This window comes from Streptosporangium nanhuense, assembly GCF_059358815.1.
In genome coordinates, this window is record NZ_JCADBG010000013.1 from 1 (window position 1) to 111,710 (window position 111,710).

Consider the following 111,710-nt stretch of genomic DNA (forward strand, 5'->3'; position numbering starts at 1 on the left):
TCCTCCTACGAAAACGGGTCCTGCTCGCATGATCACGAACACTCACTGTCACCCATCACGAAAATCTTGCCAGATCCGAGAAGTGGCCGCGAAAGCCCAGCATGTGCGCCCACGGCCGCAGCCGCAGTGTGGCCAACTCCTGGCGTGCGCCCAGCTCCCAGCAGGTGCGGATCATGCGCCGGGCGTGCTCGGTGACCGGAAGCGCGTCCAAGTGCAGGCCCGGTTTGAGGCCCGTTCCGTGGCAGCGTTCGCAGGAGGCCATCAGCCGCAACCGCCCCCGACCGCCGCAGGCCGGACACGACAGGCGGTGATCGACGGTGCCGGAGGCTTCGGCACCCTTGGTGGCGTACTTGGCGATGTAGCCCGCCACCGCCCGCTCGCTCAGCCCGTCCGCGCTGGCGTCGAGCAGGATGGGCCGGATGTCGAGTTGATCACCCCAGACCAGATCCCGTCGTCCGAGGTCACTCGCGGGAGTGGTCACGGTGACCCGCCGCACAGCTGGCGGGATCGACCGGGTGAGCAGGTGGTGATCAGCCCAGTCCGGCGGAGGTTGGCTGCTGCCTTCGGGGCCGTCGAGGCGGATGATGGCGTGGAAGTGCACCAGACCGCGCCGCTGGTACTCGGCGACCTTGGCGAACGACACTCGGACCTGTTTGCCGAACTCCTTGCGGCTCAGCCCCGCCTGGCTGGCCAGGGTGCGCCGTACTTCCAGGGTGAAGCGGTGCCACAGCGCGCCCGCGTGAGCCTGCCAGAGCACCGCGCCCACATAGTCGTAACACCGGCCGCATATGGGTTGCCCGAGCCGTTCGTCCTTTGGCTCGTGGCGAGCATGACAGCCGACCGGATGCCCGTGCTCACAGATCTTGTCGCGGTTGCGGGGACGGCAGGCCCGCACCGTCCCGTTCTTCTCCCGCCGGGTGTGCACGGATCCGAAGGATGGAGCGGTCAAGGTGACGAACGCCCGAGGGTGCGCGCTCACCGTTTCCGGGACACCCTTGCCGCCGGACAGGCCCGCGCGGATGAGGTGGAAGGTGTCGGCCTGGTAGACCTCCGAGCAGGCCGAGCACACCGAGGCCCGGCGGTTGCCGCAGGCCATCAGCAGATGCCCGGACGGTTCATCAGCGGTGCGGTAGGTGTGCAGGATCTCGCCGGTGTCGGTGTTGATGATGGCCAACCCTCCGGCCAGGTGGATCGGGTTGGCGCAGCCGCCGGTGGCGGCCACCATGGAGCGCCACCGGTCGTAGCCCGGTGCGTTGAGCACCTGGACCAGATCGGTCATCCACTCCGGATGTCGTGCTTGTTGGTCGTGCTCGTTCGGTTGGTTCATGGTGACCACCCCCTCTCAGGCAACACTGCCTGTACTACATGTTGCCTTGCATTGAGGGTTTCGTGCAACCTGTAGTACAAGTAGTTATGGAACTTTCCGAGAAGGAGCAGCCATGGAGACCACCGAGGACAAGGACGTCCGCTGGCGCACGATCGCGAGTGACCTGAGAACCGCGATCCTGGACGGCCGCTACCCGCCCGGCGGAGCCCTGCCGAGTGAGCCGGAGCTGGTCCGCCGCTACGAGGTCTCGCGTCCCACCGTCCGCAAGGCCATCGACACCCTGGTCTCCGAAGGACTCGCCTACGTCATGCGCGGACGCGGCTCCTTCGTCCGCCCCATGCCCGAGCGCCAAGTCATTCTGATTAGCCACCAGACCAGACCCGACCTGGCCGCCCCCGGCAACCACCCCGACATCCAAGCCTTCGGCTGGGACCTCGCCCTACGCGACGTCGACCCCGACGCGCCGCTGTTCACCGGCGAGAAGATCACCGCCAACCGGGATCTCGCGATCATCCTCGGCGTCCGCACTGGACACCCGGTCATCCACCGCCGCAGCATGTGGCACCGAGGCCACACCGCCCGCATCCACGGCGCCTCAGCCCGCCTGGAGATCAACTCCTACACCAACGCCGACATGCTCCCCGACTGGGACACCCCCAAGCGCTTCGACCAGTACCGCAAGCGGCCCGGCTTCTTCTACCAGTCCCTCATCCGCGAACACGGCCCCATCCGGTGGGTGACCCTGACCACCTCCCGCATCGCCTACGAAGACGAACGCGCCCGCCTGGGCATGGACTACGCCGAAGCCATCCTCATCATCCGCCGCACCATGGCTCACGCCAACGGCCACCCCATCGAGGTCACCGAGGTCAAGGCTCCCGCCAACCGCTACGAGATCGGCTACAGCGCCGAGCTGGCCGATGACACCAGCGCGGTATTCACCCCCGAAGAACTCGCCGACAACGGCATCGCCCTCATGATCTAGACGTGGCTTAGTGATCAACATAGACATTGATCATGAGGTGGCTCAGAGTTTCTTTACTGGTTCAAGCCGCCGCCCTGCGGGCGTCGGTGGCGCGGTGCGGCCTGGCGCGGCCAGGCGTGCGGCCTCTTCGGGCCGGTCCTGGCCGTGCCACCTTTCCACGCCTAGCTGGCAACTCTGGCTTAAGCCCGACCGTGCATGTAGGACAACCAGCGGGCAAGGGAAGCCACTGGGTACATGTACGCGCGAGGCCGGGCCTTTCCTCTTTACGGCTGGCCTGCCGCCCCTCTGGGGTGGGACGACGGCGCGTGAGGTGATTCGGTCAGACGCATGCGTACGGCCTAGCGTCCGATTTAAGTAACACATTGTGAATAACAGAATATATTTCTATACGAGGAAATGGAGGTATTCGAGTCATGCGTGTATCCATTTTAAGCGTAATTTCGCTATTTGGCTTTACCGTAACTCTCCCTGTTTCGAATAGGCATCGGTATTACTTGGCCAGACTTGGATTGCGAAGCCCTTTCTTTTGTTTTGAAGCGGACGCTTCCAGGTGCGGATCTCTGCTCGGCGATGACTTCAGACAGTAGGTCCGAGGGCCACTTTCCTATGGTGTGCGATACGGCCTCGGGAATTATACTTCCAACTGTATGGCCTAGCCATGCCGCTATCAGGCGTGGTCTTTCTGGTGTGCGTGAATCCCACCCAGGCTCTGTGACTCCGTAGGATCGTCCCGTTTCTGGGTTTCTACGCGTGTATAGCTGATCATAGAGAGTTTGCTTACGCTGATCGCTGATCACTTTATTTTGGTGCAGATGTCTGATAAGTGCCGCCAAGGAGATCCCCCACTTCATCTTTATGTCGATGAGTGCGGTAAGAGTAACTGCTCTTGGTAGCTCTTTAGATACCACTTCTATGGGTGCAAGTAGTTCACTAGCGAACTGGCTTGCTTCTTCTTCCGCCGAGTCGGTTACTGGCAGTCGTCCAGAATGAAGCACAAGATGCCCCAGCTCGTGACCCAGAACCCACCTGGTCTTCTCCCATGAAGTTACTGAACGCATCATGATGAGTGGGCGCTCACCAAACTCGCCGATCCAGGTTGAACACCCCTCATGGCGCTCTAGAGGCGTCGATGACTCGCTCTCATCAGCCATTTCATTGATGCGGCGGCGCCGCACCACGACGACTATGCCAGCGCGCTCGATTGGATGTGTCAAATAATCGATGGGTTGATGCTTGCTGAGACCTAGGCTCTCTCTTACTGAACATGCGACCTGTGCAATAGATGCAATTTCCGTAATACGTGGACGGATTGCAACTGGAGGCAGTTTTCGCCGACTATCTAGCCAGTCGATCAACTCTGCAGTGAAGCGCATGAATTCTCTAAGAAAGTCTTTCTCTCGCTTCAGTGTGCTCTTGGGGGCTTTGAATAGAAGATCACTATCGGCAAGCTTTTGCTTTGGAATATCAAAAAAGAATTCTGGAGGGAAGCGTAGCTTCTTGCTTAGTCGATCCAGGTGCTCGTTGGATATTTCGACTGTTTCGCTGTTTTCCCACTTGGATAGCGTAGATGGTGCGCATTCAAGTGAGGTTGCGACTTCCCCCAGCTTCTCGTGTCTGAGAACTCGCGCCTGGCGGAGTCGATCTCCATATACCATAAAGACCATATTATATTACTCCCCGTATCCGTGAGGGCGTGCGCCAGCGGCGCACGCCCTCAAGTTGATCACGCCGGATCGGGACCGAAATCCTCCTCCTCAAGGTACTCGTCGAAGTCGTCTGTGACCCCGCTGGTGCCATGATGATCGGGTGGCGGGGACGACGGCGGCTTCGGAGCCCCCCCGTCGTCTCCGGTGTCGGATTCCTCGGCCGCCGGGATCTCTTCCTCTGCGTAAATGATCGTCGGGCCCTTGTCGTCGGGCCCGAAGTCGATGGCCGCAAGGGTCGCAGTGGCGAGGGTGGCCGTGCCGAAGTCGATCGTGTAGAGGACCGCGAACTCGAACGGCCCGGTGAAGGTCTCTCTGCCGAACAGGTCCATCTGGTAGTCCTGCTCGGTGACCTCGATAGAGTGCCCGTTCTTCGGATTCCGGGGCCGAGTCTTGACCCTCAGCCGCTCGGCCTGCTCCGTGTAGAAGTGGAGGCCGTTGTAGGACCGGACTTCGAGCGTCAGGCGAGTCTGTACGCGGGGGGTACTCTGCCAGCCTGCCGCGACAGACGTGCGGATGTCACCCGCACGTACACCGCCGTTCACATCCCGAAGTGTGGGGATCTGGTCTTCCCAATTGGCGGCGCACACCTGAATGCCATGATCGAGGAGGCCTCGAATCCTGCCCAGGTCCGTGGCGTACTCTCGGAGGATCTTCAGCACCAGATCGCGAGGATGTAGGTTCACCCGAGAAATTTTTCCACGTGATACCTACATGTGCAACTTGAGAACCAGCGCTCCGCGCCGTCGTCCGGCGCGGCGCGCCCGCCCGCGCCGGACGGACATCGGGACCGGGCATGCGCCCTGGAGGCCGGTCCCGTCCCGCGCCCGCCCGGCGCGAACGGCCGGACCCCGCCGCCCACCGCACCGAGCACCCGCCGAACCGAACGCACCCGCCGCCCCTGGTACGCGCTGCCGCCTGCCGCTCCGACCGCCGGCCCAACCGCTTCGCGGCCCCTTCGGGGTGCCATTCGGCATTGCGCCGGCCGTCTCCACTCGGAGATCATCAGCAACGGCTTCATCGAGATGATCAAGGACTCTGCCGCCCTGCTTCCGGTGCTCGCGCCTGGCGGCACTGCGCTCCGGGTCAGGTTGCCACCGGACGACACGGTTACCTGCTCACGGTCATTTCTGGTCGGGTACGGCAACGCGACCAAGGGAGATCTGTCGCCGCACCCGATCGGTGATCATTTGATGTGGTCGGTTTGCGGCGCGCGTTTTCCGTGACTTCCCGGAGTGCGGTGGTGACTCTGGAGGCGGGCCAGCGCGGCATCGACCAGGCGACCGAGGTTGCCCAGTTCGTACAGCATCCGGTGGCGCTCAGCGTCCTCCCACGCCCTGATGACCGACCCGATGTCGCCCGACTTACCGGCCGTGACGATGACCTCCTGGCCGTTGGCTCTCTTGGTGGCCGCATCGCCCAAGATGACCCAGCCGTGCACGGTCACGTCCCCCGAGCAGCCACGATCAGGGCGACCACCTGTTCGGGATGCTCGCTTCGTACCGCCTGGAGGTTGGAGCTGTCGCGCAGGGAGACCAGGTAGCTGCCCGAGCGCGGCCCCATGGTCACCGTGGCCATGCGCCAGCCCTGCGGACCCTTCACGGTCAGCTCCGGCGGGTGTCGCTCCATCCACGACCGGAGCGGAGGCTGGTCGGGCCAGGCTGCCGCACTGTTGGCGAACAGTCCGAGACTGATCGTGTGATGACGGTGAGCACGGATTCCCCGCTCGGTGAGAAGCCGCTGAACCACCGCCAGCGCCTTGTCGTGACTCTCCACCGTCGCCTCGTCAACGACGGGCGGGACGGCTCTACAGTTGTCCATGGGTCGCACCTCCAGTGTGCGATCAAGGGACCCGTACGGCGTTACCGCGCCTGCGGGTCCCGTTTTTCCTGGTGCTCCCATGACATCGCCGGGTACCCCGCGCCGACAGTGCGAGTAGGGGAGACTGAGGGAGACAGGAGGACCCCAGTCCCCCGAGGTGCACACAATGAACAACGTTCCGGCCTGGGCCGTACGGTTACGCGCCGCGAGGCGTAGCAAGTTGTGGACCCAGCGAGACATGGCCAGGCAGCTCGCCGAGGCCGCCGATCCGCGTACTCGTGCCCGCCTTCCAGAGCGGGATTCCCTGATCCGCATGATCAAGGATTGGGAGGCGGGCAAGCACCAGCCCAAGGACCCGTACCGGCTGCTCTACTGCCGGGTGTTCGGCACAGAAGAAGCCGAGCTGTTCAGCGAGGAGCCGGAGAGCACGGCGCCGGGCAGTCCTCACTTCGCCGATGAGATCGAGGCGCTGGAACTGGCCCGCCGTGTCGCCGCCAGTGACGTGGGCACGGAAACGCTTGACCGGCTGGAACTGGCCGTCGACGACCTTGCGATGGCCTACCAGGCGACACCACCGGCCGAGCTGCTGGAGCGGGTGCGTCAGCACCTGTCGTACGTCTCGCACTTGGTCGACGCCAAGAAGACGTTCGCCGAGCACCGCCGTCTCCTCACGGCCGGTGGCTGGTTGTCGCTGCTGGCCTCCACCTGCCACATCGACCTTCGCCAGTTCGAGGCCGCCGGAACGTGGCTTCGGACGACCGCCCAGCTGGCCAAGCACGCCGAGCATCCCGAGATCGCCGCGTGGTGTCTGGAGACCGAGGCATGGCAGGCGGTCACCACTGGCGACTACCGCCGCGCCCTGACCCTGACCCAAGGGGCACAGGCGATTGCACCGCGCACAAGCTCTGCCTACATCCAGGCGACTGCGCAGGAAGGCCGGATCTGGGCCCGGCTCGGGTCCGGTCCAGAGACGCGTGACGCCCTGAACCGCGTTGCCCGACTGGTCTCGCCGCTGTCGATGCCCGAGCATCCCGAGCACCACTACCGCTACGACCCTTCCAAGAGCGAGGCGTACGTCGCGACCACGTTGTCATGGCTGGGAGACCCGGCCGCCGAGCCGTACGCCCGGCAGGTTCTCGCCCGCCTTGAGTCAGCCGCGGACGGGTTGGTTCGTCCGCGCCGGGCGGCCTCCGCACGCCTTGACCTTGCTCTGGCACTTCTGGCCACCGACCAGCCCGACGAGGCCAGTCAGCTTGCCCTCACGACCATGACGAGTGGCGTGCTGGTGCCGTCCAACTACTGGAGGGCGCGCGAGGTGATCGGCGCCATCGAGACGCGCCGCATGCCGGAAGCCGCAGAGCTACGCGAGGCGTACCGAGAGCTGAGCGGCCCCGAGTGAGAACCGGGGAAGGCTCGCTCTACCGGCTCGGACAGGCGAATCACTGAGTGACCAACTGAGTGACAACGACCACGGACGAGGCCGGACGACGGTGGATCACCGTGGACCGTAAGTCCAGGTGGGAGCGGGTATCGCCCATGGTCCCGCCCCCGTCTGGGTTGCTTTGCAAGCAGGATGTCAGGAGTTCGAATCTCCTAGGCTCCACCACCCCAAGCCTAGTTCAGGGACTATTTTTCAAAATCCCTAAACCTGGGCTTTCGACGTTCTGGGAGCCGTACGGCACGGAAATACAGCAACGACTACGAATCTCAGTCAGGCACCGAGCTTCTTGAGCGTCTCGGTGGACGAGACCTCGCTGTAGATGTTCATGGTGACCGAGATCTGGTTGTGCCAGAGGATCTGCACTGCCACACGCGGGTGAACGTCGAGCGCGATGAGGAGAGACGCGCAGGTCTTCCGGGGCGCGTGCACGTGGCTCCTGCGAACGCCAGACCTGGCGCAGGCGTTGTGAAGCTCCGCCGGAAGTTCGACGGCTCCACAGGGCGCCCGCTGGCGGTGGTGACACACCAGCCCTGTTTTCTGATCCCTTACCTGCGCGTACAGCCGGGTTGTTGGGAATTGGTTCGTCGACGAGGACGGTGTTCCTGAGAGCCTTGCGGAGCGTATTGGAGGAGGTGGGAGAAGAACTCACCATCAAGCCTGTTCGTAGAGCCAGGCTCACCCCGTCAGAACAAGACGATCCGGGTGAGCAGCACCTGCTGATTCTTCCGGTCGATCCGATACTCCGCGATGCCGAATCCCTTGGGGATGAGGATCTCACGCCAATCAGGATCGGTACCGACCTGGTCGCTTGCCGTCAGCCACGGGTCCTCGCAAATGGCGAGTGTGAGCGCGGCCACGGTCGAGAACACTTCCGCCGAGACCGATGGATCAGCGAGTGTTTCAGCCACGACCTCCGAAGGTACGACCGGCCATAAGTCCTCCTCGCTCACTGAGCGCCATGCTCCTGTCGGCGGCGTAGCACTTCCTCCATGGTCGTGGTCGGCAGAGTCCCGGCTTCGGCTGCTGCTCGGATACGGTCACGGTTCGGGTCGGTGTCCAGCATGGCCCGCCCCCACCAGGCGTTAAGCACGCCATCCAGTTCAGCGCCCTGCTGAGCTTCAAGAAGTTCGGCGAAGAACTGTGCACGGCGGCTGCCATGCAGCGCGCTGGAGATGCCGCCGATCGTCCGCGGCACTCTGGCGTAGCCCGGTGTGCCACCGTGGACAGGCTGAGCGCTCATGACACCACCTTTCACACCGTCAGCCTACGTCTTGATCTCAACTACTCGCAGGAATCCCGCAGGCCGAGGGGGAGAGTGTGCCGTGATCGCTCACCAGACGTGTATCGAGCTTGACCGTCCGGCTCGGCATCCATGATCTGGAGACGGTAGAGCGTCTCGGTGACCACGGTGTCGGCATGGCCGACCAGCCGGGAGATGTGCTCGATGGGAACGCCGGAGTGAGACCCGGGGAAGGCGCGCTCTACCGGCTCGGACAGGTGAATCACTGAGTGACCAACTGGGTGACAACGACCACGGACGAGGCCAGACATCGGTGGATCATCGTGGACCGTAAGCCCAGGTGGAAGCGGGTATCGCCCAGGGTCCCGCCCCCGTCTGGGTTGCTTTGCAAGCAGGATGTCAGGAGTTCGAATCTCCTAGGCTCCACCCCGCTCAAAGAGCAAAATCCATGATCGGAAAGTAGGTTTTTCGCTCATGTGTAGCAATGACATGACGACGGTTGAGATGGCCAACCACCACACGAGGCATCAGTTCCAGAACTGGATCTTGTACAGTTCAACCTGGGCGATCGCGTGGGGGAAGTCGGCCTCCTCTTCGGTCCGAAGGATTCTTCTCTTCACCCGCACGAACCAGTGTGTATCACTCTGTCCTAGATCGAACTCCACCCAAGGGGGTTCGTGGGACGATATCCAATCCACGGCGCCGACCAGTCTGGATTTCAACGGGAGCCGTCCGTTCCACAGCTCTTCCCAGACATCCAACGGTGGTAGTCCGTCCCACAGTTCGAATCGAACGTGAGCCATGTGCGCGTAGTCAGCGTGCACCGCACGGACGATGAGCCCGTCGTCGTTCTCCGCGACCCCGTCAAGTGGTGGTGAGACCTCCCCTTCGGCCACTGATCCCGCCAGCCGGTGGTCGACGATCCCCGCCACGATGAAAGCCCCGGTTCCAGGCTTCACCGTGTCTGTGACCGCGCGGAGAAGAGTGCTCATGGCTTCTGCCCTTCTCGCAATTGACCTTGTTCGAAGTGGTCACTTGGTCATGTGTTCGGTTCTGGCCGGATGTGACCGGCTTCCGAGATCTTCGTCATCTCGTCGGCCGACCCCCGGAGGCCGAGCTCTTCTTGGTGATCACATCCGTGGCATCGATGAATCAGCTTTTTCTTGATCAGGTCGTGTGCGCGAACCCTCATCTCAATGAGGTGAGCGTGTCCAGGTTGATATGAATTCGCACTACGTTGCATCTCGATCTCCGCCCACAGATCTCAATGCGACGATCACGAAGAGCATGAGGAGGATCATCTGTAGATGATCTATGCCGGACATGCGCTGATCGTAGTGATCAGTTGCGTACGCGGACAGATCTCGGCTCGCGATCGCGCCTGACCTCACGCCGGAGGCCGCTCCGGTCGAGGAAGGCCTTCAGGTGCTCAGCCTCCACATGTGTGCTCAACGCATCAGCGATCTTCTGGTCGGACTCCCACGTATCGTGCCGGTGGATCAGCACGATCCGAACGCCGTCGTGTCCTACCACGGTTGAGGTTGCTCGCCTCGTCTTCGGCCGCGCAACAAGGTGTACGCCGCAGCACGTCATCTTGTTTTCCATGCTCTGGCGGCCGGATTCCTGAGCTACCGCGTCGGGAGTCTGTAGGCTCTATAAGCAGGGAGAGGAGACTCCAGCATGACCGCACAGCCGCAGGACTTCGTGCCCCCCGGCTCGCCGATGCCCGAGAAGAGCCTGCGGGCCATCCGCGCCGCCCTGGTCGTGCCGCAGGACCGCGAAGCGTTCGACGCGGGGCTCAAGGCAGTGCTCGATGAGGTTCGAGTGAGTTTGGACCTTGGTGCGTTGAACGCCTTCGTCCACCGCTGGTGGATCTCCGCGTGTGACTCGGTGCGGGATCCGGAGGGACGTCGCCGAATGCATGCCAAAGCCGAGCAGGTCCTTGCCGGTGAACCGGTCTCCCCGGGAAGGCCGTGGCGTGAGGTTCTCGGCGCTCGTGGGGTCGACCTGTAGGCGTACCAGATCACACTCGACCCTCTCGCCGAAGAACAGATCGCGGCGATCCCTGCGGAGGCGCTACGCCCACTCGCCGAACTGCTCACCCTGCTGGAAGTCGCGCCATGGAACGGCCAGCCGTACAACTCGGCCAACCCCAAGGCCAACATGCTCACTCACGCGTTCGGCGAGCGAGGGCTCGCGACATACGTCGTCCTGGACGAGCAACGCGAGGTGTACCTCATCCGTGTTGAGTGGCCATGATCCTGCGTAATACGACGGGGGTACTCGACTCCGGGATGATCGACGTTGCACCACGAAGGCCATAGGTGGTTGGGGTGGAAGCCGGATCTTCCCGTCTGCCACGTCCCGGGCAAGGTCAACATCTCGACTCCTCCGGATCAAGGCCGTCTGTGACCGTTGACATCCCATGGCCGAGAAACGGACACCTGCTGACGTACATGCGAAGACGGCCTTGATCTTCCGTCCCGGAGCCGTTGCCCCTCCGGGGTGGGCGAGGCAGACGGGAAGATCCGGCAAGAAGGGCGTGCGTACGCATTGGTCTATCCCTTTGCCGGCCCCACACACCGATGGAAGGCTCAGCGCATGAGTGAACAAGAAGACCCTTCCGCGCGTCAGGGGAAGGCGACTGACGGCACCGAATCAGTGGATGGGTGGGGGAACGCAGTTCTTGTCCTGAGTGCGGCGGTTCCCATCCTCGGCTTCATCATCGAAGAAGAGCTCACGACCAACGCCCTCCTTGGGTCGCTCATCTTCGCGACCGTCGGAATCGGGCTACGTATTGAGACAGCGATCAAGAGTCGTGGGTGACCTGCCACTCGCGTGCCGGTACGACTGGTGAACAGGGGGAATCAAGGGGACTCCCGGACAGAGGAAGACCATCTCTCACCTGCACCGCAGCACTTCAGGAAGCCGTGTCCCGAAATCTTCCGAACCGGTGTGTCAGTGATCAGGTCATTGAGCCAGGTCACGACGTGTGAGTGCCGCCTGGACTCGGTCATCCGCGTCCATGATCTTTCTGTTGATCCCTTCAACGGGGTTTCGGGGTGGCGACGATGGCGCGGAGGTCGACCCGGAAGGAACGGCACGTCGGGACGCGCGAAGGACGACGAGTAGACCGGCCATTGATCGCCTGACTTCGGCGGGCGCCCCCTCGGTTGCGGGTGATCGGCGCCCCGCGGCTCGCCCGCATGGCCACGATGCGGCGTGTCGTCGACGGGCTCACCGAGGCCGAGCTCGATCGGGTATGCGGTCGCAGGCCGGCGGACCCGTATCCCGACCAGGAGTACGTCGTGCGCCGCTGCCTCAAGGTGGTGCTGAAGGAGGAGGCTGAGCATCACCGTTACGCGGTGCGCGACCTCGCCGTGCTCGAAGCCGGTGCCTGAACCGGCGCCGACCCGGCCGGAAACGACCTCCAGTCGCATTGCGTGCTGCCAGGATGGTCATCCAACGGTCACGTCGACTACAAGACCATGCTTAAGCGCCCAATTCAGTACCTATCACCCAAACGGCTCTACTGTCCTTTGTGGGCACCCTGCTTCGAGTGGTTCGATTGAATCTTGACCGGACGCCCGCACGTCTTCGTCTCGACGCCGCGCTGGACCGCGTGGCCGTCACTTTCCGTGGCATGACCGCCCATCCCGACGAGCAGAACTGCGAGTGCCACTGGGGCAGCGCGGAAGACCTCGCCCGGTTGAAGGTGCCGGATGTGGAGTTGAGTCCTGACCGTCTGCGTGCCGCCTGGCAGGCCAAGGACTGGGACGACCACGCATCGGTGTTGCGCCGCATTCTGCCCCAGCTCTCCACGGCCCTCGTCAGCGGCCTCGTCGAGTCCTTGTTCGGCATAGAGGAGGTCGGGTATTCACTCGCTTTGGGCCAGTGGCAGCAGTGGCCTGACGAGCAGGCCGCTGCGGTGCGGGAATTCCTGCACGCCTGGTGGGCCCACACTCTCACCGACCCGGATCCCGCTGTGCCCGCTCACGAGGTCCTCGCCCTGTGCGCGGAAGCCTCAAGCACGCTCAGCCCATGGCTGCACACCTGGGAAGCACAGACGCACGCCGTGGCCGACCGGCACCTGGCCGAAGCGGTGGCGCACTGGGAGTACGACCTACTGGGAGACCAACTTCCTTGGCAAGCCTGGAACTGGAAGGACGAGGAAGCTACGCGCACCGAGTTGACGGCCTGGCTGATCCGTCACGCCCCTGCCCGGCTCCGCGCCCGGGACGCTCCCGAAGAACTGCTCCACCGGGTACGGCTGCTCGGCCTCGCTGACTCCGCCCGCTGGGAGGACCCTCACTGGCCCAACCACACCTACTGAGCCACGCTCTACCGCTGATTTCTGTAACTTGCCAGATGCGCTCCACGCTTGAAGGACCGGGTCAGGGACAGATTCCCGACCCGGTCCATGATCATTCCTGATGCCTTGTCGATGCCCCTATGTCACGCGGACCAGTGAGGGTCGCGGCCGAGGAGGCCGAGGACGCGGTGCTGGAGTGGAGCGCCGTCGGGAACCTTGACCACGGGGCCGAAGACGACGATGCCCGGACCGAAGGCACCAGGGACGCGCATCTGGTCAGGGATCTGCTGGACGCCGGGCCACATTCCCTCGATCTCAGTCGGGTCAATAGTGTCGTCCTGGCCGGTGGCACGGGCGAGGTCCCAGCCGTGAATGACCATGTCGGCGCTGACGACCTGGTCGATGTGCTGCTCGACGGTGAGCCGCCCGGCCGGAGTGGCCACCTCGCTCGCGGCGGTAGCCGGGTCAGCGAGCAGGGCTTCGAGGTCGGCACGCGCCGAAACGAAGGCGGCGAGCGGATCCTCCTCGACGGTGGGCGCGAGGCTGAGTGACTTGCCGAGAGGACTGAGCATTGCGCCGTGCATGTCGACGATGTGGCCGACCACGTCTCTGGCGCTCCACCCGCCACAAGGGGACGGATTGGACCACTGGCCAGGCCTGACGGCGGCGACCTTGGCCGCGAAGATGCCGGCACGAATCCGGTAGCGGGCGGCGATCTCGTTCACAGGCGCTCCTCTTCTCGTCGACCTCGCCAGGGACGGTATACGAGACGTGCGACAAGATTCCCACGGTCGGGCGGCGGCTGCCACAGGTCCGGCTTGCGGGATGGTACGCGCGTAACCTCGACCGCCGAGACCCGTCATGCCAAGGTTCCCCGCCCTCCGGATCATCAGTGTCCGGACTCTGTGCCCCTTACGTGCCCGTTCTGACGGCGATCAGCGGGGAAGCACGGGGACTCGCCCCGCCCTGACCTGCACTCTCGTTTTCCCAGGTCAGGGCGGCAATGCCAGTAGACGACTCCCAAGCTGACAGCGCGGGTTCGATCTCTTTCACCCGTCCATGCAGGAACCAAGGTTTTCCTGAAAGAGCACTCAACGTGCGGGGTGAAAACGAATACCGTGTGCGCGTCTTGGTCAAGTAACCTCCGTCGCTGTGAACTTCGCTGCCGGCATTCCGAGCCGTTGGCTCGTCACCCTGCACTCGGGCTCGGTCATCGAGCTTGCGGCCGACGCGTACCGCGAAGCCGACGGATACCTGCTCTTCAACGTTCTCGTTGAAGCCACCCCAGAGGAGCAGGCACAGATGGTCATCGACTTGGAGTTTCCCAACAACCCGCTGGCGGGTGTCCTGGTCGCCAGGATCCCGGCGGTGGAGGTGGCCAACATCGAGACGTCGTCATGGGTCGACGACGGCAGCGGGTCCGATGTCTGAGCGAGTCGTGTCCGTCGTGTGCTCGTCAGGAGGGGCACCAAGAGGGAATCACGGGGACTCGCGAGTAAGGGAAGACCACCTTTGACCTGGAACGCAGCAGGTCAGAGGATCGCGCGCCGCAATCTTCCAAACTGGTGGGCTGCCGCCCGGTCGAGGAACCGCCGATAGAGGGTGCCGAGCCAGACCCCGGGCTGCCGGCGCGCCTCGACCATGTGACGCAGGCGAAGGTTGTGGACGAGGCGGCCAGGGGCGCCAGGCTTGGCCCGCCCCGAATCCATCAGCGCACACCGGCACTTCTGGTGGACGAGACACGGGAGAGCCCCGGCCGCTTCGCCCGTCCCGTGCTCAGCGGTGGCCGGGGGTGCTGACCTGCGTGGTGAAGCCCTGGCGGCACACGTCCGCGCCGATGACGTGTGTGTCGCAGCCCTTGACCGAGAACACGTACCTGCGGTTGGTGCCGCGAGGCATCTTAAACGCGCCGGAGGTGCCCCCCGCCATCCTGGACGTGCCCCGGTGGCTCGTGCCGGGGACGTACCACGAGACCACGAAGTAGTCGTAGTGGAACGGGGCGGTGTGACCCCAGCGGAACCGCAGGTAGCCGTCCCACTGGGTGGCCGCGACGGTCATCCTGTCGCCCTGCCGGGGGGACCACGCGATCTGACCGCCCTGGAAGTGCTGCGGACGCCTCCTCCCCGCATCAGGTACTGCTGGTTGATCGGGCAGCCGAGGCACCTGCCCTCCCCGCCCAGGGAGAGCCAGCGGTCCCTGACGTAGCCCTCCACGGCCAGGCGGCAGGCCGTCGCCGTGACTCGCGTGCCGGACGCAGAGGCTCGCGTGTCGGATGTCGTGGCCGATGCCGTCTGTGGCGCTGCGATCAGCGTCGCGGCCGCGGCCCGCGACGCACGCGGTGGCGAGAATCGATCGGCTCACGACGCTCCGCCGCCGGTCGTGCCGGTCATGTCGCGCGATCTGGTGGATGTTCGGATCCATGTCTCACCGCTTCGCGGCGCTCATCTGGACGCCGGCCACTCCGCCGCCGCCCTACGGGTGTTCGGGTCCCCGGTCAGGGACCGCATAGCCTGGAACCGACGGCCAGCGGACCGTGAGCACCACCGATTCCTCCTCGGCGTACCAGGAGTGATCGACGCCATGGCCCCACACGACGTAGTCACCTTGCTTGGCCAGCAGCACGCTGCGTCCCGGCAGTTCCACCCGGAAACGACCGTTGATCAACATGAGCAGCGCCGTGCGCTTCTCGCCGGTGACCCATTGGGCACGCTCGTCGCCACGCGGGTGCACGCCCCATTTGATCTCGACACCGTCACTGTGCCGGACGTCGTCGGTCGGCTTGAAGTGCCCGAGCAGCCAACCACGGTCACTGGCCGCGTCCACGTCCGCGCTACCCACATACACGTTCTCCAGCACGAGCCGCGACGCTAGCACGACACCCGTCCGGCCTCGCCCGTCCAGGTGGAGGACGCCTCCGGGATGGGGGGTACGCGCGGGTACGCAACCCGTGAAGACTGATGGCGTGAACGATCGTCCCGAGGTGGCCAGGCCCGTAACCATCCGTGTCCCCGTATACGCCCCGGACCACGGAGTCACCAGGTCATGGCCTATGGATCATCAACTGAGCGTCCGGGCGTACTCGGGCGAGGTCGTCATCGAGGGAGACAAGATCGCACTTCGTGCTCTTGCCCAGCTTCTTCTGACGCTTTCCGAGCCCGACACACCCCCTGGCGTTCACTTCCATCTGGAGGCGTCCAAAGGAGAACTGACGCCGGACTCGGTGAGTCTCACGCTTGATCACGATGAATGGGACGAGGAGCCGCCGGGCCGTTGAAAGCCATCGGCCACGGCCGCGCACGGCCGGCCGAACGCCCGGGTCAACTGCCGCCTGGTGCGGAGTGATCGACACGCTCCGCCGCCATGCGTTCCCGTCGCTCCTGAGTCAGGATCTCCTGGGACCCGGTTCTCGCCGTTTCTCATGTCTGATCGCCAGGCGGATCGTCCAGTAAAGAAAGAAGAACATCAGTGCGATCGGAACAGCCCACATCACCAGCAAGAACGAGATCCCGGTGAACCCGAATTCCATCTGATCCTCCCTAGGGGGACCAGCATGCCTGATCTTGCAAACCGCGTCCACCGATGACTTCGCCCGGCCATCGGCCTGCGGTCACCTTCCATCGTCGTGCCGTCAACCTCGGTGACGAGGGGTCGACCACGGTCACTCACGACCGGACGAACTCGCGGTCCGGCCATCCTGCGAGGCGTGGTCCACGCACTTCCCGAGCTGACGGCGCGGGTTCGATCCCCGTCACCCGCTCCAGGCGCGAATGCCCATGCCGGCACAGGATCCCAGGCCGGGTCCTCGTTGTCTCCGGAGCCGTTTCGAGCTTCCGCGCGACCGTATCGACATCAGAAGCGCGAGATGGTGAGGGTCCAGCGCTTACTGACAGCAGCCAGCAGCGTCACGCCACCAGCCGCGATCAGTACGATCGCCGGAATCCTCACCAGGTTCCGGACGTCCTCGCAGGACGCCACCCGGTCCCACTGGCTGGCGAACGAGACGGAGTCCGTTTCGTCCTCGGACAGTGAGATTCCCTTGAACGCCGAGCCGCATCTCTCCCCCTGCTCGGTGACAGGAAGTATGCCGGTGAGAACCCCCGAACCGATCAGCAGGAAAGCAACGAACGCGATCGCCCTCGTAGACATGCACAACCCTCACCACGCTAGGTCCGATCCGCGAAAGGATCATTCCATGTCGCCATAAGGCTCGGTAAGTGTCGGCGTCACTCTCAGCGGGTCGAGCACGTACCGCGTACGTGCCGGTCGCCCCGGCCCGCCACGGGGAGCCGGGAGGCCGCACCGGCGGCGGGACGACCACCGGGCGTCAGCGGCCGTTGAGGGCGTTCTGCAGAGGTCTACAAAGGTCTACAAAGGTCTACAAAGGTCTACAGAGGTCTACAGCGGTCGGCCGCGGCCACTCGCGAGGAGACCCCCGCCCGGCTCACGGGCCGCACGGCGCGAGATCGGGCCGGTTCGTGAGCCTCCCCTGGGCTCCACCCGGTCGGAAACCCAGGCGGGGACCGTCCTCCCCGCCTGGGTTTCGATCGTCACGTCGCCCTCGCGTCCCTCAGTGTTCGTTGTGTGCCGATCCCCTCCTGAGTCGTTCTCGTGTGAGGGCATCGAGTCGCTTCGCCACCCGGTGCCGCCGCTCGCCGGCTGACCGGCCCGCATCGGCCCGCACCGGCCCCCGTCGGACGTGGTGCGGACCGCTCCGGCCATGCCGTCCGGTCAGGTCCAGTTACGCAACCGGATCGAGAGCATGCAGTTGATGGCTGTGGACTCGAGCCTGTAGTAGTGACTGGCGTTGAGGTTGTTGACCTTGAACGTCGTGGTGCTGGTTATGACGTTCTTGGTGCCCGAGGCCGCCAGGCTCCAGTTGTTCGTGACGTCGTACAGCCACCAGTTGACCCGGCAGACCGCGGCGCCGCTGGGGTTGAGCTTGACCTCGAGCCACCTCTGCGAGCTGTGCGGCTCCAGCGACCCCGTTGTGCACGAGACCAGCGGAGGGGCGTTGTTGCAGGTGCGAGTGCCGTACGGTTCCGCCGAGGCCGGCCCGGCGACCAGCATCGTCCCGAGGAACGCCATCGCCATGGTGCCCGCCGCCGCCATCCGTCGGAGCGGCATGGGTCTTCCGGTCCTGCGTGTGGTCATCTTGCCTCCCTGGTCTTGGTACGACAGTTCTTCACGACCCACCTGGGCGCCGGACCCATGTCTCATCAGATGCGCCTGAGGATTCAGGTGGTCCCGGTCCGAACGTTCACGGGCGGACATCGAGTCGCGTCCCGGCTTCGTCCCCCCAGTCGGTACGAAGCCGGGATCGGCTCGGCTTGAGCATCAGACAGGCCGGTATATGTGCGGTATAGGCCCTGCTGGAACCCGCTTCGGCACCTTTGGGGCGGCCCGCCCGGGGCAGGGGCTCCCACCATGACTGGACGATTGACAAAGCCGACGGCGGTCCAGGATTCTTCATTCCGAAGTCCGATGAGGGCGGGATTGATTGGAATTTCACGTTCTGGGGCCGCTCAGCGTCTCCCGCGACGGCCAGTTGGTTCCTGTCAGTGGGGCACCCAAGCTTCAACTCACCCTCGCCGCGTTGCTGTCCAAGGCCGGCCAGCCGGTGTCGATCGACTGGCTGATCGCCGCGGTCTGGGGTGACCAGCCGCCCGTGTCCGCGCGGCGCAACATCCATCTCTACGTCCACCAGCTGCGGCGGGCGTTCGGCGCCCATGTCCTGCCTGGACGGCCGGGCGGATACGCGATCATCACCGACTCGCTCGACGCCGCGCGTTTCCGCAGTCTCGCCGCGCAGGGGAGCGCGGCCCTGGGCAGCGGAGACGTCGAACTGGCCCGTGACCGGCTGCGCGGGGCGCTGGACCTGTGGCGGGGGCCGGCGTTCGCGGAGTTCCGCGATCACGCGCTCATCGCCGAGGAGGCCCGGCGACTGGAGGAGGCGCGGCTCATCGCTCACGAGCGGCTGGCGGAGACCGAGCTCGGCCTGGGGCGGCACGTCGAGCTCGCCGCCGAGCTGGCCGATCTCACCCGGCGGCATCCGTACCGGGAGAGCCTGCGCGCTCATCTCATGCTCGCGCTGTACCGGTCCGGCCGTCAGGTCGAGGCGCTGGAGGTCTTCCGCCGGACCCGCGACCTGTTGAACGCGCAGCTCGGCATCGAACCCGGCCCCGTGCTCCAGCGCCTGCACGAGACGATGCTCCGCGGTGACGAGGATCTCCTCCCCGCCCTGGGGCCGCCGGCGCGGATGCCCGCCGCGCCGCGGGCGACGGAGGGATGGGCCGCGGACGACTGCCCGTACCGGGGCCTGGTGGCGTTCCAGCCGGAGGACGAGGAGTGGTTCTTCGGCCGCTCCCAGCTGGTCGACCGGCTCCGCGAGCTGGTCGACCGGCTTGCGGTGGTCGGCGTGTTCGGGGCGTCGGGAAGCGGGAAGTCGTCCCTCCTGCGCGCCGGCCTGCTGGGGGCGGGCTCCGGCGAGCACGGTACGGCGGAGCCCGTCTCCGGCAGGGCGGGCCTGATCATGACGCCGGGCGAACACCCGCTGGACACGTTGGCCGACCTGGTGGCGAAGGTGTCGGGCGGCGACCCCGAGACGCTCCGTGACGAACTGTCCGGCGACCCCGGCGCGTTGAACGCCGCCCTGGACGCCGCCGCCCTGGACACGGCCCCGCACGGCACGCGGGAGACCCGCCTGCTGCTGGTGGTGGACCAGTTCGAGGAGACCTTCACCCTGTGCGCCGACGACGGAGAGCGACGCCGGTTCGTCGAGGTCCTGCTGGGCCTGGCACTCGGCGCGGACCGCCGCACCGTCGTCGTGCTCGGCATACGGGCCGACTTCCTCGCCCACCTGACCCAGCATCCCGGCCTGGTCGAGGCTCTGGGCGGCGAGGCCCAGCTGCTCGTGGGGCCGGTCTCGACGGCGGACCTTCAGGAGATCGTCGTCCGGCCCGCCGCCCGGGCGGGGCTCACCGTGGAACCCGACCTGCTGGCCACGGTCCTGGCCGACGCCGCCGAGGAGCCGGGCAACCTGCCGCTGGTCTCGCACGCGCTGCTGGAGACCTGGCGGAATCGCACCGGCCCGAGTCTCACGCTGTCGGCCTATCAGGCGGCCGGCGGCGTGCGCGGGGCCATCGCGCAGAGCGCGGAACGGGTCTACGACGAGCTCGCCCGCGCGGAACAGCAGGCCGCACGCAGGATCTTCGTGAGACTGACCGCGCTGGGAGACGGCACGGAGGACACCAGGCGGCCCATCTCCCGGGCGGAGCTCGTCGGCCTGGCCGACCCCGAGGTCACCTCCGGCGTGCTGGGCCGGCTCGCCGCCGCGCGGCTGGTCGTCCTCGCGGAGGAGACGGTGGACGTGGCGCACGAAGCGCTGATCCGGGCCTGGCCCCGGCTTCACCGCTGGCTCACCGACGACCGCGAGAACCTGTTCGTCCATCGGCGGCTCACCGATGCCGCGCAGACGTGGCGGGAACTGGAGCGCGACTCCGGAGCCCTGTACCGGGGCGTCCAGCTTCTCGCCGCCCGGACCTGGGCGGAGGATCACCCGCAGGAGCTGAACGACGTCGAAAGCGCCTTCCTGCGGGCCAGCCGTGTGCTGGAGGAGAGCGAGCGCGACGCGACGAGACGCCGCACCCGGCTCCTGCAACGCCTCCTGGGCGGGATGGCCGCGCTCTTCCTGCTCGCCCTGCTCGGCGGGGGCGTGGCCGTACGGCAGGGGCAGGAGGCAGGCCACCAGCAGCTGGTCGCCCTGTCCAGGCAGCTGTCGCTGAAGGCCGTGTCCCTCCTGGACACCGATCCGGATCTGGCCGGCCTGCTGGCGATCGCCGCGTTCCGTCTCAATCCGGAGACCGAGACGCGGGGCGGCCTCCTGAGCGTGTCGGCCGCGGCGCGCCGCCGCGTCGAGTTCAACACCGAGGGGCCGGCGATCTTCGGGGTTGCGTTCAGCCCGGACGGCTCGCGGCTGGCCTCGGCCGGCACCGACGGAACGGTCGGCCTCTGGGACCCGCGCGGCCGCGAACGTGTCGCGACCTTCTCCGAGCACGCGCGACTCGCGGGGGCGGGAAACGTCTACGCGAGGGCGGCGGCCTTCAGCCGCGACGGCAGGCTGCTCGCCTCCAACGCCAGGGAGCCCGCCATCGCGGCGAGCAGGGGCTCGATCGTCGTGCGGGACCTGGGCTCCGGCCGGCCGGTGTTCCAGCGGCGACGGGAGCGGCTCACCGACGCGATGGCGCTGAGCCCCGACGGGAGGAAGGTCGCCGTCGGGGCCGGCAACGGCGAGATCGAGGTGTGGGACCTGCCCGGCGGGAAGCGGCGCACGCTGAAGGGACACCGGGAGGAGGTCGTGGCTCTCGCGTTCAGCCCCGACCGGCGGTTCCTCGTGTCCGCCACGGACGGGACGGAGAAACCGCTCGTGTGGGATGTCGCCTCCGGGGCCAAGGTCGCCGCGCTGCCCGTCGGACACATCCACAGGCTGGGCTTCGATTCCACCGACGGCACCCTCGCCACGGGCTCGTCGTATCACGGGGTGCGGTTCTGGCGGATCGCCCACGACGGTGTGACCGCCCTGTCCGCGCTGCCCAAGCGGTCGCCCTACATCTGGGACATGTCCGCTCCCGTCGCCGGCCGGATCGCCGTCGCCGACGAGAACGGCCTGATCACCGTCTGGGACATCGTGCGACGTGAGCCCGTCGAGACCTACCAGGACAGAAGCCGCGCCGAAGCGCTCTCCCTCGCGTTCAGCGCCGACGGCTCGATGCTCGCCTCGGCCGGCTTCGGCCGCACCATCATGATCCGCGAGCATCCCGTTCCCTCGTTCGGCGGGCACAGCCGGGCCGTGAACGACATCAAGATCAGCCCGGACGGCCGTGTCGTCGCGTCGGCGAGCAGCGACCGCACCGTCCGGCTGTGGGACGCGCGTGGAAACCCGATCGCCACGCTCGGCGACCATCCCGACGACGTCCGGGCCGTCGCCTTCAGCCCGGACGGCCACCGGCTCGCGACCGTCACCCGCAACCACACGATCACCGTCTGGGACGTCGGCAGCGGGCGGAAGCTCAACACGATCACGTACAAGGGACTGGGCGCCTCCACCGACGTCGGCTTCGATCCGCGCGGACGCTTCCTCGTCGGGACCGCGCTCGGCAGGTTCCGCTGGAACCTCGACGACCCGGAGAAGTCCGCCGAGCCGTTCCCTGGTGCTCCCTACATCGCCTCGGCACTGGCGTTCAGCCCCCGCGATCAGCAGCTCGCCACCGCCAGCCCCGCCGGAGACGTTCTCGTCTGGGACCTGGTCCAGGACCGGCAGGTCCGTGCCGTCAGGACACGCCAGGGCTCGGTGCTCGACGTCGCCTACAGCCCGGACGGCGAGCTGCTCGCCACGGCCGGGGCCGACCGGACCGTCAAACTGTGGGACGCGCGGACCGGAGGGCCGCGTGCCACGCTCACCGGCCACACCGCCCCGATCCAGGTCCTCGCCTTCAGCCGGGACGGCCGTACGCTCGCGTCCGCGGGTGACGATCGTACGATCACCGTCTGGGACGTCCCGTCCGGGAGTCTCACGGCCACGCTCACCGGCCACACGGCACCGGTCAAGGGCCTGGCCTTCGGCACCGACGGGGACCTGATCTCCGGAGGAGACGACGGCAGGATCATTCGCTGGTCGCTCCGGCCCGATCCGCTCGCGGGGAAGCTCTGCCGGGAGATCGGCCGCGACCTCACCCGCGAGGAGTGGGCCACCTACCTTCCCTCCGTGGACTACCGGCCCACGTGCTGAAGGGGCCGGAGCCGATCGTACGGACGGGCGGCCGGGGCGATTTAGAGTGGGGGAAGTGAGGGATCTTCGTCTGCTGCCCAAGGCTCATCTGCACGTCCATCTGGAGAGCACCGTACGGCCGCGGACCGTGCGCGAGTGGGGAGGGCCACCCGAGCCGGAGGGGCCGTTCGTCGGCTTCCGGGAGTTCGCCGACCAGCGGGCCCGGGTACGGGCGTTGCTGCGCACGCCCGAGCACTTCCGGAGGGTGGCGCTGGAGTTCTGCGAGGACGAGGCGGCCCAGGGCACCCGGTACGCCGAGGTGACCTTCACCGCCGCGTCCCACGGCGAGCGCGTGGGGGCGCTGGAGATGCCGCTGGAGGCGGTGCTTGAAGGGCTGGCCGAGGGCAGGCGCTACGGGATCGAGTGCCGGGTGCTGCTCGACCATTCACGCCGCCGGCCGGTGGAGCGGCTGTGGCGGACGCTCAAGCTGGCCGGCCGGTACGACGAGGTGATCGGTATCGGGCTGGCGGGCGACGAGAGCCACCCGCTGGCGCCGTTCGCCGAGGTGCTGGACGCGGCCAGGGACACCGGGCTGCGCCTGGTGCACCACGCGGGCGAGGCGGCCGGGCCGGCCAGCATCCGCGAGGCCCTTGAGAGGGGTCACGCCGAGCGGCTCGGGCACGGCATCCGGGTGCTGGACGACCCGGCGCTGGTGGCCGAGGTGCGCGAGCGTGGCATCCCGCTGGAGGTGTGCCCGACCTCCAACGTCCTGCTCGGGCTCGTTCCCACGTTCGCCGAGCACCCGCTGCCGCTACTGCGCGCGGCCGGGCTGGTCGTCACGGTCAACACCGACGGCGAGACGGCGTTGGCCGACGAGTACTCCCGGCTGCGCGAGGTCTTCGGCCTCACCGACGCCGACCTGGCCGGGCTGGCCGTGGCCGGGGCCGAGGCGTCCTTCGCCCCGCCCGCGGTGAAGGAGCGGATCAAGGCGGGGGCGGCCGCCTGGCTCGGCCGTCCGTAGCGGTCCTGGACCGTCGCCGGGCAAGGAGCAGGCCCGTCCCCGTGAGGAGAGCGGGCCTGCGAGTCCCCGTGGGGAGAACGGGCCCGCGAGGCCGCCTTCGCTCAGCGCCTCCCGACGAAGAACCGAGGGGTTCGGTCCTTCCAGGGCATGGCCTGTTCCAACCGGGCGGCGATCGTGAACAGCAGGTCCTCCCGGCCGTAGCCGGCGACGAGCTGCACCCCTATCGGCAGCCCGCTTTCGCTGTGCCCCAGCGGCAGGCTGATCGCGGGCTGGCCGGAGATGTTGAACACCATGGTGAACGGGCCGTAATCGAAGATCGAGGTCAGCCAGCTCGTCAGGGTGTGACCGGGGTCGTCGTAGCGGAGGGTGCCGTGAGGCGCCGGGAGCCGGCCCAGCGCCGGGGTGACGAGCAGGTCGTACTCGGTGAAGAACGCGCCCACCGACCGGGTCACCCGGTTCTGCGCGCCGAAGGCGGCCATCATGTCCAGCGCGCTGTACTCCCTGGCCACCCGCAGAAGCCGCCTGGACACCGCTTCCATCCGGGCCGGGTCGGGTCGCCTCGGGGCCATGAGCAGCGGGGAGGCGATCGCGACCGCTTCGGCCACCGTGCTCCGCATGACGGCGTCCCAGTCGACCGCCGGGCTCGCGCCGGTGACGGTGTGACCCGTCTCCTCCAGCATCCGGCCGACCCGGACCGCCGCGGCGGCCACCTCGCCGTCCACCGCCGCACCCGACCACGCCTCGGTGGTCACGGCCACCCGCAGCGGGTCAGGGTCGATCCCGAGCTCGTCGGCGTACCGGCCGCGCGGGGGTGGCGCGGTGTACTTGTCGCCGACACCGGGACCGTGGACGGCGTCCAGGAGGTGCGCGGCGTCGCGGACGGTGCGCGTCAGCCCGAACTCGTACGCCATCCCGAGCATCGGTTCCCCCAGGTCGGGCCCGCACGGGACCCGGCCCCGGCTCGGCTTGAGCCCGACCAGCCCGCAGCAGGAGGCCGGGATCCGGATGGACCCGGCTCCGTCGCCGCCGTGCGCGACGGGTACGGCACCGGCGGCCACCAGGGCTGCGGCGCCGCCGCTCGATCCGCCCACACCCCGCTCGGGATCCCACGGGTTGCGCGTCGGCCCGTGCTTGACCGATTCGGTGGAGAAACTGATCGCCATCTCCGGCACGGTGGTCAGGCCCAGGGTGACCAGGCCCGCGGCCCGGAAGCGCGCCATCAGGTCGCTGTCGTACGGGCTGACGATGCCGGGGAGGCTCCGGCTCCCGAGGAAGAACGGCACCCCCTTCGCCACCGGCCCGTGGTCCTTGATCAGAAACGGCACCCCGGCGAGCGGCCCGTCTTCCGCGTGGTCGAGCGCCGGCGAGAACACCGGCAGGACGAGGCCGTTCACCTCCGCGTTCGCCACCTCCAGGGCCTGCCGGGCGACGGCCTCGACCTCCTTCGCGGTGACCTCACCGTCGTCGATCAGCTTCCGGAGCCCGACGGCGTCATACCTCGCGTACTCGTGGAGTTCCATCTGGGGGATCCTCTTCTCGGCGTCCTCGACGCCCGCACATCGATCACGGTCGGCTTCGTCGCCGGACCTCTGTCGTCCGGACGGGTGAGCGGCGCGCGGTCGAGCCGGGGCGCCGCTGACAACGAGCAGCCTGAACCGGGGACGATGGTCTCCACACCGGGCCCGTGGCTCCGGGAACCGTCCCTGGCAGCGATCGAGGTGTTACCACGCTCGTGACATGAAGGCCATGCTGACAGCGGCCGTCGCGCGCTGTCGACCGAATTAGGGGCCGAGGTCCCCCTGCGGGGGGCGGGTCCCGGGAGAGGCCGGACGTGGTCCCGGCCCGGAGTCCCGGGCGGGTGCGGTACGAGGCGCGGTCTCGTGGACCGGCGCCCGTACCGACGAGGTGCCGGGGTCGAGGGCCGGGAGCCTCACCCCTGTTTCGCGATGAACTCGCGCAGCCAGTGGTAGCTCGCCTTCTCGGTGCGGGCCTGGGTCTCGTAGTCGACGTGGACGAGCCCGAACCGGGCGTCGTATCCGCGGGCCCACTCGAAGTTGTCCAGCAGCGACCAGCAGAAGTAGCCGCGTACGTCCACACCGTCGGTCATCGCGGTGCGGATGGCGGCCAGGTGGTCGCGCAGGAAGCCGACGCGGCCGGTGTCGTCGAGGGGCCCGTCGTCGCCGTAGCCGTTCTCGGTGACGAAGATCGGCGGCAGCGCGGGGTAGCGCCGGGTCAGGCCGAGGAGGGTCTGGTGGAGACCCTGCGGCTCCATCGGCCAGCCCAGCCCGCTGGTCGCCGCGCCGTCCGGGGTGACGCTGCGCACCCCGAGGTCGAACGCGGAGCGCAGCGCGGGGTCCGCCTGCTCGTACGGCGCCGCGGCGGCGTGGATGCGGTAGTAGTAGTTGACGCCCAGGAAGTCCAGCGGGGCGCCGATGACCTCCAGGTCGCCCTCGTGGCGGAAGGAGAAGTCGCTGATGGCGCCGAAGGTCTCCGCCATGTCGGACGCGTAGGTGCCGAGCAGCAGCGGGTCGGTGAACTGCCGGTTGACCAGCAGGTCCATCTTGCGCGCCGCGTCGGCGTCGGCCGCCGAGCCGGTCGCGGGCACCGTGGGCGACATGTTGAGCGTGATGCCGACCTGCTGCTCCGCCCCCGCCCCCGCCCGTAGCCTGGCCGTCGCGAGGCCGTGGCCCAGCAGCAGGTGGTGGGCGGCGGCGAGCGCGCCGTGCCCTTCGCGCGCGCCGGGCGCGTGGCGGCCCTCCGCGTAGCCGACGATGGACGAGCAGTACGGCTCGTTCAGCGTGATCCAGTGGGACACCATGTCGCCCAGCGCCTCGTGCGCGACCTCGGCGTAGTCGGCGAAGCGCTCGGCGGTGTCACGGTCGCGCCAGCCGCCGCGGTCCTCCAGCGCCTGGGGCAGGTCCCAGTGGTAGAGGGTGACGTACGGCTCGATGCCGCGCTCGCGCAGGGTGTCGGCGAGCCGCCGGTAGAAGTCGAGGCCGCGCCGGTTCACCCGGCCGTCGCCGTCGGGAATGATCCTGGGCCAGGCCAGCGAGAAGCGGTAGGCGCCGGTGCCGAGCCGGTCCATCAGGTCCACGTCCTCCCGCCAGCGGTGGTAGTGGTCGCAGGCGTGCTCGCCGCTCTCGCCCCTGGCCACCGCGCCGGGGACGCGGCAGAACGTGTCCCAGATCGAGGGCCCGCGCCCGTCGGCGTCCACGGCGCCCTCGATCTGGTAGGCGGCGGTGGCCGTCCCCCACACGAACCCGGCGGGAAAGGCGGTACGTTCCTGGGTCATCCCTTGATCGCTCCTGACATGATTCCCCCAATGATCTGACGGCCCAGCGCGGCGAAGACCGCCACGATCGGCACGATCGCGAGCACGGTGCCGGTGAGCACGAGCGCGTAGTCGGTGGTGTAGCCGCTGGCCAGGCTGGAGAGCGCGACCTGGACGGTCGGGTTCTCCGGCGTGAGGACGACCAGCGGCCAGAAGAAGTCGTTCCAGGCCTGCATGAAGGTGAACAGGCCGAGCACGGCGGCGGCCGGCCGGGCGGCGGGCAGCACCACGTGCCAGAACAATCGCAGCGTGCTGCACCCGTCGATGCGACCGGCCTCCAGCAGCTCGTCGGGGATGGCGCTGGAGAGGTACTGGGTCATGAGGAACACGCCGAACGCGGTGACCAGGCCGGGCACGATCACCGCCTCCAGCCTGCCGGTCCAGCCGAGCTCCGCCATGAGGATGTACAGCGGGATGATGCCGAGCTGCTGCGGCACGGTGGTGGTGGCGATGGCCACGACGAGCAGCACGTTGCGCCCGCGGAAGCGCAGCTTGGCGAAGGCGAAGCCGGCCAGCGTGGAGAACAGCACGACCGAGACGGTGACCGAGCCGGACACGAGGAAGGAGTTGAGCATCGCCTGGCCGAACGCGGTGGTGTCGAAGACCCGGGCGATGTTCTCGAACAGGTGGCCGCCGGGGGTGAGGACCGGCGGGACGCTGGCGATGGCGTCGTTGTCGTGGGAGGCCACGATCAGCGACCAGTAGATGGGGAACAGCGAGCCGAGCAGCACGGCGACGAGCGCGGCGTAGGTCCAGAACCCCGCTCCCAGGGGGTTCAGGCCGCGCCGGACGGCCCGGCGGGTCAAGCCGCGCCGGACGGCGGTGACGGTTGCCATGTCAGCTGCTCCTGATCCTGCGCGTGATGGCGAAGTTGACGAGCGCCATGACCACGATGATCATGCAGAGCGTCCAGGCGATCGCCGAGGCGTAGCCGAACTCGTACATGCTGAAGCCCTGCTCGTAGAGGTAGAGGCCGACGGTCTGGAACTGACGGTCCGAGCCGCCGGTCGGGTTGCCGGTGCCGGCCTGGAACAGCAGGGGCTCGGCGATGATCTGGAAGCCGCCGATGGTGGACACGACGGCGGTGAAGATGATCGTGGGACGGAGCATCGGCACGGTGATCTTCCGGAACTGGGTGAACTGGCTCGCGCCGTCCAGCCGGGCCGCCTCGTACAGGTCCTCGGGGATGGTCTGCATGGCGGCCAGGTAGATGAGGGCGTTGTAGCCGGTCCACCGCCAGATGACGATCAGCGAGATCGCGACGTGCGAGGAGAGCGTGCCGGCCTGCCAGTCGATCGGATCCAGGCCCACCAGGCCGAGTGCCCAGTTGACCATGCCGAAGTCGCGGCCGAAGAGCTGGGCGAAGATGATCGTGACCGCGACGATCGAGGTCACGTTGGGCAGCAGCACGCCCATCCGGAACAGCGTGCGGGCACGCAGCCTGCGGTTGAGCATGTGCGCGATGAACAGCGCGGCCAGCAGCTGCGGCACGGTGGACAGCAGCCAGATGCTGACGGTGTTGAACAGCGCGTTCCAGAAGTAGTCGTCGGCCAGCAGCTCGGCGTAGTTGGCCAGCCCCACCCACTCACGGGCCGGATCCAGCAGGTTCCAGTCGGTGAGGGAGACGTAGGCGGTGTACAGCAGCGGGAACATGCCCACCACGCCGAACAGCAGGAAGAACGGGGCGATGTAGAGGTACGGCGAGCCCTTGACGTCGAGCTGGTAGGCCCAGCGGCGCCGGGGCCCCGATCTGACGGAGGTCACGGTCGGCTCCTCGGGGGAAGGGGGGACGACGGCGGGCCCTGACCGCCCGCCGTCGTCCGGCTCTCACGGATCGGTGCGCGTCACTTGCTGATGCGCTCGATGTCCCCGAGCACCTGCGTCCACGCCTCGGCGCCGTCCTGCTTGCCCTCCTCCACGCGGTTGATCGCGTCGCGGATGGCGGTCTGGATGTCGCCGGCCCTCGGGCCCTGGTACTGCGGCTTGAGGTTGCGGGCGGCGGTGGTGAAGATCTGCCCGATCGGCGCGTCGTTGAAGAACTCGTGCTTGAGCCCGGTCACCTCGGGCTTGTCGTAGGTGGCGACGGTGGAGGGCAGGATGCCGTGCTTGGTGAACACCTCGATCTGCTGCTCGGGCGCCGTCAGCCAGGTGATCAGCTCCACGGCCTCCTTCAGGTGCTTGCTCTGCGCGGGGACGGTCAGGTAGGAGCCACCCCAGTTGCCGCCGCCGCCGGGGATGGCGGTCACGTCCCACTGCCCGGCGAAGTCCTTGCCCTGGTCCTGGATCTTGGCGAGCATCCAGGCGGGGCAGGCGATGGTGGCGAACTGGCTCTTGGCGAAGCCGGTGTTCCAGGCGGGCGAGCTGCCGACGAGCTTGGCCGACTGGCCGTCGGCCACGGCCTTGAGCACCTCGTCGTAGGCGGCGCGGATCGCCGGGTTGGTGGCGACCACGACGTTGTCCTGGGTGTCGTAGTAGCCGGTCTCGGCCTGGCCGATCATCGCGTTGAAGACCTGGGGGCCGCCGTCGAAGAACGCGGCGCCTTCGGGCTTCTTGGCGGTGTAGCGCTTGCCGGTCTCGAAGTAGGACGTCCAGTCGGGCCAGAGCTTGGCGACCTCGTCACGGTCGGTGGGCAGCCCGGCCTTCTTGAACAGGTCGCGGCGGTAGCACATGGCCAGGCCGCCGACGTCGGTGCCGTAGCCGATCTGGGCCCCCGACTTGGCCAGCGACGCCTCCCACTTCCACGGCAGCCAGCGGTCCTTGAGCTGGTCGGCGCCGTGCTGGCGCAGGTCGGCGAAGTGCTGGGGCTGGTTCCTGAACTGGGCGACGAAGCCGGTGTCGATCGCCTCGATGTCGGCGGTGCCGCTGCGGGTGGCCAGGTGCGCCGCGAGGTTGCGGTGGTGGTCGTTGTACGCCGACGTTCTCTCGACGATCTTGATGTTGGGGTGGGCGGCCTCGTACTTGGCGTAGAGCTCCTTGAAGCCCATGTTCCCGAACAGGTTGAGGGTCAGGGTGACCTTGGCGTCGGTCGGTGTGGAGCCGGTGGAGGGGGAGCCGCCGCAACCGGCGGCGAGCATGCCGGCGGCCAGCACTCCAGCGGCGAGACGGATTCGTCCAGCAGACACCTGGGACTCCTTCGAAGGGAGATGGAGGGTGACTGCGAGATGCGATGAGAAGGCCGAGCCCCGCGGCAACGGTGCGGCATCGGCCTGTCAGTGGGACATTCCACAGAACACCACCGTCCTTCGTCAAGTCACAGAAATGTCACGCGCCGGAAATCTCCAGGGGTGGGTTGACACGTTGCGGGCTCTCACATAACTTCCATGCAACCGGTTACATGAAACCGGTTTCAGCGAGATGCGATACCGTACGCCCGTGGCAACGATTCGAGAGCTGGCGCGCCTTTGCGGGGTGTCGTCGGCGACTGTCTCCCGCGTGTTCAACAACCCCGAGGTGGTGAACGCCCAGACCCGCGAGCTCATTCTGAGCACCGCGGCACGCATCGGATACCTGCCCAACGAGTCGGCCCGCACCCTGGCCACCAAGAGGTCCCACATGGTCGGCCTGATCTGGGACACCGACCACCGCCGCCCCGGCTGGCGGCACCCGTTCTTCCAGGAGATCCTCATCGGGCTGAAGACCGCGCTGAGCGAGCGCGGCTATCACCTGCTCATGCTCGCCACCAGCGAGGACGGCACGCCCGACAGCTTTCTCCGCGCCGTGCGCAGGCACAACCTCGACGGCGTGGTCTTCATAGACAACGGCAGGGCCGATCCCTCGCTCCAGCCGCTGGCGGCGTCGGAGGTGCCGTGCGTCTCCCTCGACCGGCCCGTCCAGGGGCCGCGGACCACCTACGTGACCTCCGACAACGTGGGCGGGGCGCGCGAGGCGGTCCGCCACCTGCACGCGACCGGGCGCCGGGTCATCGCCACCATCACCGGCCCGGCCCACACCAGGCCGGGCGCGGAGCGGCTGCGCGGCTACCTGGAGGAGCTGGCCGCGCTCGGCCTGGCGCACCGGCCGGAGCTGGTCGTCGAGGGCGACTTCTACCTGGCGAGCGGTCACGCCGCGATGCGCGCCCTGCTGGAGCTGGAGGAGCCGCCCGACGCGGTCTTCGCCGCGGGCGACGAGATGGCGATCGGGGCACTGCGGGCCGTAACGGAGGCCGGCCTGAAGGTGCCCGAGGACATCGCGCTGGTCGGGTTCGACGACATCGAGCTGGCCGCGCTGGTGCCGCCGGGGCTGACGACGCTGGCCCAGGACAAGGCGGGCTTCGGTACGGCGGCGGCCGCCGCGGTCATCACGATGATCAACGAAGGCGTCACCCCTCTCCCGAGGATCCTGCCCACCCCGCTGGTCGTCCGCGGCTCCACCGGGTAGACCGGGCCCGCGGGCGTCCGGCTACCGAGGCACTACCGCTCGTGACGTCGACGCGCCAGGTGGATGGTGATGTCGGCGGTGATCTCGACCGTCGCGGGCAGAACCCGCTTGATCCGGCCGAACACCTGCTCCCGATCCAGCGCCGGCAGCATGAGATAGGCCGAGACGGTCGAGAGAAGGCCGACGTAGTCGTGAGCACTCATCGTCAGGTGCCGCTCGATCACGGTCTGCCGGACATCGGCGAACCACTCGGACCGCTGGAGCTCCGTGCCCGGCCACTGCATGTCATGCTCCGGAGGCGTCCCGTCCGGGGACGGGATCTCGTCGCTGGGCAGGAACGGTGACCGTGCCGCGCGAACGGCCGTCTCCACGGCCGGGTCGGACAGCCGGGTCGGCCCGCCGAACGAGGCGAACACGCCACCCGGCTCCAGCAGCGCGGCCATGCGCGACCACCGATCCTCCGGGTTCGTCCAATGCAACGCCGCCGCCGCGTAGACCAGCCCGTACCTCTCGCCCGGTCGCAGGTCCTCGAACGCGGCCCGCACGATCCTGACGTGTGACGGCACGTGCTTGCGCAACTCGGCGAGCATGACCCCGTCAGGCTCGGTCGCGGTGACCGCGACCCCTCGCCGGGCGAACAGGCGGGTCGCCTTGCCCGTCCCGGCGCCGATCTCGAGGGCGGTCCGGACCGGCTGAGCCGCGTACGCCATCACCGTGTCGAAAAGTTCCGCGGGATATCCCGGCCGGAACCGTTCGTACGCTTCCGCCATCACCCCGAAGCTCAGTGCTCGACTGGACATGCCGAGCATCTTGACACGAGCCGCGCAGTCGGTGCTCGGTCTTTTCCCGCGGCCCGGCCGCCGGAAGGCCCGGCGTCGCGCGCGACCCCGAGGACGCGTCCGCCTGGCTCGACGAATTCGACGGCGACCCGCAGATCGACCTGTGGGTGCCTGCCTCGGAGACGCGTGCGGACATCGTGGGATTGTTCAAGGCGGCGTGGAGGAACTCGGCCTGGACGCCGTCGGGCGCGTGCCGTGGTGGCCGGAGGAGCCGGCCGTCATCACCGTCCGCCAGGCGATCGTGCACAGCGCCATGGACCTGGCACGGCACGCCGGTCACGCCATGCGCACGATCTTCGTCGACGACCTCGACGCGTTCGTGGCGCGGATCGCCGAGCGAGGACTCGACCCCGTGGAGCGGGAGACCTGCTCCAACGGCGTGCGCAAGGCCACCTACCGCGATCCGGACGGGAACGAGATCGGGTTCGGCGGCGCTCCGCTGTGACCGGCCGGGCCGGCACGACAGACGGTCATCGCGGCTGTCGTGCCTCCGGTGGCGGGTCGTTACCTCCAGCGCGGCCGTGACGCCGGAACGCTCCGGCGTAGCCGGAAGCCGGCCAGTGCGAGGGCGACCGCGGCGTAGCCGCAGAGCACGGCGAGCCCGGCCCACCAGGCGAGCGGGTAGTAGCCCGCCGAGGGCGCGTAGTGGGCGACCATCTGCGGATATTCATGGAGGGTCTGTTCGACGGCGAAGCCGGCGGCGGGTGTGAGGCGGAGCAGCCACCTGGCCGTTTCGTCGGGCAGGATCGGCAGGACCGCCAGGAGGTACGGGAGGACGACCGCCGAGATCGTGACGAGGATCGCCGCCCAGGTCCGCCGCAGCAGCGCGCCGACGGCGAGTGCGAGGACGGCGGCGATCGCGAGCAGCGCCGCGACGCCGGCGACGACCCGCAGTCCCGTGAGGGCCGGCACCGCGACGACACTGAGATCGTTGGCACGAAGGATCCTCGGACCGGCCGACACCACGACCGCCGCGGAGACCAGCCCGGCCAGGAAGGTGACCGCGCCGATCACGAGGGCCTTCGCCGCCAGCGCCCGGCCGGTGAGTGGCGTGACACCGGGCGCGACACCGGACGTGATGCCGGGCGCGAGACCAGACGTGACACCGGACGTGATGCCGGGCGCGAGACCAGACGTGACACCGGGCGTCACACCGGACGTGACATGGGGCGCGACGCCGGACGTGATTCCGATTCCGGTCCTGCCCGGCCGGTACCCGGCGGTCACGAATCGTACGGCCACCACGAGCACGATGACCAGGCTGACGACCAGGCCGACGAGGCCGCTCTCCACGGGGTGGCCGCCCTCGGCGCCGCTCGGCCCGATGTCGCCGGTCCCGGTGACGGTGAACGCGCCGTTCGACTCGACGAGCCCGGCCGCCCGGTGGTACTTCTCCCAGTCGGTGTGTCCCATCTCGCCCACGCTGCCGTGGTTCCATTCGCCGGTGGACGTGCCGCTCTCCACGCTGACGTGGTCGAAGGTGGCGGTGGCCTGGGTGAAGCGCGACTCCGGGAGGCCCGCGCCGAGGGCGACGGGCCTGAGGGTGAGGTCACCCGGGGACGCGACGAAGAGCCCGACCCGTACCGTCTCGGGCAGCGCGGCGAGGTGGGCGGTGCCGACCCTGGTCCATCGCGTGCCGTCCGCCGACTCGTGGCCGGTGATGGTGTCGCCGGAGCGGGTCAGGCGCAGCCAGCGCGGTGCCTCCGCCGAGACGCCCCCCGCGCGTCCCGCCGTGTCGTGGACGTAGTCGTGCTGCATCCGTACACCGTGCGAGCCCGTGAGCATCAGCGCCGCGTAGGAGGAACCCTGTGCGGTGCCGTCCTTGATGATGACGCCCGCCTTCGCCCAGGGTACGAGGCCGGGGACGATCTCGTCGTGGTCGGGCGGCGGGTAGGTGATGACGCCGGTCATGGACGTCACGCGGACGGTGATGCTGCCGTTCTCGCCCAGGGGCCGGTGGACGAAGTAGAAGGTGTCGCTCACCACCTGGCCGTGCGGCCCGGCCGGCCCGGTGGGACAGGGGATCTCCACCGGGCCGTCGCTGCAGTGGGAGCCGCCGCCGAGCAGGATCGCGTGGAGCAGTCCGAGCAGGACGGTGACGAGGATCGTGGCCGCCATGGCGGCCATCCGGCCCCGGGTGCGGAACCGCGCCCACTCCTGCCGCACCCGTGCGGTCAGAGATGGTCCGGTGGTGGCTTCGTGGGTTTCTCGCATGGTCCGGTTCTACGGATCCGGCCCCAACACGGGCCGAACCACCGCTGTCACACCGCTGTTAGGTCAGGTGCCGCATCCTGGAGGTCCTGGAAGTGCGCACGTGAACGGGAGAGGATCGATGAGCGAGCCGCGAGGCCCCGCACCACCGAGGCGAACGGTACGGCAGCGTTTCACCATCTTGTACGCCGCCCTGTTCCTCCTGTCCGGCCTGGGGCTGCTCGTCCTCACCAACCTGCTGGCCGGCACGGGTGGCATGACCCGGCCGGCACCCGGCCAGACCCCGCCCGCCCCGCAGCCCGGTCTCACCCAGGCGCAGGAACGCGTTCACCAGCTCGAAGCGCAGCTCTCGGACGTCCACGCGGTCCAGTCGCGCCAGCTCCTGGTGGGCTCGGTGATCGCGCTGTTCGTGATGGCGGCGATCTCGTTCCCGCTGGGCAGGGCCGTGGCCGGCCGGGTGCTGCGCCCGCTGCGGACGATCACCGCGGCGACGCGGCGGATCTCGGCCGAGAACCTGCACGAACGGCTGGCCGTGCCGGGCCCCGACGATGAGGTCAAGGATCTCGCGGACACCGTCGACGGGCTGCTGGAACGCCTGGAGGCGTCCTTCGCCGCCCAGCGCCGGTTCGTCGCCAACGCCTCCCACGAGCTGCGGACACCGTTGACGACCATGCGGGCGTCGCTGGACGTGGCCGTGGCCAAGCCGGGGCCGGTACCGGCGCAGACGCTGGCACTCGCCGACCGGCTGCGCACCGAACTCGACCGGGTCGACGGCCTTCTGGAAGGCTTCCTCGACCTCGCCCGCGCGCAGCACGGCGAGCTCCACGGCCGCGTCCCGGTCGCGCTCGGCACCCTGGTGTCCGAATCACTGGCCGCCCGCGCGACGGACATCGAGGAGAGGGAGCTGGCCGTCGAGGCGCACGTCCAGGACACCGCGTGGACCCGGGGCAGCCCGCCCCTGCTGTCTCGCCTGGTGAACAACGTGATCGACAACGCGGTCGTCCACAACCGGCACGGTGGCTCGATCCGGCTCGCGATCGCGACCGGGAACGAGGACAGGACCACGACCGAAGACGGGACCGGGAACGGGACCGGGACCGGCCTGGTGCGGATGGTCGTGGAGACGGACGGGCCGGTTCTCGACCCGGCGCAGGTCGCCCGGCTCACCGAGCCCTTCCGGCGGCTCGCCGCCGACCGGACCGGCTCGGAGACCGGCGCCGGTCTCGGCCTGTCGATCGTCGCGGCCGTCGTCAGCGCGCACGACGGCGTCCTCACCCTGCACGCCCGGCCGGAAGGCGGCCTGCGCGTCACCGTCTCACTGCCGTCGGCGCCCGCGCGGGAAGGCGGTCCGCGAACCACCGTCTCGCCGCCGTCGGTGCCCGTACCGGAAGATGGTCCGCGAACCACCGTCTCGTCATCGGCGCCCGCGCCGGAAGGCGGCGCCGGGTGAGGGTCCTGGTGGTGGAGGACGCGCGCCCGCTCGCCGAGATCCTGGCCGAGGGGCTACGGGACCAGGGCATGGCCGTCGACGTCGCCCACGACGGCCTGGCCGCCGCGGCGAAGCTCGATCTCAACGCGTACGACGTGGTGGTCCTCGACCGCGACCTGCCCGGGATCCACGGCGACGTCCTCTGCCGGATGGTCACCGAACGGGACGACCGCGCGATGGTCCTGATGCTGACCGCGGCCGGCTCTCCCGGGGACCGGGTCAGCGGTCTCGCCCTGGGAGCCGACGACTACCTCGCCAAGCCCTTCCACTTCCCCGAGCTGGTCCTGCGCGTCCACGCCCTGGCCCGCCGCCGTCCGTTCGCCCGGGCGCGGACGCTGCGCGCGGCCGGGATCGAGCTCGACCCGGTACGCCGCACGGCCACCCGCGACAGCCGGCGGCTCGACCTCTCGGTCAAGGAGTTCGCGCTCCTCGAAGCCCTGCTGCGCGCCGGCCCCGGCTTCCTGAGCACCGAGGACCTCCTGGAGCAGGTCTGGGACGAGAACGCCGACCCGTTCACCAACACCGTCACCGTGACCGTCGGGAGGCTGCGCCGCAAGCTGGGAAGCCCGCCGGTCATCACGACGACACCCGGGGTGGGGTACCGCATCGCCGATCCCGCCGGCGAGGCGTAGCGCGGCGGGAGCGGGGGTCAGGCGCGGTGCACCTCGAACAGGAAACAGCCGAACTCCACCGCCCGCACGTGTACCAGCGCCACGTCGGGGTCCGCGAACTGCTCCGCCAGGATGCCCTCCGCCACGGCGGCGTCGAGGCTGACGTGCCGGTCCACCAGCCGCCCGCCGAGGATGGTGCCGCCCGCGTCGTAGGCGCGGAAGACCCGCCGCTCACCGCACATGTCGACGGGGAAGCCCGTCCCGCCGGGCCCCTCGCACGGCTCGGCGTGCACGAACACCGGGCCCACCTCCTCGTACGGGCCGGGATCGCCCCCGGTCCGCGCCCCCCACCGGCGCAGCGGCGCGTACGCGAGCAGGGCGAGCCGCTCTCCCGGGAGGCTGCGGCGCAGGCAGCATCGCAGCGGGGAGCCCCCCTCGGTGTCGGTGACCACGCGGGGCGGACGCCCGGCGTCGTCGCGGACGCGTAGCTCGGCGACGACCTCGGCCTCGATGGCGAACGTGCGGGAAGTGCTCATGGGTCCATGGTCGGCCGCGCGGCCCCGGCACGCTGGCGGAAATCGGCCCTGGTTGTGGGCCTGCACGGTGCCCCTCACCCGGATGGGCCTCTCCGTCCCCGGTTCGCTCGGGGCCACCCCGGGCGGGTGGGCGTCACCGGTCGAAGTCGCTGCCGAGGTAGCCGTGGAACAGCGAGAACGGGCTGTAGCGCGTCCGATGTTCCTCGCGGAGGAACAGGTGGTACGCCACGACGTGGCCGGCGAAGTCACCGCCCCTGATCGTGAAGACATGGCTCTCGGAATCGGTGCGGACCCCGAGATCCTTCAGGGCGGCGTCCCTCTCGGGACGGTCCGCCGTGTCGACGACGAGGCCGCCGTTCATGGAGGTGGGCAGCCTGATCGCGGCCACCCCCTGGAAGAGGAGCTCGACGTGGGGTTCGTCGGGCGTGAACTCGGTGCGCAGCACGAGCCCGCCGTGAGTGGGCACGTAGCTCCACACCTTGAAACGGCGGTACGGAAGGGTGAGGGGGAGCCCGAGCCCGCCGGGGTACCTGTCGTGGCTCATCCGAAGAGCCGATCACGACGGCGTCGAGGTGACAAGGGGGCCGGGTGAGACCGCGGCCCGGTGGCCGGGGAGGCGGTTTTCTGTCGGTGGGTGCGCCTACCGTGGATGGGCACAGGATTCCGGCGTGAGCGAGGGAAGACCATGACCACACTCGAGAACCGGCCGAACACCGCCCTCCTCGTCATCGACGTGCAGAACGGTGTCGTCGAGGGGGCCCACGAGCGCGACGTGGTCGTCGCGAACATCGGCGGCCTCGTCGAGAGGGCGCGGCGGGAGCAGGTGCCCGTCGTCTGGGTCCAGCACTCGGACGAGGACCTCGTGAGGGGGAGCGACGACTGGCGGATCGTCCCCGAGCTGGTTCCGGACGACGCCGAGCCGCTCGTCGAGAAGAACTACGGCGACTCCTTCGAGGACACCACACTTGAGAGCGTGCTGTCCGGCCTCGGCGTCGGGCGGCTCGTCGTCGTCGGCGCGCAGACCGACCAGTGCGTCCGCTCGACGCTCCACGGCGCGTTCACCAGGGGATACGACGCGACCCTCGTCAGCGACGCCCACACGACGGAGGACCAGACGGAGTGGGGCGCGCCGTCGCCGGACCTGGTCATCAAGCACACGAACCTGTACTGGACCTACCAGGACGCACCGGGCCGGACGGCCGGGACGGTCGAGACCAAGGACGTCGACTTCGGCCACGCGTCCTGAAGCCCGTGTGACCTCTGAAGCCGTGTGACACCCGAACCCATGTGACACCCGAACCCGTGCGACACGTGTGCGCGGCGGGTCCGGGCCGCCCGGGCGTGGATCACCGCGGACCGTGCGTGCGGGTGGGAGCGGACGACCGCCTGCGATCCCGCTCCCACCCGCCCCGCCTCGTGTCGAAAAGGCGGGGAGAACGATCAGTGGCGCTCGACGGCCACCACGTCGTACGGGGTCGTCGGGGTGGGAGTGGTGGTGAAGCGGGCGTTGGGGAGATAGAGGCGGTCGCGGAAGGAGGCGACGGTGGTGGGCACGTCGAAGCGGCCGTCCGTGAGCTTGCGGACCACCTTCCCCGAGGTGGCGCCGCGGTCCAGCGAGAGGGACGTCAGGGTGTTCAGGCGGTTCTGCACGACGTGGAGGACACGGCCCTCCAGCAGCAGGCCGTCACCGTTGGCCAGGGTCTCGGCGCCGATGTCCACCAGGGTGGCGACACCGGTCGAGGGGTCGACCCGGAACAGCTTGCCGGTGTTCGACTGGACGACGAGCAGTGCCCTGCGGTCGGGGGTCTGGGCGATGCCGTTGGCGTTGATGCCGGTCGCGTAGACGATGTCACCGCTCAGCGGCACCTGCACCGCCTCCTTCGGCAGCGCTCCGCCACGCCCGAACGGCAGCTTGTACAGCACGGGGTTGGTCGAGTCGGTGAAGTAGGCCGCGTCGCGGGTGAGCACGACGTCGTTGACGAACGCGGCGCCGGTGGCGAGCCGGTAGCTCGCGAGCACCTTGCCGTTGCGGGTGTCGATCACGCGGGCGTCGCCGCCCGTACCGCCCGCGACGAACAGCCTGCCGCGAGCGTCGGTCTTGAGGCCGAGCGACGGGGTGCCCGGTCCCGGGTTGATGATCCGGCCCTTGCCCGTGCGCAGGTCGGCCCGGTAGATCGCGCCGGTCGCGCGCGAGCCGAAGTACGCGGTCGCTCCCGGGCCGATGGCGATCCCCTCCGGCTGGAAGCCGTCGGGAAGGGGGAACTCGGCGGGATAGGCCGGCTTCCCGGAGGAGGCGGAGGTCGTGGACGCGTCGGCTCCGGCTCCCGTCTCGGCCGCCGCGGCCGGGGCCGCCATGAGGACGGTGAGGAACCCTGCTAGGAGAAATGCCACCTTCATTGATGAACATCCCATCTGTCGCGAGTGCGATGGTCTACCTGAATGCCCGCTTGGGTAATGGATCTACCGTATGACGTCCGGTTGTAGTGCTCCCGTAAAGCGCGCCCGTCCGGGGCACCCACTGGCCGGACGCCCCGCCGTCCTTGGATAGCGTCGGGTCATGCGGCTTCATGTGGGATGCGCGATGTGGTCTCTCACGTCATGGCAGGGACGCTTCCTGCCCCATCCGCTCCCTGCCGGGGAGCGCCTGCGGGCGTACGCGACCTGGTGCAACGCGGTGGAGGGCAACACGACCTTCTACGCGACACCGGCGAGGAGCACGGTGGAGTCGTGGGCGCGGCAGACCGGCCCCGACTTCCGCCTGGTGGTCAAGCTGCCCAGGACGATCACGCACGAGGGCCGTCTCACCGGTGTCGACGAGGAGGTCCGCTCGTTCCTGGAGGCGATCGAACCGCTCGGGCCGCGAGCCCGGACCCTCTGGATCCAGCTGCCGGGATCGTTCGGCCCGACCGACCTCGGCACCCTGGCCGGCTTCCTCCGCGGGCTGCCCAGCTCGCACGGGTACGCCGTCGAGGTCCGCCACCGCGCGTTCTTCGACGACCCGCGATCCGTGCGGCTTCTCGAAGGGGTCCTCGCCGGGGCCGGTGCCGAGTGGGTGCCCTTCGACACCACCACTCTCTTCCGGAGCCCCCCGACCAGCGACGCCGAGCGGGAGGCGTGGTCGAAGAAGCCGCGCATGCCGCGCCGGTCGGTCGCTCTCACCGACCGCCCGATCGTCCGCTACCTGGGCCGGGACGACACGGCGAGCACGGTCGAGGGCTGGCGGCACTGGGTCGACACGGTCGCCGGGTGGCTGCGCGAGGGCCGCTCGCCGACCGTGTTCGTCCACACCCCCGACAACGCCGAGGCGCCGGCGCTCGCCCGCCGTTTTCACGACGACGTACGGGCCCTGCTGCCCGGGATCGAGCCGCTCCCCGAGCCGATGCCCACCGAGCCGCTGACCCTTTTCTGACGACCACTTTCTGACGACCACGCGCCGCGATGGTCAGGTGGTCTCCGGCCGGGCCGCCGACGCGACGGGGGCCGCGTCCGGGGTGGCGGTGTCCGGGGCGGCGGTGTCCGGTCCGGTCTGCCGCAGCACGACGAGCGCGACGGTGAAGGCGGCCAGGAGCAGCGCGGCGGCGATGCCGAAGGCCAGGTGGTAGCCGCCGGTCAGCGCGGCGGCCGCGCTCTCTCCCGCGGACAGCAGTTCCCCGGTACGCCGGGCGGCCAGCGTGGACAGCACCGCGACGCCGGTCGCCATGCCGATCTGCTGGGTGGTGTTGAACAGGCCGGACGCCAGGCCCGCGTCGTCGGCCCTCGCGCCGGACATGCCGAGCGTGGTCAGGGCCGGGAGCACCAGCCCGCCGCCCGCGATGAGCAGCATCACCGGGAGCAGGTCGGTGACGTAGTTCGCGTCCACCGGTACGCGGGTGAGCCAGCCCATCGCCGCGAACAGGAGCACCAGCCCCGCCAGCAGGACGGCACGCTCGCCGAAGCGGGTGTTGAGCCGGGCGGAGAGGAACAGGGACACCCCGCCGATGGCCACCGCCGCGGGAAGCATCGCCAGGCCGGTGTCGAGGGCGCCGTACCCGAGGACCTTCTGCATGTAGAGCGCGACGATGATCTGGAAGGCGAACATGGCCGACAGCGACAGCATCTGGACCAGGTTGGCGCCCGAGACGTTGCGCGACCGGAAGATCCGCAGGGGCATCAGCGGGGTCCGGGCGGTCGCCTGGCGGGCGAGGAACGCGGCCAGCAGGACGAGCGACACCGCGCCCAGGCCGAGGGTGTGCGCCGCGAGCCAGCCGTACTCCTCGATCTTGACCACCGTGTAGATGCCCAGCATCAGGCCGGCGGTGACCAGCACGGCGCCGATGGCGTCGGCCCCGGCGGCGAGCCCGATCCCGCGCTCGCCCGGCAGTGCCCGGACCGCCAGCGCGACCGTGGCCAGGCCGATCGGCAGGTTGATGAAGAAGATCCAGTGCCAGCTGAGCGCGTCGGTGAGGACCCCGCCCAGGACCTGGCCGATGGAGGCCCCGGCGGCGCCGGTGAAGCTGAAGACGCCGATCGCCTTCGCGCGCTCGGCGGGCTCGGTGAACAGCGTCACCAGGATGCCCAGCACCACCGCGGAGGCCATCGCGCTGCCGACCCCCTGCAGGAACCGGGCGGCGATCAGCAGGCCGGGCCCGGAGGCCAGCCCGGCCAGCAGCGACGCGGCGGTGAAGACCGCGTTCCCGGCCAGGAACATGGTCTTGCGGCCGATGAGGTCGCCCAGCCGGCCGGCCAGCAGGAGCAGCCCGCCGAAGGCGATCAGGTAGGCGTTGACGGTCCAGCTGAGCCCGGCGGGCGAGAAGCCCAGATCCTCCTGGATGGCCGGCATCGCCACGGTCACGATGCTGCCGTCCAGGATCGTCATCAACATCGCGGTGGACAGCACGGCGAGCGCGAGCCATCGCGACGGGGGCGTGTCGGCGCGGGGTGGCCGGGGGGAGGGTGCGGTGTGCGACATGGCCGTCTCCTGTTCGGAAGGGAACAGGAGAGACCGTAGCAGATAGTTTTGTTGTAGACGATCCTTTATGGATTCACTTTGTGCGCTGCCGTGCCCGCCTGACCCCCTGCGGCGCCTCGACGGGAGCGGCCAGATGCCCCGTCACCAGGCGGTTCATCGCCCGTACGAGCACCTCGGCCTCGTCGTCGGGCAGCGCGCCCAGCGTCGCCCGGTGCACGCCGTCGACGATCTCCTGGCTCTGCCGCGCGGCCTCCGCGCCCTTCTCGGTGACCGCGATGATCCGGGCGCGCCGATCCGTGCTGGACGGGCGGCGCTCGGCGAGCCCCGCCTTCTCCAGGGCGTCGACCGTGACCACCATCGTGGTCTTGTCCATGTCGCCGAGCTCGGCGAGCTGGATCTGCGTGCGCTCCTCCTCCAGGGCGTGGACCAGCACGCAGTGCATGCGTGCCGTCAGCCCGATCTCGGCGAGCGCCGCCGCCATCCGGGTCCTCAGGACGTGGCCGGCGTGGTCCAGCAGGAACGACAGATCCGGCTCGGTACGGGCGGGCGCCATGGCGGTCATGCCCCCACCATAGCCAACAGGTACCGTTCCGGATTATCCGCAAACGGAAGCACCTGGCGGCGCCCCGGGCTCGTTGACCAGCCCGCCGACCGGCCGGGCGTGCCCGCGGAGTCCCGTCATGACCACGCGAGGCCTGGTGCGCGCGCCCGTACACGGATCTCGTGTCCTGGACGCGGCCCGGGGCGATCCGCGACGTGGCGCGCGCCCGTACGCGGATCTCGTCAGGCGGCGTTCTCGTGGTCGGCGAGGACCTCGTGGATCACGTGCCGCGCGTTCGCCGCGAACACCGGGTTCGTGTCCCTGTAGTACGGGAGCGCGATGAGCGCGATGGACAGGGCCCGGCCGCGCCCGCGGGCCCAGGTCGCGTCGTCGACCCGCAGGGCCGCGCGGAAGTCGTCGCGCACCTCGGCCGGGAGGAGGTTCCACGCGACGATCAGGTCGCAGGCGGGGTCTCCCACGCCCGCGGTGCCGAAGTCGATGACGGCGCCGAGCCGCCCCCGGACGAGCAGCAGGTTCCCCGGCATCAGGTCGGAGTGGATCCAGACGGGCGGGCCCGTCCACCCGGGCGTCCTCAGGGCGGCCTCCCACGCCGCGGTCGCCGCGCCGGTGTCGATCGTCCCGCGCAGGTCGTCGATCGCGGTGCGCGTCGGGGCGTCCAGCGCCGCCAGCGGCCCGCCCCGGTAGGCGGGCGGCCCGTCCGGGAGGCCGATCCGGCCGAACGCGGCGACGAACGCCGCCAGGTCCCTCGCGAGCGGGCCCGGGTCGGTCAGGCGGCCGGCGGCCGGGGTCTCACCGTCGAGCCAGCGGTAGACCGACCAGGGCAGCGGGTATCCGTCGGCGGGCCTGCCCGCGCCGAGCGGGACGGGAACGGGCACCGGGAGCAGCGGGGCGAGCCTCGGCAGCCAGCGCAGGTCCTTCTCCACCTGCGCGGCGGAACCGGCCCTGCGGGGCAGGCGCACGGCCATGTCGTCGCCGAGCCGGTAGATGGCGTTGTCGGTGCCGGAGGAGTCGAACGGCTCGACGGGAAGGTCCGCCCACCGCGGGAACTGCGCGGCGATCAGCCGGCGCACGAGCGGGACGTCGTGCTCCACCTCGTCGGCATGCATCCTCGCGGCACGCATGGGACACCTTCCTGAACTCGGGCGGGACCGCCACGTGACGCGAACGCCGTGACGCGAACGCCGTGACGCGAACGCCGTGACGCGAACGCCGTGACACGGACGGCGTGACACGGCTGGACGACCCGGTCACCCCTCTCGCCGCACGCCGGCCGATGTCCATCGGACCGGTCGCGGAACGCGCCTGTCAACTCATATACCGGTCATATACCGGCTCACGCGCCGGTCTCACTCGTGGACGGGAGGGGCGGCCGGCGGGGGCGGCTTCGCGGTCCGGTACCGGGCGGGCGGCTGGCCGGTGACGCGTTTGAAGGCGTTGCTGAAGGCGCTCTCCGAGGCGTACCCCCACTCGGCGGCCACCGACGAGACCGTGCGGTCACCGGCGCGCAGCACCTCGGCCGCGGACCGGATGCGCCAGTGCAGCAGGTAGTCCAGCGGCGGCAGCCCGACGAGGGTCTTGAAGCGCAGGGCGAAGCTGGAGCGGGACATGTCCACCTCGGCGGCGAGGCCGGCGACCGTCCAGCGGCGGGTGGCCTGCTGGTGCATCAGGGTGAGCGCGGCGCCGATCCGCGGGTCGCTCAGCGCCCCCAGCCAGCCAGGGATGGTCCCCTCGCCGGCCAGGTGGGCGCGCAGGGCCTGGACGAACATGATCTGGGTCAGATGCTCGATCATCACCGTCGCCCCGAGCGGCTCGGCCGAGGTCTCGTGGGTCAGCATCCCCAGCACCGGGCGCAGGGTCCGAGCCTGCTCGCTGTCGGCGGGGATGCGCACGGCCGGGGGCAGGCAGTCGAGCAGCAGCGTCGCGGTCATGTCGTCGAGGGTGATGCTGCCGCCGATGATGACGGTCGGCTCCGCGTCCGGGGCGGCGGTCCCGTACCGTACGTTCCTGATGTTGGGAGCGTGGAGGTAGACGTCGTGGCCGTCCGCCGCCTCGATGTCCAGGTCACTGGCGACCTCGTACGGCCGCCCGCCCGTGAGCAGGTAGCAGTCACCCGCCGACAGCCGCAGCGGGGGCATGCCGTCGACGGTGAGCCAGCAGGCGCCGGACGTGATCGCGCCGATCTTGATGTGTCGGTAGCTCCGGAAGCGCAGCGCCCAGCGGCCGGCGGCCTCGAAGCGCGAGGAGAGGGCGCTGCTGACGTTCAGCAGGGTCAGGACGTCGGACAGGGGGTCCATGGTGACTCCGGACGATCTCGCATATATGTCGGACTCTTTCTTATGGATTGTCCACGTATGTCGGTTATAGCGTTCCATCGCCCCCCTCATCTGGAAGGAGTAGGACGATGAAATACGCACAGCTCGGCACCACCGGAGTCTTCGTCTCCAGCATCTCGCTCGGAGCGATGAGCTTCGGCGGGCGAGGTTCCCAGGTCTGGGAGGCGGTCGGCGCGCTGGATGTGAAGGACACCGACCACCTGGTGGGCACCGCGCTCGATCACGGGGTGAACCTCATCGACACCGCCGATGTGTACGGCGGGGGCGAGTCGGAGGAGCTTCTCGGCCAGGTGCTCGGGGCGCGCCGCCGCGACGTGGTGCTGGCCACCAAGATGACCGCGCGGATGGCCGGTGGTCCCAACGACGTCGGCCAGTCCCGGCTGCACATCATGCGGTCGCTGGAGGACAGCCTGCGCAGGCTCCGTACCGACCACATCGACCTCTACCAGATCCACAACATCGACCCGATCACGCCCTTCGAGGAGTCCCTGTCCGCCCTCGACGACGCCGTGCGCCAGGGGAAGGTCCGCTACGTCGGCGCCTCGAACCTGACCGCCTGGCAGGCGATGAAGGCCCTGGGAGTCTCCGAGCGGCGGGGATGGGCGCGGTTCGCCTCCCTTCAGGCCCAGTACTCGCTCGCGGCGCGCGACATCGAACGCGAGATCCTCCCCCTGATCCAGGACCAGAAGCTCGGCCTGCTGGTCTGGAGCCCGCTCGCCGCCGGCCTGCTGTCCGGAAAGTTCGACCGCACCGGCACGAGCGACGGCGGGGCCCGCCGCAACCAGTTCCAGTTCCCGCCGGTGAACCTGGAGCGCGCCTACGACGTCATCGACGTCCTGCGCGAGGTGGCGGCCCGCCACGAGGTCGGCGTGGCCCGCGTCGCGCTCGCCTGGGTGCTCTCGCGACCCGGCGTGAGCAGCGTCATCATCGGCGCCAAGCGCCCCGAGCAGCTCACCGAGAACCTCGCCGCCGTCGAGCTGGAACTCACCGAGCGGGATCTCACCGAGCTGGACGCCGCCAGCGCGCTCCCGGTGGAGTACCCCGGCTGGATCCAGGCCGACCACTCCGACCGCTTCCCCAAGCAGGGGGCGTGGGAGTTCACCCCGCAGGGTTGACCCTGACACGGTGGCAGGGCGTAGAACAGAATCATGACCAGTGACGCCCTCGCCGACCGTCTCGCCCTCGGCGTGGAGCGGGGCCGGCTGCCCGGCCTCCACGCCGTGGTCGCCCTCCGCCACGGCCGGGTGATCCTTGAGCACTACGGCGAGGGCGAGGACTTCCGGCTGAACGAGCCGCTCGGCCGGGTGCGCTTCACACCCGGCACGCTCCACGACGTCCGCTCGATCACCAAGAGCGTCGTCGGCCTCCTGTACGGCATCGCCCTCGCCGACGGCCGGGTGCCGGAGCCGCGCGAGCCGCTGCTACGGCACTTCCCCGAGTATCCGGACCTCGCCGAGGACCCCCGGCGGGCCGCGCTCACGGTCGAGCACGCGCTCACCATGACGCTCGGCCTGGAGTGGGACGAGAGTGCCCCCTACACGAGCGTGGCCAACAGCGAGGTCGCGATGGAACTCGCCCCCGACCGTTTCCGTTACGTCCTGGAGCAGCGGATCGTGGACGAGCCCGGCCGCCGATGGTCCTACTGCGGGGGCGCTTCGGCGCTGGTGGCGCGACTCATCGAGAAGGGCACCGGCCAGGCGGTGCAGGACTACGCGCGCGCCAGGCTGTTCGAGCCGCTGGGGATCACGCGCTTCGAGTGGTCGACCGGTGAGGACGGCGTGGCCCAGGCCGCCGCCGGGCTGCGGCTCACCCCTCGCGACCTTCTCGCGATCGGGCGGCTCGTGCTCGACGGAGGCGGCGGCGTCGTCCCGTCGTCCTGGCTGGAGATGGCGCTGCACCCGCACGTGCGGATCGACGAGGGGTCCCACTACGGCTATTACTGGTACGTGGGCGACACGTGGACGGGCGGGTTCGGCAACGGCGGCCAGCGGATCCACGTGGCACCCGCGCTGGACCTGGTGGTCGCCATCACCGCGGGACAGTACAACGAGCCCGACCAGTCGACCGCCTCGGTCGTGCTCGACGAGGTGATCCTGGCGGGGATCGGGCACTGAACCGCGCGCTCGCCGGGAACGCGGGAGGAAAACCGAAGCGCGCCCGCAGGGAACGCGGGAGGAAAACCGCTCGCCCGCGTTCCGCCGAGCCGCCGCCGAGCCGCCGCCGAGCCCTCGTCGGGTCCTCGCCGTCGCCGTCGTCTCCACCGCAGGGGACGTCGAGCCCCCGGTGCGTGCGGTGGCCGTACGGCTAGAGGTTCTTCGCCCGTGGCCGCTGCGTGATCGTGTTCCTGACGAGCCACAGGACGCTCTGGTGGATCGCCACCCCGGCGGCGACGTTGAGCACTCCCAGCGCGGCCGCCGTCACCAGTGAACCGTCGAAACCGATCACGTCGCCGGCCAGGAGCACGGCGGGCCAGAACACGGCGGCGGCGAGGAGGGAGGCCCGCCACCAGCGCCCGAAGACCAGGCCGAACAGGATCATGGTTGGTATCACGATTCACGCCCTTCGGAATGATCTGCCGACATCTTCATCATCACCTCGCGGCACGGTTCTAAGCCCGTCGGATCGGTTGGATCGCCGTACCGGCCGGGATTTCGTGCCGGGATCGCGCGGCGGGACCTTACGGCGGGATCGCGCGGCGGCAGGGCCGCTCCCCGGCTCACCGGCCGCTCCCGCCGTCACGCCCCGTCCGGTCGCCGGTGGAACGCCCGGGCCGCGAGGAGTGGCGGTGCGCGCGGCGCGGAGCCTCCGGGGGGCGTGCCTTGGGGAGCCGGGCGTGCTGTCCCCCGCGCGCCTTCGGGCGCCCGGGGGCCTCCGAGCGGCGGACGTACACCGGGACGCCCGGCCGGAGGAACCGGTAGAGGTCGAGGGCGACGTGCAGCGGGACCCGGACGCATCCGTGGGACGCGGGGTAGCGGGGGACGAGGGTGGAGCCGTGGATGGCGATGCCGCCGTTGAAGTAGACGGAGTAGAACATCGCCCCCAGGACTCCCGTAGACCAGTCGGGAACCCGCACCCCCGCCCGGTAGTCGCCGAGCGGGGTCTCGGCGAACCCGCAGTGACCCTTCTCGCAGTACGGCCTGCGGGCACCGGTCGAGATGTGGGTCACCAGCACGGGCTTCCCGCCTCTCCACGCCGTGAGGAGCTGGCGCCGCAGATCGATCTCGGCCCTTTCCGGCTCCCCGTCCGCCACCAGAGGCCTGACACGACGGGGGCTCAGGAGGGCCTGCCAGGTCGGCGAGTCGATCCTGTCGACGGCCTTCAATCCGTTGGCCTTCTGGAAGGCCCACACGGTCATCCGCAGGGCGGAGTCATACGTGGGGGTGAGATTTCCCGGGGGGAAACCCAATTCTTTAAGCCTTTTCTTCGCGTTATGCACCTCTATTCCCCTGCTGCCTGTTTTGAGGGTCGCGAATTGATCCGGCAGGGGAACGTGCCGGGAATCGGGGGCGGGGTCGGCCAGGGCGGGCGCGATGCTGAAGGGGAGGGTGGTGACCAGGGCGAAGACGGTGCTGCTGATCAGGGAGCGTCGAATGGTGCTTCGCATATGTGACGTCTATCCACCGACGGGTGTGATCAACCCTGTAATGCTACTTGCCGGGGAGTAAGACTTATACATCCGCGTGCGGTTCAAGAGTTATCTCGGGGGAATTTTCCCGAGAAAATCTGCATATATTTGCGGGCGGTGTTATATGACGATATTCATCATATATTTCTGAAAGCGATGAAAGCGCTCGACGGGGACCGGCGGGGATCTACGGGGTTCACCAAGACTCGCCGGGGCTTGCCAGGGCTCACCGGGCGCGCGAGTAGCGGACCGTCCGGTCATGGGCGCGGAAGCCGAGAGCCTCGTACAGCCGCACGGGCACCGGATACCCCGCGTCCCCCCGAGGATGGACGATCGCGGAGACCGCTCCCGCCTCCCGGAGCCGGTGCAGCGCGTACAGGCAGGCCGCACGGGCCAGTCCCGTCCGCCGGAAGTCAGGGTGCGTGCCGACCGGCTCCAGTTCCCCGACGCCGTTGGCGTCGTCCAGCCAGATCAGGCAGTACGACACCGCGCGGCCGTCCGGCGCCTCGACGACGCAGTCCAGCTCGCGCCGGTAGGGCCACGCGCCCATGACGTTGCGATAGCTCTCCTCGGTGACCGACGAGGGGGCGAACGCCGACCGGTGCACGGCCACCCGCTCGGGCACGTCCTCCTCGCCGCGCACGTGCCGCGCGACGAAACCGGGAGGCACCTCGGGGCCCGGCAGGTCGCGCAGGTCGCGTGACATGCGCACCAGGAAGGGCGCGTCCGCGGGCCCCCGCCGGTAGCCGTGCCGGGACAGGACCGCGGCGAGCCGCCTCTCGCTCTCCAGGACGGTCACCCCCCGCTCGTCGCCGGTGGCCACGTCGCCGAACCAGTCGAGCACCTCGTCCGCCAGCTCGGGACGCTCCGGATGGACGTACATCTCCAGCTCGCCCGGAGGCGTCGCCCACCCCCACGCCAGGGTGTCACCGTCGCGCTCCCACAGCGCCGTCGGCCACTCCGCCTCCCGTCCCACGTGCTGGAACCTGCTCCAGGCGAGACCCCCGATGTGCGGCCGGGTGGCGGGGCCCCAGGTCGCCCGTACGAGCTCCTGCATCCTCCGCAGGTCGGCGGGGCCCTCGTAGGGGCGCACGGTGATGTCACCCATCGGTCTCACATCCCTCCCGCGACGGCTCCACGGCCCGGCCCGGCGCTCCCCGCGGCAGGACCGCGGACTCGCCGGACCACTGAGCCGCCGAAGCGCCCGAACCGCCGGTGCCCGACCGCCGATGCGTGCGTCCGAATCGCCGGATCCCGGCACCGCGTATTCTTTCGCCGCTCCCCGCCGGACGCATCCGGATATCCTCTCTCCGGGGTCGGGCCTCTCTGGCTCGGGCCTTCCCGGGTCGGGCCTTCCCGGGTTGAGCGCGACCTTTCCAGCTACCCACGCGAAGCGCATTGATTCACGTGAAACCTTCGCCGATCACGTGGCGGGTGTCATGGGAGCGGTCCGCGCGAAGTCCGGGTGAGCGGCGCCGGTCGCTCAGCTCAGCCGGATGACGCCCTTGGAGACCCTGATCTTCTTGCGGGCCAGCGGCCGCTTGGCGGGGCCCCTGGCCACCGAGCCGTCGGCGATCCGGAACCTGCTGCCGTGGCAGGCGCAGTTGATGGTCCCGCCGCGGATGGTGGAGACCGGGCAACCCTGGTGCGTGCACTTCGCGCTGAAGGCGCGGAAGGTGCCCTTCTTCGGCTGGGTGACCACCCACGTGCCCTTGATGATCCGGCCGCCGCCGACGGGAATGCTGCTGGTCTTGGCGAGGATGGGGCCGGCGGCCTCCCCGGTGTCCTCGGCGGCCTCGGCGGGGCGTGCCCACGCGGTGGCCGACGCGATCGCGGCGACGGCGCCGCCTGCGAGGCCTCGGAAGATCATGAAGCGACGGGTGGGGGCGGACATGACGGGCCTCCTGGGGGTTGAAGGGGTCCGTGAAAGATCACGTGTGTGGTTCATATCACAGGAAAACGGGCCTGTAGCCATGCTTCGCGATCTTTCCCCGCGATGCGCAGGCTGCCGCCGTGCCGTACCGCGATGTCCCTGGCGATGGCGAGGCCGAGACCCGCGCCGCCCGCGTCCCTGTCCCTGGCCTCGTCCAGCCGGGTGAAGCGGTCGAAGACCGCCTCGTGGTGCTCGGCGGGAATGCCCGGTCCGTCGTCGCGCACGTCGAGCACCGCCTCACCGTCCTCCGTGGCCAGCCGGACGGTGACCGCGGAACTCGCGTGGCGTACGGCGTTGTCCACCAGGTTGGCCACCAGGCGGCGCAGCTGACCGGCGGAACCGAGGACCACGGTGTCGGCCGCCACCTCCAGCGTGACCCTGATCTCCGGCCTGGGCCGCGACCTGGCCGCCTCCTCGGCGGTGACCTGGCCGAGGTCCACCTCCTCATGAGCGGTGGGCTCACCGGCGTCCAGGCGGGCGAGCAGGAGGAGGTCGGAGGTGAGGGCCTGGATCCGCTCCACGTCGGTGAGCGCCTCGGCCGCCAGCGGTCCCGGCCGGGCCAGCTCCAGGCGGGTCCGCAGGATGGCCAGCGGGCTGCGGAGCTCGTGGGCCGCGTCGGCGACGAAGCGCTTGTGCCGGCTGACCGCGAGTTCGAGGCGGTCGAGCGTGCGGTTCATGGTCTCGGCGAGGCGGGCGATCTCGTCACGCGACCTCGGCACGGGGACCCGCCGGTGCAGGTCGCTGGCGGTGATGTCGGCCATCTCGGCGCGGATGGCCGAGACCGGTGCCAGCGCCCGGCCGACGGCGAGCCAGGTGAGGGCGGCGACCAGCAGGAGCAACGCGGGAATGCCGGGAAGCAGCAGGCCGCGCAGGGTCGTCAGGGCGTCCGCCGTCGGTTCGAGCGACGCCCTGGCCTGTACGAACAGTGTGCCGTCGGCGGTGTTCACCGGCATCGTGGCCAGGGCGAAGGACTCGCCGGGAGCCCATCCCGCCACCTCGGCCGGCTGCGCGGCCCCGCTCGCGGTGCCCAGCAGGGCCACCGCGGGGGGCTCCGCGCCCTTCCCGCCGGACGACCGGAAGGCGGCCGGGGCCGGGGCGGAGCGCGTCGGAGCGGGCGGCACGGCATGCCTGAAGATCTTGATGTCGGGGTCGAGGAGGGTCGGCTCCGACTGCTGGGCGGTCGTGGCCCGCGCTCCGGTGACGGTCACCACGTCGACCGACGGAGCGTCGATCACGCACGCGGGGGATCTCGGGGTGACGGTCGAGGTGGCGTCGGCCGCCGGGACACCGATCGTCACCGCGCCGCCGGGCAGCACGCCGCCGGCGGCACCGGCGAGCACGTCGGCGGTGGCGCCGGCGCGGCGGGCGGCCTCGTCGGAGGCGCTCCGAGTCAGGCTCCCCGTCAGCACGCCGACGAGCACCGAGGCCGCCACCCCCAGCGCGACCGCGACGATGGCGGTCGCCGCGAGGGTCGCCCGGAGCCGTACCGACAGGCGCGGTGCCATCTCAGGCCTCCAGTCGGTAGCCGGCGCCGCGTACGGTCACCAGCGACGAGCGCCCGAACGGAGAGTCGATCTTGCGGCGGAGCGCGCTGACGTAGACCTCGACGATGTTCGGGTCGCCGTCGTAGGAGAAGTCCCACGCCTGGGCCAGCAACTCGCTCTTGGAGACCACCTCGCCCTGCCTGCGCGCCAGGCCGTGCAGGACCGCGAACTCCTTGGGCGTGAGGGAGATCTCCACCTCGCCCCGGCGGCAGCGAAGCCCCGCCGGATCGACGGTCAGGTCGCCGACCGCGATGGACACCGGCCTCGCCCTGCCGCCCCTGCGTACCAGCGCGCGCAACCGGGCCAGCAGCACCACGTAGGAGAACGGTTTGGACAGGAAGTCGTCCGCGCCCGTGTCCAGGGCCTCGGCCTCGTCGTGCACCCCGTCCTTGGCGGTGAGCATCAGGATCGGCGTCCAGTTCTCCGCGTCACGAAGCCTGGCGCAGACGGTGTAGCCGTTCATCCGGGGCAGCATGACGTCGAGCACGATCACGTCGTACGGGTTCTCGGTCGCCATCCACAGCCCGTCGCGCCCGTCGTACGCGACGTCGACGGCGAACCCCTCGCCCGCCAGCCCCTCCTTCAGGAGATGGGCCAGGCGCTTCTCGTCATCAACCAGTAGCACGCGCATGCCGCCAGCCTGCCGTACCCCGCCTAAAGCCAACCTGAAGACGATTTCTGGCGCCTTCAGGCTGGGTTCAGGCAACGGGCGGGAGCCTGTGACCTCCAGAACCGCACGCCGGTCCGCTCACCGGCCCATCCGCGACTCGTCCGCCGACTCGTCCGACCTCGCCTGACAATCCGACCTCGCCTGACAAGGAGAACATTCATGCGCATCCGCATGCTCGCCGCCGCCGTGGTGACCGCGGGGGCTCTGATGGCCACGCTGACCGGTGCCGCCAGCGCCGACGACACACCCAGCCCGGCCCCCGCCCCCCTGCCCGGGGACAAGGTCGTGCTCATCGAGTGCGAGGGGGGCGGCCACGTGACCCTGACGACGCGGCGGCTCACCGAGGCCGAGCGCGAGAAGCTGGAGAAGGAGGGGGCCGCGGTGCCCGCCCTCCCCGCCGTCCCCGCCCTGCCGCCCGGGGAGGCCGGCGAGTTCAGGAAGCCCGAGGTCGGCGAGTTCAAGGCCGAGGGGTTGAGAAAGCCTGGAGCCGACGAGCTCAGGAGGCCCGAGGCCGGGGGCGTCACGGTCACCGACGTCATCCGGGCGGAGCGGGCGGAAGCGGTGCCGTCCGCCCTGCCCGAGGGCGTGACCCCGCCCAGGGCCGTCAGGGGCATAGCCGCGTCTCCCCGTCCCGAAGGCGCTGCGAAGCCCGGGGAGGCGGCCACGCTCTCCACGGCCGTGTCCGCTCCCGATGGGACCGCGGTCACCGAGGTCAAGGTGACGGGCAAGCAGTCGGAGGGCGACGTGCCCACCGTCACCTGCGTCAGCAAGGCCGCGGAGGAGTGAGACCGCGGGGACGCCCCGGCGAGCCGGGGGGCGTCCCCGGAAAGACCTGCGAACCGGCCCGGGCATCCGTGCGGGAATGACCCGGGCCGGTTCGCAGCCGGCTCGAAGGGGATCCGGCAAACCCGCGCGAGCCCCCCGGCCGGTCCAGCGGGACCACCGGGGACGACCGCGCGGGACCGCTCCGGAGATCCGCGCCGTACGGGGGCCGGTGCGGTTCGATCTCCGGCGAAGGTCTCTGCCGAAGGTCTCTGCCGAAGGCCTCTGCCGAAGGTCTTCGGTGAAGGTCTTCAGTGAAGGCCTTCGGTGAGGGACTCCGGTGAAGGACTCCCACCGCGCGGGACCCGGAGTCGGGAAGAACGGGTCCCGTGCGAGGTCCGCCTCCGGGGAGGAGCGGGTCACGTGCGATGGTCAGCCCTCGGGGAAGGACGGGTGCGGGCCCAGCGCCCAGTACTCGTACAACCCGTAGCCGATCCGGCCGTCGTACTCGAAGCGGCCGACCGCGTCGACCATGCCCCACATCCTGGGGGCGTCCTCGGGCAGCGTGTGGGTGACGCCCTGGACCACCGGGCCGGGACCCTGGTACATGCCGTGCTTCCAATCCGATTCCAGGCCATATCCGGTGCCCACCATCAGGTGCACCGGGAGAATCGGGACGCAGTGCAGGTCGAAGGGTTTCCCGCCCGGCGGGGAGAAGGAGATCGTCGCCTCGCGCACCTCCCGGGTGCCGTCCACGTACGTCGGACGGTACTCGGGACGGCCGAGATACTCCTCCTCGCCCTCCCTCGGAGAGCCGAACCCCCACACGCGCACCGCCTCCTCCAGCACCCGGCGGCCCTTCTCGTCCTCCTGGATGATGCACAGGATGGCGTGGTCGTCGAACTGGACGGGCGTGTAGAGCCAGTAGAAGGTGCCCGCGTTGCGCGCCTGGATGCCGGGGGGCTCGGGCTCGCCGACCGGGCGGATGCCCCACGAACGGTCGCGGGTGCCCTGCCAGCGGTCGGGGGTGACCTCGACGCGCTCGTCGCCGACCTGGATGTGCCCGGTCCACCGGCCGGTCTGGGCCAGCCGGGAGGAGTCGAACACCACGCGCTCCTGCCAGCGCAGGAAGTGCCGGGGCTCCAGGGTGGCCGGTACGGTGCCCTCCCAGGTGAGGTCGAAGGACAGGCCGTGCTCCGTGGCGTCGAGCACCACCCGCAGCCGCCGGAGGCCCTCGATCACCTCGACCCCGAACGGGCCGACCCGCGTGTCCATCCGGTCGTCACCGAGTTCCCGGGAGGCCCGCACCACGCGGTGCAGGTTCCGGTACCGCACGCAGGCGAACGCGTCGGTGACCCCGAGGTTGGGATACTGGCCGAGACCGACGATGAGCATCAGCTCGTCGGACCCGGCATGGCAGTTGAAGTAGTACCGGTCGTAGAAGTTGCGGTCCGACGTCGTGACGTGTCGCATCACCTCGGGCGACTGATGTACGGGATGGTCGTCGAGGGGCGACAGCGTCATCGGTGCTCCTTGGGTCGAGGAACACGTTCTAACAAGCGCTTGGTGATCGGTCAATGGGCTCCCGCACAGGAGCGTCGGCGACCTCCTCTTATAGAGGTGCCAGTACGTCCCCGCGCAGGAGTACGGCCCGCGCAGGAGTACGGCCCGCGCAGGAGTACGGCCCGCGCAGGAGTACGGCCCGCGCAGGAGTACGGCCCGCGCAGGAGTACGGCCCGCGCAGGAGTACGGCCCGCGCAGGAGTACGGCCCGCGCAGGAGTACGGCCCGCACCTTCGCGGTGCGGGCCGTACTCCTGGCGATCGCCGTACGCCGTCCTCGACCGTACGCCGTGTTCACGCGACCGGCCGGCACTCGTGCGGCCGACCGGCGCGCTCCGATCCCTAGGGCAGTTTCTTGGAGGTGTGCTCCGCCCTGGAGTCGGCCTTGGCGCTGATCTCGTCGGCCTTCGTCGCGGCGTCGTCCACCGCGCCGGAGGCCTTTCCGGCCGCGGCCTCCGTCTTCTGCCCGACCCACTGGGACGCGTCGGAGGCGCTCTCCTTCAGAGTGTCCGCCCACTGGTCGGCGTTCCTGCGGTACAGGACATAGCCCGCCGCCGCGATCGCGACGCCCGCGAAGAGCAGGATCATCGGCGTTTTCCTGGACTTCGCGGGAGTGGGATCGATCCTCGCGGCGGCCTGGGACAGCGCGGCGCTGATTTTCGGCGCGAGCTGCTCCTCGAACGAGTGCGCGGCGGCGTCAAGCCTGGGTGCCGCCCACCCGCGTGCCACGATGATCTTCTCGCTGGCCACGTCACGAGCCTGACCGGCCACATCACGGGCCTGGCCGGCCATCTCTCGGGCGTGACCGGCCACATCACGAGCCTGGACGGCCATGTCATGAGCATGAGAACTGGCCGCGTCACGGGCGTGGCTGGCCATTGGGCCAACCCGGTCCGCGGCTCGGACGGCCTGAGCCTTCACGTGGCGCAGCCGCCTTTCCGGTGCCACGATCTTCATGTGGCGCTTTCCAAACAGTGCTAGAGGCACAACAACCTCCCCATTCGTTGGGGCCCCGTCGCCACCCCTTCCCGCTCGAAGGCGGCTCAATCATGACGGCCCGTGGGAGGATGCTTGAGGATGCGGCCACGGCCGAAATCGTCAAAATGCCACAAAAGCAATACGTTGCACAGGTATTCCTACGACCTGAAGGGGGCAGTCCGATCATGGCTGAGAAGTTGATCGCGAACCTCAACACCAACCGCGGTAGCGTGAAGGTCCAGCTCTTCCCGGATCACGCGCCCAAGACCGTGAAGAACTTCGTCGAGCTCGCCGAGGGCACCCGCGAGTGGGTGCACCCGGAGACCGGCCAGAAGTCCACCGCCAAGCTGTACGACGGCACGATCTTCCACCGGGTCATCTCCGGATTCATGATCCAGGGTGGCGACCCGCTGGGGCAGGGCGTCGGCGGCCCCGGCTACAAGTTCGACGACGAGATCCACCCGGACCTCTACTTCAACCGCCCGTACCTGCTCGCCATGGCCAACGCCGGCGTCCAGTTCGGCCGCGGCACCAACGGCTCGCAGTTCTTCGTCACCGTGGTGCCCACGCCGCACCTCAACGGCAAGCACACCATCTTCGGTGAGGTGATCGAGGGTCAGGACATCGTCGACGCCATCGCCAAGACCGACACCGACGCCCGTGACCGTCCCACGGAGCCCGTGGTCCTGGAGTCGGTGACCATCGAGCGCGTCCAGAGCTGATCTCTCGCCCGGCGGCCTCCCTCGGAGGCCGCCGTTCGCGTTCCCGCCCGATTCCGCCCCCGGGCCGGTGTGGCCCGGCGGTCATCCATAGGTGTACGGGCGCTCGGGATCGTGAATAGGCTGGCAGTCTGTGGATAACAGCACGCTCGAAGGGGCCAGCCACACACATGACCACCCAGCCGTCCAACGAGCCCGACACCGTTGTCCCCACCTGTTACCGGCATCCGGGACGTGAGACCTACGTCCGCTGCCAGCGCTGCGACCGCCCCATCTGCCCCGACTGCATGCGCGACGCCTCGGTGGGCTTCCAGTGCCCCGAGTGCGTGGCCGAGGGCAACAAGGGCATGCGGCAGGCGCGGTCCGTGTTCGGCGGCGGTGTCGTCGCCAAGCCCTACGTGACCTGGACACTTCTCGGTGTCAGCGTCGTGATGTTCCTGGCCCAGCTGGCCTCGGACAACCGGGTGACCGCCGAACTGGCGATGTGGGTCTACGGGGTCGCCGTCGACTCCGAGTACTACCGGCTGATCACCAGTGCCTTCCTGCACCGGGACTTCCTGCACATCGGGCTGAACATGTGGGCCCTGTTCATGGTCGGCCCCTATCTGGAGCAGGCCTTCGGCCACGTCCGGTTCCTGGCGTTGTACTTTCTCGGCGCCCTCGGCGGCTCGGCGCTCGGTTACTGGTTCGACCCGATCAACGCCTTCAGCCTGGGGGCGTCGGGCGCCATCTTCGGCCTGTTCGGTGCGATCTTCGTGGTGAGCAGGCGGCTCCGCCTCGACCTTCGCCCCATCATCGCGCTGCTCGTGATCAACCTGGTGATCACGTTCATTCCGGGGCTGAACATCAGCTGGACAGCCCACGTGGGAGGGCTCATCACCGGTGTGATCGTCTCGGCCGTCCTGGCCTACGGTCCGAAGGCCGGTCGCACGCTCTTCCAGAGCGTGCTGCTTCTCGGCGTTCTGGCGATCCTGGTGGGATTGGTGATAACCAGGACCGCCTTCCTGATGTCGTCGGTGGCCTGAGTCCCCAGGGTGTGGACAATGCCTGTGGAAAAGCTAGCGCCAGCGGGTGGAAAGGATCACCCCGAGGATGATGAACGCGAACCCGACCAGCAGGTTCCAGTTCTGTAGGGTGCCGAGGAGGGGAGCGGTGGGCGCCACGTAGTAGACGGCGATCCACAGGATGCCGACGATCCAGCAGGTCACCATGACCGGCGCCAGCCAGCGGGGGCTGACCTTGACCTGCTGTGAGGTCTGCGGCGGGGTGTAGACCGGCTTCTTACGAGTCTTGGGCTTGGGCACTGGGGTTCTTCTCCTGCGTCAACCCTGCGCGATCTGGATCGTGCGCAGGCCGTGTCGATTAGCGTAGTCGCTAGTGGGTGAAGTTCCGTGTAAGGATAGTCTGCGCAGGTGGACCATGGCGATTCCGTGGGGCACCATCCTGTGGCAAATGTTGCGCCGGACCCGTGATCCGGTCCGCCCCGAAGGTGTTTTCCGTCACTAACCTGACCCCATGAGAGCGGCGCTGAGGGCTCTGGGGGACCTGAGCGTCACCACGGGGCTGGTCGTCCTTCTCTTCTGCGCCTACCTGCTGTGGGGCACCGGTTCCTACACGGCCGCGCAGCAGGCGCTGCTGCGCGAGGAGCTCCTGGAACAGGGGATTTCGCCAGGTGGAGGGGCCCGAGACCGGCGGGGCGAGCCGGTCGGGCCGATCCGGCTGGGCGGGGCGGTGGCGATGCTGGCGATCCCCAGGCTCGGGGACGACTACCGGTACGCCATCGTGGAGGGCGTCGATCATGATCGGCTGCGGATGGGCCCCGGCCACTATCCCGGAACCGCCATGCCCGGAAAAATCGGTAATTTCGTTCTTTCGGGCCACCGGACCACCTACGCCGCGCCCTTCAACCGCATCGACGAGCTTCGCCGGGGCGATCTCATCCTGGTCGACGCCCGCGAGGCCCGCTACACCTACCGCGTCACCGGCAAGCGCGTCGTCGACCCTGCCGAGATCGGCGTCATCGCCCCGGTCCCCGGCCTGCCGGGCCGCGAGCCGACCAGGGCGCTGATCACCCTGTCCACCTGCCACCCGGAGTACTCGGCCGCCCAGCGCCTCATCGTCTTCGGCGAGCTGGAGGGACGCGAGAACCGCCTCGGACGGCCCGGAGAGACGCCCTGAACAGGCCCGGGGGACGCCCCGGACAAGGAAGGAGGTCCTGTGTACGGCTGGATCTGGCGGATGCTTCCCGGAAACCTCGTGACCAGGGGGTTCACCGCCCTGGTGCTGGTCGGGCTGGTCGCGGCCGTACTCTGGTATGTCGTGTTCCCCTGGATCGAACCCCGTGTCTCCCTCGACCTGACCACCGTGGGCCGATGAGCCGCGTCCTGGTCGTCGACAACCACGACAGCTTCGTCCACACCATCGTCCAGTATCTCCGCGAGCTCGGCGCCACCTGCGACGTGCGCCCGCGCGACCGGGTCGCGGTCGAGGATATCCGTGGCTTCGACGGGGTCCTGATCAGCCCCGGCCCCGGCACCCCGGAGGACGCGGGGGTGAGCGTCCCGCTCGTCGGCCACTGCGAGGCTCACGGCATCCCGCTGCTCGGCGTCTGCCTGGGGCACCAGGCCATCGCCATCGCCCACGGGGCGACCGTGGGGCGGGCACCCGAACTGGTGCACGGCCGTACCAGCGCGATCTCGCACGACGGGGGCGGCGTCTTCTCCGGCCTGCCGTCACCGGTGACCATGACGCGCTACCACTCGCTGGCGGTCCTGCCGGGGACGGTGCCCGAGGTCCTCAAGGTCACCGCGACCACCGAAGACGGTGTGATCATGGGCTTGCGGCACCGCACCGCACCCGTCGAGGGCGTGCAGTTCCACCCCGAATCGGTGATCTCGGAACACGGTCACCGGCTGCTCGGAAACTGGCTCGAAAAATTGTTGTAACGCGGGCCTCATCCTGGACGATTGACCAGTGAGAGTCCTTCCGCCATCGCCCCCGAGTGGCGGAAGGACTCTTCCCCGTTTCCGGGCCTGCCGATTTCCGGCCCCGGCCCCGGCCCCGGCCCCGGCCTCGCTTCCGGCCTCCGGCCTCCCCGGGCGAGAAACCGGGTGACACCGCCTCTCCGGACGGGAAGCCGGTGACACCACCGCGAGACCCGGACGCCGCGAGACCCGCGGGAACGCGACAGCTGCCAAAGACGCCGTGACGAGCGTGGGCGGGAAACGACGAGGGCCGGAAACGACGGGGCCGGAAACAACGAAGGCGGGACACGACGAAGGCCCCCGCGTGGTCGCGAGGGCCTTCCTCAGGTGCTCCGGTCAGGTCCCGTCCGGCGGCGCCTCTTCGAAGATCGTGCCGTCGTCGGGCTCCGTGGGCGTGTCCTCCGTCGGCTCCTCGGGAATGGTCGGCTGCTCATCGGGGACGGTCGGCTGCTCGGTCGGCTCGGGCGGTGCCCCGCTCGACACGATCAGCGTGATGGTCGTTCCCTGCTGGTACTTGCCGCCCGCCTCGGGAGACTGGCTCAGCACGGTGTCCTTGGGCAGGTCGCTCGGCTGCGGGACGACCTTCCACCTGAAGCCCGCCTCCTTGAGCGCGTTCTTGGCGTCCGCGACCGTGAGGTTCACCACGGCCGGGACCTCCATCGCCTCCTTGGGGACGTAGATCCGGACGGTGCTGCCCTTGTTGGCCTTCTTGCCCGGCGCGGGCACGGTCTCGAAGACGATGCCCTGCTTGCGGCTGGAGGGCTTGGTCTGCAGGTTGACCTCGAAGCCGGCGTCCTCAAGGGCCTTCGTGGCGTCCTCCGCGCTCATGTTGAGCACGGTGGGCACCTCGACCTTCTCGATCCCCTTAGAGACCTTGAGCGTCACCTCGGTGCCCTTGTCGACCTCGTGGTCGGCCGCCGGGTCGCTCTCGATCACCGAGCCCTTCGGGATCTCCTCGTCGAACTCCGCGACGACCTTGACCTTCAGCTCGAGACTCTCGAGCCTCTTGGTCGCCGCCTCCTGGGTCTGCGAGGCCAGCGGCGGGATCTTCACCTTGCTGTCGGTGGTGGGGGTGCCCGGCGAGCTGAGGTACATGTAGCCGACGCCGATGAAGGCCCCGATGACGAGCAGCGGGATGAGGATCCACGCCGCGGTCTTGACCGCGGTGTTCCCGCCGCTCTGCTGCCGTCGCCGCCCGCCCCCGCCGGTGCGCGGGCCGCCCTCCTCGCCGTACTCGTACGCGGGGACGGCGGTGGTGCGCTGGGTGGCCGGGCCGCCGGGACCGCCGGGGCCGGGGGCCTGCATCGTCCGGGTGGCCGAGCCGTAGCTGTTGTTGGCGCTCAGCGCCATCGTCTGGGCGTCCGTCGGGATGCCGGACATCGCCCGCTGGATGTCGGCCCGCATCTCCCCGGCGCTCTGGTAGCGGTGCGCCGGGTCCTTGGCCATCGCCTTGAGCACGATGGCGTCGGCCCACGGGGGGATGTCGCGGTCGATCTGCGAGGGCGGGATCGGGTCCTCGCGCACGTGCTGGTACGCGATCGCGACCGGCGAGTCACCGGTGAACGGCGGCTGCCCGGTCAGCAGCTCGTACAGCACGCAGCCGGTGGAGTAGAGGTCGCTGCGGGCGTCGACCCGCTCGCCCCTGGCCTGCTCCGGCGAGAGGTACTGGGCGGTGCCGATCACCTGGGCGGTCTGTGTCATGGTCGCGGCCGAGTCGGCCATCGCGCGGGCGATGCCGAAGTCCATCACCTTCACGTCGCCGTTGCGAGTGATCATGATGTTCGCGGGCTTGATGTCGCGGTGGACGATGCCGCCGCGGTGGCTGTAGTCAAGCGCCCGCAGGATCCCGTCGACCAGCTCGGCGGCGCGCTCGGGCAGCAGCCGACGGTCGGCCCGCAGCAGGTCGCGCAGCGTGCGGCCGTCGACGTACTCCATCACGATGTAGGGCACCGGCGCGCCCTCGGAGACGTCCTCGCCGGTGTCGTAGACGGCGACGATGGACGGGTGGTTCAGTGACGCGGCGGACTGCGCCTCCCGGCGGAAACGCGCCTGGAAGATGTGATCCCTGGCCAGGTCCGCGCGGAGGGTCTTGATGGCGACGATCCGATCCAGCCGGATGTCTCGGGCGCGATAGACCTCGGCCATGCCGCCACGCCCGACGACGCCGTCAAGCTCGTAGCGATCGCCGAGGCGTCGGGGCTGAGTCATTTCCTGCACTGTCCCTTACCGTTCATCTTGGGTGCCGGTGAGCTCTTGAGCCACCGGTGTCCATCATCGACCCGTTGCCGCATCACGTCTCCTCATTCGGCGGGTCCGTATCGCCGGGTTCAGGAGTCGTGCTCGGGGTGGGGCTCGGTGTCACCGTCGGGGTGGTTGGTGTCGGGGTGGGCGTCGGGCTGGGGCTGGGCGGTGGCGACGTACTCGGCCTTGCGGTGGGCGTGGCCGATGTGCTTACCGTAGCCGACGGCGTGACCGAGGGGCGGGCCGACTTCGTCGGTGAGATCGGCGGTCTGCTCGTCGGAGGCTTGTTTTTCGTCGGCCGTGCCGTCGGCGACGTGGTGGCCGGGCTCGACCGTACGACCGGCTCTCCCGGCTCGCTGTCACCGGGCTGGTTCGTCAGCTCGTGGACCGCCAGCGCGCCCAGCCCGACCGCGGCGGCGCACCCCGCGACCGTGGCGACGATCACCGTCGTCCTGCGCAGGCCGCGACGTCCGCGACGTGCCGGTACGGCGCCCGGCGGGGGCGTGCCCGCGCCGGATCCCGCGCCGTGACCCGGACCCCTGCCGGAACCCCCGCCCGCCCCGGGGCCCGTGCCCTGATCGGGACCCGCCCCCGGGCCGGGCTCGGGCCGGAGGGGGGTGGCGATGGCGGAGGTGACCTCCTCGGGCCACTCGCTCGCGGGCTCCGCGCGCCAGCCCACCGGGTCGGTGAGCATGCCGAGACCGGTGGCACCGGTGGAGGTCAGCGCGTCGAGCAGCATGTCAGCCCGCTCCGACAGCTCCCTGGCACCGGCCGGACGCCGCAGCGGGTCCTTGGCCAGGCACGACATGACCAGGTCGCGCACCGCGGGCGGGATCCACTCCGGCAGCGGCGGCGGGGGTTCGCCGATGTGCATGAGGGCGATCGCCACCTGCGTCTCGGCGCGGAACGGCGCCTGCCCGGTGAGGCACTCGTAGGCGACCACGCCGAGCGAGTAGATGTCGGTGGCGGGCGTCAGCGGGTCGCCGGACGCCTGCTCGGGGCTGACGTACTGCGCGGTGCCCATCAGGATGCCCGTCTGGGTGACCGGCACCGCCTCCAGCGCCCTGGCGATGCCGAAGTCTGTGATCTTTATCACGCCCGCCTCGGTCACGAGGAGGTTCCCGGGCTTGATGTCCCTGTGGATGATCCCGGCCCGGTGCGCGGCGTGCAGGCCCATCGCGGTCTGGCGGACCACGTCGAGGGTGATCTCGGGGCTCAGCGCGCCGTCGCGGGCCAGGATGCCGGCCAGCGACTGGCCGGGCACCAGCTCCATCACCAGGTAGGCGACGCCGCCGCCCTCGCCGTAGTCGAAGACCTGCGCGATGCCGGGATCGGACAGCCCGGCCGCGATGCGCGCCTCGGAGCGGAACCGCAGGCGAAAGGCCGGGTCCTCCGCCACGTGCGGGCGCAGCAGCTTCACCGCGACCTCGCGGCCGAGCAACTCGTCCTTGGCCCGCCACACCTCGCCCATGCCGCCCGACGCGATCCGCCCCAGCGGGCGGTACCGGCCCCCGAGCAACGCGGTCATCTACCCAGCACCGCTTCCATCACGCTCTTGGCGATCGGGGCCGCGGTCTGACCACCGGAGGCGTCGCTGCCGGCGCTCCCGGACTCGACGATCAGCGCGACGGCGACCTTGGGGTCCTCCGCGGGGGCGAAGGAGATGAACCACGCGTGCGGGTCACGGCCCTGGGCGGTCTCGGCGGTGCCGGTCTTGCCGCCGACCGTCACGCCCGGGATCTGCGCCGCGCTCGCCGTGCCCTTGTTGACGACGTTGACCATCATCTCCTGGAGCTTGCGCGCGCTCTCCTCGCTCATCGCGGTGTCCAGCTCGTCGGGGTCGGCGCTCGCGACCTCGCCACCCTCGGAGTCAGCGATCTTGTTCACCAGGTACGGCTTCATGACCACGCCGTTGTTGGCGATACCGGCGGCGATCATGGCCATCTGCAGCGGGGTCATCTGGTTGCTGCGCTGGCCGATCGAGGCCTGGGCGAGGGCCGCCTGGTCCTCCTCGGGGCCGATGCTGCTGGGCGCCACCGGCATCGGGATCGCCAGCTGCTCGCCGCCGATGCCGAACTTGGCCGCCTGGTCGCGCAGCGCCTCGTAGCCGAGGTCCATCGCGATCTTGCCGAACGGGGTGTTGCAGGACTTCTCCAGCGCGAACGACAGCGTCACCCGCCCGGCGCCGCACGCCGCGCCGCCGTAATTGGGCAGGTCGGCGGTGGTGTTGGGCAGGTCGAGCCGCTGCGGGGCGTCGACCTGGGTCTCCGGGCCCACCGTGTCGTCGCTCTCCAGGTAAGCCGCCGCGGTGACCACCTTGAAGGTCGAGCCCGGCGGGTAGGTGCGCTCGACCGCCCGGTTCAGCAGCGGCGTGTTCTCGTCGTTCTCCAGCTTCTTGGAGGCCTCGTTCACCTGGGCCTTGTTGGCCTTGGACAGCGGGTTGGGGTCGTAGGTGGGAATCGAGACCATCGCGAGGATCGCCCCGGTCTTCGGCTCGATCGCCACCAGCGCGCCCTTCTTGCCGCTCTCGCCCAGCGCCTTGTACGCCGCCTCCTGCGCCCTGGGGTTGATCGTCAGGTCGACGTTGGCGCCCTTGCTCTGCTTGGCGGTGAACAGGTCGATGCTGCGCCGGATCAGCAGGTCGGCACTGGTGCCGTTGAGCAGGGAGTTCTCGGCCCGCTCGATGTTGCTCTCGCTCTCGGGCGCGAAGAACCCGGTGATGGGGGCGTAGACCTTGCCCTCGGGATAGCGGCGCTCGAAACGGAACTCGGGGTCGCCGGTGTCGAACGACTCGGCGAGCACCTTGTTGCCCGCGGTGATGCGGCCGCGCTCGACCTCGTAGCGCGCGTACAGGTTGCGGTCGTTGCGCGGGTTCGCGCGCAGGTCGTCCGCCCGCACGGCCTGCAGGTAGTTCACGTTGATCATGAGCAGGCCGAACATGAGCAGGCAGGCAAGGGCGGCGCGCTTGAGGGGACCGTTCATCGCTGGAACACCTGCGTCATTCCTTCGTCCTGGATGGCCTGGGGCGGAGGCTTCCTCGCCGTATCCGACATGCGTACCAGCAGCGCGATAAGGATCCAGTTAGCCAGCAGCGCCGACCCGCCCTGGGACATGAACGGGGTGACCAGGCCGGTCAGCGGGATCAGGTTGGTCACGCCGCCCACGATGATGAAGACCTGCCAGGCGAGGATGAACGACAGGCCGCCCGCCAGCAGCTTGGAGAACGGCTCGCGGGCCGCGATCGAGGTGCGCAGGCCGCGCTCCACCAGCAGGGCGTAGACCATCAGCAGGGCCATCAGCCCGGTCAGGCCCAGCTCCTCGCCGGCGGCGGGGAAGATGAAGTCGGAGAAGGCCAGCGGGATCTCGTAGGGGTGGCCCTGGCCGAGGCCGGTGCCGAGTATGCCGCCCTCGCCCAGGGCGAACAGGCCCTCCATGAGCTGCGCGCTGCCGCCGACCTGATCGAAGAGCGCGGGGTCCTCGGGGTTGAGGAAGACCGTGAAGCGGTCCTGCACGTGATCGAAGAGCAGCCCCGCCAGGACCGCTCCACCGATGAAGAGCAGGATGCCGATGAGCACCCACGAGGTGCGCTGGGTGGCGATGTAGAGCATCGCGATGAACGTGCCGAAGATCAGCAACGAGGAGCCGAGGTCCTTCTGCAGGATCAGCACGCCGAGGCTGAGGCCCCAGGTGATCAGGACCGGCCCCAGGTCGCGGGCCCGGGGCAGGTCGATGAAGAGCAGCCGCCGCCCGGCCAGGGCGAGCACGTCGCGCTTGGCGACCAGGTAGCCGGCGAAGAAGATGACCAGGGCGAGCTTGGTGAACTCCGCCGGCTGGAGGGTGAAGCCGCCGACGCCGATCCAGATGCGGGCGCCGTTGATCTCCTTGCCGACGAACGGCAGCAGCGGCGAGACCAGCAGGGCCAGGCCGACGGCGCCCATGGTGTAGGTCAGACGCTGCAGCGCGCGGTGGTCGCGCAGCACGATCAGCGTCACGGAGAACATGACGACCCCGACCGCGGTCCACATCAGCTGGTTGGTGGCCGAGGCGCCCTTCATGCCGGATTCCTCGAGGCGGTAGATGACCACCAGCCCGAGGCCGTTGACCAGCGTGACCAGCGGCAGGATCAGCGGGTCGGCCCAGGGCGCGAACCTGGCCAGCACCAGGTAGGCGGCGAGCATGAGGCCGCCCAGGCTGAGGCCGTAGGTGACCATTCCGGAGGGGATCTGCTCGTCGAGGGCCAACCCCACGTTGGCGTACGCCAGCATCACGATGGCGACCGCGAACGCGAGCATCGCCAACTGGGCCACCCGCCGTTTGGCGGGAAGCGGGACCGGCTCTGCGCTTGGGGTGCTCATGTGTCTACTGTGACCTTGTGGGTTCGGGAGCCCTCGGGGGCGTGGAGGACGCGGAGGCGCTCGGGGATGCGGTCGGTTCGTCCTTCCCGTCGGCTTTGGCCGCGGACGTCTTCAGCTCTTCGATCTTCTTCAGGCCCGCCTCGACGGTGGGGACGGGGATGCCGTCGCGGACCTGGCCCTGCTGGAACGCGCCGAGAGTCGTGATCGACTCGGCGGTGCTCCGGGCGACGTCGAAGAGCTCGATGGGACCCAGGTTGGTCTTCACACCCTGGAAGACCACGATCTCGTTGCCCTTGGCCCCCACGAAGTACTGGTCCTCCAGCCACTGCCCGCCGAAGTACCAGCCTAAGCCGCCCCCGATGACGACGACGCCGCCCGCCGCGACCAGAAGAGGCCACAGCCGGCGGCGTTTGGCCGGTCGGGCCGCGGCCCTGACGATCGGCTCGTCGGTGTCGTCGGTGTCGTCGTCGTCGGAGATGACGGGCTGCGGCATGGTGACCGCGCTGGCCCGGCCCGCCGGGGTGTCCGGCGGCTGTGACCGCGGCATGCTGGAACCGGCGGCGCCGACCACGGCCGCGTCGGTGCGCGGTACGTGGGTCTCGTCCACCTCCAGCACGTCGGCCAGGACGCAGGTGATGTTGTCGGGGCCGCCGCCCCGGTTGGCCAGGTCGATGAGGGTGCGGACCACCCCGTCGGGATCCTCGATCGTGGAGAGCGTGTGGTGCAGGGTCTCCGCGCTCACCACCCCGGACAGGCCGTCGGAGCAGAGCAGGTAGCGGTCGCCGATCTGGGCCTCGCGCAGCGACAGGTCGGGGTCGACCTCGCCGCTGCCGTCGAGCGCCCGCAGCAGGATCGACCGCTGGGGATGGGTGGCGGCCTCGTCCTGGGTGATCCGGCCGTCGTCCACCAGTGACTGCACGAGGGTGTGGTCGTGCGTGATCTGGTAGAGCTCCCCGGCTCGCAGCAGGTAGGCCCGTGAGTCGCCGACGTGCACGAGGGCGACCCTCGTCCCCGACCAGAGCATGGCGGTGAGGGTGGTGCCCATGCCCTTGAGACTGGGGTTGTGACTCACCATCTCGTGCAGCTTGCGGTTGGCGTCGCGTACGGCCGCCTCGATGGCGCTGAGCAGGTCACCTCCCTGTGCGTCCGTGTCGAGCGAGGACATCTCGGCGATGGCGACCGAACTGGCCACCTCGCCGTGTGCGTGGCCGCCCATGCCGTCCGCGACGGCGAGCAGGCGGCCGCTGGCGTAGGCGGAGTCCTCGTTGCCTTCGCGGAGGAGGCCGACGTCAGAGCGGGCGGCGTAACGGAGTGCGATGGTCATTTGCGCAATTCGATGACGGTCTTGCCAATGCGGATCGGAACACCGAGCGGCACCGGAGTCGGACGGGTGACTTTGGAGCGGTCAAGATACGTGCCGTTGGTGGAGCCGAGATCTTCCACGATCCACTGACCGTCCTGGGGGAAGAGCCGGGCGTGCCGGCTGGAGGCGTAGTCGTCGCTGACTACCAGCGTCGCGTCGTTCGCCCGGCCGATGGTGATGGGCGTCTCCGAGAGGGTAATGGTGGTGCCTTGGAGGGGGCCACCGGTGACGACCATCTCCCGTGGTTCCCCCTTCTTGGATTTGGCCGGGGCCTTCACCGGCTTGGGGGCCTTGCGCGCGGGGACGGCGGCGGCCGTGCGTGATCCGAACAAGTCTGTCCGGATCACACCGACCGCGGCAATCACGAAGAACCACAGCACCGCGAGGAAGGCGAGCCGGATCAGCAGCAGCGTGAGCTCGGACATGGACCGTCTGTTTACCTTTAATCGCGCCGGAAAACCAGAGTCGTTCGCCCCAGCGTCACGCGAGTGCCGTTCTGGAGCTCGACCCGGCGAACCGGCTGGCCGTTGACGAAGGTGCCGTTCGTGGAGCCGAGGTCGACGAGCGCGACCAGGGGACCCTCCACTCGCAGCTCGGCGTGGTGCCGGGACACACCCGGGTCCACCAGCCGCAGATCGCAGTCGGTGCCCCTGCCGAGCAGGGTCACCGGTGTTGTCAGGTCGAAGGACCGCTGGCCCTGCGGGTCGTCCTGGGTGGACACCAGCAGGCGGGGGCGGCCCCCGAAGGCGTGGGGTTTCGCGGCGGGCACGTCGCTCACCGGCTGGCGGATCTCGTCCTGCTCGACCGTCGCGCCACGGATCACGCCCGAGCGGATGCGGAACAGGCCGACCGCGAGGTCGTCGGCCGTCTCGAAGCGGACCCTGACCGGCCCCACGAAGGAGTAGCCCTGTTCCTTGGCGTACTCCCTGGCGAGGTTGGCCAGCTCGTGGCTGATGCTGTCGGAGTAGACCTCCAGCCGCTCGTTGTCGGTCGTGGACAGTTCGACCACGAAGTCGTTGGGCACGAGAGTGCGTCCCTGGGCGACGATCGCCGCCCGCTCGTCCATCTCCCGTTGGACCGCACTGGCGACCTCTACCGGCTGAAGGTCAGATTTGAACGCCCGTGCAAAGGCCCCTTCAACCAAACCTTCGAGCCTCCGCTCGAAACGCTGAAGGACTCCCACCGGGTACCTCCCCTCCTCCGTCTATGTGGTCGCGGCCGCTTGGGGGCTCGTTGGCTCGTTCCTCGCTCTCTCGCACCCAGCTGCTCCGCTTTCGCATCTAGGAGGATCGTATCCGGGTTCATGGGTACCGGCTGATCCGTGCTAATGTTTCGACCGCACCCAACAAGGGCGGGTGGCGGAACGGCAGACGCGCACGGTTCAGGTCCGTGTGTCCGAAAGGACGTGAGGGTTCAAATCCCTCCTCGCCCACAAGATCACTACCCCGGTCGCGCGGACAGCGCGACCGGGGTTTTGTCGTTTCCTGGGAAACCACGCATCCATCTGAGCCATCCGTAAGGTCTCGTGGCCGGCCGAGTCGATCATCGATCAAGGTAGTCGCTCGCTCCGTTATAGAGAAGTCCCAGGGGTTACGCATGGGTCTTGTGGTTTTTGGACCGCTACGACATGCCTATCGGTTCTACCCGGCCACGCTTGCTGATCACTTTCGGATGACTTGCACAGGTTCGCCGGTGTCCGATTACGCCGACAGAGAACACGGGCCGGGAAAAGAATCTTTTCCCGGCCCGTGCCGACCTTCCACCGATCTTGCGATCGGTCCCGCCGGTCCGTGGCCGGTCCCGTGATCGGCCCGGCCGGTCTCTTACCGGTCCTGTCGGCTCCTCACCGGCCCGGCCGGTCTCTCACCGACCCTGTCGGCTCCTCACCGGTCCCGCCGGTCTCCGGGCGCTCCTCCGAAGCCGGGAGCGCGAGGGCCGCTAGCGGGTCGCGGGCATCCGTACGTCCAGGATCTCGCCGAGCAGGTCCGTGAGGCTCACCATGCCGACCACCTCGCCGCCGCCGTCCGTGACCAGGCCCAGGTGCGCGTGGGCGTCCTGGAGCGCGGAGACCGCGTCCGGGATCGTGGTCGCCTTGGTCAGGCGTGGCACCGGGCGGGCGAGCTCGGCGGGGCTCGCCTCCGGCCGGACGAGCATGTCCCTGACGTGCACCACGCCCAGGACGTCGCCCGGCCTGCCGGAGGTGACCAGCATGCGCAGGTGCCCGTCGCGCGCGGCGACCCGGCGCATCTGGTCGCCCGTCGCGTCGGCGGGCACGGAGGTGGCCTTCTCCAGCGGCAGCATCAGCCGTTCCACCGGCTGCTGGTGGACCCGCAGGGCCCGGGTGAGCAGGTCGTGCTCGTCGCGGTCGAGCAGGCCCATCCGGCCCGACTCGCCGACCAGCATCGCCAGCTGTACCGGGGTCCTGGTGGTGGCCAGCTCGTCCTTGGGATGCACCCCGAACAACTTCAGGATCGCGTTCGTCAGCCCGTTGAGCGCGGCGAGCACCGGCCGGACGAGCCAGGTGAAGCCGCGGAACGGCAGGGCCAGACCCATCGCCGCGACCTCCGGGTGGGTCAGCGCCCACGACTTGGGAGCCATCTCGCCGATCACCATGTGCAGGAAGGTGACGAACGCCAGCGCGATCACGAGCGAGACGGCGACCCGCAGCGACTCGGGCAGGCCGATCGCGCCGAAGACCGGCTCCAGCAGGTGCTCGATGGCCGGTTCGGTGACCATGCCCAGGCCGAGCGAGCACAGCGTGATGCCCAGCTGGGCTCCGGCCAGCATCAGGGAGAGCTCCCTGCCGCCGCGTACGGCGGCGCGGGCGGCGAGCCGGGTCAACCGGCCTCCCCTGCCCCCGAGCTCCTCCAGGCGGTGCCTGCGGGCCGAGATCACCGCGAACTCGGCGGCGACGAAGAAGGCGTTGCCGATCAGCAGGGCCACGCCGAGCAGCAGGGCGGAGGTGGTGCTCATCGTCGCCTCGCCCCGCCCCGCTCGATCATGGGTGCCTCGGGGCCACGCTCGATCATCCACGGCCCGGTCATCGCCGGTTCGTCCTCTTTCTCGGTTCTCGCCTCGGGGACGTCCCCGAGGTCGGCCTCCTGCTGTGCGGTGAGCGACAGCCGCACCCACTCGGGGACCCTGCGGTGCACCGAGAGCACGGTGAGCGCCGCCTCCCTCTCGTCGGCGCCGTCGTTCTCCAGGGGGTCGTTCTGCGACGTGAGCGTGACGGTCACCTGGTCGGCGGGCTCGGCCATCCGGCCGAGGGTGGCGAGCACGAGGCCCGCGACGGTGTCGTAGTCGTCGCTCTCGGGGAGCTGCAGCCCGATGGCCCGCTCGATCTCGTCCAGCCGGAGCGTGCCCGGCAGGTCCCAGGTGCCGTCGTCGCCCACGACGACCCCGGCGGGCTCCGGGTCGTTCTCGTCGATGAGCTCGCCGACGAGCTCCTCCGCGAGGTCCTCTATGGTCACCACGCCGGCCAGGCCGCCGTACTCGTCGATGACGCACGCCAGGTCGTCGTGGGCGGTGCGCATGCGCTCCAGGACCAGGGGCAGCGGCGAGGAGGTGGGCACCAGGAGCGCGGGACGGGTGATCTTCTCCAGCGTGCCGTCGGTCAGTCCCGACCTGAGCAGCTCGCGTACGCCGGTGACGCCGACGACGTCGTCGCCGTTCTGGTTGCAGAGCACCGGGTAGCGGGAGTGGCCGTGCCTGCGGACGGCGTCGACCAGGTCGGAGATCGGGCGGTCGTCCCTCAGCAGCACCACGCGGGGGCGCGGCACCATGACGTCCTCGGCGGTGCGGTCGCCGAACTCCAGGGCGCGGCCCAGCAGCTCCGACAGCCTCGGGGGCAGGTCACCCGCGGTGGCGGACTCGGAGATGATGCGGGACAGCTCCTCGGGGCTGGCGCCGTGCTCGATCTCCTCCACCGGCTCCACGCCGACCCGGCGCAGCAGGCCGGTGGCGGCGGAGTCGAACAGGCGGATGACCGGCCCGGCGATCCGCAGGTAGATCATCGTCGAGCGGGCGAGGAACTTCGCCACCGGCTCGGGACGGGCGATGCCCAGGTTCTTGGGGGCCAGCTCACCGAAGACCATCTGGATGACGGTGGCCACCGCGACGGACAGCGCCACGGCGATGCCGGGCACGGCCCCGGCGGGCACCCCCGCGGTCTTCAGCCACGGACGGAGGACCGTGGCGATGGCGGGTTCCGAGATGAAGCCGACGAGCAGGGCGGTCACGGTGATGCCGAGTTGCGCGCCCGACAGCATGAACGACAGGCGTCCCGTCACCTCCAGCGCCCGTGCCGCGGCCGCGTCGCCGGAGTCGGCCTGTTCGCGCAGTACGCCCCGGTCCGCCGCGACGAAGGCGAACTCCTGGGCGACGAAATAGCCGGTGGCGAGAGTGAGCAGGAGGATGGCCAGCAGGCCCAGAGCCGTGTTCACCGGGCGGCTCTCCCGGGCGGTTCAGTGGTGCCCGTGCGTTCGCACGGGCAGGTATTCCACGGGTCCGGAGTGGACACGATCATCCTTTCGAGCAGAGGTAGTCCCTACCGTAACGATCCGGATGGGCGTCGATGTTTCCGGATCGGCCGACGATCGCATTGTTGGGCGCTGACAACCTGTCTGAGTACTTTTACATAGGGAAACCTTGGGCACCTGGCGGCAGGCGCTCCAGCCACGACGTAGCGTCGATAATGACGTTTTCACCATGAGATCAAGAAGTGGCGGGACAAGACGTGGCTGACAGGCCCGAAGACGACGATCGCACTCGCGCGCTGCGATCGCCCACGCCGGGGCCCGTGCCGCCGAGAGCGGCCGGGCAGCCCGCCTACCCCTCGCCTGGCGGTCCGGGAACGCCCGTCCGGCAGTCGGCGTCCTCGCGGCGGGAGGCCCCCGCCCGCGAGGAGACGTCGCGCGAGGTGCCGCCTCCCCGGGGCGGTCGGGTGTACGGCAAGGCCAGGTCGGGCTCCAGCCCGGTCAAGCCGCTGGGCGCGCCTCCGGCCCCGCCCGGGGACTCCGGCGGCCGGGGCGGCAAGAGCGCGTCCCGCATGCCCGGCTGGCGGCCGAAGCGCCCCGGCAGGCTCGTGGTGCGGATCCTCGCCGGGCTGGTCGTCGTGCTGCTCGTCCTGGCCGTCGGCGGATATTTCGTGATCAACTCGCGGCTGACCACGATCGAGGCGCTCACCGACTACGAGGGCCGTCCCGCCGACACCCCCGGCACCAACTGGCTGCTGGTCGGCTCCGACAGCCGCGCGGGCCTGACCGCGGCCCAGCGCAAGAAGCTCGCCACGGGCAAGGCCGTGGGCCGCAGGACCGACACGATGATGCTGCTGCACATCCCCGAGGGCGACGGCCGGCCGACCCTGGTCAGCCTCCCCCGCGACTCGTACGTGCCGATCGACGGTCACGGCAGCAACAAGCTCAACGCCGCCTACGCCTTCGAGGGCGGTCAGAAGCTGCTCCCCAAGACCGTGGAGCAGGTCACCGGGCTGCGCCTCGACAACTACATGGAGATCGGCTTCGGCGGCTTCGTGGGGATCGTCGACGCCATCGGCGGGGTCGAGATCAACGTCAAGCAGGCGATCAAGGACCCCAAGGCCGGGATCAACCTGAAGAAGGGCCTGCAGACCATGGACGGGGGGACGGCCCTCGGCTACGTCCGCACCCGCGCCACCGGCGCGATCCCCGACCTCGACAGGACCCAGCGCCAGCGCCAGTTCTTCTCCGCGGTGGTGAAGAAGGCGGCCAGCCCCGGCGTCCTGATCAACCCCTTCACGTCCGTCCCGCTCGCGCTGAGCGCGGCCGACTCGGTGTCCGTCGGCGAGGAGACCGGCGCCTTCGACCTGCTCTCCCTCGGCCTCGCCATGGGTGGCGACCCGATCACCACGGTCGTGCCCATCGGCTCCCTGCCCACCATCGACGGCCAGTCCGTCGTCAAGTGGGACCGGGAGAAGGCCCTGCGCATGTTCGAGGCGCTGGCCCAGGACAAGCCCGTCCCCCAGGACGCCCTCGGCTAGTGACGTCCCCGCCGGGCGGGCGCCCTCGTGACAGCGCCCGCCCGGCGAGGGCTCTCGTGAGAGTGCCCGCCCGGTGAGTGCCGGCCTGGCGATGTCCCTCGTGACGACGCCTGCTCCGTGAGTGCCCGCCCGGTGGGTGCCCGCGGACCTCAGCCGCTGCTGCCGGCGCCGGCGCCGGCGATGGTTCCGGCTATCACGGCCGTCATGACGGCGGCGTTGACGGCGGCGATCGTCTGGGCGACCGCCTTGCCGGCCCACTCGCCCTCGGTGATCTCCTTGATCCGCTCCTTGCTCGCGCCGGGGAACGCCTTACGGTCGATCTTGGCCGCGTGCAGGATCGCGATCAACACCGCGGCCCGCTCGTCGGGGGTGGCACCGGACAGCACGTCCTGGACCCGCCGGCGGATCTCCAGCTCGACGCCCGGCTCGCGCTCGGGGTAGCGGGTGCTCGGGAAGATCCCCAGGATCTTGCGCCGCTCCTCGTCCAGCACGCCCCGCTCCGCCAGGCGGGACAGCAGGCGCCCGCGGAGCTTGCCGGAGTGGAGCCGCTGCACCCACCACTCGGGCTTGCGCGCCTTGGACTCCGCCGCGATCCTGGCCAGCGCCGCGTCGAGCTCCTCGTCCCCGACCGGGGTCGCGTCGAGAACGGCGACCCTCTTGTCGGCGAGGTCGATCCGGCCGCTGACGGTCAGTTCCGCCAGCAACGCGCCGCCGAGCGCGGCGTCCAGTTCGGAAGAGCTGATGAGTTGCCTGCCCTCCTCCTCGTCGTACGCGAGCAGGAGCACTTCCTCAGCGATCGTCGTCATCGTTCGACACTACGTCGCGGGCGCCTCACGGTCGTCTCGCCGATGCTTCGCGGTCGTCTCGCGGTCGTCTCGCGGTCGTAAGCACTCCGTAAGCGATCGAGGGCGGTGTCGCCGATAGCGTCGGCACCGAGGCCGGAGAGCGACCTCGACGTCCCCCCGTCACCGGAGTCCGGAGGTATCCGATGAGAGTCAAGAGGTTGCTCCGACACCCCGTCACCTGGGGCGTCCTGGCGTTCGGCGCCGTCGCGCTGGGTGTCGCGCTGTACCTGTTCCAGCCGTGGCGCCTGTTCACCACCGTCGAGGTGAACGAGGCGCTGCCCGCCGCCGCTTCCCCCGGCCCGGAGGCCACCGGAACCACGGATCCCGCCGCGTCCCCCGCGCCCACTGAGTCCCCTGCGACCACCGCGTCCCCTGCGCCCGCCCGGAAGCCGAAGGTACTGGCCACGGGCACGTTCATCTCCCACGAGCACGAGACCGAGGGCAGGGCGAGGATGCTGGAGCTGCCCGACGGGAGCCGGGTCCTGCGGATCGAGAACCTGGACACCTCCGACGGCCCGGACCTGCGGGTCTGGCTCAGTGACCAGCCCGTCAAGGAGGGCAACGCCGGATGGTTCAACCTCGACGACGGCAAGCACCTCGAACTCGGCGAGCTGAAGGGCAACAGGGGCAACGCCAACTACGCCGTCCCCGCCGGGGCCGACCTCGACAGCCTGAGATCCGTCACCATCTGGTGCAAGCGCTTCAGCGTCTCCTTCGGGGCCGCCGCCCTGACCTGACACAATCTCCGACCCATGAGCGTTTCTGAGGAACTCCACGCCATCGGCCGCCCGCTCGTCGAGGCGCAGCTCGCCCACCCGACGGTCGCGGGCATCGCGCGGGGGGACCTGCCCGAGCCGGTGTTCCGGTCGTGGCTGGAGCAGGACTACCTGTTCCTGCTCGACTACGTCCGCGTCTTCTCGCGACTTGCCTGGCAGGCCCCGGACGGGCATCTGGGCGACCTGGTGGACCTGGCGCACGCCACCTTCCACGAGGAGCTGAGCCTGCACCGGTCGCTGTCGGCCGAGTTCGGCGCCGACCTCGACGGGGCGAGGAAGGGCCCGGCCTGCGCGGCGTACACCTCGTTCCTGCTCGACTCCGCGGCCGTCTACGCCGACGGCCTGGCCGCGCTCTACCCCTGCATGTGGGGCTACTCCACGCTCGGGCGCGCGCTGGCGGAGAACCCGCCGGCCGAGCCCCGCTACCGTGCCTGGGTCGACACCTACGCCCACCCGGCCTTCGCCGAGCTGACCGGGCGCATCGCGGTGATGATCGACGAGGCGGCGCCGGACCCCGGCAGGGCGGAAAAGCTGTTCACCGAGGGGATGGCCCACGAACTCGCCTTCTGGGACGTGCCCTGACCCCGCCGCCGCACAGCCGCCGGGGCCGGGCGATCCGGCGGGGTCGGACGTACCGAATTAGCCCTCTATCAGGGGAAATTAAAGGTCCGGATGAGGGCATCCACGTGGCTTTGCGCTCCATCCGGTGGAGGAGTTGGAAACAATGGGCGCATGAGTGTTCCTGAGGTCGAGGCGCAGGCCGTGCCGGATGACGCGTTCCTGCTCGACGTACGCGAGAACGACGAGTGGCATGCCGGGCACGCGCCCGGTGCCGTCCACATCCCGCTGGGTGAGCTGCAGTCCCGGGTCGACGAGGTGCCCAAGGGGGCGCCCGTCTACGTGATCTGCCGGGTCGGCGGCCGTTCCGCGAACGCCACCGCCTGGCTCAACCACGTCGGCTGGGACGCGATCAACGTCGGCGGCGGCATGCAGTCCTGGGACGGCGCGGGGCGTCCGATGGTCGCCGAGAGCGGCCAGGACCCCTTCGTCGCCTGAGCCGTCCGGACCGCGTGAGGGGGCGTCCTCGGCGGCACCGCCGGCCGGGGCACCCGTGGACGGGTCCGTGCGGCACGCGAGGGGAGCCCTTGCCAAGAAAGGAATGGATGGCATAATCAGGGCGAATGTCTACCGCGGGAGCTCGGGCGTGACCGGGCTGAGAGGGCGGAACCACGCGGAGGGTCTTTGACCCTCGGACGCACCGCCGACCGCATGAACCTGTCCGGGTAATGCCGGCGTAGGGAGTGTGCGTGATGACGTCTGCCGCCGTTGATTCCAAGGGCTCCGGTGACTCCGGGGGCTCCGGGGCGGTCGAGGCGCCCCTCACCCTCGGTGAGGCTCCCCCCAAGGCCCTCGGCGTGCTCGACCAGGGCGCGCTCTGGGCCAACCTCGGGGTCAGCCTGCTCGGCTTCTCCGGCGCGATCACGCTGATCAACCCGCTCGGCGACCGGCCGCTGAGCTTCGTGGCCGCGATCCTGGCCGCCGTCGTGGGCAGCGTCATCGGCACCGCGATGGTCGGCCTGGCCGCGATTCCCGGGCAGCGGACCGGCGCTCCGGCGATGGTCCTGCTGCGCGGGCTGTTCGGGGCCAGGCTCTCCTACCTGCCGACCGTGCTGAACATCGTCCAGATGCTGGGCTGGGGTGTCTTCGAGCTCTGGGTCATCTCCCAGGGCGCCCAGGCCATCGCCGGATCCTTCGGGATCGAGGTGCCCTACGCGGCCTGGGTGGTCGTCGCGGGGGTGATCACCACCGCGCTGACCATCCGGCCGCTGGGAGCGGTCCGCCTGCTCCGCAGGTACGTCACCGCCGCCGTGGTGATCTCGATGATCTGGTTCATGATCGCCCTGTTCCAGCGGGGACCGGCGATCGGCGGCGGATCGTGGGAGGGGTTCGCCCCCTCGGTCGACTACGTGATCGCGCTGTCGGTCTCGTGGGTGCCGGTCGCGGCGGACTTCGCCCGCTTCTCCCGCTCGGGCCGGGCCGCTTTCGCCGGGGTCGTCGGCGGCTACACGATCGCCCAGGTGGCCTGCCTGGTCCTCGGCATCGCGGCGCTCGCGCTGGTCGGCAACGACCCCGGCCAGGTCTGGGACCCCTTCGTGGCCGCGGCCCTCGGCCCGCTCTTCTTCGGCATCCTGGTGCTGCGCGAGACCGACCAGTCGTTCGTGAACGTCTACTCCACCGCGATGTCGCTGCAGAACCTGCTGCCCAGGCTGGACCGCCGGGTCATCTCCGTGTCCATCGGCGCGCTGGTCACCCTGCTCGCGATCTTCGCCACCGACCAGACCTACACCGTCTTCCTCGGCCTCATCGGGGCGGTCTTCGTGCCGATGTTCGCGGTGCTCGCCGTGGACTACTTCCTGCTCGGCGGCGCCAGGCGCTGGGACACCTCGGAGACCGCGCCCTCGCGCCCGCTCATGGTGCTCCCGTGGGTGCTGGGCTTCGTGGCCTGGTGGATGCTCGCGGCGCTGCCGATCGCCCCGGAGGTCAAGTGGTGGAGCTCGTTCTGGCAGGGCGCCCGTGACGCGCTCGGCTTCGTCCCGCAGCCGTGGATGAGCGCGTCCGTCGGCGCGTTCCTCGTCGCGGGTCTCGTCACCCTGGGGCTCGGCGCGCTCCGGCGCCGCTCCTGACCGTGCCGCCGTACGGCTTCCCTCGGCTCACAGACGGTCGCGGAGCGGTCCCGGGGGAACCCCGGGGGAACCCGGCGGGAAAGGCGCGGGAGGCGGTCTACGCGCCGCCGGAGCCGCGGAGCAGGGCGGTGGACTCGATGCGCAGCAGGCGTTCCTTGGCGGCCGATCCCCCGGCGTAGCCGCCGAGGACGGCCTCGCTCTCGACCACCCGGTGGCACGGCACGATGACGCACACCGGGTTGCTGCCCAGCGCGTTGCCGACCGCGCGCAGCGCGCGCGGCCTGCCGATCCGCTCGGCGATCTCCAGGTAGGTCGTCACCGTCCCGTACGGCACCGCGAGCATCATCTGCAGCACGGTCCTGGAGAACTGGGTGGCCAGGCGCAGGTCGACGGCGACCGTGAAGGCGCGGAGCCGGGCGGAGAAGTAGGCGTCCAGCTCACGGCGCACCGGGTCGAGCCGCCGGGCGTCGGGCCCGATGAACGTGCCGACCTCCCGGCTGACGCGCTCGAAGACGACGTTCTCGTCCTCGTAGCTGCAGGCCACCACACCCCGGCCCGTCACCGCGAGGGTCAGGCGCCCCAGCGGGCCGTCGAGCGTGCCGAACGCGATGTCGGGATGGCTCTTGCCGACGTAGTCGGGCGAGGTCACCCGTAGCAATGCATCGATGTCGCCGGATGACATGGCCCCACCCTTTCGTATCCAGGTGTGTGGTGACCGCAGAGTATCGGACGGATCGCCCGGCCAGTGGCAACACGTGCGGGACGAAAGTGCCAAGATCAGGCCGGTCGAGACGGCACTATGGGTGTGTGGTGGACTACAGGGCCGACAGTGACGGGGGCATCGGCCGCGGGGTCGTCGCCGCGGCGCCCAACGCGATCGTCGCCATCGACCGCGAGCAGACGGTTCTCACCTGGAATCCCGCCGCCGAGCGCCTTTTCGGCTGGTCGGCCGACGAGACGGTCGGACGCCGGGTGCCGGTGGTCCCCGAGGAGCTGACGGCCGAGCACAACGCGGTCCTGGAGAAGGTGCGCACCGGCGGCCAGGTCTCGCTGAGGACCAAGCGGTTCCACCGCGACGGCAGCCTGCTCGACGTGCGGGTCGACACCGGCGCGATGTCCGCGCCGGACGGCGGCCTCCTCGGCTACGTCAGCGTCTACCACCTGGCCCAGGACGACGAGACCGCCAACGACCGCAACGCCCGACGGGCACAGCTCGTCCGCAGGCTCACCGACGTGGTCGCCGACATCAACGCCGAGCTGGAGCTGCCCGCCGTGCTCGACCGGATCGCGGCCAGCCTCGCCGACCTGACCGGGGCCGACGCGGGCGGGTTCGTGATGATCGAGGGTGACCGGCTCCGCCTCGTGGCCTGCCACAACCTTCCCGGCTCGATGCGCGACTCCACCGCCGACCTGCGCACCAGCCTGGTCGGCAAGCTGCTGCGCGAGGGCAGGACCGTCCTGCTGGAGACCGGCGACCAGGACCGCCTGGACCAGCTGATCTGGTCGCGGCTGCCCGGCCTGCACACCATCGCGCTCGGTCTCGCGGCCATGGGCGGGAGGTCGTACGGCGCGCTGTACGCGCTGTTCGCCAAGCGCAAGGCGGGCCACCTGGAGCTGGAGCTGCTGGAGCTGCTCGCCGGTCACGCGGGCATCGCCCTGGGCAACGCGATGGCCTACCAGGAGGCCGTACGCCAGCGCGCCCACGAGCGGGCGGTGTTCGACGCCAGCGCCGACGGCATCGCGGTCCTCGACGACACGGGCCGGGTCGTCCAGTGGAACCCGGCCGCCAGCGAGCTGACCGGCTTCCACGCGGCCGAGGTGATCGGCGGGCCGCCGCCGTTCCAGCTGCCGGGCCCGGGGGACAAGCTCAGCATCCAGCTGCCCTCGGGCACCTGGCTGGACGTGCTCTGCGCGGAGATCGTGGAGACGGGCGAGATCGTGGTCGACTTCCGCGACGTCACCCGCGCGAAGGAGCTGGAGGAGGCCAAGGACCTCTTCCTGGCCACCACCAGCCACGAGCTCCGCACGCCGATCACCGTGGTCCGCGGTTTCGCCAGCACGCTCGACAGCCGCTGGGACAGCATGGCCGACGCCGAGCGCCGCGCCGCCGTGCACACCATCGCCGAGCGGGCCCGCTCCCTGGGCCAGCTCATGGACCACCTGCTGCTCGGCTCGCGGGCGGGGGCCGGCGAGCTCACGCTCAGGATCGAGAGCTTCGACCTGGCCGAGCTGGTCCGGGGCGCGACGCTGGGCCTGCCGATCCTGTCGGACCTGCACCGGGTCGAGGTCGACGTCCCCGACGACCTGCCCCCGGTCTCCGGCGACGCGCTGGCCACCGACATCCTGCTGGCCCAGCTGCTGGAGAACGCCTTCAAGTACTCACCGGACGGTGGCCTGATCAGGGTCGAGGCGTGGGTGGACGGCGACAGGGTGGTGCTGGTGGTCGACGACGAGGGCGTCGGCATCGCCCACGCCAGCAGGGAGCGGGTCTTCGAACGCTTCGTCCAGGCCGAGAGCGGTGACCGCCGCAGGTTCGGCGGGGTCGGCCTCGGCCTCTACATCGTGCGGAGCCTCGCGCGGGCCCAGGGCGGGGAGGTCTCGGCGCACCCGCGTCCCTCCGGTGGCACCCGGATGAGGTTGGCCCTCCGCATCGCCGACACGCCGGGCGCCCTTACCTGATCGACACGCCGGACCGGTAACGAGTCGGTAACGGATGTGCTGATCTATTGTCGAATGTGCACAAGCTGTAATTGGTGCGCGGTTTCCAAGACTATCTAACGGGGCATTTCGGTCGTACTGGGGTGAGTTCCTCAGGGGGAACAGGCATACGGGGAGGTGAGTGCGTCGAGCGTCGTTCTGTTGCCGTATGCACCGTCCAGCGTCGCTGTCGCACGCCAACGCCTCTGCTCTGACCTGCAGGAACGGGGTGTGTACGAGACCGCTATCGAGGACGCGGTGCTCGTGGTCAGCGAGCTGCTGAGCAACGCGCTGCGTCACGCCCACCCGTTGCCGTCGGGGCAGATCAGGGTGTCATGGCGCTGGACCGAGGAGCATGTCGAGGTCGCTGTGAGTGACGGTGGCGCGGCCACCGAACCGCGGGCGGGACGCCCGACGCTCTCCTCCCTGGGAGGGCGAGGTCTGGGAATCGTCGAGTATCTGGCCTCCACGTGGGGGGTCAGGCATGAGGGGGACATCACCACGGTGTGGGCCATGGTGACCGCGGTCGACACGGTAGGTAACGGCCGTGTTTCCACCCCCGAACCCGCTCTCAGGGAATGCGGATAACCCTCTTCCCGAGTTCCGTCCCGCCTCATATGTCATGAGGCGGGACGGAATCCGGCACTTCCTTGAGGGGACGGCGAGGGGACGGCGAGGGGGCGACGTCCCCGCGCCCTCACCCCCCGGCGAGCGCCGGGCGGTGCAGCACCGCCTTCTCCCCGGCCGTCCAGGCCGTCGAGGCGAGGAGATAGAGCCCGGCCGCGAGCGGCAGCACCGCGGCGACCAGGACGGTCCCGTACGGCAGCAGGGGCAGCATCCGGCGCAGCGCCGCGGGCTGGAGATCATCGCTCATCGTGCGCCGCATCCGGCGGGAGGTGATCCACGCCACGGCGACGAGCAGCAGGAAGAGCCCGGCGAAGACCAGGGTCGGGCCGCTGATCAGCCCGAACCCGGCCACCGTGCCCGCGAACTGCTGGCCGAGCGGCACCCCGAGGAGCCCGTGGGTCAGCAGCGCGTTGGCCTGCCCGGCGATCGTCGAGGAGATGAACACCTGGTACGTCACCATCATGAACGGCATCTGCGCCACGGACGGCAGGCACCCGGCCAGCGGTGAGGTCTTCTCCCTGGCGTAGAGGGCGGCCAACTCCCGCTGGAGCCGCTCGGGGTTGCGGCCGTGACGCTTCTTGAGCCTCTGGAGCTCCGGCGCGAGGCGGACCCTGGCCCGCTCGCCCCTGGCCTGCATGACGCTGAGCGGGAGCAGCAGCAGCCGGACGAGGACGGTGAACACGACGATCGCCAGGGCGGTGGAGCCCAGCGGCCCGGCGAGCGCGGCGATGAGGCCGGCGGTGAACGAGATGACGGGGTCGAACATGGAAGGGCCCTTCTGAGCGGAGTGGAGACGGCACAGAGGGCGCCCGCGGACCGCGAGGTCGTTCCCGGGACGCGTGCGCGGCGCACGGCGGCCCGGATGTCTCCGGAGCACGTGCGCGCGGCGCATGACGGCCGGGGGCCTCCGGGACACGGCGGATCACGTGCGTACACGGTGATCACGCGCGTGCGGGGCATGCCTGTCACGCGTCACGTGCGCGTGGGCATGCCTGTCACGCTTCACGTGCGCGTGGGGCACGGGGATCGCGACAGGTCGCGGAGGACTACGCGGGCGCCGGGCCCGCGGAGGGTGCTCTGGGCCGGGACCTCCCGGCCGCGTCGGGGTCGCGCTGCCTGACGAACATCGTCCGCCTGGCCCGGTCGCGCCGGGACATGGGCGAGCGTGACTCCGTACCCGAGGTGACGGGCGCCGGGCGCAGCGCCCAGGCGAGCAGGAGCACGCCCAGCCCGACCACGGCGGCGGCCGTCAGGACACCGCCGCCGTCGAACATCCAGACCGCCAGGGTCTGGACGGTGAGGAGCAGGTTCACTGCTTGAACTTGGCCACCGCGGTGACCAGCGCGACGACCACGAAGGCGATCAGCGCCAGGATGAGCGCGAACTTCAGCAGGCCGAAGAGGGCGGGCAGCACGAACCCGAACACCACGTAGAGCGCGAGCAGGACGCCCAGAACCCCCAGCACGATACGACTCATGCGATCCACCGTACGCCGGGCGGGACGGCACCGGGCGTCATGGCCGTAACGATGGTCATAACGATCGGGTGCTTACGGACCGATGACACGGCTTAGCGATCCTTCTCCCGGGGCCTACCGTGGGGGCCATGAGCGCGCGGATTCTGGTGGTCGACGACGATTCGATGGTGGCCGAGGTCGTGGCCCGCTATCTGGAACGCGACGGTCACGTGGTCGAGTGCGTCGGGGACGGCGCCGAGGCGCTCAGGCGCGCGCTGGCCAACCCGCCCGACCTGATGGTGCTCGACCTGATGCTCCCCAAGATGGACGGGCTCCAGGTCTGCAGGAAGCTCAGGGAGCGGTGGCCGGTTCCGGTGATCATGCTGACCGCGCTCGGCGACGAGATGGACAGGGTCGTCGGCCTGGAGACCGGCGCCGACGACTACGTCACGAAACCCTTCAGCCCCCGGGAGCTGGCGCTGCGCGTGCAGTCCGTGCTGCGGCGGGCGCGCGGGACCTCCCTGCCGGCCGGTACCGGCGTGCTCAGGGACGGCGAGCTGACGGTCGACGTCGGCGCCCACGAGGTGCGGCTCCGCGGCGACGAGATCATGCTGACCGCCCGCGAGTTCGACCTCCTCGCCCACCTGATGCGCAACCCCCGCCAGGCCTTCAGCCGCTCCGCCCTGCTCGACCAGGTCTGGGGGTGGTCCTTCGGCGACTCGTCCACGGTGACCGTCCACGTCCGCCGCCTCCGCGAGAAGATCGAGCCCGACCCGACCGACCCCCGGCGCATCGTCACCGTGTGGGGCGTCGGCTACCGCTACGAGCCGCTGGCGGAACCGTGATCCCCGAGATGCTGGTGATCGTCGCGGTCACCGCCGGGCTCGGCCTGCTGGTCGCGCTGGCCGGGCTGGGCGCGATGCGGCTGCTGCGCGAGCGGTCGATCGGCGTGATGCTCGCGGTGGTCGTCGTGGTGACCGTCGTGGCGATGGTCGGCGGCATGACGGCCCTCACCCTGAAAATGATCATCGAGGGGGCGTCGAGGGACATCGTGCTCAGCGTGGTCGTCGTGGGCGGCCTGGTCGGACTGGGCGTCGCGACGGTGCTCTCGCGCCGCGTGGTGGCGGCCAGCCGCAGGCTCGTCGACGCCGTGCACGCCGTACCGGCCTCGGGGGAGTTCACGCCACCCGAGGGGCTGCCCGCGGAGCTCGGCACGATCGCCGGGAGCCTGGACCAGGCCTACCGGCGGCTGCGCCTCGGCCACGAGCGCGAGCGCGCCCTGGAGAGCGCCCGCCGCGAGCTCGTCGCCTGGGTCAGCCACGACCTGCGCACCCCGCTGGCGGGCATGCGGGCCATGGCCGAGGCGCTGGAGGACGGGGTGGTCGCCGATCCGGAGACCGTCGGCCGCTATCACCGGCAGATCCGCCTGGAGGTGGACCGCCTGTCGGGCATGGTCGACGACCTGTTCGAGCTGTCCAGGATCCATGCGGGGACGCTGCGCCTGACGCGCGGCCCGATCGGCCTCGGCGACCTGGTCGCCGACGCGCTGGCCGGGGCGGAGGAACTGGCCAGGGGCAAGGGGGTACGGCTGGCCGGCGAGGTCGATCCGGTGGTCCCCGTCCAGGCCGACGCGGCCCAACTCTCCCGGGCGCTGCGCAACCTGGTGGTCAACGCGATCAGGCACACCCCGGGCGACGGCACGGTCGTGGTGCGGGCCTCGGTCAAGGACGGCGTCGCCTGCCTGTCCGTCGCCGACGGCTGCGGCGGCATCCCGGCCGACGACCTGCCTCGCGTCTTCGACGTCGCCTTCCGCGGCGAGGCGGCCCGCACCCCCAGCGCGTACGGCGTGGGGGCGGGTCTCGGCCTGGCGATCGCGCGCGGCATCGTCGAGGCCCACGAGGGGACGATCGGCGTCGTCAACTCCGGCCCCGGCTGCCGCTTCGAGATCCGCATGCCACCGGCCACCTGAGCGGTCCGTGCTCGGTCCGGTCCGGGGGCGGACAGGCGTCGCTGAGCGCCGGGGAACGCGAGAGGGCGCCCGGTGGACGGGGGCGCCGGGCGGAGGGTCCTGCTGAGGGCCCGGCGGAAGGTCCGGCGGAGGGTCGGGCGGCCGGTGGGCGGTCAGTTCGCGCCGGAGCCGTTGGAGCCGTTGGACCCGTTGGCGGTCGGCGTGGGCGTGACGGGGCCCGGGGTGTCCTGCGGGCCGTCGGGCCTCACGGAGACCATGAGGGTCATCTGCGCGCACTCGCCGCCCTCGGTGTCGGGCTCGACGTGCTGGCAGGAGGTCAGCCTCCTGGTGGTGCCGAGAGACTCCACCATCGCCCGGAACGTCGGGCACGGCCAGCGCCACATGCAGCTGCGGCAGCGCAGGATCGGATGCGCGGCGTCGCTGGTGATGCCGCCCGCGTCGCGCGGCTGGTGCAGGTCGAGCAGCCTGACGCCGAGCGTGGCGAAGTCGAGGAGCTCTTCGCGCGCTCCTTCGAGGAAGTCGAGATCCTCGATCGACAGGCGGGTTCTGATCGGGACGTGTCCCTCGTGGTTCACCAGGCCCCGCAGTGAACTCGCCGCGTCGCGCCACGAGGTGGCCTTGTCGGTACGAGTGATCATTGACTCCAGGTGCTCCCGGAGCCGCTGTCGCTGGAGGTCCTCAGGTAGGTCGGTGTTCATGGATGCGTTCGAGCCCGTTCCTTGTAACTCAACGGCCGCCACTGACGTAGCGCAGCGACGAACGGGAGGCGCCGGGTCTCCTCCCCTTTCCGGCCAAGCCGGTGTTGCTTAGTGTCAAGCTTCGCGCACTCAGGGTTTCCGTGAGGCGGAAACGGGGGACAAAGGGCGGACGACTCGGGTTGTTCAAGAGAACGTGACCAGCGGCTCTCGCGCCGCTAGTGTGCCCGCTGTGGAGCTAAAAGTCTCAACTCGATCTCATGCCGGGCACACCGTCGTGACCATCGTTGGCGAAATCGACCTATACACCGCGCCTCGCCTGCAGGCCGAGTTCACCCGGCTGCTTGGGCAGAGCCAGACCATGCTTGTCGTCCTCGACATGTCCGCCGTGGAGTTCTGCGACTCCACAGGCATGAACGTGCTGCTCTCCGCGCTCAAGCGACTGCGTGAGCGGGGCGGCACGCTGGAGGTGGCGGCGCCCCGGCCCGCCGTACGCAAGATCCTGCAGGTCACCGGCCTCGACTCCGTCTTCGTCGTGCACGAGACCCTGCCGGAGAAGCTGCTGACCTCCGATTCCCAAGGATGACGTCCTCCCCACGGCTGATGCCCGGGGTCTCCACACTGGAGGTGTTCGATGACCGGCACGGCGGCGATCATTCCCGCCAAGGATGAGGGCGACAGGATCGGGGCCACCGTGGCCGCGGTCCTGGCGCTGCCCGGCGTCGACCTCGTCGTGGTCGTCGACGACGGCTCCGTCGACCAGACGGGCCGGGTGGCCAAGGCCGCCGGGGCCCGCGTCGTGCGGCACAGCCACAACCGGGGCAAGGCCGCGGCCATGGAGAGCGGCGCCCACGCCGTGCGCCTGCTCGACGGCGAGGAGCCCCGGCACCTGCTGTTCCTCGACGCCGACCTGGGCGAGACCGCCCGTACGGCCGCGCCGCTGATCGAGCCGGTCGTGACGGGTGAGGCCGACATGACGATCGCCGTCTTCGTCACCCGCGTGAAGCTCGGCGGCCACGGGTTCGTCGTGAGGCTCGCACGCGAGGGGGTCGAGCGCGCGACCGGCTGGGCGCCCGCCCAGCCGCTCAACGGGCAGCGTTGCCTGACCAGGGCCGCCTTCGAGGCCGCCCGGCCGCTGGCGCGCGGCTTCGGCGTTGAGACCGGTCTCACGATCGACCTGCTCAGGAAGGGCTTTCGCGTGCGCGAGGTCCCGGTCGAGATGGCGCACCGGGCCACCGGCACCGACTTGAAGGCCCAGATCCACCGGGCCAGGCAGTTCCGCGACGTCGCCCGCGCCCTCCTGGCGCGCCGCTGACCCGCGCCGCCGCTGACCCGCGCCGCCGACCCGGACCGCCGGCCCGAACCGGGCCCGGACCGCCGGCCCGAACCGGGCCCGGACCGCCGACCCGGATCGGGCCCGCGCCGCCGACCCGGATCGTCGACCACTCGGATCGGGCCCGCACCGCCGACCCGGACCGCCGACCGGACCGCTGACCCGGACCGCCGACCCGCACTGACGACCCGGACCGTCGACCCGAACCGCCGCCCGGACCGCTGATCCGGGCCGTCGGGAACCGCGTGGCTCGGTGGGCGCCGCACCGGGCACCGTGCCGGGTGTGCTGGAATTTGCGGGTGACTCGGGATGCGTCGGTCGTCGACGAGAGGCGGAGCCCCGCCGGCGATACGCCGCGGGGGCTCGACGTCGCCGCGTTCGGAGCCGTGGGGCTCTCGGTGGCGGCCACGGTCCTGATCGGGCTGCTGGGCCCCTCGGCCATGGTCCCGAGGTTGCCGGGCCCCGCCTGGCACCCCCCGTACTCGCTGGAGGCCCAACCCGGCGCCCATCTGGTCATCGCCATGGGCGCCGTCGCGATCGTGCTGGGCGGGCTCGGGCTCGCCGCCGCGCTCAGGTCCCGGCGGGGGCCCGACCCGCGACGGCTGCTCGTCGCCGGTTGCGCCGTGGCGGGCCTGCTCGCCTTCCTGCCGCCCTCCGGTTCGGCCGACCACCTCAACTACGCCGCGTACGGCCGCCTGGTCACGCTCGGCCAGGACCCGTACGCGATCACCCCCGCCACCCTGCCCGGCGACCCGGTCACCGGCGCGGTGGAGGAGTGGGGCGGTGTGACAAGCGTCTACGGTCCGCTCGCCACCGCGGTGCAGGCGCTGGCGAGCCTCGTGGGCGGCGACTCGGTCAGGCTGACGGTCTTCGCGATGGCCGTCGTCAACGCGGCGGCGTTCATCGGTACGGCGCTGCTGCTGCACCGTTTCGCCAGGGGGAACGCGGACCTGCGGCGGCGGGCGGCGCTGCTGTGGACGGTCAACCCGCTGATGATCTACCACCTGGCCGCCGGGATGCACATCGACACCCTGGCCGTCGCCTGCATGGTCGCCGCGCTCACGGTCCGCGGGGCCGCCTCGGGGCTGCTGCTCGGGGTGGGCATCGGGGTCAAGCTCAACGCCGGGCTCGTCGCCCTCGGACCGGCGTGGGAGCTGCGCCGCTCGCCCGGCAGGCTCGCCGTGGTGGCGGGGACCGCGACGGCCACCGTGGTGGCGGTCTACGCCGTCGCCGGGCCGCACGTGCTCGACCAGGTGAGCGCCGCCAGTAAGAAGGTCTCCCTCGCCACGCCCTGGCAGCTCGTCAAGGTGGGGCTCCAGTCGCTCTTCGGGCCGGGCGCGTACTCGGCCTGGATCCAGATCGGGTCCCTGCTCCTGATGGTCTGCCTGGCCTGGCTGGTGCTGCGGGCGCTGGGAGCGTCCAGAACGGCGGGAGCGTCCAGAACGGCGGGGGTGCCGGGAACGCCGGGAACGCCGGGAACACCGGGAACGCCGGGAACGCCGGGAACACCGCCCGCCGGCACCGCGCCCGCCGTCGCCGCCGCGGTGGTGGTCGCCTGGCTGTTCGCCGCGCCGTACGCGCTGCCCTGGTACGACGGGCTGGCCTTCGCGCTGCTGGCCATGGCCTCCTGGCCCGCGCTGGAGGCGTTCATGGTGGCCAGGGTCGTCGTGCTGTCGCTGGGCTATCTCCCGGCCAGGGAGGTGCTGCGGCCCGACGACCTGCTCTGGACGAAGACCCTGCTCAGGGAGGCGGTGGTGCCGTGGACGCTGCTGGCACTGACGGTCGCCCTGGCGTGGTGGGCGGCGAGAGCCGGACGGCGCGCACGCAGGCGGCCAGCGTCAGCGGCACCGCGACCGTGAGGGCCATGGCCGGGATCGCGATGCCCGAGTCGTTCATCAGGAACCCGATCAGCGCGCAGGCCAGCGCCCCGAGCAGCCCGGCGCGCAGCGCGGGCGCGAGCGCGTAGGCCCGGCCCAGGGCCGACGCGCCCCACCGCGACGGGCGGTCGAGCACCAGGAACAGGAACGCGAGCGCGACCAGCGAGAGCAGCGACAGCGACCAGTTGCCGACCGTGACCCCGATCATCGCGGCGAACTTGCGGCCGACCACGGTCCAGGCCTCCCCGTCCAGCACCTGCTGCACGAAGGCGCCCAGGTGGGTGCGCTGTTCGGCGGGCCGCAGCCAGTCGGCCACGGCTATGGCGCCGATCAGCAGTCCGCCCGCGAGGCCGGTCAGGACCAGCTTGACCGGAGACACCCGTCCGCCGGACAGCAGGATCAGGAAGACCGCCACCCCCACCAGGAACGCCGGGACCCCGCCGAAGTCGGCGCCCCACGCGGGCCAGCCGTCGGCGAACACCGCGAGTCCCCCGTACGCCGCGCACACCGCGAGCGCGAGTGCCCGGCGGCCGCGCGAGATCAGCCACTGGGCGATCCCGGCGAGGGCGAGGATCGTGCCGGCGGAGTAGACGGCGAAGGCGATGTTGCTGAAACCGTAGAAGCGCCCGCCGGTGACCGGTTCGTAGCCGGTGACCGCGTTCACCTGCAGCGCCGAGCCGTTCATCACGTCGGCCAGCAGCGCCACCGAGGTGACGGCGGCGACCACCGTCAGGGGGCCGAGCGGGTGGGCCCGCCACGGCCCGGCGAGGGCCACCCCGGCGATCGCGCAGGCGAAGCCGAGGATGGTCACGATCACCCAGACCATCGGCGCGGGCAGGCTCCACCAGGGGACCAGCTGCGCCAGGAAGGTGGAGATCGCGATCGCCCCGCTGACCACGGCGACGACCCGGACGGCCGTCAGGGCGCGGGAGCCGCCCCAGCCCCGGCGGATCGCGACGGCGGCCAGCAGGTAGAACAGGATCTGCACCGCCACGAACACCGCGAAGAACGGGCCCCTCACCTCGCGCAGCACCTGGCTCGCCAGGTCGTCGTCGGCCAGTTTCCCGACCGTCGCCGTGACGTGCTGCCCCTCGTTCGGCACGGTGTTCAGCCAGGCGCGTCCCACGACCCCGTTGGGGGCTCTCAGGCCCAGCAGGCTGATCGCGGTGGCGGTCAGGTCCGTGTTCGTGACCAGGCCGTCCTGGCGGGTGGAGGTGGCGGTGAGGTAGCCGCGCGCGTACTTTTCTCCGTCCGGGCCCGGGCCCCGGGCGATCGCCACGTGCAGGTGGGGCGCCTCCGAGGTGTCGGCCAGCCCCCCGACCAGGACCGTGGTCCCCTTCTCCGTGTCGCGGAACGGGGGCAGGCGGTCGAGGACCGCGCCCACCACCCGGTCGGCCCCGGCCACGGCCTCCCGCCTGGCCTGGCCGGTCATGTCGCCCGGGACGCTGTCCTGAGCGGCGCCCGGGGTGCCGGCCGGGAAAAGGCCGCCGGTGGTCCAGGCCCTGGTGAGGTCGCCGGCCTCGACGACGATCAACCTGTACGGGGACAGGTCGCCCAGTTGCTCGACGCTCGCCGCGTATTTCCCGATTTTTCCTGACTTGTTGGCGGCGGCGAGTGCAGCTCCCGGCCCGACGGCGGCCACCTTCAGGCCCGCTCCGGTCGCGAGCTCGCCCAGCTGCCCGAGAACCGGCCGGTAGGAGGTCGCGGCGTTGAAGGCGGACAGCTCGGCCCAGCCGGGCACGCTCGCCCCGCCGCCGGGGGCCGCCTCCGGTGCGCGCGGGGGCTCGCAGCCCGTGCCGGGCGCGCCCGCCCGCTGGCCCGCCGACACCGTCAGCCAGCCCGCCACCGGGCAGGTGATCCCCCGCTCCGGCGGCGGGACCGCCCGGGTGGACATGGAGGCGGCCCCGCCCTCGCCCGCCAGCCTCCACAGGTTCGGGGTCCGCCGCGGGTCCAGGTCACTCCACTCCAGGCCGGGTATCCCGATGATCACCACCTTCTCGGAGGGCACCCTCGCCGAGGCGCCCGGAGCGCTCAGGGCCTTCGGAACCCCTGACGCGTCGGAGGCGGCGAAGGCCTTCGAGGCGCCGGGGACGCCGAGGAGCACGCCGAGGAGCACGCAGAGCAGGACCAGCAGGACCGGCACGACCGTCAGAGGGGAGGCGGCGGCCGGTCGCGTCGAGATCCCCCCGGCGGCGGGGCGCGCGGGCCCGTGACCGCGGTGTGTCGAAGCCATCCGGTTCCCCTGTCCGTATCCGTCGGGCGGCGGTTTTCCCGGCCCCACGGTAACCGGCCCCACGGTAACCGGCCCCACGGTAACCTGCCTGCTCGTGAGGACTGGCGAGGTGACCACGACCGAGCGGCGCCCCCGGGTGTGGCTGTCGTGGCTGGCATGGCTGCCCGCGTTGCTGCTCGTCGCCGCCGCGGTGGCCCCGCTGGTGCTCTACTGGCTGGGCAACGTGGACGACCAGCGCCTGGTCGACCTGGACGTTTACCGTACCGGCGGGGCGGCGGTCCTGGAGGGGCGGCCCGTCTACGGGTTCGTCACCCCCGCGCCGCAGCTGCTGCCCTTCACCTACCCGCCGGTGGCGGCGCTGCTGGCCACCCCGCTGGCGGCGGTGTCCTGGACGGCGGCGCAGTGGGCCTGGACCGCGCTGATCTTCCTGACCCTGGCGATCACCGTCTGGCTCTCCTTCCGCGCCGTGCTCGGCGTGACGGGCAGCGCGCCGGGTGCGCCGGGCGGGGAGGGCAGCGCGCCGGGTGCGCCGGGCGAGGAGGGCGGCGCGCCGAGCCGGGCGAGCGGGGTGAGCACCGCGCTGGGCAGACTGGGCGGACTGAGCAGGCTGGGCGGGCTGGGCGGAGCGGGCCGCCTGTGGACGCCGCTGCTGTTCGCCGCCCTGATGATCGCCTGCACCTACCTGATGCCGATCAGGGACCAGGTCCGCTTCGGCCAGGTGGACATCCTGCTCGTCGCGATCTGCCTGGCCGACTGCGTGGTCCGGCGCCCGGTGTGGCCACGTGGCATGCTGATCGGCCTGGCCACCGCGGTCAAGCTCACCCCCGGAGTCTTCCTGATCTACCTTCTCGTCGCCGGTTTCGGGCCCGGCGCGAGGCGGGAGCACCGCGGCGCCTTCCTCGTGGCCGCGCTCACCGCCGGACTGCTGACCCTGCTGCCGTTCCTGGTGATCCCGGCGGACGCCGCCGACTTCTGGTTCCGCGCGCTGCTCGATCCCGAGCGGCTCGGCGCCAACGCCGCGACCACCAACCAGTCGATGCGCGGCATGCTCATCCGGCTCTACCTGCCCGACGCGCTGACGAGCCTGCTGTGGGTGGCGCTGGTCGCAGTGGTCGCCTGGTACGGCTTCCGCCACGCCCGCAGGGCCCTGCTCGACGGGCACCTCGTGGCGGGGGTCGCCCTGGTAGGGCTGATGGCCGTGCTGCTGTCGCCGGTCGCCTGGATCCACCACCTCGCCTGGGTGGTCGTGGTGCTCGGCGCGCTGGCCGGTGACGGCCGCGACCCGGTCAGGCTCCGGGTGGCCGCCGGGGTCTGGCTCTACTACGTGCTGCCGATCCCCTGGTGGGGGGTGACGATCAAGGCCGCGGAGATCCCGGTGCTCAGTCCCGTGCTCGGCAAGATCGTGCAGAACGGGTTCGGCCTGGGCGCCCTGGCCCTGGTCTGGTTGCTGGGAGTGTGGCTGCCGAGGCGGAGAGAGGCCTTCCGGGCCCTCTCCTGACGGTTCCCCGGCCCGCCCGTTCTCCCGGTGGTTCCGGTCGCCTCTCCGGCGGGATACGGCCCCGGCCGCGGGACGGCCGGAAAGGACGGCGGCGCCGGGCGGGAAGCGGCCGTCGAAAGGATGATCGAGAGGAAACGGCCCCTGACGTGGAACGACTTCGAGTGATCATGCCGAGATCGGCCGCGTCAGTATGTAATCCTGCGCACATTTTTTAACAATCGCCGGATAACCTGGGGGCATGTCGAAACTCGCTTACCTGGGACCGGAGGGGACCTTCACCGAGGAAGCCCTGCGCATCCTGGCGCCCGAGGCCGAGCGCCTGCCGAGCCCGAACGTCACCGCGGCCCTGGACGCCGCCCGGCGAGGCGAGGCCGACGGAGCCGTCGTCCCGATGGAGAACTCGCTCGAAGGCGCCATCACCACCACCCTTGACGAGCTCGCCCGGGGTGAGTCGCTGCTCATCACCGCCGAGCTGCTGCTTCCCGTCGAGTTCTCGCTCCTGGCGCGTCCCGACACCGAGATCGGCCACATCAAGCGGGTCTTCACCCACCCGGCGGCCATCACCCAGTGCCGCAACTTCATCGCCCGCGAGCTGCCCGACGCCGTGGTCGTCGCCGCCCCGTCGACCGCCGCCGCGGCGCAGGAGGTCGCGCTTCCCGGCTCGCCGTACGACGCGGCCATCGCCGCGCGCATCGCCGGTGAGCACTACGGCCTGGTCGAGCTCGCGGCCAGGATCGGCGACCGCACCGACACCGTCACCCGGTTCGTCCAGGTGTCGCGTCCCGGCCCGCTGCCCGAGCCGACGGGTGCCGACCGCACCTCGCTGGTCGTCTTCCTCGCCGACGACCACCCGGGCGCGCTGCTGGAGATGCTGACCGAGTTCTCCGTCCGCGGCGTCAACCTCTCCCGCATCGAGTCGCGGCCCACCGGCGACGGCATCGGCCACTACTTCTTCCACTTCGACTTCGAGGGCCACGTCGCCGACGCCCGCGTCGGGGAGGCGATCTCGGGTCTGCACCGGATCTCCGCCGAGGTCCGCTTCCTGGGCAGCTACCCGCGCGCCGACGGCCTCTTCCCGCAGATCAAGCACGGGACGAACGACGGCGACTTCTCCGAGGCCGCGAGCTGGCTCAGCAGGGTCCGCACCGGTCAGGTCTGATCGCCACCCGCCCCGCGAGCCGGTCCCCGGTCCCCGGACACCGCCGGAGCGCGCCCGCCGAGGGCGTCCCGGCGGGCGGGGAAACGGGCCGGAAAACGGGCGCGAAACAGGCGCGAAACTGGCGGGAGCCGAGCGGGAAGCGGGCGCCGCGGACGTGGCGCCACCGCCGCCGCGGGGGACGTGCCGGTTAATCCGGGCGCGGGCGCGAGCCGTACATCGGTAGCCTTGTGGCTGTGATTGACCTGCGTACCCTTCGTGAGGATCCCGACCGGCTACGGGCGTCGCAGCGTGCCCGCGGTGAGGACGACTCTGTCGTCGACACGCTGCTCGACCTCGACGAGCGGCGGCGCGGCGCGCTGAGTCGCTTCGAGACGCTCCGCGCCGAGCAGAAAACCGTCGGCAAGTCGGTCTCCCGTGCCTCCGGGGAGGAGAAGACCGCCCTGCTGGGACGGGCGAAGGACCTCTCCTCGCAGGTCAAGTCCGCCGAGACCGAGGCCGAGAAGCTCGGCGCCGAGCTCGACGAGCTGCTCTACACGGTGCCCAACCTCGTGGAGGAGGGTGCTCCCGCCGGTGGCGAGGACGACTACGTCGTGCTGGAGGAGGTCGGCGAGAAGCCGTCCTTCGGCTTCGAGCCCAAGGACCACCTGGCGCTGGGCGAGCTGCTCGGCGCGATCGACATGGAGCGCGGCGCGAAGGTCTCGGGCTCGCGGTTCTTCTTCCTGAGGGGTGTCGGCGCGCGGTTGCAGCTCGGGCTGCTCAACATGGCCATGCAGCAGGCGATCGAGGCGGGCTTCGTCCCGATGATCACGCCCGTGCTGGTCAAGCCGGAGTCGATGAAGGGCACCGGCTTCCTCGGCGCCCACGCCAGCGAGGTCTACCACCTGCCCGACGACGACCTGTTCCTGGTCGGCACGAGCGAGGTGCCGATGGCGGCCTACCACGGTGACGAGATCCTGGACGGCTCCGCGCTCCCGTACCGCTACGCGGGATGGTCCTCGTGCTTCCGCCGCGAGGCGGGTTCGTACGGCAAGGACACCCGGGGCATCATCCGGGTCCACCAGTTCGACAAGGTCGAGATGTTCTCCTACGTGCGCCCCGAGGACGCGCACGCCGAGCACCTTCGCCTGCTCGACTGGGAGAAGGAGATGCTGGCCAAGGTCGAGCTTCCCTACCGGGTGATCGACACCGCGGCCGGAGACCTGGGGTCCTCGGCGGCGCGGAAGTTCGACTGCGAGGCGTGGGTGCCCAGCCAGGGCCGCTACCGCGAGCTCACCTCGACCTCCAACTGCACCGACTTCCAGGCCCGCCGTCTCGGCGTCCGCTTCCGCGACTCGGGCGGCAAGCCCCAGCACGTGGCCACCCTGAACGGCACGCTGGCCACCACCCGCTGGATCGTCGCCATCCTGGAGAACCACCAGCAGGCCGACGGCTCTGTCGTGCTCCCCAAGGCCCTGCGCCCGTACGTCGGCCTCGACGTGCTCGAACCCGTCAAGTAGGACCGCCCGTGAGGGGTCCCGCCACGTGGCGGGACCCCTCTCACGTTCACGCCGGACGTCCCTCCACCTCCCCCGCCTCCTCCGCTCCCGCCGGGCCCGCCCAGCCGACCAGGACGGACGCCCCGACTCCGGCACCGCCGACGAGCCAGGCGAGGAACCCCGCCGTCGAGTAGTCGTCGATGACGCCCGACTCCCAGCCGGTGAAGAGCATCCACATCGACAACGGCGTGCAGGAGGCGATGACGACCAGCGCCAGCCAGGTCGGCGCCGGTACGCGTGCCCTGATCGCCGCCAGGGCGACGAGGAGCGTCGCCACGAAGGCGCAGGCGCCGCCGAGCAGGGCCATCAGGACGCCGGGGTCGAAGATGGCGTACGAATGTACGTTGGACGGCAGGGCGAGCACGAAACCCACCGCGGCGAGAACGTGCGCGAACATGGTCAGACCGGTGTTCCGCCTCGCGTGACGGCGTGCCACGGCCATGCCGGACATGAAGCCGAGCAGGCCGACGAAGAGGCCGATGCGCTGCTCGGTCGCCAGGCCGACATCCGGCGCGTCGAGCGGGATCGCCGCGTTCGCGGAGAAACCCTCGTCGGCCCGGCCCATCCGCCGCCAGTTTCCCCGTGCGTCCCGTACGGCGATGCCGTCGTCGCCGTTGGCCGCCACCACCACGTGCCCGTCCGGTACGCGTTGCACCGCGATGGCCGAGGAACCCTGCCACGACCGCCACCGCTCCTCCATACGCCGCCGGAGGGCCCCCTGGCGTCCTTCGGAGACCGCCCACGCGGTGTTCCAGCCGGCCCCGCCGTCCCGGGACTCCTCCACCGCCAGCCGAGGAGGGACGACGCGGTAGCAGTGCGCGGGCTCGTCGGGCAGGCAGGCCCGGGTCGCCCGGCCGGGGGTGGGCGAGGATCCGGGTTCCGCACGGCCCGGATCCGGCGAGGGGGAGGACACGAGCCCCGGGAAGTCGGAGTCCGGCAGGGGGGAGGGCGAGGATCCGGATTCCGGCGGGCCCGAGGGCGGGAGGCTTTGAGAGCTTTGTGCCCGTGCGGGAAGGTCGGTCCACGTACGGCCGCCGTCACTGGAGATGATCTCGCCTCCCCGGTCCGTGACCACGGTGAGGACCTCGCCGCGTACGAAGACCTGTGTCGCCGCGGGCGGCTGCTGTTCGGGCGAGGTGGCGGTCACCCCGACGAGGGCGATCGGGACGATGACCAGCGCGCGGACCCGCCGTGCAGGGTGACCGGCACCGCACCGGCGCCAGACCAGCCACGCGGCGCCCAGCGCGGGCAGGGCCACCAGGTCGGTCGGGTCGGCCAGGATCAGCGAGGGGCCGGCGGCCAGGGTCCACACCCGTGAGGCGAGTTCCGCGCCCGCCTCCGTGGTCTTGACCAGGGTGAAGCCGACACCGGTGGCGGCGGTCGCCACCAGGGCGACGATCCGGGCGCGGACAGGGGAGGAACCGGTCCGGGAGAAGGCGAGGCCCGGGGAGAGGACGAGGGCGAGCACGGGCGGGGCGACCAGCAGCCCAGCGACGTCGCTCAGCTTGCCGGTGACGAGCCCAGGCCACAGGCCCTTGAGGAGATGGTCGTTGATCAGCAGCACGAAGGTGGCGACCACGGTCGCCGGATGCCCGAACCAGGCGAGGAGGGGCTCTCGCGAAGTTTCCATGGCCGGGTAGATCCGCCGCGACGAACCCCGGTTCAGGGTCGGCGGCGTTCGTGACCGAGGCGTGTCCCGGAACCCGGGTGACGCGCGCGTCCCGGCGCCGGGCGGAGCGTGCTCGTCGGTGACGCCCGGCACGTCCACAGCCGCACTGGAGGGTGGGAAGTGGCCATTGGTGTCATCTGTCCGCCACCGTCCCGGTCGGAGCCCTCAGGATCGCTCTCAGAGGCGGGAAGGGGCCGGCTCGGAAGGGTCGCTCCCAGAGGCGGGGGCCGAACTCGGAAGGGGCGCTCCCAGAGGCGGGGGCCGAACTCGGAAGGGGCGCTCCCAGAGGCGGAGAAGGGGCCGGGCTCGAACCTCCCGGGGGTTCGGGGCCCGGGAAACCGAAAGGCGGGGCCCGCCAGAAGCGAACCCCGCCTTCCCGTTCAACCAAGAGGTCTATGCGTCAGACGGCGCGGACCTGCGAGGCCTGCGGGCCCTTCTGGCCCTGGGTGATCTCGAACTCGACCCGCTGGCCGTCTTCGAGGCTACGGTAGCCGTTGCCCTGGATCTCGGAGAAGTGCACGAACACGTCCGGTGCACCGCCGTCCGGTGCGATGAAGCCGAAGCCCTTTTCAGCGTTGAACCACTTGACGGTTCCCTGAGCCATTAAAGCTCTCCCTCAGGATTTGAAACTTTGGGATTCACACCTCATGAACCCCATGTGTCGTACAGCGGGCCCCGGGGTGGCTCAGTCAAACTGGTTTTCACAACGGGATTCAGCTAATACAACGCCATCACATCTAACACTATCCGGCGCAGGCGTGTTCCCGCCATGAGGAAGATTCCTCGGACCGGATCCCGGGGCCGACAGGTCGGCCATCACAGTGCACACTGGGACGTGTTATGCAAAGCCCCAGGCTGGTCGCCACCGACCTCGACGGCACCGCGCTGCGCTCGGACGGCACCGTCTCCCCCCGTACGACAGCCGCTTTTGCGCTTGTGGAGAACGCCGGGGCCACGCTGGTCTTCGTGACCGGCCGGCCACCCCGCTGGATGCACATGGTCGCGGGAGCCGTACGCCATCGGGGGCTGGCCATATGCGCCAACGGAGCCCTCGTCTACGACCTGCACAGTGAGCAGATCGTCAAATCCCACCTCATCCACCCGGACGTGCTTGAAGAGGTCGTGAGGCGTCTTCGCGAAAAGGTTCCCGACCTCGCGTTCTCTGTGGAATACGAGGGCGGATTCGCCCACGAATCGGACTTCCGTCTCGGAGGATGGGACAGTAAGGCGGTCGGCGGACTCCGCGTCGAAACGGACACACTTACCTCGCGGCCCTGCGCCAAACTTCTGGCGCTGCATCCCACGATGGACCCCGACATCCTCCAGGCGGCGGTCTGCGGGCTGGTCGGCGACCTGGTCACCCCCACCCACTCCAGCGGCCGGGCGCTGATCGAGATGAGCGCGCACGGCGTGACGAAGGCCTCGGCGCTGTCCCATCTGGCCATGTCGCTCGGCGTCGCGGCCGAGGAGGTGATCGCCTTCGGCGACATGCCCAACGATCTTCCGATGCTCGGGTGGGCCGGCGTCTCGTACGCCGTCGCCAACGCCCACCCGGAGGTGCTGGCCGCGGTCGATCACGTGACCGCGGCCAACGACGACGACGGGGTCGCCGGAGTTCTCGAGAACCTCTACGGATCGTGACGGGCTCCGCGAGCCCTGTCTCTCCGACGTCCCTGCGGTTTTACAGGTAGGGGCCCGCGTTGCCGCCCGGGGGGCCCTCCTGCTGTTGGAGGGACATGCCGCCGGGCAGGGCCCTGCGCATGTTCTCCAGCTGGGCGCGAGCCGCCATCTGCTGGGCGAACAGCGTGGTCTGTATGCCGTGGAACAGCCCTTCGAGCCAGCCGACCAGCTGCGCGTGGGCGACCCGGAGCTCCGCCTCGCTGGGCGGGGTGCCGTTGACGTCCTCGGTGAACGGCAGCGACAGCCGTTCCAGCTCCTCGACCAGCTCCGGTGCCAGGCCGTCCTCGAGCTCCTTGATGGAACTCTGGTGGATCTCCTTGAGCCGCTTGCGGCTGGCCTCGTCCAGCGGGGCCGCCCGGACCTCCTCGAGGAGCTGGCGGATCATGCTGCCGATGCGCATCACCTTGGCGGGCTGCTCGACGAGGTCGGCGATGGACCGGGTCTCGCCCTCCTCCTCGGCCTGGGAGCCCTGGGGACCCACGACCACGATGTGCGGAGTGCTCTCCTCAGCGTTCATAGCCTCAACTTACTAGCAGGATTTTCCCGATGTGTTCTCCGGACTCCAGGATGCGGTGAGCCTCGGCCGCGTCGCTCATCGGCACCCGGGCGTGCACCACGGGCCGGATGGCCCCGGCGTCGATCAGGGGCCAGACGTTGTCCACGACCCCGCGCACGATGGCCCCCTTCTCGTCGACGGGCCGGGAGCGCAGCGAGGTGCCGTGCACCGAGGCCCGCTTCGTGAGCAGGGCCCCCAGGTTCAGCTCGCCCTTCGTGCCACCCTGCAGGCCGATCACCACCAGCCGGCCGCCCGTCTTGAGGACCTTGACGTTCCCCGGCAGGTACTTGCCGCCCATGATGTCGAGGATCACGTCGGCCTCGACCCGCTCGGAGAAGTCCTCCCGCCGGTAGTCGATCCCCTCGTCGGCGCCCAGCTCCAGGCAGCGGGCGATCTTCTCGGGGGACCCGGCGGTGACGACCACGCGCGAGCCGAACGCCTTCGCCAGCTGTACGGCCATCGTGCCGATCCCGCTGGCACCACCGTGGACGAGGAGGGTCTCGCCCTTCCGCAGGCGCGCGGTCATGAAGACGTTGGACCAGACCGTGCAGGCCACCTCGGGCAGCCCGGCGGCGTCGGCCAGGTCGACGCCCTCCGGCACCCGCATGAGCTGCTGCCAGGGAACGGCGACCTTCTCGGCGTACCCGCCGCCGCCGAGCAGCGCGCACACCCGGTCACCCGGCGCGAACCCCTCGACGTCCGACCCCACCGCCTCGACCACGCCGGAGCACTCCAGGCCCGGGTACGGAGAGGCGCCGGGAGGCGGATCGTAGAATCCCTGACGCTGCAGCACGTCGGCCCTGTTGACCGCGGAGGCGGCCACGTCGATGATGACTTCGCCACGCTCAGGCAGCGGATCGGGAACCTCCCGCCACGTCAGAACTTCCGGTCCACCTGGTTTATCGATCACGATGGCGCGCATGTGAGCAAAGGTATCCGCTGAGCCCCAACTTGGTGGTTGCTCACGTTGACAGGAACACAGGGCGTTAACCTGCTATGTGTTTGCTGCCCTTTTATGCCCATCCCGAGGGGGAACACGGTGGCAAGACACGATCGTGAGGAATCTCTCGAGGAACAGCTCGCGTGGCTCGACGCCATCAAGGAGCAGGAGGAGGAGGCGCCCGCCCTGGCGGTGAAGGCCACCGCGGTGGACGACGCCGTCGTCTCGCCGTACCCGAAGGACCCCTGGAGTCTGGTCCCGGCCGAGCCCGACGCGACGTCCTCGCCGCTGTTCCGCGCGGCCGTCGACTCGGCACACCCGGTCGCCGACCCGCCGGTGGAGGACGCCGACGCGGCCGACTGGATCGAGGCCTCCGACACGGTGAGTTCGTTCACCGTGCCCGCCCCGGCGTCCGGCAAGCAGGACAACGACGGCTTTCTCGCGCCGCTCAAGCCCCTGCCGCGCCAGGAGCAGGCCGACACCGGCGACTACGGTCCCGCCGACTACACCGAGCCGCACATCCGCACCCCGTTCGCGGCGCCCGCCCAGGAGCCGACCCGCGGGCTGTTCGAGCAGCCCCAGCGTTCGGCGGAACCGGCCGCGCCCGCCTCGGCCGAGGCTCCTGACGTGGAGCCGTCGAAGCCGTCGTCCTCGGACACCGAGCGGTTCACCTTCGGCAGCGGAGAGTTCGGCGGCGACTCCGACCGCTTCTCCTTCGGAAGCGGCGGCACGCGCTCCACCTCGACCGGCGGAGATCTCCCCGCCGGAACCGCCGGGACCGCCGAGGGCGACCGGTCCACGTCCGGCGCGCCCGAATCCGACAGGTCTGACGGTGGCGACCGGTTCTCGCCGGCTCCCGTGGAGGCCGACTCCTCCACCGCCGACGCCGAGCACGACCGTACGATCTTCGGTTCCTTCGAGCCCTTCGAGCCCGCGGCGACGTCGGTGGTGAAGGAGTCGCCCAGGCAGGCACCCGAGCGCTTCGAACCCGCCTCGGACCGCTTCGAGCCGGTCGCGGCGCCCGTTCCCCCGTCCGAGCCCGAGCCCGCCGACCCGTTCCGGGCCCCCGAGTCCTTCGGGACCGACAGGCCGGAAGCGGCCGCGCCGCCGGAGCGTCCCGCCACCTCGGGCGCGTTCGGCCCGGAGCCCTCCCCGGGCTCCTTCGGCGCGGAGAGCGGCTCCGGTTCCCGCGGCGCCTTCGGTACGGAGACCGCCCCCGGTTCCCGCGGCTCCTTCGGGGCGGAGCGTTCCAGCTCGGCTCCGTCTTCTTCCGGGTCTTCTTCCGGCTCCTCCGGTTTCGCCGCCTTCTCCGGCCCCACGGCCTTCGCGCCGGGCCGGGACGCTCCCGCCCCCGAGCGGGACCCGTCCCAGGAGCGCGCGGAAAGGGAGAGTCCCTTCGCACCGGGCCGGGACGCGGCCGAACCGGTGCGGGAGCCGTACCAGGCACGCCGTCGCCAGACCACCCCGGCACCCGCCTTCGGCGCACCGGCCAGGCAGCAGCAGCCTCCGGGCACCGCTCCCCGCCAGTCCGCCGACAGCCTGGACCCGGAGTCGCTGCTGAGGGGCCGTCGCAACGCGCCCGCCGGTGGCTGGCGGAAGCTGGTCTACAAGGCGTCGGCCGGGCTGATCAAGCCCGGCGAGTCCCCGGAGGTCCGCCGCCGCAGGGAGCTGGTCGGCCGCGCACGCACCCCGGTGGCCACCGGCCACCACCGCGTCGCCGTACTCAGCCTCAAGGGCGGTGTCGGCAAGACCACGACCACGGTCGGCCTCGGCGCCACGCTGGCGCAGGTACGCGGCGACCGGGTCATCGCGGTCGACGCCAACCCCGACCGGGGCACCCTGTCGGACAAGGTCGAGCTCGAAACCTCCGCGACCGTCCGCGACCTGCTCAACGAGCGGCAGCAGATCAGGAGGTACGTCGACATCCGGGCCTTCACCTCCCAGGCCCCGTCGCGCCTGGAGATCCTCGCCTCCGACCGTGACCCGTCGGTGTCCGAGGCCTTCAGCGCGGCCGACTACCAGTCGGTCTCCCAGGTCCTGGAGAACTTCTACTCGATCTGCATCACCGACTGCGGCACCGGCCTGCTCCACTCGGCCATGTCCGGCGTGCTCGGCCTGGCCGACCAGCTCGTCCTGGTCAGCTCTCCCTCCGTGGACGGCGCCCGCGCCGCCTCGGCGACCCTCGACTGGCTGGAGGCCCACCACTACGAGGAGCTCGTCCGCTCCGCGACCGTGGTGCTGTGCAGCGTCCGCCCGCGCTCGAAGTCGACCGTCGACCTCGACCGTCTGGAAGCCCACTTCGCGGCCCGCTGCCGCGCCGTCATCCGCGTCCCCTACGACCCGCACCTCGAGGAGGGCGCGGAGATCGACCTGGAAAGGCTGCAGCCCGCCACCCGCGAGTCCTACCTCCGCCTGGCCGCCTCGGTCGGCGACGGTTTCGCCGGGATCCAGCCCTGATCCACACCCGGCAGGCACCTCGCCCCCCGAATCGGCGACGAGGCGCCTGCCGGGTCCGGGCACGCTCGGGCCAATGAGAGACTAGGGTGCAATCTGACACGTTCTCCGGACGTGTCTCCAGGAGAGCTCGCCTAGTGGACGATGGCGGCGGTCTTGAAAACCGCTAGGCCGGGTGACCGGTCTCGTGGGTTCGAATCCCACGCTCTCCGCCTACCAGGGGAAACGTCGGAAGCCGGGTCCGGTGAAGATCGCCGGGCCGCTCCGATGGGAACAAAATGGGAACACCCCGTCATGATCTTGCCTCTTTCGGGCCCTTCCAGTCGGGGATGAGCGCCACCACTTTCTCCGCCGCGTCGTCCAGGACGGCCCGCCGAACGTGCTGGTAGAGGTCCCGGGTGATGGTCGTCGTCGAGTGACCGAGCTGCACCGAGACGACCTTGACGTCCAGCCCCGCCTCAAGGCCGAGCGTCGCCGCCGTGTGCCGCGCCTCGTGCAGCTTGATCACCGGCAGACCCGCCTTCCGCGCGACCGCCTTGAAGCCCTCCGTGACCCGATCCGGCGGCAGAGGCCGGCCATCCGCACGCGGGAAGACGAGATCGTGATCCTCGTACGCCTCGCCCGCCATCCTCGCCCGCCGCTGCTTCCGCTGGTGCGCCTTGAGCAGCCGCACCGTCTCCGCGTCGAGAGAGACGACCCGCTGACCGGCCCGCGACTTCGGGGTGTCGACGACGATCCGCCCGCCCAACTGCAGGATGGTCTGCACGATCCTCGCGTGCCCGGTTTCCAGGTCGAGGTCAGTCCACCGCATGCCGCACGCCTCGCCGCGGCGTAGACCGCGAAGCAGCACGATGCGGTACAGCAGGCCGAGCGGATCCGTCTCCGCGGCCTGGAGGAACGTGCCGACCTGCTCGGGCGCCCAGACCCGCGCCGGGTCGCGCTCCTCGGGCGGCAGCTCCACGCCGAGGCACGGGTTGAACTCGACCATGCGCCGCTTGGCCGCCCAGTTGTAGGCGTTGCGCAGGGTGGCGAACACCCGATGCTGCGTCGCGACCCCAGCGACCTTGTGCCGCGCGCGCACGTCCCCGGGCAGGTGCGGCGGGCGCTTCTCCGCCCCGGCCGCGAGGATCTCCGCGTTCCACTCCTCGATCGTGTCGAACATGCCGTCGATGTGAGCGGCCCGCAGGCGGTCGCGGGGGATCGCGCCGAGCTGCGGGATCAGGTAGTGGTCCATGTGCTGTCGCCAGCCCCGCCGGGTCGACTCCTTCTTCGCGCGCTTGGAGGCGTACCAGTCCTCCAGCAGCTCGGCCACCGTACCGACCGACGCCGCGAGGTCCACGCCGAGCTTCACCTTACGCCGCATCGTCTCGACGTCGGGCAGCTCCTGGCCGTGCTTCACCTCGAAGATGAGGTCACCGATCCGCCGGCGCATCACGTCGTCATCGCGGGCGAGCTTCACCAGGTCCTCGACATGGCCGAACGCCTTCTCGGCCGCGGTCTGTGTCGCGAACCCGAACCTCTTTAGCTGACGCCCACGCCGTTCGGTGGTGTCGAGGCGGGTCGTGAAACCAGTCGTTCCGTGTCGACGGTTCTTCTTTAGCTGTGGGCATCGCGAACCGAGCGGCTTACCGGTGTCCGGATCCTTACAGCCGCACCGCTTGGAGTATGAGGCCTTCACGAGGTACGCCCATGTTCCTCTGCGATCCTGACCGCCAAGGATGACGCAGCATCCGCCATGTGGCTCTGAGAGCGACCAAGAGCTTTCCGGCCCAAAATCACAAGTTGAACCACTTCATCAAGAGCCTTGCCGACCTTCTCAAGCTCAGATCCGGCTTCTTCGAATGCTGTCTCGGTTGCACCTGTGGGGAGTGCAAGCCGGGTCACGGTATTCGCCTTCACGACGACACCCTCAGCTGGCATCTCGATATTGGCTACTGAGACAGGCGGAGTCATCAGCCGGTACACGGTCGTTTTAAGGATCTCCGCCAGGGCGAGCAACTCCGAGGCGGTGAAGGCTCGACGACCCTTTTCCGCAGCGGATACAGCCTGCCGGCTCCATGACTTTCCGAGGTAGCTGGCGAGAGCTTCCCCTAGCTGCGCCTGAGACAAGCCGAGGTCTTCCCGGACCTCAAGCACGTTTTCTCCGATGACCTCTTCGATCTTCACGCCGCCCCCTCTTCTGTTAGGTGCAGCATGACAGGGACGGTACAGGTTGACAAGCGTTGGATCATAGGTGGAAGCTATGGAATTACAGTCATTCCGAAACTTCCATGGGGGTTAAATGTCCATCCAGGTCCAGCAGGAGGACCAGGAGGTCCAGCAGGAGAGCCGCAAGCTCACGACGGAAGAGGTCGCCCAGCGGTACCGCACTGTCGCCTCGACCGTCCGTTACTGGCGCTACATCGGGACTGGCCCGCGTGGCGTGAAGTACGGCCGCAAGGTCCTTTACGAAGAGTCCGAGCTGCTCCGCTGGGACCAGGAGAAGGCGGCTAAGGAGTACGGGGGTGCCGCTTAATGAACCCCGGAAAGCAGATGGGCGGGCCCGGGGCCATCACCCCCGAAACCCGCCCGAACACCCAGCAGGGCGTACACGACACCTCGAAGATACAGGCTCAGGCCGACAAGCACAGCAACCCGGGTGGGCAGACTTCTCTGCCCATCGTCGCGGGTCTGCTGTTCATCGGCGGGCCCGGCCGTAAGACCGCTGACCTGATGGTCCCGGAGTGCGAGCAGTGCGGGCGCGACCACCGCCACGCCTGCTCGCTGCCCGCGCCCGCGCTGACGAAGACCAAGCGGGCCGACTGCGGCGCCCGCTACCAGGTCATACCGACGCGGCTCCGTCCTGCCAGGCGCGACAGGAGGGCGGCATGACGGGGATGCTCTATGACACCTCGACTTGGACGGCGGCCCAGTGGCTCGCCCACCGCTTCAACTTCAAGATGGCCGCCGCCGACCACCCGGCCAACCCCGAATGTGTCGGCGCCCACTACCCCGACCGGCCCTGTGACGACCAGCGCGGCAAACACCCGGTAGGCCGCTGGTCGTACGTCGCGACGAACAACCCGGCAGGTCTCCGCGCCCAGTTCGGTCGCGGGCCGAGGAACATCCTGCTGCCCGCCGGGCTCAACAACCTGCTGATTGTGGACGAGGACAGGCAGGGCGCTTTCGCTGAATACGCCGCCAGCATCGGCCAGACCATCGAGCGGACGTTCACCGTGATGGCCGCGAAGGGCCCGCACTACTACTTCACGCAGCCCGAGGGCGAGCAGCTGGGCAACTCGCCCGGCGAGTTGAAGGGGCTGGGGATCGACATCCGCGGGCGGGGCGGGTACGTCATCGGCCCCGGCTCCGTCCACGAGACCGGTGTGATCTACACGCCGGTGGACTCGTCGGCGCCCATCCTGCCGGCGCCTGAGTGGCTGGTCGAGGTGTTGCGTCCGAAGCGGTCGCCCGTCTCGGCTCGGCGTCCCTCAGGTCAAAAGCAGAGCATCCCGTCCGTGGCTGGTCTGGCGTCGTGGCTGTCGAGGCAGCAGGAGGGCAACCGGAACCGGTCCCTTCACTGGGCGTGCTGCCGGGCTGCTGAGCAGGATCTCGGCGAGGCCGCTTTTGAGGAACTCATTCGGGTTGCGACGTCCATCGGTCTGCCCGAGGACGCGTCCCGTCGTACTGTCGCCTCCGCGCGGCGCACTGTTGCCAGGAGGAACGCGTGACCAAGCTCATGCCGGCGCCGACCGAACCAATGGCCGTCGCGCGGGAGCTGATCAAGGACTTCACGACCGAAGATGGTTGCTTGAAGCTCCGCTACTGGCGGGGTGACTGGTTGCGGTGGGATGGCTCACGTTGGACCCTCGACGAGGAAGCCGCCCGCCGCGCCCACCTCTACCGGCACCTGGCCGACGCAACGTACATCCACGTGGCCAAGACCAGGGACGGCGAGAATCGGGAGACTCGGCGCTGGCAGCCGAACCGGCGCAAGATCGCTGACGTGATCGACGCTCTCGCAGCCATCGTCCATCTGCCCGAGTTCATCGAGTCCCCGTCCTGGATCGACACCACGACCCCGCCCTACCCGGCGAGTGAGGTCGTGGCCTGTCAGAACGGTTTCCTGCACGTTCCTACGCGCACGGTGCTTCCGGCTACCCCGAAGTTCTTCTCTCGCGTGTCGGTGCCCTTCGACTACGACCCGGACGCGCCCGAGCCCAAACGGTGGATCGAGTTCCTCGGCCAGCTCTGGCCGGACAACCTCGCCGACCAGGAGCAGGCACAGGCCAACGCGGACGCGGTCAAAGCACTGCAGGAAGCATTCGGCTACTTCGTCAGTGGCAGGAGTGACCTGCAGAAGATCCCGATGCTGATCGGGCCGACCCGCGGCGGCAAGGGCGTGGTTGCCCGGACTCTCACCGGCCTGATCGGGCACGGCAACGTCGCCGCGCCCACCCTGCCCAGTCTCGGCACGAACTTCGGCCTGCAACCCCTCATCGGTAAGACCATCGCGATTGTCTCTGATGCTCGCATCGACGGGATCTCCACTACGCAGATCGCCGAGCGGCTGCTGTCGATCAGTGGTGAGGACTCCGTCACGATCGACCGTAAGTACCTGCCGACCTGGACGGGCAAGCTCCCGACCCGGTTCTTGATCCTGTCCAACGAGCTGCCCAGGTTCGGGGATGCCTCCGCGGCTATCGCCCACCGGTTCCTGATCCTGAATCTGCAGGTGTCGTTCCTGGGCAAGGAGAACCCGCACCTGACCGACGAGCTTCGCGAGGAGCTGCCCGGAATCCTTCTGTGGGCGCTCGATGGCCTCGACCGGCTCACCGCACAGGGCAAGTTCACCATGCCCAAGACCTCCATCGAGGCGACGCAGGAACTCGTGAACATCGCTTCGCCGGCGACGGCATTCGTCCGTGACGAGTGCGAGGTGGGCGGGGACAAGAGCGTTCCGGTGAAGGAGCTCTTCGACGCATGGCGCGAGTGGTGCGAGGAAGGCGACCACAAGAGCGGCGACGTCCAGAAGTTCGGCCGCGACCTCCGCGCCGTCGTGGCCGGGTTGAAGCGCTCGAAGATCTACGTGGACAAGGTCCGCATCCCGCATTTCGTCGGCGTGACGCTTCGAGTGGGCCGCGATGCAGCCGAAGACAAGAAAAGTAAGAACCACAATGCAGAAGGTCGCGGCCCATCGCGGCCCAAGCCTGTGACCAGCGACGATATGGAAGCCGTCGCGCGGCCCACTGACGCACTGTCGCAGCCTGAAACCGATGGGCCGCGATGGGCCGCGACCCCTCCCATTGTTGAGTCAACTAGGGATGAGACTCCGCCGAAGCGCCCGAGGACCGTCAAGGCGACCAAGCCCAAGCCTCCGAAGAAGCGATGCGAGGTCTGCAAGAAGTCGTTCACGCCCAAGCGGGCCGACGCGAAGTACTGCTCACCCGCACACCGGACCGCGGCTTACGCCCAGCGCAAGAAGAGTGCCGAGTAGCCAGTGACCGCCCAGCATCACGGGAAGGCGATCAGTGCGAAGACAGCCGCGCTGATCGCCGACCCTGCACACCTTCGCAGGTTGAGGTGGCTCTACGCCCATGACCTCGAAGTGCAGGCCGACCTCGACACCCTCGCCGGGATCGCTCTCGCCCACCACGCCGGTACGTCAAAACGAACCGAAATAGGCATAACAGGCGACCGCAAGGCAGGCTCAGAACTCACGACAGAAGAAGCGGCCACCATCGCGAACCTCGGAATCCGAGCCATCCAACGAGCCATCGAAGAACGTCGCCTACCCGCGACCAAACGAGCCGGCCGATGGTGGATCAGCCCCGAAGACCTCGCCGCCTACGCCGCCCACCACAAGTAGGAGACCCGCGTGGCGAAGACGAAACCGGCCGAACCCGCCGCGGACATCGCGGCAGCAGAGAAAGCGCTCCTCGCCGCCCAGGAGAACGAGGCCAGCAAGCGCGCCCACCTCGACCAGCTCGCCCCGGACATCGCGGACGCGCAGACCTACGCCGCCGCAGAAGCCGAGGTGCGCCACGCCGAGCGTCTCACCGCCCAGGAACAGCGGCGCCTCGCAGACGCCCACACCGCCGCACGTCTGGCCCACCTCGAAGACGCCAAGTCCCGGTTCCTGGCCATCGCTGGCAATGACGAACTCCAGAAGGCAGACGAGGCGTGGCAGCGCTCAGAGGAACGCCTCCGCGAAGCGATCCGCGAACACGCCGCACTCGCCGACCGCTACAACAACGCGATCACCGAACTCATCAGCGCCCAGCAGGCCGCCGGTATCCGCATCATTCGAGGACAAGCAAGCTCACCACCCAGCGAAAATGACGCCGGTCTGTCCTGCCGCGAAACCATCACCGGCACTCTCCTTGTCACGGTCGATGGCTCCGAGTACCAGAAGGTCAACGTCACCCGTGATCCCGCGGCCTGGCGCAAGCGACGCAGGAAGGCGTAGCCATGAACGAAGATCCCGTCGACATCTACATGCGGACAAGCAATCGGAACCGTGTCCGGCTCACCGAACCCGCGGACCCTGAATCCGATCGTGTCCCGATCGAAGGACTCCACCCCGGCTCCTTGCCTGTGTCCTCCCACTACGAGGCCGAGGACCCTCTCCGGGCTCTGTGGGAAGCGATCAGGTAACACAGACCCTCTACCCGATGGCACGGGGAGAGAAAGGGGCAGGCCCGGCTACCCGTGCAGCTGGACCTGCCCCACCACAAACCCGGTGTCGACGTCAGTGGATCCTCCTCCCGGGCAGCGACGACACCGCCGGCCCCGGCTCGTCTCAGGGATGCGAGCCGGGGCCACACACAACAGGAGAACCCCGTGAAGATCCCGAACAGCCTGCTCACCTACACCGAAGCCGAATGGATGCCCCTCGTCGAGGACAGCGCTCGGTACCCGTCCCTCCGAGCACGTGAGCTCTGGCGGAAGGCCCAAGACTGTTGGGGCACGGCGAACGGCATATGGAGGCAGGAGTTCGAGCAGCTCCGAGACCAGCAGCTCGCCGAGCAGCAGGCAGACACCAATGGCTAGACGGATACAGGACAACCCGCGTGACCGCATCGAAGGGCCGACCTCACGGAGATCCACACCTCGACCTGTCGACTGGCCAGCACGAGTCACAGCAGTCAAGAAGAGAGACGGATCATGTCGATGGCCCGTCGAAGGACAGCCATGCGGATCAACAGATGCGATCGAGGTCGACCACATCGACGACCCCGCAGACCACCGCCTTGAGAACCTCCGCGCGCTCTGCAAGCCACACCACACACAGCGAACCAGCCAACAGGCAGTAGCCGCAGCAGCCGCATGGCGAGCAGCGAACCCCCGCCGACGACCAGCCGAAACACACCCCGCACTCCGACGAACCCCACCCCCTGGGGGCCCACCCCAACTTTGATCATGGAAGCGAGCGCGTACTCGTTTAGCCTCCGACCCTATGCGTGCGGAGTCCCGGTTTTTTGGGCCGTGAAAGGCGGTTGTGGTGGCAGTGAATCCGAAGAAACCCGCAGGTCTGGGGCCTGCTGGCGCTGAGTTGTGGGATGCGATCGCGGGTGTTTTTCCGCTGGCTCCGCATCGGCTACGCATCCTCGCTGACGCGTGCCGGGAGGCTGATCTCGTCGATGAGATGGAGGAGGGCAGGGTGGGGGAGCCTCTGGTGGTGAAGGGGTCGATGGGGCAGCCGACCGCGGCGCCCCTGGTGTCGGAACTCCGGCAGCATCGGATGGTGGTTGCTGCGCTGCTGGGCAAGTTGGGCTTGCCGGATGAGGTGGCGGAGAACGCGCCGAAGTCGTCGAGGCGTTCTGAGTCTGCGAGGGCCGCGGCGCGTGCTCGGTGGGGTACGGCTGGGGTGTCAGCGTGATCATGCCTGCTGTGTCTGCTGACGGCCTGCCAGAGGGCAAGCCGGACGCGTACGGGATCGCGTCGGTGGGGTACGACGTTCTCGGTTGGGGTGCGGAGATGTTGGCGCAGCCTGACGGCGACCAGGCGGGCGAGCCGTGGGTGTGGACGGACAGTCAGGCCCGGCTCGTGTTGTGGTGGTACGCGGTGGATGCGGCGGGTGCGTGGCTGTATCGGCGCGGGCAGGTTGTGTTGCCGAAGGGTGCGGGGAAGTCTCCGCTTGCCGCGGCTCTGTCGTGTGTGGAGTTAGGCGGGCCGGTGCTGTTCGATGGGTTCGACGCCAACGGTGACGCGGTTGGCCGGCCGCATCCGAGTCCGCATGTGCAGCTCGCCGCGGTGAGCCAGGACCAGTCGTACAACACGATGAGTCTGGTGCTGGCGATGCTCGGTGACGGTCGAGCGGCTGACGAGATCGACGGCCTAGACCTCGGGCTGACACGGGTCCGGACCGCCCGCGGCAAGTTGGAGCCGGTGACCGCGTCAGCGCCCAGCCGGGAAGGGCAGCGGTTGACGGCCGCGATCCTCGACGAGCCGCATCTGTGGACGCTCTCCAACCACGGGACACGCCTGGCCGCGACGTTGCGCCGCAACCTCGGCAAGACCGGCGGGCGCAGCTTGGAGACCACGAACTGTTGGCGGCCCGGTGAGGATTCGGTGGCCGAGGCGACGTCGGCCTACGCGGACTTGATCGCCTCGGGCGCGGTCGAGGGCGGGCTGATGCGGTTTCATCCGAAGGCGGTCGTGGAGGACCTGGCCGACGAGGAGCAGCTCCGCGCCGGACTGGTCGGCCTGTACCGGGACAGTCCGTGGATCAACATCGACCGGATCATGGCCGAGGTGTACGACGTGAACACCCATCCCAGCGACGCCCGCCGCTTCTACCTGAACGAGGTTGCCGTGGCCGAGGACTCCCTGATCGCCGCCCACGAATGGGATGCGTGCGAGAGCCCGGATCGGCTGCAGAACGGCGACACGGTCACCCTGGGATTCGACGGCAGCAAGAGCGACGACGCAACCGCCCTGGTGGCCATGCGCGTATCGGATCGCCTGCTTCAGACGGTCGGTATCTGGGAGCGCCCGGAGAACGTCAAGCAGTGGGAGGTGGACCGGGCCGCGGTCGATGACATGGTCCGGATGGCGTTCCAGACGTACAACGTGGTGGCGTTCTTCGCTGACGTGGAGCTGTGGACGTCCTACATCGACTTGTGGTCGGCGGACTTCCGTGGCCGCCTGCTGGTGCATGCTTCGCCCGGCTCGCCGATCGGGTGGGACATGCGCGGCCGTCATCAAGCCTCGACGCTGGCGAATGAGCGGCTGATGGCAGCGGTCCGCGATGGCTTGGTGCGGCACACGGGGGAGTTGAGGCTCCGCACCCATGTGCTGAATGCTCGCCGCCGGCCGAACCGGTACGGCGTGTCCTTCGGCAAGGACGCCCGCGGCTCGAAGCGGAAGGTGGACGGGTGGGCCGCGTCGCTGCTGGCGGATCAGGCCCGTCACGAGCTGGTGGAGAGCGGGAAGCTGGTGGCG

Annotated in this window: 106 protein-coding genes, 2 tRNA genes, 1 pseudogene and 1 riboswitch (1 of these 110 running past the window's edge); of the genes and pseudogenes, 51 read left to right on the top strand and 58 right to left on the bottom strand. The window is 69.7% G+C overall.

What is annotated here, in order from left to right; genetic code table 11:
• Window positions 1-55: 55 nt before the first annotated feature.
• Complete coding sequence (locus AC5L38_RS24025; RefSeq protein ID WP_495245340.1) at window positions 56-1,327, bottom strand: replication initiator; 1,272 nt, start codon at window positions 1,325-1,327, stop codon at window positions 56-58.
• Between the two features lie 112 nt (window positions 1,328-1,439).
• Here AC5L38_RS24025 and AC5L38_RS24030 point away from each other — a divergent pair, with 112 nt between their 5' ends.
• Window positions 1,440-2,312, top strand: coding sequence for a GntR family transcriptional regulator (locus AC5L38_RS24030; RefSeq protein WP_495245068.1), 873 nt, complete (start codon window positions 1,440-1,442; stop codon window positions 2,310-2,312).
• A 443-nt stretch (window positions 2,313-2,755) separates the two neighbouring features.
• Here the strand turns inward: AC5L38_RS24030 and AC5L38_RS24035 are convergent, their stop codons facing one another.
• The 4 genes from AC5L38_RS24035 to AC5L38_RS24050 form a co-directional block, all read right to left on the bottom strand.
• Complete coding sequence (locus AC5L38_RS24035) at window positions 2,756-3,976, bottom strand: helix-turn-helix domain-containing protein (RefSeq protein ID WP_495245069.1); 1,221 nt, start codon at window positions 3,974-3,976, stop codon at window positions 2,756-2,758.
• A 59-nt stretch (window positions 3,977-4,035) separates the two neighbouring features.
• A complete protein-coding gene (locus AC5L38_RS24040) occupies window positions 4,036-4,677 on the bottom strand; it encodes a hypothetical protein (protein WP_495245070.1) in 642 nt (213 codons plus the stop codon).
• Window positions 4,678-5,201: 524 nt separating this feature from the next.
• Entirely contained in the window at window positions 5,202-5,456 is a 255-nt protein-coding gene (locus AC5L38_RS24045) for a hypothetical protein (RefSeq protein ID WP_495245071.1), read from the bottom strand.
• Between the two features lie 2 nt (window positions 5,457-5,458).
• Window positions 5,459-5,836 (bottom strand): hypothetical protein, encoded by a 378-nt coding sequence (locus AC5L38_RS24050; protein ID WP_495245072.1) that lies wholly within the window; start codon window positions 5,834-5,836, stop codon window positions 5,459-5,461.
• Between the two features lie 166 nt (window positions 5,837-6,002).
• Between AC5L38_RS24050 and AC5L38_RS24055 the strand changes: the two genes are divergently transcribed.
• Entirely contained in the window at window positions 6,003-7,235 is a 1,233-nt protein-coding gene (locus AC5L38_RS24055) for an NsdA family TPR-like regulatory protein (RefSeq protein ID WP_495245073.1), read from the top strand.
• A gap of 725 nt (window positions 7,236-7,960) precedes the next feature.
• On the opposite strand, the gene AC5L38_RS24060 is transcribed toward AC5L38_RS24055, so the two are convergent.
• The 3 genes from AC5L38_RS24060 to AC5L38_RS24070 form a co-directional block, all read right to left on the bottom strand.
• The gene (locus AC5L38_RS24060; protein ID WP_495245074.1) at window positions 7,961-8,185 is read right to left on the bottom strand and encodes a hypothetical protein; all 225 of its coding nucleotides are present in this window, start codon (window positions 8,183-8,185) and stop codon (window positions 7,961-7,963) included.
• 38 nt (window positions 8,186-8,223) lie between these two features.
• A complete protein-coding gene (locus AC5L38_RS24065; protein WP_495245075.1) occupies window positions 8,224-8,517 on the bottom strand; it encodes a hypothetical protein in 294 nt (97 codons plus the stop codon).
• A 527-nt stretch (window positions 8,518-9,044) separates the two neighbouring features.
• Window positions 9,045-9,509: a hypothetical protein gene (locus AC5L38_RS24070; protein ID WP_495245076.1), complete on the bottom strand. Its 465-nt coding sequence runs from the start codon at window positions 9,507-9,509 to the stop codon at window positions 9,045-9,047.
• Window positions 9,510-10,197: 688 nt separating this feature from the next.
• Here AC5L38_RS24070 and AC5L38_RS24075 point away from each other — a divergent pair.
• The 4 genes from AC5L38_RS24075 (at window position 10,198) to AC5L38_RS24090 (ending at window position 12,850) form a co-directional block, all read left to right on the top strand.
• Window positions 10,198-10,530, top strand: a complete 333-nt coding sequence (locus AC5L38_RS24075; RefSeq protein WP_495245077.1) for a DUF6247 family protein — start codon at window positions 10,198-10,200, stop codon at window positions 10,528-10,530.
• A gap of 588 nt (window positions 10,531-11,118) precedes the next feature.
• Window positions 11,119-11,343, top strand: coding sequence for a hypothetical protein (locus tag AC5L38_RS24080; RefSeq protein ID WP_495245078.1), 225 nt, complete (start codon window positions 11,119-11,121; stop codon window positions 11,341-11,343).
• A 380-nt stretch (window positions 11,344-11,723) separates the two neighbouring features.
• Window positions 11,724-11,918 carry a hypothetical protein gene (locus AC5L38_RS24085; protein WP_495245079.1) on the top strand — a complete coding sequence of 65 codons (195 nt, stop codon included), beginning with the start codon at window positions 11,724-11,726 and terminating at the stop codon, window positions 11,916-11,918.
• A 140-nt stretch (window positions 11,919-12,058) separates the two neighbouring features.
• Window positions 12,059-12,850: a hypothetical protein gene (locus tag AC5L38_RS24090; protein ID WP_495245080.1), complete on the top strand. Its 792-nt coding sequence runs from the start codon at window positions 12,059-12,061 to the stop codon at window positions 12,848-12,850.
• Window positions 12,851-12,972: 122 nt separating this feature from the next.
• On the opposite strand, the gene AC5L38_RS24095 is transcribed toward AC5L38_RS24090, so the two are convergent.
• Entirely contained in the window at window positions 12,973-13,554 is a 582-nt protein-coding gene (locus AC5L38_RS24095) for a TIGR03086 family metal-binding protein (RefSeq protein ID WP_495245081.1), read from the bottom strand.
• A gap of 427 nt (window positions 13,555-13,981) precedes the next feature.
• Here AC5L38_RS24095 and AC5L38_RS24100 point away from each other — a divergent pair, with 427 nt between their 5' ends.
• Complete coding sequence (locus AC5L38_RS24100) at window positions 13,982-14,260, top strand: hypothetical protein (RefSeq protein ID WP_495245082.1); 279 nt, start codon at window positions 13,982-13,984, stop codon at window positions 14,258-14,260.
• Between the two features lie 345 nt (window positions 14,261-14,605).
• Here AC5L38_RS24100 and AC5L38_RS24105 read toward each other — a convergent pair whose 3' ends face one another.
• Together AC5L38_RS24105 and AC5L38_RS24110 are read right to left on the bottom strand one after the other, a co-directional pair.
• A complete protein-coding gene (locus tag AC5L38_RS24105; protein ID WP_495245083.1) occupies window positions 14,606-14,887 on the bottom strand; it encodes a hypothetical protein in 282 nt (93 codons plus the stop codon).
• 414 nt (window positions 14,888-15,301) lie between these two features.
• Window positions 15,302-15,685 carry a cupin domain-containing protein gene (locus AC5L38_RS24110; RefSeq protein WP_495245084.1) on the bottom strand — a complete coding sequence of 128 codons (384 nt, stop codon included), beginning with the start codon at window positions 15,683-15,685 and terminating at the stop codon, window positions 15,302-15,304.
• A 193-nt stretch (window positions 15,686-15,878) separates the two neighbouring features.
• Here AC5L38_RS24110 and AC5L38_RS24115 point away from each other — a divergent pair, with 193 nt between their 5' ends.
• On the top strand, window positions 15,879-16,103 hold the full coding sequence (locus AC5L38_RS24115; protein ID WP_495245085.1) for an Imm32 family immunity protein: 225 nt from the start codon (window positions 15,879-15,881) through the stop codon (window positions 16,101-16,103).
• Window positions 16,104-16,678: 575 nt separating this feature from the next.
• Here AC5L38_RS24115 and AC5L38_RS24120 read toward each other — a convergent pair.
• Both AC5L38_RS24120 and AC5L38_RS24125 read right to left on the bottom strand, forming a co-directional pair.
• Window positions 16,679-16,975 (bottom strand): hypothetical protein, encoded by a 297-nt coding sequence (locus AC5L38_RS24120; RefSeq protein WP_495245086.1) that lies wholly within the window; start codon window positions 16,973-16,975, stop codon window positions 16,679-16,681.
• 582 nt (window positions 16,976-17,557) lie between these two features.
• On the bottom strand, window positions 17,558-17,980 hold the full coding sequence (locus AC5L38_RS24125; protein WP_495245087.1) for a hypothetical protein: 423 nt from the start codon (window positions 17,978-17,980) through the stop codon (window positions 17,558-17,560).
• Between the two features lie 346 nt (window positions 17,981-18,326).
• On the opposite strand from AC5L38_RS24125, the gene AC5L38_RS24130 reads away from it, so the two are divergent.
• Both AC5L38_RS24130 and add read left to right on the top strand, forming a co-directional pair.
• Window positions 18,327-22,613, top strand: coding sequence for an nSTAND1 domain-containing NTPase (locus AC5L38_RS24130; protein WP_495245088.1), 4,287 nt, complete (start codon window positions 18,327-18,329; stop codon window positions 22,611-22,613).
• A 55-nt stretch (window positions 22,614-22,668) separates the two neighbouring features.
• Window positions 22,669-23,613 (top strand): adenosine deaminase, encoded by a 945-nt coding sequence (add, locus tag AC5L38_RS24135; protein WP_495245089.1) that lies wholly within the window; start codon window positions 22,669-22,671, stop codon window positions 23,611-23,613.
• A 101-nt stretch (window positions 23,614-23,714) separates the two neighbouring features.
• Here the strand turns inward: add and AC5L38_RS24140 are convergent, their stop codons facing one another.
• The 5 genes from AC5L38_RS24140 to AC5L38_RS24160 all read right to left on the bottom strand — a co-directional run bounded on the left by AC5L38_RS24140 (window position 23,715) and on the right by AC5L38_RS24160 (window position 30,066).
• On the bottom strand, window positions 23,715-25,133 hold the full coding sequence (locus AC5L38_RS24140; RefSeq protein ID WP_495245090.1) for an amidase: 1,419 nt from the start codon (window positions 25,131-25,133) through the stop codon (window positions 23,715-23,717).
• A 410-nt stretch (window positions 25,134-25,543) separates the two neighbouring features.
• On the bottom strand, window positions 25,544-26,905 hold the full coding sequence (locus tag AC5L38_RS24145; protein ID WP_495245091.1) for a GH1 family beta-glucosidase: 1,362 nt from the start codon (window positions 26,903-26,905) through the stop codon (window positions 25,544-25,546).
• Entirely contained in the window at window positions 26,902-27,780 is an 879-nt protein-coding gene (locus AC5L38_RS24150) for a carbohydrate ABC transporter permease (protein ID WP_495245092.1), read from the bottom strand. The genes AC5L38_RS24145 and AC5L38_RS24150 overlap by 4 nt, the downstream gene beginning before the upstream one ends.
• Window position 27,781: 1 nt before the next feature.
• Entirely contained in the window at window positions 27,782-28,708 is a 927-nt protein-coding gene (locus tag AC5L38_RS24155) for a carbohydrate ABC transporter permease (RefSeq protein ID WP_495245093.1), read from the bottom strand.
• An 80-nt stretch (window positions 28,709-28,788) separates the two neighbouring features.
• Window positions 28,789-30,066 (bottom strand): ABC transporter substrate-binding protein, encoded by a 1,278-nt coding sequence (locus AC5L38_RS24160; RefSeq protein WP_495245094.1) that lies wholly within the window; start codon window positions 30,064-30,066, stop codon window positions 28,789-28,791.
• A gap of 250 nt (window positions 30,067-30,316) precedes the next feature.
• Between AC5L38_RS24160 and AC5L38_RS24165 the strand changes: the two genes are divergently transcribed.
• On the top strand, window positions 30,317-31,321 hold the full coding sequence (locus tag AC5L38_RS24165; RefSeq protein ID WP_495245095.1) for a LacI family DNA-binding transcriptional regulator: 1,005 nt from the start codon (window positions 30,317-30,319) through the stop codon (window positions 31,319-31,321).
• 32 nt (window positions 31,322-31,353) lie between these two features.
• Here AC5L38_RS24165 and AC5L38_RS24170 read toward each other — a convergent pair whose 3' ends face one another.
• Window positions 31,354-32,121, bottom strand: a complete 768-nt coding sequence (locus tag AC5L38_RS24170; protein ID WP_495245096.1) for a class I SAM-dependent methyltransferase — start codon at window positions 32,119-32,121, stop codon at window positions 31,354-31,356.
• Window positions 32,122-32,317: 196 nt separating this feature from the next.
• Between AC5L38_RS24170 and AC5L38_RS24175 the strand changes: the two genes are divergently transcribed.
• Entirely contained in the window at window positions 32,318-32,605 is a 288-nt protein-coding gene (locus tag AC5L38_RS24175) for a VOC family protein (RefSeq protein ID WP_495245097.1), read from the top strand.
• 59 nt (window positions 32,606-32,664) lie between these two features.
• Here AC5L38_RS24175 and AC5L38_RS24180 read toward each other — a convergent pair whose 3' ends face one another.
• Complete coding sequence (locus AC5L38_RS24180) at window positions 32,665-34,374, bottom strand: DUF1349 domain-containing protein (RefSeq protein WP_495245098.1); 1,710 nt, start codon at window positions 34,372-34,374, stop codon at window positions 32,665-32,667.
• A 118-nt stretch (window positions 34,375-34,492) separates the two neighbouring features.
• Here AC5L38_RS24180 and AC5L38_RS24185 point away from each other — a divergent pair, with 118 nt between their 5' ends.
• A complete protein-coding gene (locus AC5L38_RS24185; RefSeq protein ID WP_495245099.1) occupies window positions 34,493-35,821 on the top strand; it encodes a sensor histidine kinase in 1,329 nt (442 codons plus the stop codon).
• Complete coding sequence (locus AC5L38_RS24190; protein WP_495245100.1) at window positions 35,818-36,492, top strand: response regulator transcription factor; 675 nt, start codon at window positions 35,818-35,820, stop codon at window positions 36,490-36,492. Before AC5L38_RS24185 ends, AC5L38_RS24190 begins: the two co-directional genes overlap by 4 nt.
• 17 nt (window positions 36,493-36,509) lie before the next feature.
• Here AC5L38_RS24190 and AC5L38_RS24195 read toward each other — a convergent pair whose 3' ends face one another.
• Together AC5L38_RS24195 and AC5L38_RS24200 are read right to left on the bottom strand one after the other, a co-directional pair.
• Window positions 36,510-37,007: a DUF1203 domain-containing protein gene (locus tag AC5L38_RS24195; RefSeq protein WP_495245101.1), complete on the bottom strand. Its 498-nt coding sequence runs from the start codon at window positions 37,005-37,007 to the stop codon at window positions 36,510-36,512.
• A gap of 133 nt (window positions 37,008-37,140) precedes the next feature.
• The gene (locus AC5L38_RS24200) at window positions 37,141-37,551 is read right to left on the bottom strand and encodes a hypothetical protein (protein ID WP_495245102.1); all 411 of its coding nucleotides are present in this window, start codon (window positions 37,549-37,551) and stop codon (window positions 37,141-37,143) included.
• A gap of 141 nt (window positions 37,552-37,692) precedes the next feature.
• Here AC5L38_RS24200 and AC5L38_RS24205 point away from each other — a divergent pair, with 141 nt between their 5' ends.
• Window positions 37,693-38,253 (top strand): isochorismatase family protein, encoded by a 561-nt coding sequence (locus AC5L38_RS24205; RefSeq protein ID WP_495245103.1) that lies wholly within the window; start codon window positions 37,693-37,695, stop codon window positions 38,251-38,253.
• A gap of 194 nt (window positions 38,254-38,447) precedes the next feature.
• On the opposite strand, the gene AC5L38_RS24210 is transcribed toward AC5L38_RS24205, so the two are convergent.
• The gene (locus AC5L38_RS24210) at window positions 38,448-39,404 is read right to left on the bottom strand and encodes an NHL repeat-containing protein (protein WP_495245104.1); all 957 of its coding nucleotides are present in this window, start codon (window positions 39,402-39,404) and stop codon (window positions 38,448-38,450) included.
• 160 nt (window positions 39,405-39,564) lie between these two features.
• On the opposite strand from AC5L38_RS24210, the gene AC5L38_RS24215 reads away from it, so the two are divergent.
• The gene (locus AC5L38_RS24215; protein ID WP_495245105.1) at window positions 39,565-40,416 is read left to right on the top strand and encodes a DUF72 domain-containing protein; all 852 of its coding nucleotides are present in this window, start codon (window positions 39,565-39,567) and stop codon (window positions 40,414-40,416) included.
• Window positions 40,417-40,449: 33 nt separating this feature from the next.
• Here the strand turns inward: AC5L38_RS24215 and AC5L38_RS24220 are convergent, their stop codons facing one another.
• The 4 genes from AC5L38_RS24220 to AC5L38_RS24235 form a co-directional block, all read right to left on the bottom strand.
• Complete coding sequence (locus AC5L38_RS24220; RefSeq protein WP_495245106.1) at window positions 40,450-41,955, bottom strand: DHA2 family efflux MFS transporter permease subunit; 1,506 nt, start codon at window positions 41,953-41,955, stop codon at window positions 40,450-40,452.
• 73 nt (window positions 41,956-42,028) lie between these two features.
• Complete coding sequence (locus AC5L38_RS24225) at window positions 42,029-42,517, bottom strand: MarR family winged helix-turn-helix transcriptional regulator (RefSeq protein ID WP_495245107.1); 489 nt, start codon at window positions 42,515-42,517, stop codon at window positions 42,029-42,031.
• A 221-nt stretch (window positions 42,518-42,738) separates the two neighbouring features.
• On the bottom strand, window positions 42,739-43,638 hold the full coding sequence (locus AC5L38_RS24230) for an aminoglycoside phosphotransferase family protein (protein WP_495245108.1): 900 nt from the start codon (window positions 43,636-43,638) through the stop codon (window positions 42,739-42,741).
• Between the two features lie 225 nt (window positions 43,639-43,863).
• Window positions 43,864-44,811, bottom strand: a complete 948-nt coding sequence (locus AC5L38_RS24235) for an AraC family transcriptional regulator (protein ID WP_495245109.1) — start codon at window positions 44,809-44,811, stop codon at window positions 43,864-43,866.
• A 107-nt stretch (window positions 44,812-44,918) separates the two neighbouring features.
• Here AC5L38_RS24235 and AC5L38_RS24240 point away from each other — a divergent pair, with 107 nt between their 5' ends.
• Both AC5L38_RS24240 and AC5L38_RS24245 read left to right on the top strand, forming a co-directional pair.
• Entirely contained in the window at window positions 44,919-45,965 is a 1,047-nt protein-coding gene (locus tag AC5L38_RS24240; RefSeq protein ID WP_495245110.1) for an aldo/keto reductase, read from the top strand.
• Window positions 45,966-45,998: 33 nt separating this feature from the next.
• Window positions 45,999-46,964, top strand: a complete 966-nt coding sequence (locus AC5L38_RS24245; RefSeq protein WP_495245111.1) for a serine hydrolase domain-containing protein — start codon at window positions 45,999-46,001, stop codon at window positions 46,962-46,964.
• A gap of 190 nt (window positions 46,965-47,154) precedes the next feature.
• Here AC5L38_RS24245 and AC5L38_RS24250 read toward each other — a convergent pair whose 3' ends face one another.
• From AC5L38_RS24250 to AC5L38_RS24275, 6 genes are all read right to left on the bottom strand, one after another.
• On the bottom strand, window positions 47,155-47,400 hold the full coding sequence (locus tag AC5L38_RS24250) for a hypothetical protein (protein WP_495245112.1): 246 nt from the start codon (window positions 47,398-47,400) through the stop codon (window positions 47,155-47,157).
• Window positions 47,401-47,566: 166 nt separating this feature from the next.
• A complete protein-coding gene (locus AC5L38_RS24255) occupies window positions 47,567-48,454 on the bottom strand; it encodes a L,D-transpeptidase family protein (RefSeq protein ID WP_495245113.1) in 888 nt (295 codons plus the stop codon).
• Window positions 48,455-48,701: 247 nt separating this feature from the next.
• On the bottom strand, window positions 48,702-49,583 hold the full coding sequence (locus AC5L38_RS24260; protein WP_495245114.1) for a GNAT family N-acetyltransferase: 882 nt from the start codon (window positions 49,581-49,583) through the stop codon (window positions 48,702-48,704).
• A gap of 375 nt (window positions 49,584-49,958) precedes the next feature.
• Window positions 49,959-50,369: a Rieske (2Fe-2S) protein gene (locus tag AC5L38_RS24265; RefSeq protein WP_495245115.1), complete on the bottom strand. Its 411-nt coding sequence runs from the start codon at window positions 50,367-50,369 to the stop codon at window positions 49,959-49,961.
• A 50-nt stretch (window positions 50,370-50,419) separates the two neighbouring features.
• A complete protein-coding gene (locus AC5L38_RS24270; RefSeq protein WP_495245116.1) occupies window positions 50,420-51,913 on the bottom strand; it encodes a sensor histidine kinase in 1,494 nt (497 codons plus the stop codon).
• Between the two features lies 1 nt (window position 51,914).
• A complete protein-coding gene (locus tag AC5L38_RS24275; RefSeq protein ID WP_389909145.1) occupies window positions 51,915-52,583 on the bottom strand; it encodes a response regulator transcription factor in 669 nt (222 codons plus the stop codon).
• 198 nt (window positions 52,584-52,781) lie between these two features.
• Between AC5L38_RS24275 and AC5L38_RS24280 the strand changes: the two genes are divergently transcribed.
• Window positions 52,782-53,408, top strand: a complete 627-nt coding sequence (locus AC5L38_RS24280) for a hypothetical protein (RefSeq protein ID WP_495245117.1) — start codon at window positions 52,782-52,784, stop codon at window positions 53,406-53,408.
• Between the two features lie 408 nt (window positions 53,409-53,816).
• On the opposite strand, the gene AC5L38_RS24285 is transcribed toward AC5L38_RS24280, so the two are convergent.
• A complete protein-coding gene (locus AC5L38_RS24285; protein ID WP_495245118.1) occupies window positions 53,817-54,908 on the bottom strand; it encodes an Rv3169 family protein in 1,092 nt (363 codons plus the stop codon).
• 379 nt (window positions 54,909-55,287) lie between these two features.
• On the bottom strand, window positions 55,288-55,779 hold the full coding sequence (locus AC5L38_RS24290) for a hypothetical protein (RefSeq protein ID WP_495245119.1): 492 nt from the start codon (window positions 55,777-55,779) through the stop codon (window positions 55,288-55,290).
• A gap of 329 nt (window positions 55,780-56,108) precedes the next feature.
• Between AC5L38_RS24290 and AC5L38_RS24295 the strand changes: the two genes are divergently transcribed.
• Window positions 56,109-56,645 (top strand): peptidylprolyl isomerase, encoded by a 537-nt coding sequence (locus AC5L38_RS24295; protein WP_495245120.1) that lies wholly within the window; start codon window positions 56,109-56,111, stop codon window positions 56,643-56,645.
• A gap of 167 nt (window positions 56,646-56,812) precedes the next feature.
• Window positions 56,813-57,667 carry a rhomboid family intramembrane serine protease gene (locus AC5L38_RS24300; protein ID WP_495245121.1) on the top strand — a complete coding sequence of 285 codons (855 nt, stop codon included), beginning with the start codon at window positions 56,813-56,815 and terminating at the stop codon, window positions 57,665-57,667.
• Window positions 57,668-57,700: 33 nt separating this feature from the next.
• On the opposite strand, the gene AC5L38_RS24305 is transcribed toward AC5L38_RS24300, so the two are convergent.
• Window positions 57,701-57,946, bottom strand: a complete 246-nt coding sequence (locus AC5L38_RS24305; protein ID WP_495245122.1) for a cell division protein CrgA — start codon at window positions 57,944-57,946, stop codon at window positions 57,701-57,703.
• Between the two features lie 211 nt (window positions 57,947-58,157).
• Here AC5L38_RS24305 and AC5L38_RS24310 point away from each other — a divergent pair, with 211 nt between their 5' ends.
• From AC5L38_RS24310 to AC5L38_RS24320, 3 genes are read left to right on the top strand one after another with little or no spacing between them, the layout of a single operon-like run.
• Entirely contained in the window at window positions 58,158-58,820 is a 663-nt protein-coding gene (locus AC5L38_RS24310) for a class E sortase (protein ID WP_495245123.1), read from the top strand.
• 39 nt (window positions 58,821-58,859) lie between these two features.
• A complete protein-coding gene (locus AC5L38_RS24315) occupies window positions 58,860-59,018 on the top strand; it encodes a hypothetical protein (RefSeq protein WP_495245124.1) in 159 nt (52 codons plus the stop codon).
• On the top strand, window positions 59,015-59,587 hold the full coding sequence (locus AC5L38_RS24320) for an anthranilate synthase component II (RefSeq protein WP_495245125.1): 573 nt from the start codon (window positions 59,015-59,017) through the stop codon (window positions 59,585-59,587). The genes AC5L38_RS24315 and AC5L38_RS24320 overlap by 4 nt, the downstream gene beginning before the upstream one ends.
• A gap of 375 nt (window positions 59,588-59,962) precedes the next feature.
• Here the strand turns inward: AC5L38_RS24320 and pknB are convergent, their stop codons facing one another.
• The 7 genes and pseudogenes from pknB to AC5L38_RS24355 all read right to left on the bottom strand — a co-directional run bounded on the left by pknB (window position 59,963) and on the right by AC5L38_RS24355 (window position 68,768).
• Window positions 59,963-61,834, bottom strand: a complete 1,872-nt coding sequence (gene pknB, locus AC5L38_RS24325) for a Stk1 family PASTA domain-containing Ser/Thr kinase (RefSeq protein WP_495245126.1) — start codon at window positions 61,832-61,834, stop codon at window positions 59,963-59,965.
• Between the two features lie 853 nt (window positions 61,835-62,687).
• A pseudogene (locus AC5L38_RS24330) lies at window positions 62,688-63,395 on the bottom strand (protein kinase domain-containing protein); the annotation flags it as partial.
• Complete coding sequence (locus tag AC5L38_RS24335) at window positions 63,392-64,849, bottom strand: peptidoglycan D,D-transpeptidase FtsI family protein (RefSeq protein WP_495245127.1); 1,458 nt, start codon at window positions 64,847-64,849, stop codon at window positions 63,392-63,394. The gene AC5L38_RS24335 and the pseudogene AC5L38_RS24330, both read right to left, overlap by 4 nt.
• Window positions 64,846-66,222: an FtsW/RodA/SpoVE family cell cycle protein gene (locus AC5L38_RS24340; protein WP_495245128.1), complete on the bottom strand. Its 1,377-nt coding sequence runs from the start codon at window positions 66,220-66,222 to the stop codon at window positions 64,846-64,848. The genes AC5L38_RS24335 and AC5L38_RS24340 overlap by 4 nt, the downstream gene beginning before the upstream one ends.
• Before the next feature lie 4 nt (window positions 66,223-66,226).
• Window positions 66,227-67,546, bottom strand: a complete 1,320-nt coding sequence (locus AC5L38_RS24345) for a Stp1/IreP family PP2C-type Ser/Thr phosphatase (protein ID WP_495245129.1) — start codon at window positions 67,544-67,546, stop codon at window positions 66,227-66,229.
• Window positions 67,543-68,010, bottom strand: coding sequence for an FHA domain-containing protein FhaB/FipA (locus AC5L38_RS24350; protein ID WP_344748567.1), 468 nt, complete (start codon window positions 68,008-68,010; stop codon window positions 67,543-67,545). The genes AC5L38_RS24345 and AC5L38_RS24350 overlap by 4 nt, the downstream gene beginning before the upstream one ends.
• A gap of 17 nt (window positions 68,011-68,027) precedes the next feature.
• Window positions 68,028-68,768 carry an FHA domain-containing protein gene (locus AC5L38_RS24355; RefSeq protein ID WP_362688487.1) on the bottom strand — a complete coding sequence of 247 codons (741 nt, stop codon included), beginning with the start codon at window positions 68,766-68,768 and terminating at the stop codon, window positions 68,028-68,030.
• A gap of 166 nt (window positions 68,769-68,934) precedes the next feature.
• Between AC5L38_RS24355 and AC5L38_RS24360 the strand changes: the two genes are divergently transcribed.
• Window positions 68,935-69,017: transfer RNA gene (locus tag AC5L38_RS24360), tRNA-Leu, on the top strand.
• Window positions 69,018-69,523: 506 nt separating this feature from the next.
• Here AC5L38_RS24360 and AC5L38_RS24365 read toward each other — a convergent pair.
• On the bottom strand, window positions 69,524-70,558 hold the full coding sequence (locus AC5L38_RS24365) for a hemolysin family protein (protein WP_495245130.1): 1,035 nt from the start codon (window positions 70,556-70,558) through the stop codon (window positions 69,524-69,526).
• Window positions 70,555-72,027, bottom strand: coding sequence for a hemolysin family protein (locus tag AC5L38_RS24370; protein ID WP_495245131.1), 1,473 nt, complete (start codon window positions 72,025-72,027; stop codon window positions 70,555-70,557). Before AC5L38_RS24370 ends, AC5L38_RS24365 begins: the two co-directional genes overlap by 4 nt.
• 356 nt (window positions 72,028-72,383) lie before the next feature.
• On the opposite strand from AC5L38_RS24370, the gene AC5L38_RS24375 reads away from it, so the two are divergent.
• Window positions 72,384-73,601, top strand: a complete 1,218-nt coding sequence (locus AC5L38_RS24375) for an LCP family protein (protein ID WP_495245132.1) — start codon at window positions 72,384-72,386, stop codon at window positions 73,599-73,601.
• Window positions 73,602-73,750: 149 nt separating this feature from the next.
• Here the strand turns inward: AC5L38_RS24375 and AC5L38_RS24380 are convergent, their stop codons facing one another.
• Entirely contained in the window at window positions 73,751-74,407 is a 657-nt protein-coding gene (locus AC5L38_RS24380; protein ID WP_495245133.1) for a GOLPH3/VPS74 family protein, read from the bottom strand.
• Window positions 74,408-74,589: 182 nt separating this feature from the next.
• Between AC5L38_RS24380 and AC5L38_RS24385 the strand changes: the two genes are divergently transcribed.
• From AC5L38_RS24385 to AC5L38_RS24400, 4 genes are all read left to right on the top strand, one after another.
• Entirely contained in the window at window positions 74,590-75,183 is a 594-nt protein-coding gene (locus AC5L38_RS24385; protein WP_495245134.1) for a DM13 domain-containing protein, read from the top strand.
• Between the two features lie 15 nt (window positions 75,184-75,198).
• Window positions 75,199-75,804 carry a TenA family protein gene (locus tag AC5L38_RS24390; protein WP_495245135.1) on the top strand — a complete coding sequence of 202 codons (606 nt, stop codon included), beginning with the start codon at window positions 75,199-75,201 and terminating at the stop codon, window positions 75,802-75,804.
• A 150-nt stretch (window positions 75,805-75,954) separates the two neighbouring features.
• Window positions 75,955-76,278, top strand: a complete 324-nt coding sequence (locus tag AC5L38_RS24395; protein WP_495245136.1) for a rhodanese-like domain-containing protein — start codon at window positions 75,955-75,957, stop codon at window positions 76,276-76,278.
• Window positions 76,279-76,402: 124 nt separating this feature from the next.
• Window positions 76,403-76,541, top strand: a riboswitch (TPP riboswitch).
• Window positions 76,533-77,906, top strand: a complete 1,374-nt coding sequence (locus AC5L38_RS24400) for a purine-cytosine permease family protein (RefSeq protein ID WP_495245137.1) — start codon at window positions 76,533-76,535, stop codon at window positions 77,904-77,906. Its footprint overlaps the riboswitch before it by 9 nt.
• Before the next feature lie 97 nt (window positions 77,907-78,003).
• Here AC5L38_RS24400 and AC5L38_RS24405 read toward each other — a convergent pair whose 3' ends face one another.
• Window positions 78,004-78,588, bottom strand: coding sequence for a methylated-DNA--[protein]-cysteine S-methyltransferase (locus tag AC5L38_RS24405; protein WP_495245138.1), 585 nt, complete (start codon window positions 78,586-78,588; stop codon window positions 78,004-78,006).
• Window positions 78,589-78,713: 125 nt separating this feature from the next.
• On the opposite strand from AC5L38_RS24405, the gene AC5L38_RS24410 reads away from it, so the two are divergent.
• Together AC5L38_RS24410 and AC5L38_RS24415 are read left to right on the top strand one after the other, a co-directional pair.
• Window positions 78,714-80,585, top strand: a complete 1,872-nt coding sequence (locus tag AC5L38_RS24410) for a sensor histidine kinase (RefSeq protein ID WP_495245139.1) — start codon at window positions 78,714-78,716, stop codon at window positions 80,583-80,585.
• A gap of 156 nt (window positions 80,586-80,741) precedes the next feature.
• Complete coding sequence (locus AC5L38_RS24415; protein ID WP_495245140.1) at window positions 80,742-81,191, top strand: ATP-binding protein; 450 nt, start codon at window positions 80,742-80,744, stop codon at window positions 81,189-81,191.
• 109 nt (window positions 81,192-81,300) lie between these two features.
• Here the strand turns inward: AC5L38_RS24415 and AC5L38_RS24420 are convergent, their stop codons facing one another.
• From AC5L38_RS24420 to AC5L38_RS24430, 3 genes are all read right to left on the bottom strand, one after another.
• Window positions 81,301-81,996, bottom strand: a complete 696-nt coding sequence (locus tag AC5L38_RS24420) for a YidC/Oxa1 family membrane protein insertase (RefSeq protein WP_495245141.1) — start codon at window positions 81,994-81,996, stop codon at window positions 81,301-81,303.
• A 280-nt stretch (window positions 81,997-82,276) separates the two neighbouring features.
• Window positions 82,277-82,543, bottom strand: coding sequence for a DUF6412 domain-containing protein (locus tag AC5L38_RS24425; protein WP_344748552.1), 267 nt, complete (start codon window positions 82,541-82,543; stop codon window positions 82,277-82,279).
• Complete coding sequence (locus AC5L38_RS24430; RefSeq protein WP_495245142.1) at window positions 82,540-82,707, bottom strand: hypothetical protein; 168 nt, start codon at window positions 82,705-82,707, stop codon at window positions 82,540-82,542. The genes AC5L38_RS24425 and AC5L38_RS24430 overlap by 4 nt, the downstream gene beginning before the upstream one ends.
• 128 nt (window positions 82,708-82,835) lie before the next feature.
• On the opposite strand from AC5L38_RS24430, the gene AC5L38_RS24435 reads away from it, so the two are divergent.
• Both AC5L38_RS24435 and AC5L38_RS24440 read left to right on the top strand, forming a co-directional pair.
• The gene (locus AC5L38_RS24435; protein WP_495245143.1) at window positions 82,836-83,531 is read left to right on the top strand and encodes a response regulator transcription factor; all 696 of its coding nucleotides are present in this window, start codon (window positions 82,836-82,838) and stop codon (window positions 83,529-83,531) included.
• Window positions 83,528-84,655, top strand: a complete 1,128-nt coding sequence (locus AC5L38_RS24440; protein ID WP_495245144.1) for a sensor histidine kinase — start codon at window positions 83,528-83,530, stop codon at window positions 84,653-84,655. The genes AC5L38_RS24435 and AC5L38_RS24440 overlap by 4 nt, the downstream gene beginning before the upstream one ends.
• A 152-nt stretch (window positions 84,656-84,807) precedes the next feature.
• On the opposite strand, the gene AC5L38_RS24445 is transcribed toward AC5L38_RS24440, so the two are convergent.
• Window positions 84,808-85,353, bottom strand: a complete 546-nt coding sequence (locus AC5L38_RS24445; protein ID WP_495245145.1) for a hypothetical protein — start codon at window positions 85,351-85,353, stop codon at window positions 84,808-84,810.
• 229 nt (window positions 85,354-85,582) lie between these two features.
• Between AC5L38_RS24445 and AC5L38_RS24450 the strand changes: the two genes are divergently transcribed.
• The 3 genes from AC5L38_RS24450 (at window position 85,583) to mptB (ending at window position 88,542) form a co-directional block, all read left to right on the top strand.
• Window positions 85,583-85,936, top strand: a complete 354-nt coding sequence (locus AC5L38_RS24450) for an STAS domain-containing protein (RefSeq protein ID WP_329088376.1) — start codon at window positions 85,583-85,585, stop codon at window positions 85,934-85,936.
• Between the two features lie 48 nt (window positions 85,937-85,984).
• Complete coding sequence (locus tag AC5L38_RS24455; protein ID WP_495245146.1) at window positions 85,985-86,665, top strand: glycosyltransferase family 2 protein; 681 nt, start codon at window positions 85,985-85,987, stop codon at window positions 86,663-86,665.
• Between the two features lie 317 nt (window positions 86,666-86,982).
• A complete protein-coding gene (gene mptB / locus AC5L38_RS24460) occupies window positions 86,983-88,542 on the top strand; it encodes a polyprenol phosphomannose-dependent alpha 1,6 mannosyltransferase MptB (protein WP_495245147.1) in 1,560 nt (519 codons plus the stop codon).
• On the opposite strand, the gene AC5L38_RS24465 is transcribed toward mptB, so the two are convergent.
• Entirely contained in the window at window positions 88,424-90,793 is a 2,370-nt protein-coding gene (locus AC5L38_RS24465; RefSeq protein ID WP_495245148.1) for a hypothetical protein, read from the bottom strand. The two genes, mptB and AC5L38_RS24465, sit on opposite strands and share 119 nt — an antisense overlap.
• 94 nt (window positions 90,794-90,887) lie before the next feature.
• Between AC5L38_RS24465 and AC5L38_RS24470 the strand changes: the two genes are divergently transcribed.
• The 3 genes from AC5L38_RS24470 (at window position 90,888) to serS (ending at window position 94,946) form a co-directional block, all read left to right on the top strand.
• Complete coding sequence (locus AC5L38_RS24470) at window positions 90,888-92,291, top strand: glycosyltransferase 87 family protein (RefSeq protein ID WP_495245149.1); 1,404 nt, start codon at window positions 90,888-90,890, stop codon at window positions 92,289-92,291.
• Between the two features lie 238 nt (window positions 92,292-92,529).
• Entirely contained in the window at window positions 92,530-93,450 is a 921-nt protein-coding gene (pheA, locus tag AC5L38_RS24475) for a prephenate dehydratase (RefSeq protein WP_495245150.1), read from the top strand.
• A gap of 233 nt (window positions 93,451-93,683) precedes the next feature.
• Entirely contained in the window at window positions 93,684-94,946 is a 1,263-nt protein-coding gene (gene serS / locus AC5L38_RS24480) for a serine--tRNA ligase (RefSeq protein WP_495245151.1), read from the top strand.
• A 46-nt stretch (window positions 94,947-94,992) separates the two neighbouring features.
• Here the strand turns inward: serS and AC5L38_RS24485 are convergent, their stop codons facing one another.
• Complete coding sequence (locus tag AC5L38_RS24485; RefSeq protein WP_495245152.1) at window positions 94,993-96,615, bottom strand: hypothetical protein; 1,623 nt, start codon at window positions 96,613-96,615, stop codon at window positions 94,993-94,995.
• A gap of 439 nt (window positions 96,616-97,054) precedes the next feature.
• The gene (locus tag AC5L38_RS24490) at window positions 97,055-97,258 is read right to left on the bottom strand and encodes a cold-shock protein (RefSeq protein ID WP_012886943.1); all 204 of its coding nucleotides are present in this window, start codon (window positions 97,256-97,258) and stop codon (window positions 97,055-97,057) included.
• 236 nt (window positions 97,259-97,494) lie between these two features.
• On the opposite strand from AC5L38_RS24490, the gene AC5L38_RS24495 reads away from it, so the two are divergent.
• Window positions 97,495-98,295, top strand: coding sequence for an HAD family hydrolase (locus AC5L38_RS24495; RefSeq protein WP_495245153.1), 801 nt, complete (start codon window positions 97,495-97,497; stop codon window positions 98,293-98,295).
• Between the two features lie 40 nt (window positions 98,296-98,335).
• Here AC5L38_RS24495 and AC5L38_RS24500 read toward each other — a convergent pair whose 3' ends face one another.
• Complete coding sequence (locus AC5L38_RS24500) at window positions 98,336-98,851, bottom strand: bacterial proteasome activator family protein (protein WP_495245154.1); 516 nt, start codon at window positions 98,849-98,851, stop codon at window positions 98,336-98,338.
• A gap of 4 nt (window positions 98,852-98,855) precedes the next feature.
• On the bottom strand, window positions 98,856-99,812 hold the full coding sequence (locus AC5L38_RS24505; RefSeq protein ID WP_495245155.1) for an NAD(P)H-quinone oxidoreductase: 957 nt from the start codon (window positions 99,810-99,812) through the stop codon (window positions 98,856-98,858).
• Window positions 99,813-99,929: 117 nt separating this feature from the next.
• On the opposite strand from AC5L38_RS24505, the gene AC5L38_RS24510 reads away from it, so the two are divergent.
• Complete coding sequence (locus AC5L38_RS24510) at window positions 99,930-102,287, top strand: nucleotide-binding protein (RefSeq protein WP_495245156.1); 2,358 nt, start codon at window positions 99,930-99,932, stop codon at window positions 102,285-102,287.
• Window positions 102,288-102,407: 120 nt separating this feature from the next.
• A tRNA-Ser gene (locus AC5L38_RS24515) sits at window positions 102,408-102,496 on the top strand.
• 80 nt (window positions 102,497-102,576) lie between these two features.
• Here the strand turns inward: AC5L38_RS24515 and AC5L38_RS24520 are convergent.
• Window positions 102,577-103,743: a tyrosine-type recombinase/integrase gene (locus AC5L38_RS24520; protein ID WP_495245157.1), complete on the bottom strand. Its 1,167-nt coding sequence runs from the start codon at window positions 103,741-103,743 to the stop codon at window positions 102,577-102,579.
• Window positions 103,744-103,958: 215 nt separating this feature from the next.
• Window positions 103,959-104,450, bottom strand: coding sequence for a helix-turn-helix transcriptional regulator (locus AC5L38_RS24525; RefSeq protein WP_495245158.1), 492 nt, complete (start codon window positions 104,448-104,450; stop codon window positions 103,959-103,961).
• Between the two features lie 115 nt (window positions 104,451-104,565).
• Between AC5L38_RS24525 and AC5L38_RS24530 the strand changes: the two genes are divergently transcribed.
• The 8 genes from AC5L38_RS24530 to AC5L38_RS24565 form a co-directional block, all read left to right on the top strand.
• A complete protein-coding gene (locus AC5L38_RS24530) occupies window positions 104,566-104,799 on the top strand; it encodes a helix-turn-helix transcriptional regulator (RefSeq protein ID WP_495245159.1) in 234 nt (77 codons plus the stop codon).
• Window positions 104,799-105,155, top strand: a complete 357-nt coding sequence (locus AC5L38_RS24535) for a hypothetical protein (protein WP_495245160.1) — start codon at window positions 104,799-104,801, stop codon at window positions 105,153-105,155. The genes AC5L38_RS24530 and AC5L38_RS24535 overlap by 1 nt, the downstream gene beginning before the upstream one ends.
• Entirely contained in the window at window positions 105,152-105,994 is an 843-nt protein-coding gene (locus tag AC5L38_RS24540) for a bifunctional DNA primase/polymerase (RefSeq protein WP_495245161.1), read from the top strand. Before AC5L38_RS24535 ends, AC5L38_RS24540 begins: the two co-directional genes overlap by 4 nt.
• Window positions 105,991-107,760, top strand: a complete 1,770-nt coding sequence (locus AC5L38_RS24545) for a DNA primase family protein (protein ID WP_495245162.1) — start codon at window positions 105,991-105,993, stop codon at window positions 107,758-107,760. The genes AC5L38_RS24540 and AC5L38_RS24545 overlap by 4 nt, the downstream gene beginning before the upstream one ends.
• Window positions 107,761-107,763: 3 nt before the next feature.
• On the top strand, window positions 107,764-108,132 hold the full coding sequence (locus AC5L38_RS24550; protein WP_495245163.1) for a helix-turn-helix domain-containing protein: 369 nt from the start codon (window positions 107,764-107,766) through the stop codon (window positions 108,130-108,132).
• Window positions 108,133-108,141: 9 nt separating this feature from the next.
• Complete coding sequence (locus AC5L38_RS24555; protein ID WP_495245164.1) at window positions 108,142-108,732, top strand: hypothetical protein; 591 nt, start codon at window positions 108,142-108,144, stop codon at window positions 108,730-108,732.
• A gap of 374 nt (window positions 108,733-109,106) precedes the next feature.
• Window positions 109,107-109,316: a hypothetical protein gene (locus AC5L38_RS24560; RefSeq protein WP_495245165.1), complete on the top strand. Its 210-nt coding sequence runs from the start codon at window positions 109,107-109,109 to the stop codon at window positions 109,314-109,316.
• 840 nt (window positions 109,317-110,156) lie between these two features.
• Window positions 110,157-111,710, top strand: the 5' portion of a protein-coding gene (locus AC5L38_RS24565) for a terminase large subunit domain-containing protein (protein ID WP_495245166.1). Its footprint extends 39 nt past the window's final position; only the first 1,554 of its 1,593 coding nucleotides appear in the window; it begins with the start codon at window positions 110,157-110,159; its stop codon lies beyond the right edge, outside the window.

What these genes read in the sequence shown, in the direction of transcription:
- AC5L38_RS24025 (WP_495245340.1), bottom strand. Translation starts at nt 1,327, where the DNA reads ATGAACCAACCGAACGAGCACGACCAACAAGCACGACATCCGGAGTGG.
- AC5L38_RS24030 (WP_495245068.1), top strand. Translation starts at nt 1,440, where the DNA reads ATGGAGACCACCGAGGACAAGGACGTCCGCTGGCGCACGATCGCGAGT.
- AC5L38_RS24035 (WP_495245069.1), bottom strand. Translation starts at nt 3,976, where the DNA reads ATGGTCTTTATGGTATATGGAGATCGACTCCGCCAGGCGCGAGTTCTC.
- AC5L38_RS24050 (WP_495245072.1), bottom strand. Translation starts at nt 5,836, where the DNA reads ATGGACAACTGTAGAGCCGTCCCGCCCGTCGTTGACGAGGCGACGGTG.
- AC5L38_RS24055 (WP_495245073.1), top strand. Translation starts at nt 6,003, where the DNA reads ATGAACAACGTTCCGGCCTGGGCCGTACGGTTACGCGCCGCGAGGCGT.
- AC5L38_RS24065 (WP_495245075.1), bottom strand. Translation starts at nt 8,517, where the DNA reads ATGAGCGCTCAGCCTGTCCACGGTGGCACACCGGGCTACGCCAGAGTG.
- AC5L38_RS24070 (WP_495245076.1), bottom strand. Translation starts at nt 9,509, where the DNA reads ATGAGCACTCTTCTCCGCGCGGTCACAGACACGGTGAAGCCTGGAACC.
- AC5L38_RS24075 (WP_495245077.1), top strand. Translation starts at nt 10,198, where the DNA reads ATGACCGCACAGCCGCAGGACTTCGTGCCCCCCGGCTCGCCGATGCCC.
- AC5L38_RS24080 (WP_495245078.1), top strand. Translation starts at nt 11,119, where the DNA reads ATGAGTGAACAAGAAGACCCTTCCGCGCGTCAGGGGAAGGCGACTGAC.
- AC5L38_RS24085 (WP_495245079.1), top strand. Translation starts at nt 11,724, where the DNA reads ATGGCCACGATGCGGCGTGTCGTCGACGGGCTCACCGAGGCCGAGCTC.
- AC5L38_RS24105 (WP_495245083.1), bottom strand. Translation starts at nt 14,887, where the DNA reads ATGACCGTCGCGGCCACCCAGTGGGACGGCTACCTGCGGTTCCGCTGG.
- AC5L38_RS24115 (WP_495245085.1), top strand. Translation starts at nt 15,879, where the DNA reads ATGGATCATCAACTGAGCGTCCGGGCGTACTCGGGCGAGGTCGTCATC.
- AC5L38_RS24120 (WP_495245086.1), bottom strand. Translation starts at nt 16,975, where the DNA reads ATGTCTACGAGGGCGATCGCGTTCGTTGCTTTCCTGCTGATCGGTTCG.
- AC5L38_RS24125 (WP_495245087.1), bottom strand. Translation starts at nt 17,980, where the DNA reads ATGACCACACGCAGGACCGGAAGACCCATGCCGCTCCGACGGATGGCG.
- AC5L38_RS24140 (WP_495245090.1), bottom strand. Translation starts at nt 25,133, where the DNA reads ATGGAACTCCACGAGTACGCGAGGTATGACGCCGTCGGGCTCCGGAAG.
- AC5L38_RS24145 (WP_495245091.1), bottom strand. Translation starts at nt 26,905, where the DNA reads ATGACCCAGGAACGTACCGCCTTTCCCGCCGGGTTCGTGTGGGGGACG.
- AC5L38_RS24150 (WP_495245092.1), bottom strand. Translation starts at nt 27,780, where the DNA reads ATGGCAACCGTCACCGCCGTCCGGCGCGGCTTGACCCGCCGGGCCGTC.
- AC5L38_RS24170 (WP_495245096.1), bottom strand. Translation starts at nt 32,121, where the DNA reads ATGTCCAGTCGAGCACTGAGCTTCGGGGTGATGGCGGAAGCGTACGAA.
- AC5L38_RS24180 (WP_495245098.1), bottom strand. Translation starts at nt 34,374, where the DNA reads ATGCGAGAAACCCACGAAGCCACCACCGGACCATCTCTGACCGCACGG.
- AC5L38_RS24185 (WP_495245099.1), top strand. Translation starts at nt 34,493, where the DNA reads ATGAGCGAGCCGCGAGGCCCCGCACCACCGAGGCGAACGGTACGGCAG.
- AC5L38_RS24195 (WP_495245101.1), bottom strand. Translation starts at nt 37,007, where the DNA reads ATGAGCACTTCCCGCACGTTCGCCATCGAGGCCGAGGTCGTCGCCGAG.
- AC5L38_RS24200 (WP_495245102.1), bottom strand. Translation starts at nt 37,551, where the DNA reads ATGAGCCACGACAGGTACCCCGGCGGGCTCGGGCTCCCCCTCACCCTT.
- AC5L38_RS24205 (WP_495245103.1), top strand. Translation starts at nt 37,693, where the DNA reads ATGACCACACTCGAGAACCGGCCGAACACCGCCCTCCTCGTCATCGAC.
- AC5L38_RS24210 (WP_495245104.1), bottom strand. Translation starts at nt 39,404, where the DNA reads ATGAAGGTGGCATTTCTCCTAGCAGGGTTCCTCACCGTCCTCATGGCG.
- AC5L38_RS24215 (WP_495245105.1), top strand. Translation starts at nt 39,565, where the DNA reads ATGCGGCTTCATGTGGGATGCGCGATGTGGTCTCTCACGTCATGGCAG.
- AC5L38_RS24220 (WP_495245106.1), bottom strand. Translation starts at nt 41,955, where the DNA reads ATGTCGCACACCGCACCCTCCCCCCGGCCACCCCGCGCCGACACGCCC.
- AC5L38_RS24225 (WP_495245107.1), bottom strand. Translation starts at nt 42,517, where the DNA reads ATGACCGCCATGGCGCCCGCCCGTACCGAGCCGGATCTGTCGTTCCTG.
- AC5L38_RS24230 (WP_495245108.1), bottom strand. Translation starts at nt 43,638, where the DNA reads ATGCGTGCCGCGAGGATGCATGCCGACGAGGTGGAGCACGACGTCCCG.
- AC5L38_RS24235 (WP_495245109.1), bottom strand. Translation starts at nt 44,811, where the DNA reads ATGGACCCCCTGTCCGACGTCCTGACCCTGCTGAACGTCAGCAGCGCC.
- AC5L38_RS24240 (WP_495245110.1), top strand. Translation starts at nt 44,919, where the DNA reads ATGAAATACGCACAGCTCGGCACCACCGGAGTCTTCGTCTCCAGCATC.
- AC5L38_RS24245 (WP_495245111.1), top strand. Translation starts at nt 45,999, where the DNA reads ATGACCAGTGACGCCCTCGCCGACCGTCTCGCCCTCGGCGTGGAGCGG.
- AC5L38_RS24255 (WP_495245113.1), bottom strand. Translation starts at nt 48,454, where the DNA reads ATGCGAAGCACCATTCGACGCTCCCTGATCAGCAGCACCGTCTTCGCC.
- AC5L38_RS24260 (WP_495245114.1), bottom strand. Translation starts at nt 49,583, where the DNA reads ATGGGTGACATCACCGTGCGCCCCTACGAGGGCCCCGCCGACCTGCGG.
- AC5L38_RS24265 (WP_495245115.1), bottom strand. Translation starts at nt 50,369, where the DNA reads ATGTCCGCCCCCACCCGTCGCTTCATGATCTTCCGAGGCCTCGCAGGC.
- AC5L38_RS24270 (WP_495245116.1), bottom strand. Translation starts at nt 51,913, where the DNA reads ATGGCACCGCGCCTGTCGGTACGGCTCCGGGCGACCCTCGCGGCGACC.
- AC5L38_RS24275 (WP_389909145.1), bottom strand. Translation starts at nt 52,583, where the DNA reads ATGCGCGTGCTACTGGTTGATGACGAGAAGCGCCTGGCCCATCTCCTG.
- AC5L38_RS24280 (WP_495245117.1), top strand. Translation starts at nt 52,782, where the DNA reads ATGCGCATCCGCATGCTCGCCGCCGCCGTGGTGACCGCGGGGGCTCTG.
- AC5L38_RS24285 (WP_495245118.1), bottom strand. Translation starts at nt 54,908, where the DNA reads ATGACGCTGTCGCCCCTCGACGACCATCCCGTACATCAGTCGCCCGAG.
- AC5L38_RS24290 (WP_495245119.1), bottom strand. Translation starts at nt 55,779, where the DNA reads ATGGCCGTCCAGGCTCGTGATGTGGCCGGTCACGCCCGAGAGATGGCC.
- AC5L38_RS24295 (WP_495245120.1), top strand. Translation starts at nt 56,109, where the DNA reads ATGGCTGAGAAGTTGATCGCGAACCTCAACACCAACCGCGGTAGCGTG.
- AC5L38_RS24300 (WP_495245121.1), top strand. Translation starts at nt 56,813, where the DNA reads ATGACCACCCAGCCGTCCAACGAGCCCGACACCGTTGTCCCCACCTGT.
- AC5L38_RS24310 (WP_495245123.1), top strand. Translation starts at nt 58,158, where the DNA reads ATGAGAGCGGCGCTGAGGGCTCTGGGGGACCTGAGCGTCACCACGGGG.
- AC5L38_RS24320 (WP_495245125.1), top strand. Translation starts at nt 59,015, where the DNA reads ATGAGCCGCGTCCTGGTCGTCGACAACCACGACAGCTTCGTCCACACC.
- pknB (WP_495245126.1), bottom strand. Translation starts at nt 61,834, where the DNA reads ATGACTCAGCCCCGACGCCTCGGCGATCGCTACGAGCTTGACGGCGTC.
- AC5L38_RS24335 (WP_495245127.1), bottom strand. Translation starts at nt 64,849, where the DNA reads ATGAACGGTCCCCTCAAGCGCGCCGCCCTTGCCTGCCTGCTCATGTTC.
- AC5L38_RS24340 (WP_495245128.1), bottom strand. Translation starts at nt 66,222, where the DNA reads ATGAGCACCCCAAGCGCAGAGCCGGTCCCGCTTCCCGCCAAACGGCGG.
- AC5L38_RS24345 (WP_495245129.1), bottom strand. Translation starts at nt 67,546, where the DNA reads ATGACCATCGCACTCCGTTACGCCGCCCGCTCTGACGTCGGCCTCCTC.
- AC5L38_RS24350 (WP_344748567.1), bottom strand. Translation starts at nt 68,010, where the DNA reads ATGTCCGAGCTCACGCTGCTGCTGATCCGGCTCGCCTTCCTCGCGGTG.
- AC5L38_RS24365 (WP_495245130.1), bottom strand. Translation starts at nt 70,558, where the DNA reads ATGAGCACCACCTCCGCCCTGCTGCTCGGCGTGGCCCTGCTGATCGGC.
- AC5L38_RS24380 (WP_495245133.1), bottom strand. Translation starts at nt 74,407, where the DNA reads ATGACGACGATCGCTGAGGAAGTGCTCCTGCTCGCGTACGACGAGGAG.
- AC5L38_RS24385 (WP_495245134.1), top strand. Translation starts at nt 74,590, where the DNA reads ATGAGAGTCAAGAGGTTGCTCCGACACCCCGTCACCTGGGGCGTCCTG.
- AC5L38_RS24390 (WP_495245135.1), top strand. Translation starts at nt 75,199, where the DNA reads ATGAGCGTTTCTGAGGAACTCCACGCCATCGGCCGCCCGCTCGTCGAG.
- AC5L38_RS24395 (WP_495245136.1), top strand. Translation starts at nt 75,955, where the DNA reads ATGAGTGTTCCTGAGGTCGAGGCGCAGGCCGTGCCGGATGACGCGTTC.
- AC5L38_RS24400 (WP_495245137.1), top strand. Translation starts at nt 76,533, where the DNA reads ATGACGTCTGCCGCCGTTGATTCCAAGGGCTCCGGTGACTCCGGGGGC.
- AC5L38_RS24405 (WP_495245138.1), bottom strand. Translation starts at nt 78,588, where the DNA reads ATGTCATCCGGCGACATCGATGCATTGCTACGGGTGACCTCGCCCGAC.
- AC5L38_RS24420 (WP_495245141.1), bottom strand. Translation starts at nt 81,996, where the DNA reads ATGTTCGACCCCGTCATCTCGTTCACCGCCGGCCTCATCGCCGCGCTC.
- AC5L38_RS24430 (WP_495245142.1), bottom strand. Translation starts at nt 82,707, where the DNA reads ATGAGTCGTATCGTGCTGGGGGTTCTGGGCGTCCTGCTCGCGCTCTAC.
- AC5L38_RS24435 (WP_495245143.1), top strand. Translation starts at nt 82,836, where the DNA reads ATGAGCGCGCGGATTCTGGTGGTCGACGACGATTCGATGGTGGCCGAG.
- AC5L38_RS24445 (WP_495245145.1), bottom strand. Translation starts at nt 85,353, where the DNA reads ATGAACACCGACCTACCTGAGGACCTCCAGCGACAGCGGCTCCGGGAG.
- AC5L38_RS24455 (WP_495245146.1), top strand. Translation starts at nt 85,985, where the DNA reads ATGACCGGCACGGCGGCGATCATTCCCGCCAAGGATGAGGGCGACAGG.
- AC5L38_RS24465 (WP_495245148.1), bottom strand. Translation starts at nt 90,793, where the DNA reads ATGGCTTCGACACACCGCGGTCACGGGCCCGCGCGCCCCGCCGCCGGG.
- pheA (WP_495245150.1), top strand. Translation starts at nt 92,530, where the DNA reads ATGTCGAAACTCGCTTACCTGGGACCGGAGGGGACCTTCACCGAGGAA.
- AC5L38_RS24485 (WP_495245152.1), bottom strand. Translation starts at nt 96,615, where the DNA reads ATGGAAACTTCGCGAGAGCCCCTCCTCGCCTGGTTCGGGCATCCGGCG.
- AC5L38_RS24490 (WP_012886943.1), bottom strand. Translation starts at nt 97,258, where the DNA reads ATGGCTCAGGGAACCGTCAAGTGGTTCAACGCTGAAAAGGGCTTCGGC.
- AC5L38_RS24495 (WP_495245153.1), top strand. Translation starts at nt 97,495, where the DNA reads ATGCAAAGCCCCAGGCTGGTCGCCACCGACCTCGACGGCACCGCGCTG.
- AC5L38_RS24500 (WP_495245154.1), bottom strand. Translation starts at nt 98,851, where the DNA reads ATGAACGCTGAGGAGAGCACTCCGCACATCGTGGTCGTGGGTCCCCAG.
- AC5L38_RS24505 (WP_495245155.1), bottom strand. Translation starts at nt 99,812, where the DNA reads ATGCGCGCCATCGTGATCGATAAACCAGGTGGACCGGAAGTTCTGACG.
- AC5L38_RS24530 (WP_495245159.1), top strand. Translation starts at nt 104,566, where the DNA reads ATGTCCATCCAGGTCCAGCAGGAGGACCAGGAGGTCCAGCAGGAGAGC.
- AC5L38_RS24535 (WP_495245160.1), top strand. Translation starts at nt 104,799, where the DNA reads ATGAACCCCGGAAAGCAGATGGGCGGGCCCGGGGCCATCACCCCCGAA.
- AC5L38_RS24540 (WP_495245161.1), top strand. Translation starts at nt 105,152, where the DNA reads ATGACGGGGATGCTCTATGACACCTCGACTTGGACGGCGGCCCAGTGG.